At 36.3% G+C, this 115,343-nt stretch carries 91 protein-coding genes, 2 tRNA genes and 2 riboswitches (2 of these 95 running past the window's edge); of the genes, 58 read left to right on the forward strand and 35 right to left on the reverse strand.

The window, feature by feature from the left end; translation table 11 throughout:
* The 6 genes from D9V35_RS02365 to D9V35_RS02395 all read left to right on the forward strand — a co-directional run.
* A protein-coding gene (locus D9V35_RS02365; RefSeq protein WP_122122865.1) for a hypothetical protein crosses the window boundary here: on the forward strand, nt 1-1,111 show its 3' portion. Its footprint begins 335 nt before the window's first position; the window shows 1,111 of its 1,446 coding nt (coding positions 336-1,446); its start codon lies beyond the left edge, outside the window; it ends in the stop codon at nt 1,109-1,111.
* A gap of 48 nt (nt 1,112-1,159) precedes the next feature.
* Nucleotides 1,160-1,636, forward strand: a complete 477-nt coding sequence (locus tag D9V35_RS02370) for a phage fiber-tail adaptor protein (RefSeq protein ID WP_162988507.1) — start codon at nt 1,160-1,162, stop codon at nt 1,634-1,636.
* A 15-nt stretch (nt 1,637-1,651) separates the two neighbouring features.
* On the forward strand, nt 1,652-2,119 hold the full coding sequence (locus D9V35_RS02375; RefSeq protein WP_162988508.1) for a hypothetical protein: 468 nt from the start codon (nt 1,652-1,654) through the stop codon (nt 2,117-2,119).
* Between the two features lie 62 nt (nt 2,120-2,181).
* A complete protein-coding gene (locus tag D9V35_RS02380) occupies nt 2,182-6,639 on the forward strand; it encodes a phage fiber-tail adaptor protein (RefSeq protein WP_122123193.1) in 4,458 nt (1,485 codons plus the stop codon).
* 589 nt (nt 6,640-7,228) lie between these two features.
* Nucleotides 7,229-7,567 (forward strand): hypothetical protein, encoded by a 339-nt coding sequence (locus D9V35_RS02390; protein ID WP_122123198.1) that lies wholly within the window; start codon nt 7,229-7,231, stop codon nt 7,565-7,567.
* A 427-nt stretch (nt 7,568-7,994) separates the two neighbouring features.
* On the forward strand, nt 7,995-11,063 hold the full coding sequence (locus D9V35_RS02395; protein ID WP_122123200.1) for a hypothetical protein: 3,069 nt from the start codon (nt 7,995-7,997) through the stop codon (nt 11,061-11,063).
* Between the two features lie 1,308 nt (nt 11,064-12,371).
* On the opposite strand, the gene D9V35_RS02405 is transcribed toward D9V35_RS02395, so the two are convergent.
* Nucleotides 12,372-12,446: transfer RNA gene (locus D9V35_RS02405), tRNA-Thr, on the reverse strand.
* A gap of 203 nt (nt 12,447-12,649) precedes the next feature.
* Here D9V35_RS02405 and D9V35_RS02410 point away from each other — a divergent pair.
* From D9V35_RS02410 to D9V35_RS02435, 6 genes are all read left to right on the forward strand, one after another.
* On the forward strand, nt 12,650-14,308 hold the full coding sequence (locus D9V35_RS02410; protein WP_122123204.1) for a ribulokinase: 1,659 nt from the start codon (nt 12,650-12,652) through the stop codon (nt 14,306-14,308).
* Nucleotides 14,309-14,428: 120 nt separating this feature from the next.
* A riboswitch (FMN riboswitch) is annotated at nt 14,429-14,583 on the forward strand.
* Nucleotides 14,584-14,666: 83 nt separating this feature from the next.
* Complete coding sequence (gene ribD / locus D9V35_RS02415; protein WP_230882825.1) at nt 14,667-15,791, forward strand: bifunctional diaminohydroxyphosphoribosylaminopyrimidine deaminase/5-amino-6-(5-phosphoribosylamino)uracil reductase RibD; 1,125 nt, start codon at nt 14,667-14,669, stop codon at nt 15,789-15,791.
* Nucleotides 15,773-16,408, forward strand: a complete 636-nt coding sequence (locus tag D9V35_RS02420; RefSeq protein WP_122123206.1) for a riboflavin synthase — start codon at nt 15,773-15,775, stop codon at nt 16,406-16,408. Before ribD ends, D9V35_RS02420 begins: the two co-directional genes overlap by 19 nt.
* Nucleotides 16,390-17,667, forward strand: a complete 1,278-nt coding sequence (ribB, locus tag D9V35_RS02425) for a 3,4-dihydroxy-2-butanone-4-phosphate synthase (protein WP_122123208.1) — start codon at nt 16,390-16,392, stop codon at nt 17,665-17,667. The genes D9V35_RS02420 and ribB overlap by 19 nt, the downstream gene beginning before the upstream one ends.
* Before the next feature lie 41 nt (nt 17,668-17,708).
* Nucleotides 17,709-18,185: a 6,7-dimethyl-8-ribityllumazine synthase gene (gene ribH / locus D9V35_RS02430; protein WP_122123210.1), complete on the forward strand. Its 477-nt coding sequence runs from the start codon at nt 17,709-17,711 to the stop codon at nt 18,183-18,185.
* A gap of 458 nt (nt 18,186-18,643) precedes the next feature.
* Entirely contained in the window at nt 18,644-21,256 is a 2,613-nt protein-coding gene (locus tag D9V35_RS02435; protein ID WP_122123212.1) for an MMPL family transporter, read from the forward strand.
* Nucleotides 21,257-21,300: 44 nt separating this feature from the next.
* Here D9V35_RS02435 and rdgB read toward each other — a convergent pair whose 3' ends face one another.
* A complete protein-coding gene (rdgB, locus tag D9V35_RS02440) occupies nt 21,301-21,906 on the reverse strand; it encodes an RdgB/HAM1 family non-canonical purine NTP pyrophosphatase (RefSeq protein ID WP_122123214.1) in 606 nt (201 codons plus the stop codon).
* A gap of 322 nt (nt 21,907-22,228) precedes the next feature.
* Here rdgB and D9V35_RS02445 point away from each other — a divergent pair, with 322 nt between their 5' ends.
* From D9V35_RS02445 to D9V35_RS02555, 22 genes are all read left to right on the forward strand, one after another.
* Entirely contained in the window at nt 22,229-23,131 is a 903-nt protein-coding gene (locus D9V35_RS02445) for an aldo/keto reductase (protein WP_122123216.1), read from the forward strand.
* Between the two features lie 122 nt (nt 23,132-23,253).
* On the forward strand, nt 23,254-25,791 hold the full coding sequence (locus D9V35_RS02450) for a penicillin-binding protein 1A (protein WP_205910318.1): 2,538 nt from the start codon (nt 23,254-23,256) through the stop codon (nt 25,789-25,791).
* 79 nt (nt 25,792-25,870) lie between these two features.
* Nucleotides 25,871-27,002, forward strand: a protein-coding gene (gene prfB / locus D9V35_RS02455) for a peptide chain release factor 2 (RefSeq protein ID WP_122123218.1) whose coding sequence is annotated in 2 segments (ribosomal slippage) — nt 25,871-25,939 and nt 25,941-27,002 — 1,131 coding nt in all. Because the reading frame shifts where the segments join, the coding sequence is not laid out codon by codon here.
* A gap of 93 nt (nt 27,003-27,095) precedes the next feature.
* The gene (locus D9V35_RS02460; protein ID WP_122123220.1) at nt 27,096-27,809 is read left to right on the forward strand and encodes an energy transducer TonB; all 714 of its coding nucleotides are present in this window, start codon (nt 27,096-27,098) and stop codon (nt 27,807-27,809) included.
* A gap of 455 nt (nt 27,810-28,264) precedes the next feature.
* Nucleotides 28,265-29,200: a MotA/TolQ/ExbB proton channel family protein gene (locus D9V35_RS02470; RefSeq protein WP_240993391.1), complete on the forward strand. Its 936-nt coding sequence runs from the start codon at nt 28,265-28,267 to the stop codon at nt 29,198-29,200.
* 44 nt (nt 29,201-29,244) lie between these two features.
* The gene (locus tag D9V35_RS02475) at nt 29,245-29,667 is read left to right on the forward strand and encodes an ExbD/TolR family protein (RefSeq protein ID WP_370552732.1); all 423 of its coding nucleotides are present in this window, start codon (nt 29,245-29,247) and stop codon (nt 29,665-29,667) included.
* A 52-nt stretch (nt 29,668-29,719) separates the two neighbouring features.
* A complete protein-coding gene (locus D9V35_RS02480; protein WP_240993392.1) occupies nt 29,720-30,160 on the forward strand; it encodes an ExbD/TolR family protein in 441 nt (146 codons plus the stop codon).
* A gap of 29 nt (nt 30,161-30,189) precedes the next feature.
* Nucleotides 30,190-31,422 (forward strand): tetratricopeptide repeat protein, encoded by a 1,233-nt coding sequence (locus D9V35_RS02485; protein ID WP_122123224.1) that lies wholly within the window; start codon nt 30,190-30,192, stop codon nt 31,420-31,422.
* A gap of 199 nt (nt 31,423-31,621) precedes the next feature.
* Nucleotides 31,622-32,188, forward strand: coding sequence for a NifU family protein (locus tag D9V35_RS02490; protein WP_122123226.1), 567 nt, complete (start codon nt 31,622-31,624; stop codon nt 32,186-32,188).
* 52 nt (nt 32,189-32,240) lie between these two features.
* Nucleotides 32,241-32,858, forward strand: coding sequence for a malonic semialdehyde reductase (locus tag D9V35_RS02495; RefSeq protein WP_240993393.1), 618 nt, complete (start codon nt 32,241-32,243; stop codon nt 32,856-32,858).
* A 4-nt stretch (nt 32,859-32,862) separates the two neighbouring features.
* On the forward strand, nt 32,863-33,555 hold the full coding sequence (locus D9V35_RS02500) for a tRNA threonylcarbamoyladenosine biosynthesis protein TsaB (protein WP_122123228.1): 693 nt from the start codon (nt 32,863-32,865) through the stop codon (nt 33,553-33,555).
* Between the two features lie 21 nt (nt 33,556-33,576).
* Nucleotides 33,577-34,026, forward strand: a complete 450-nt coding sequence (gene rimI / locus D9V35_RS02505) for a ribosomal protein S18-alanine N-acetyltransferase (RefSeq protein WP_122123230.1) — start codon at nt 33,577-33,579, stop codon at nt 34,024-34,026.
* A gap of 175 nt (nt 34,027-34,201) precedes the next feature.
* Nucleotides 34,202-34,645, forward strand: coding sequence for a Fur family transcriptional regulator (locus D9V35_RS02510; RefSeq protein ID WP_110438649.1), 444 nt, complete (start codon nt 34,202-34,204; stop codon nt 34,643-34,645).
* 59 nt (nt 34,646-34,704) lie between these two features.
* Entirely contained in the window at nt 34,705-35,553 is an 849-nt protein-coding gene (locus D9V35_RS02515) for a GNAT family N-acetyltransferase (RefSeq protein ID WP_122123232.1), read from the forward strand.
* A gap of 74 nt (nt 35,554-35,627) precedes the next feature.
* Nucleotides 35,628-37,199, forward strand: a complete 1,572-nt coding sequence (lnt, locus tag D9V35_RS02520; protein WP_205910319.1) for an apolipoprotein N-acyltransferase — start codon at nt 35,628-35,630, stop codon at nt 37,197-37,199.
* A gap of 25 nt (nt 37,200-37,224) precedes the next feature.
* Complete coding sequence (locus D9V35_RS02525) at nt 37,225-39,378, forward strand: FUSC family protein (protein WP_122123236.1); 2,154 nt, start codon at nt 37,225-37,227, stop codon at nt 39,376-39,378.
* 71 nt (nt 39,379-39,449) lie between these two features.
* Entirely contained in the window at nt 39,450-41,360 is a 1,911-nt protein-coding gene (locus tag D9V35_RS02530) for a hypothetical protein (RefSeq protein ID WP_122123238.1), read from the forward strand.
* A gap of 158 nt (nt 41,361-41,518) precedes the next feature.
* Nucleotides 41,519-43,636: an FUSC family protein gene (locus D9V35_RS02535; RefSeq protein ID WP_122123240.1), complete on the forward strand. Its 2,118-nt coding sequence runs from the start codon at nt 41,519-41,521 to the stop codon at nt 43,634-43,636.
* Between the two features lie 115 nt (nt 43,637-43,751).
* Complete coding sequence (locus D9V35_RS02540) at nt 43,752-45,932, forward strand: FUSC family protein (RefSeq protein WP_122123242.1); 2,181 nt, start codon at nt 43,752-43,754, stop codon at nt 45,930-45,932.
* Between the two features lie 42 nt (nt 45,933-45,974).
* A riboswitch (TPP riboswitch) is annotated at nt 45,975-46,067 on the forward strand.
* A complete protein-coding gene (locus tag D9V35_RS02545) occupies nt 46,059-48,470 on the forward strand; it encodes a TonB-dependent receptor (protein ID WP_122123243.1) in 2,412 nt (803 codons plus the stop codon). It overlaps the preceding riboswitch by 9 nt.
* Before the next feature lie 14 nt (nt 48,471-48,484).
* Nucleotides 48,485-49,411, forward strand: a complete 927-nt coding sequence (locus D9V35_RS02550) for an ABC transporter substrate-binding protein (protein WP_240993394.1) — start codon at nt 48,485-48,487, stop codon at nt 49,409-49,411.
* A gap of 113 nt (nt 49,412-49,524) precedes the next feature.
* Entirely contained in the window at nt 49,525-50,190 is a 666-nt protein-coding gene (locus tag D9V35_RS02555) for a DUF805 domain-containing protein (protein WP_122123244.1), read from the forward strand.
* 714 nt (nt 50,191-50,904) lie between these two features.
* On the opposite strand, the gene D9V35_RS02560 is transcribed toward D9V35_RS02555, so the two are convergent.
* The gene (locus D9V35_RS02560) at nt 50,905-51,819 is read right to left on the reverse strand and encodes a bifunctional enoyl-CoA hydratase/phosphate acetyltransferase (protein WP_122123245.1); all 915 of its coding nucleotides are present in this window, start codon (nt 51,817-51,819) and stop codon (nt 50,905-50,907) included.
* 3 nt (nt 51,820-51,822) lie between these two features.
* Complete coding sequence (locus D9V35_RS02565) at nt 51,823-52,344, reverse strand: DUF721 domain-containing protein (RefSeq protein ID WP_122123246.1); 522 nt, start codon at nt 52,342-52,344, stop codon at nt 51,823-51,825.
* A gap of 3 nt (nt 52,345-52,347) precedes the next feature.
* Between D9V35_RS02565 and mutY the strand changes: the two genes are divergently transcribed.
* The 3 genes from mutY to D9V35_RS02580 all read left to right on the forward strand — a co-directional run bounded on the left by mutY (nt 52,348) and on the right by D9V35_RS02580 (nt 54,901).
* Nucleotides 52,348-53,409, forward strand: coding sequence for an A/G-specific adenine glycosylase (gene mutY / locus D9V35_RS02570; RefSeq protein WP_122123247.1), 1,062 nt, complete (start codon nt 52,348-52,350; stop codon nt 53,407-53,409).
* A gap of 25 nt (nt 53,410-53,434) precedes the next feature.
* On the forward strand, nt 53,435-54,436 hold the full coding sequence (gene hemH / locus D9V35_RS02575; protein ID WP_122123248.1) for a ferrochelatase: 1,002 nt from the start codon (nt 53,435-53,437) through the stop codon (nt 54,434-54,436).
* Between the two features lie 63 nt (nt 54,437-54,499).
* Nucleotides 54,500-54,901, forward strand: a complete 402-nt coding sequence (locus D9V35_RS02580) for a POTRA domain-containing protein (protein ID WP_122123249.1) — start codon at nt 54,500-54,502, stop codon at nt 54,899-54,901.
* A 2-nt stretch (nt 54,902-54,903) separates the two neighbouring features.
* Here the strand turns inward: D9V35_RS02580 and D9V35_RS09315 are convergent, their stop codons facing one another.
* Nucleotides 54,904-55,053: a hypothetical protein gene (locus D9V35_RS09315; protein WP_155580137.1), complete on the reverse strand. Its 150-nt coding sequence runs from the start codon at nt 55,051-55,053 to the stop codon at nt 54,904-54,906.
* A 56-nt stretch (nt 55,054-55,109) separates the two neighbouring features.
* Between D9V35_RS09315 and D9V35_RS02585 the strand changes: the two genes are divergently transcribed.
* Nucleotides 55,110-55,433 (forward strand): DMT family transporter, encoded by a 324-nt coding sequence (locus tag D9V35_RS02585; RefSeq protein ID WP_110438663.1) that lies wholly within the window; start codon nt 55,110-55,112, stop codon nt 55,431-55,433.
* A 59-nt stretch (nt 55,434-55,492) separates the two neighbouring features.
* Here D9V35_RS02585 and D9V35_RS02590 read toward each other — a convergent pair whose 3' ends face one another.
* The 5 genes from D9V35_RS02590 to D9V35_RS02610 all read right to left on the reverse strand — a co-directional run bounded on the left by D9V35_RS02590 (nt 55,493) and on the right by D9V35_RS02610 (nt 60,663).
* On the reverse strand, nt 55,493-56,488 hold the full coding sequence (locus D9V35_RS02590; protein ID WP_122123250.1) for an aldo/keto reductase: 996 nt from the start codon (nt 56,486-56,488) through the stop codon (nt 55,493-55,495).
* Nucleotides 56,489-56,686: 198 nt separating this feature from the next.
* Nucleotides 56,687-57,769 carry an AI-2E family transporter gene (locus tag D9V35_RS02595; RefSeq protein WP_122123251.1) on the reverse strand — a complete coding sequence of 361 codons (1,083 nt, stop codon included), beginning with the start codon at nt 57,767-57,769 and terminating at the stop codon, nt 56,687-56,689.
* Nucleotides 57,770-57,859: 90 nt separating this feature from the next.
* Nucleotides 57,860-58,669 (reverse strand): ABC transporter ATP-binding protein, encoded by an 810-nt coding sequence (locus D9V35_RS02600; RefSeq protein WP_122123252.1) that lies wholly within the window; start codon nt 58,667-58,669, stop codon nt 57,860-57,862.
* A gap of 10 nt (nt 58,670-58,679) precedes the next feature.
* Nucleotides 58,680-59,792 carry a glycosyltransferase 61 family protein gene (locus D9V35_RS02605; protein WP_122123253.1) on the reverse strand — a complete coding sequence of 371 codons (1,113 nt, stop codon included), beginning with the start codon at nt 59,790-59,792 and terminating at the stop codon, nt 58,680-58,682.
* A gap of 43 nt (nt 59,793-59,835) precedes the next feature.
* Nucleotides 59,836-60,663 carry an ABC transporter permease gene (locus tag D9V35_RS02610; protein WP_122123254.1) on the reverse strand — a complete coding sequence of 276 codons (828 nt, stop codon included), beginning with the start codon at nt 60,661-60,663 and terminating at the stop codon, nt 59,836-59,838.
* 313 nt (nt 60,664-60,976) lie between these two features.
* On the opposite strand from D9V35_RS02610, the gene D9V35_RS02615 reads away from it, so the two are divergent.
* The gene (locus D9V35_RS02615) at nt 60,977-62,509 is read left to right on the forward strand and encodes a lytic transglycosylase domain-containing protein (RefSeq protein WP_240993395.1); all 1,533 of its coding nucleotides are present in this window, start codon (nt 60,977-60,979) and stop codon (nt 62,507-62,509) included.
* A 906-nt stretch (nt 62,510-63,415) separates the two neighbouring features.
* Here D9V35_RS02615 and D9V35_RS09320 read toward each other — a convergent pair.
* The 7 genes from D9V35_RS09320 to D9V35_RS02645 all read right to left on the reverse strand — a co-directional run bounded on the left by D9V35_RS09320 (nt 63,416) and on the right by D9V35_RS02645 (nt 70,295).
* Entirely contained in the window at nt 63,416-63,583 is a 168-nt protein-coding gene (locus tag D9V35_RS09320; protein WP_162988546.1) for a hypothetical protein, read from the reverse strand.
* Between the two features lie 160 nt (nt 63,584-63,743).
* Complete coding sequence (gene nfsB, locus D9V35_RS02620; protein ID WP_122123255.1) at nt 63,744-64,400, reverse strand: oxygen-insensitive NAD(P)H nitroreductase; 657 nt, start codon at nt 64,398-64,400, stop codon at nt 63,744-63,746.
* A gap of 673 nt (nt 64,401-65,073) precedes the next feature.
* On the reverse strand, nt 65,074-65,325 hold the full coding sequence (locus D9V35_RS02625) for a hypothetical protein (RefSeq protein ID WP_122123256.1): 252 nt from the start codon (nt 65,323-65,325) through the stop codon (nt 65,074-65,076).
* Between the two features lie 140 nt (nt 65,326-65,465).
* Entirely contained in the window at nt 65,466-66,158 is a 693-nt protein-coding gene (locus D9V35_RS02630; RefSeq protein WP_122123257.1) for an SDR family NAD(P)-dependent oxidoreductase, read from the reverse strand.
* Nucleotides 66,158-67,636, reverse strand: coding sequence for an amidophosphoribosyltransferase (gene purF, locus D9V35_RS02635; RefSeq protein ID WP_110438673.1), 1,479 nt, complete (start codon nt 67,634-67,636; stop codon nt 66,158-66,160). The genes D9V35_RS02630 and purF overlap by 1 nt, the downstream gene beginning before the upstream one ends.
* Nucleotides 67,637-67,693: 57 nt before the next feature.
* Complete coding sequence (locus D9V35_RS02640; RefSeq protein ID WP_162988547.1) at nt 67,694-68,359, reverse strand: CvpA family protein; 666 nt, start codon at nt 68,357-68,359, stop codon at nt 67,694-67,696.
* A 202-nt stretch (nt 68,360-68,561) separates the two neighbouring features.
* Entirely contained in the window at nt 68,562-70,295 is a 1,734-nt protein-coding gene (locus tag D9V35_RS02645) for a Na/Pi cotransporter family protein (protein WP_110438675.1), read from the reverse strand.
* Nucleotides 70,296-70,635: 340 nt separating this feature from the next.
* Here D9V35_RS02645 and D9V35_RS02650 point away from each other — a divergent pair, with 340 nt between their 5' ends.
* Entirely contained in the window at nt 70,636-70,845 is a 210-nt protein-coding gene (locus D9V35_RS02650; protein ID WP_122123259.1) for a hypothetical protein, read from the forward strand.
* Between the two features lie 257 nt (nt 70,846-71,102).
* On the opposite strand, the gene D9V35_RS02655 is transcribed toward D9V35_RS02650, so the two are convergent.
* Nucleotides 71,103-72,260 carry a polysaccharide pyruvyl transferase family protein gene (locus D9V35_RS02655; RefSeq protein WP_122123260.1) on the reverse strand — a complete coding sequence of 386 codons (1,158 nt, stop codon included), beginning with the start codon at nt 72,258-72,260 and terminating at the stop codon, nt 71,103-71,105.
* A 90-nt stretch (nt 72,261-72,350) separates the two neighbouring features.
* Nucleotides 72,351-75,848: a methionine synthase gene (gene metH / locus D9V35_RS02660; RefSeq protein WP_122123261.1), complete on the reverse strand. Its 3,498-nt coding sequence runs from the start codon at nt 75,846-75,848 to the stop codon at nt 72,351-72,353.
* A gap of 436 nt (nt 75,849-76,284) precedes the next feature.
* Between metH and D9V35_RS02665 the strand changes: the two genes are divergently transcribed.
* The 10 genes from D9V35_RS02665 (at nt 76,285) to D9V35_RS02710 (ending at nt 91,281) form a co-directional block, all read left to right on the forward strand.
* Entirely contained in the window at nt 76,285-78,555 is a 2,271-nt protein-coding gene (locus tag D9V35_RS02665) for a peptidase domain-containing ABC transporter (RefSeq protein ID WP_408869335.1), read from the forward strand.
* A 1-nt stretch (nt 78,556) separates the two neighbouring features.
* A complete protein-coding gene (locus tag D9V35_RS02670; RefSeq protein ID WP_122123262.1) occupies nt 78,557-80,125 on the forward strand; it encodes an HlyD family type I secretion periplasmic adaptor subunit in 1,569 nt (522 codons plus the stop codon).
* Nucleotides 80,126-80,160: 35 nt separating this feature from the next.
* Nucleotides 80,161-82,017 carry an SEL1-like repeat protein gene (locus D9V35_RS02675; RefSeq protein ID WP_122123263.1) on the forward strand — a complete coding sequence of 619 codons (1,857 nt, stop codon included), beginning with the start codon at nt 80,161-80,163 and terminating at the stop codon, nt 82,015-82,017.
* A gap of 35 nt (nt 82,018-82,052) precedes the next feature.
* On the forward strand, nt 82,053-85,139 hold the full coding sequence (locus D9V35_RS02680; RefSeq protein WP_162988548.1) for a glycosyltransferase: 3,087 nt from the start codon (nt 82,053-82,055) through the stop codon (nt 85,137-85,139).
* A 116-nt stretch (nt 85,140-85,255) separates the two neighbouring features.
* A complete protein-coding gene (locus D9V35_RS02685; protein ID WP_122123265.1) occupies nt 85,256-86,284 on the forward strand; it encodes a hypothetical protein in 1,029 nt (342 codons plus the stop codon).
* Between the two features lie 70 nt (nt 86,285-86,354).
* Complete coding sequence (locus tag D9V35_RS02690) at nt 86,355-87,629, forward strand: glycosyltransferase (RefSeq protein WP_122123266.1); 1,275 nt, start codon at nt 86,355-86,357, stop codon at nt 87,627-87,629.
* A 151-nt stretch (nt 87,630-87,780) separates the two neighbouring features.
* Nucleotides 87,781-88,848: an ABC transporter substrate-binding protein gene (locus D9V35_RS02695; RefSeq protein WP_122123267.1), complete on the forward strand. Its 1,068-nt coding sequence runs from the start codon at nt 87,781-87,783 to the stop codon at nt 88,846-88,848.
* A complete protein-coding gene (locus D9V35_RS02700; RefSeq protein WP_122123268.1) occupies nt 88,845-89,780 on the forward strand; it encodes an ABC transporter permease in 936 nt (311 codons plus the stop codon). The genes D9V35_RS02695 and D9V35_RS02700 overlap by 4 nt, the downstream gene beginning before the upstream one ends.
* 6 nt (nt 89,781-89,786) lie before the next feature.
* Nucleotides 89,787-90,542: an ABC transporter ATP-binding protein gene (locus D9V35_RS02705; RefSeq protein ID WP_122123269.1), complete on the forward strand. Its 756-nt coding sequence runs from the start codon at nt 89,787-89,789 to the stop codon at nt 90,540-90,542.
* 352 nt (nt 90,543-90,894) lie between these two features.
* Nucleotides 90,895-91,281: a hypothetical protein gene (locus D9V35_RS02710; protein WP_110438687.1), complete on the forward strand. Its 387-nt coding sequence runs from the start codon at nt 90,895-90,897 to the stop codon at nt 91,279-91,281.
* A 77-nt stretch (nt 91,282-91,358) separates the two neighbouring features.
* Here D9V35_RS02710 and ppa read toward each other — a convergent pair whose 3' ends face one another.
* A complete protein-coding gene (ppa, locus tag D9V35_RS02715; RefSeq protein ID WP_122123270.1) occupies nt 91,359-91,883 on the reverse strand; it encodes an inorganic diphosphatase in 525 nt (174 codons plus the stop codon).
* A gap of 289 nt (nt 91,884-92,172) precedes the next feature.
* On the opposite strand from ppa, the gene D9V35_RS02720 reads away from it, so the two are divergent.
* The 3 genes from D9V35_RS02720 (at nt 92,173) to D9V35_RS02730 (ending at nt 94,626) form a co-directional block, all read left to right on the forward strand.
* Nucleotides 92,173-92,246 (forward strand) — tRNA-Ile (locus D9V35_RS02720).
* Between the two features lie 107 nt (nt 92,247-92,353).
* Nucleotides 92,354-94,033, forward strand: coding sequence for an energy-dependent translational throttle protein EttA (gene ettA / locus D9V35_RS02725; protein WP_122123271.1), 1,680 nt, complete (start codon nt 92,354-92,356; stop codon nt 94,031-94,033).
* 80 nt (nt 94,034-94,113) lie between these two features.
* On the forward strand, nt 94,114-94,626 hold the full coding sequence (locus D9V35_RS02730) for a GNAT family N-acetyltransferase (protein WP_122123272.1): 513 nt from the start codon (nt 94,114-94,116) through the stop codon (nt 94,624-94,626).
* Between the two features lie 170 nt (nt 94,627-94,796).
* Here D9V35_RS02730 and D9V35_RS02735 read toward each other — a convergent pair whose 3' ends face one another.
* From D9V35_RS02735 to queG, 7 genes are all read right to left on the reverse strand, one after another.
* Nucleotides 94,797-96,473, reverse strand: coding sequence for a sugar MFS transporter (locus D9V35_RS02735; protein ID WP_122123273.1), 1,677 nt, complete (start codon nt 96,471-96,473; stop codon nt 94,797-94,799).
* A 190-nt stretch (nt 96,474-96,663) separates the two neighbouring features.
* Nucleotides 96,664-97,302 (reverse strand): 5,6-dimethylbenzimidazole synthase, encoded by a 639-nt coding sequence (gene bluB, locus D9V35_RS02740; protein WP_110438692.1) that lies wholly within the window; start codon nt 97,300-97,302, stop codon nt 96,664-96,666.
* A 59-nt stretch (nt 97,303-97,361) separates the two neighbouring features.
* On the reverse strand, nt 97,362-98,024 hold the full coding sequence (locus D9V35_RS02745) for an MlaC/ttg2D family ABC transporter substrate-binding protein (protein WP_110438693.1): 663 nt from the start codon (nt 98,022-98,024) through the stop codon (nt 97,362-97,364).
* Between the two features lie 15 nt (nt 98,025-98,039).
* Nucleotides 98,040-98,861 (reverse strand): MlaA family lipoprotein, encoded by an 822-nt coding sequence (locus tag D9V35_RS02750; RefSeq protein WP_122123274.1) that lies wholly within the window; start codon nt 98,859-98,861, stop codon nt 98,040-98,042.
* 282 nt (nt 98,862-99,143) lie between these two features.
* Nucleotides 99,144-99,974, reverse strand: coding sequence for a TerB family tellurite resistance protein (locus D9V35_RS02755; RefSeq protein ID WP_122123275.1), 831 nt, complete (start codon nt 99,972-99,974; stop codon nt 99,144-99,146).
* 169 nt (nt 99,975-100,143) lie between these two features.
* Nucleotides 100,144-100,368: a ribbon-helix-helix domain-containing protein gene (locus D9V35_RS02760; RefSeq protein ID WP_122123276.1), complete on the reverse strand. Its 225-nt coding sequence runs from the start codon at nt 100,366-100,368 to the stop codon at nt 100,144-100,146.
* Nucleotides 100,369-100,388: 20 nt separating this feature from the next.
* The gene (queG, locus tag D9V35_RS02765) at nt 100,389-101,447 is read right to left on the reverse strand and encodes a tRNA epoxyqueuosine(34) reductase QueG (protein WP_122123277.1); all 1,059 of its coding nucleotides are present in this window, start codon (nt 101,445-101,447) and stop codon (nt 100,389-100,391) included.
* Between the two features lie 369 nt (nt 101,448-101,816).
* Here queG and D9V35_RS02770 point away from each other — a divergent pair, with 369 nt between their 5' ends.
* Nucleotides 101,817-103,061: an NAD(P)/FAD-dependent oxidoreductase gene (locus tag D9V35_RS02770; RefSeq protein ID WP_122123278.1), complete on the forward strand. Its 1,245-nt coding sequence runs from the start codon at nt 101,817-101,819 to the stop codon at nt 103,059-103,061.
* On the opposite strand, the gene D9V35_RS09540 is transcribed toward D9V35_RS02770, so the two are convergent.
* The 3 genes from D9V35_RS09540 to D9V35_RS02785 form a co-directional block, all read right to left on the reverse strand.
* Nucleotides 103,062-103,376 carry an NINE protein gene (locus tag D9V35_RS09540; RefSeq protein WP_122123279.1) on the reverse strand — a complete coding sequence of 105 codons (315 nt, stop codon included), beginning with the start codon at nt 103,374-103,376 and terminating at the stop codon, nt 103,062-103,064.
* A gap of 211 nt (nt 103,377-103,587) precedes the next feature.
* The gene (locus tag D9V35_RS02780) at nt 103,588-103,962 is read right to left on the reverse strand and encodes a VOC family protein (RefSeq protein WP_122123280.1); all 375 of its coding nucleotides are present in this window, start codon (nt 103,960-103,962) and stop codon (nt 103,588-103,590) included.
* A 60-nt stretch (nt 103,963-104,022) separates the two neighbouring features.
* Nucleotides 104,023-105,453, reverse strand: coding sequence for an aminotransferase-like domain-containing protein (locus D9V35_RS02785; protein WP_122123281.1), 1,431 nt, complete (start codon nt 105,451-105,453; stop codon nt 104,023-104,025).
* Between the two features lie 394 nt (nt 105,454-105,847).
* Here D9V35_RS02785 and pdxS point away from each other — a divergent pair, with 394 nt between their 5' ends.
* The 4 genes from pdxS (at nt 105,848) to D9V35_RS02805 (ending at nt 109,217) form a co-directional block, all read left to right on the forward strand.
* Entirely contained in the window at nt 105,848-106,735 is an 888-nt protein-coding gene (pdxS, locus tag D9V35_RS02790) for a pyridoxal 5'-phosphate synthase lyase subunit PdxS (protein WP_122123282.1), read from the forward strand.
* 79 nt (nt 106,736-106,814) lie between these two features.
* Complete coding sequence (gene pdxT, locus D9V35_RS02795; protein ID WP_122123283.1) at nt 106,815-107,390, forward strand: pyridoxal 5'-phosphate synthase glutaminase subunit PdxT; 576 nt, start codon at nt 106,815-106,817, stop codon at nt 107,388-107,390.
* Nucleotides 107,391-107,579: 189 nt separating this feature from the next.
* On the forward strand, nt 107,580-107,747 hold the full coding sequence (locus D9V35_RS02800; protein ID WP_122123284.1) for an AAA family ATPase: 168 nt from the start codon (nt 107,580-107,582) through the stop codon (nt 107,745-107,747).
* A 225-nt stretch (nt 107,748-107,972) separates the two neighbouring features.
* Complete coding sequence (locus D9V35_RS02805) at nt 107,973-109,217, forward strand: AAA family ATPase (protein WP_122123285.1); 1,245 nt, start codon at nt 107,973-107,975, stop codon at nt 109,215-109,217.
* Between the two features lie 69 nt (nt 109,218-109,286).
* Here D9V35_RS02805 and tgt read toward each other — a convergent pair whose 3' ends face one another.
* From tgt to D9V35_RS02830, 5 genes are all read right to left on the reverse strand, one after another.
* Nucleotides 109,287-110,429 carry a tRNA guanosine(34) transglycosylase Tgt gene (gene tgt / locus D9V35_RS02810; RefSeq protein WP_110438705.1) on the reverse strand — a complete coding sequence of 381 codons (1,143 nt, stop codon included), beginning with the start codon at nt 110,427-110,429 and terminating at the stop codon, nt 109,287-109,289.
* Nucleotides 110,430-110,869: 440 nt separating this feature from the next.
* Nucleotides 110,870-111,922 (reverse strand): tRNA preQ1(34) S-adenosylmethionine ribosyltransferase-isomerase QueA, encoded by a 1,053-nt coding sequence (queA, locus tag D9V35_RS02815; protein WP_122123286.1) that lies wholly within the window; start codon nt 111,920-111,922, stop codon nt 110,870-110,872.
* A gap of 87 nt (nt 111,923-112,009) precedes the next feature.
* Entirely contained in the window at nt 112,010-113,425 is a 1,416-nt protein-coding gene (locus D9V35_RS02820) for an ArnT family glycosyltransferase (RefSeq protein ID WP_122123287.1), read from the reverse strand.
* A 95-nt stretch (nt 113,426-113,520) separates the two neighbouring features.
* The gene (locus D9V35_RS02825) at nt 113,521-114,738 is read right to left on the reverse strand and encodes an ArnT family glycosyltransferase (RefSeq protein WP_205910320.1); all 1,218 of its coding nucleotides are present in this window, start codon (nt 114,736-114,738) and stop codon (nt 113,521-113,523) included.
* 600 nt (nt 114,739-115,338) lie between these two features.
* Nucleotides 115,339-115,343, reverse strand: the 3' portion of a protein-coding gene (locus D9V35_RS02830; RefSeq protein ID WP_122123289.1) for an SspB family protein. It continues 562 nt past the right edge of the window; 5 of the gene's 567 nt are visible here — the last part of the coding sequence; its start codon lies off the right edge, out of view; it ends in the stop codon at nt 115,339-115,341.

Raw genomic sequence — 115,343 nt, forward strand, 5'->3', positions numbered from 1 at the left:
TATGATGGATGGTAATTCAATTGATCCAGACACAGGAAAGATAACTAGTGATTACTGGGTTAACTATGATAAACCTGGAAATAATTGGGCTGTTTTATCCATACTTTCTGATAATTCCGATAATATTTCTTTCTTGGATAGCGATACTTTTAGAATTACTACTAAAGTTGCAGGGCCATTAGCTAATGTTTATGTAAGACCTTCGACAAATGAGGTTAAATTCTTAGGTACACCAGATTTTCCATTTAGAACGGTGCAAGATGCTATTAATGCTGTGCCTAATGGTGGGACAGCAACTATCTATTTGTGGTATCAAGATGAATATACCTTAATGCAGGATAATACCATGAATTTGCCTGGATTGTTGGCAAATGGATGGGATATTGGTCATCGAAATTTAAACTTTGTTCCATGGGGACAAGATGAAAGGGATAAATTTGGTAATTATAATGATGAAACAGGAGCCTTGATTGATCAATTAAAGCATGATCTAGTCTCTTCTCACAGTGAAGAGGGGATTTGGCATTTTTCCATAATGAAAAAACCTATTATTCATATTCCTGTTGGAGTTGATAATGTTAGTAATATGACTATTCATGGTTATATTAGAGGAGATCTTGGAGCTTCTGTAGTTTTTGAACATTTTGAATTTGTCGTTCAAAGAGGTACACAATTAGGTAATCATCAGGATGGATCTCCTTTTCATCCTTTTTTAAGTTACGTTTTTAATGGTTGTAGTTTTGTTAATTTAGATATTTTAAATCAATTATATGGGGGTTGGGAAGGTGCAAGTAATACGATTAAATTTACTAGATGTCATACAGCTGATGAAAATGGTAATCTTGTAACAGAAGGAAAATTTATTTGTTTAGGTCCAGCTACGACGACTTTAACCGTTGATTTTACTAGATTATCATCTGATACTGAAACATTAAATGGGCATTCATATGAACGCTATGAAGCAAATGCTGAAGCATTTTTTAAACGTATACGTAATTATCAATCTGCACAAATGCGTCCTGTAGCTTACCGGATGAAAGGTTCTCAACCTGTGGAAACTTTTTATTATCCCCAAGGTTTGAAAACAAGCTTAGATTTGGACTTTTCTTAAATATTTTATATATTTTCAAATAGACATGGATGGTTAGCGATGTATTTAATGCGAACGTTTTTTTTGAACAGCTATTGTGTATACCAGGCATTGAGACGCCCGAAGAGGGAACTGTCTGTATTTCCCCCGAAGAACGTCACATCTTATCAGGATTACAGCGTTGATTTTTTTCATCGTTTGTCTGATGGGGAAAGGGTTGTATCCGGGACGGTTTTAGTGCATGGCCTGGGATTGAGGGTGGAGAGTGTTTTTGCGCATGACAGGTTTTTAACGGCGTTTATTTCTGGTGGCCGGGCTAGTCATTCTTATTGTCTGACCTATACAGCGCAGACAGACCGGGGCAGGAGCGTAATCCAGGAGATGATTTTGTCCACTTTTGGACATGCCGCAACAGAGCGGAGGGAGGAGAGGTTCATAAGTATGTCTTCCCGGACAAGACCGCCTGACATACGACCGCCATTGAATGGAATAAAGCTTATTGACCGTTATCTTCTTGATGATAACGGTTTTTTTATATGTATCTAAGGGGAAGGAATAGGGATGAGTAACAGAAAGAGCGATTGTCAGTGTGAGGGTGTCTGCAACCTGGAGTTTTGCGAGCAGGAAACAATCGTGGCATCAGATCAGGTGACTATGTTAAATTCTACGAATGAAATAGGGTTGCAAGATGAGCTGTTGGTTATTCGCAAGGATGGGGAACAGACGCAATTTTATCGTGCCAGGGTTGAAGAGTTTAGTTCAGGGGCAGCTTTATATTTATTGGAGAAGGCTGTTCAGTCAATGTCCAGGACAGATCCGGCAGATGGCCGTTCCCTATGGCTGAATGAGGGGTTTGTCTGTCTGGCCAGCGGGGATGTATCACGATTTGGTACGGTTTCCCCGCAGGGATTAAGCAGTGCATTAAAAGAGGTGTTTGCGATGCTTCCCACCCAGGATCCAGGAGATGGAAGCCCTTGGATTAACGGAGGTTTTTTAATGAAGGGTTCCGTTAAACAGGTATGTGAATAATAAAGATGGAAATAATAAATTAATTTTACATATAAATTTCAGTAATCAATAAGGATTAAAAAATGAACTGTGATCAAGGCAGTCGAATTATTATCGTTCCAGCTGGATGTTTGGGACATCGTGAGATTGATTTGCAATGTAAATCACCATTGGAAAGTGTCTATTACCAGTTTTCAATGGTCAATCGCCTTTCTCCCTCTGATGCAATCAGCTGTGTAAGTGCCCAACCTTCAGATGAGACACTTAGTGTTGACCGGATTACGGTATCTGGGCAGACCTTTAGGGCACGTATCAGTGGAGGGACAATGAATACCAAAACCGGTATTCGTTTTTTGGTAACCACACGTGCAAATGAGGAACGTGAGTTTGTTGTGACATTGCCAATTATGCCGGAAGGAATCATGGGCAGTGGCGAGGCTGGCAATTATGTATTGGGGGATACGGGTCCCCAGGGTCCTCAAGGATGTGCCGCAACGGTTACGGTTGGCAAGGTTCTGCCTACAGAACCTGATGGGGATCCAAAGATTGTCAATTCGGGAACCGAGGTGGATGCCGTTCTGGATTTCACCTTGCCCCGTGGTCAGGTTGGGCCTCAGGGTGAGCGGGGCCAGGCCGCGACGGTAAAGATTGGAAATGTTGTGACAGGTGCGGCAGGGAGTGATGCTGCTGTTGAGAACAGGGGTGATGAGCATAACGCTGTTCTTGATTTTACCATTCCTGAAGGTAGGCAAGGCATACAGGGGATACAGGGGAAGGCAGGCACGCAAATTCTGTTGTCCAATCGTGATCCTGTTGCCCGTGATGCCAAGGAAAATATTGTCTGGCTCAATGATGTCACAGGAGATTTGTTTGAAACTGTTTCCCGGGGCGGGGATGCATATAGCTGGCACAAGTCTGGGAATTTGAAGGGGGAGGCTGGCAGTATCATATATACTGGTACTGTGGATCCCGTTTACAATGAGGTTTATAAAAAGAGTGATCTCTATTTCAATATTACCAACAGCAACCTGTTCACATTTAATGATAATCAATGGGTCAGGCTGGCCAATCTGAAAGGGGATCAGGGAGAGAGAGGTTCTCTATGGTTTTTTGCCCAGGAGGATCCTGTAACCTCTTCAAGCTATAGGGTCGGGGATAGTTTCCTGAATACAGCTTCCAATGATCTGTTTGTTTTCAATGGCACGAATTGGCAAAAGGTTGGAAACCTTCAAGGTAAACAAGGTGGTATTGGCCCGCAGGGATTGCAGGGTGATACTGGCCCGCAGGGACTGCAGGGCATTCAGGGAGAGAAAGGGGAAGCAGGCAAGGACGGCAGGGACGGTTTTGATGGAACCCGCATCATCACCAGCCAGCAGGATCCGGATCAGGGAAGCGCCCCCCTAAACCCGAATGTTGTATGGATCAACACGACGAGCTGGGAGGTCAAGCGCACCATTCCGCATGGAGATAGCTGGGATTGGGTCAGTCTTGGCAGCATCAGGGGTCCACGTGGTGGTATTGGCCCGCAGGGATTGCAGGGTGATACTGGCCCGCAGGGACTGCAGGGCATTCAGGGAGAGAAAGGGGAAGCAGGCAAGGACGGCAGGGACGGTTTTGATGGAACCCGCATCATCACCAGCCAGCAGGATCCGGATCAGGGAAGCGCCCCCCTAAACCCGAATGTTGTATGGATCAACACGACGAGCTGGGAGGTCAAGCGCACCATTCCGCATGGAGATAGCTGGGATTGGGTCAGTCTTGGCAGCATCAGGGGTCCACGTGGTGATACCGGCCCGCAGGGATTGCAGGGGTTGCAGGGTGAGAAAGGTGCAAAAGGGGATGATGGCTCACGCTGGTATAGTGGTCATAACTTGCCTGATGCGACAATTGGTCTTAATGATCCCCGTGGTATGCCAAGAGCGGGGGATCAATATCTTTATCTTGATGAAAAGACTGGTGAGGCCAGCGCCTATATATACACCAATGACAAGACCTGGGGCGGGCCTTTAGGAAAAGTTGCGGGACCCCAGGGAAAAGCGGCAACTGTCAGGGCTGTTGAGCAGGTGCGGCCTTTAAGACCCGATGAGGCGGCAACCATCAAAAATATTGGCGATGAACATGACGCGATCCTGCAGTTCAGCATTCCAAAAGGGGAGAAGGGGGATGTGGGCCCGATCGGAAAAGAGGGGGCCGCAGCTACCATACGTATAGGAACCGTGACCACCACAGATCCGGATGTCCAGGCATCCGTTCGCAATTCAGGATCAGAAAATACCGCCGTGCTCGAGTTCTCCATTCCCAAGGGAGAAAAGGGGGACAGCTATACGAATGACGGATCAACTGAACTCAACGTCAAGTCAATTCAGTCAGATGGCGGAAAGGTCGGAACAGATGGCGCGGGTAAATTATCCGCTGAAATGTTGGATTATACCATAAAGGTCCCAACTCCATCCCATCAGGATGCCTCTTTGGGTAAAGTCGTCGATAAAGTTTTAAATAATGTATCCTTTTCAACATTTACAAATATTTATCAAGAAAAAAAAGAAAATAATGATTTAGATGTTAAATGTGTTGCAATTGGATCTGATCGTGAGAAAGCAATTGATAATTGGACACCTCTTTTTGATAAAAATAGTAGAATTGATGGAAACGGGATTAAGTGTTTCGATAAAGAAACTGGTGAATGGGTCGTTCCTGAAGACGGGATTTTGGATATTAATTATGATATTGCTTTTGGTGACATATCAGGAAAAAAATATGTTCCTATAGTAGAAGCGGAAACTTTTTTTAACATTGATATGGTAATCAACAATGAGCTGAATAAAGTTAATGAAATTATAGAAGTGGTTGATCAGCAGGAAATCACTTCTTACATTAAACCTCTTAAAGAAAATTTAGACTTAGTTTCTGAAGAAACAAAAGATAATCAAATAAAGGTGGATAATAAAACAGATTTAAAATCCTTTTTTCTTAAACGTGAATATCCAATTATAGATTCAGGCAATTGGAAGACTGTTAAAATCAAGCAAGGTATCAATAAAGGTAAAATTGCCTGGTTTGATACAATTTCTAATAAGTATTTAAAAAAAGCTATTAATAATGATTACGTTTTTACAGAAGAAATTGTGGAAGCTTACGCAGGGCCAGTAATTTTGATTGATGTAGATGTGACAATATCATCCGGTACCGAAGTGTCAGGGATCAGTTTATTAACGAATGTAAATAATGAAAGACAAGAACCATATGTTTTGGTCATTGAGGAAAATGCAAAAATTTCATATTCGAATATATTTTATAGAAATGTGATATCAAGGGGTAAATCATATCATAACACGTATTCAAGTAGCATGGTTGAATTGTATAATAATGCAATATCTTTAAAAGATACCTTGATAGTTGTGGGAGAAGTGAAAGCTAAATTTTGTTCAACAAGCAAAACGTGTACAAGTACAAAGGATTATTCCTCGGGAGATAATTCTTTTTGGTTTGGAACTGATGGGTATCCTATAGGATTAAAAGGTTACAATAACGCTGAATTTATTTGTCCAATTGTTCCATTATTGTCAGAAGGTAGTCCAGTATCTCATCCATCTTACTGGTTATTTGAAGATAAAAGTAAATGTTTATATAATAATGCAATGGATACAGGTGAAATAATTTCATGGGTTAAGGAACATAGTAAACAAAGATTTATTTCCAATAAAACATTGATGTATTTAGGAGACTCAACCAACAACAATTTAGTAATAGATGTTGAGGAAGTGAAAGATAGCTCTGAAAATATTGTTCTTGATAAAGAAGGATATCCTGTCTTGGTTAATGTTTATCGTGTTGATAACGGTGACGAGATATACAGAGGAAATGAACCTTTAAATTTAGTCAATTGGAATGAGATAAGATTAAAAAATGGAGCGGTCTTAGATAATATAATTATTTTTAGAACTTATCAATATGGCACGGGATTGTATCTGGAAAAAAATTGCGTAATAAAAAATTCTGAAATTTATGGATACACTCTAATTGATTCTACAACAAGTCGATCAAGTAATAATTATTATATCTCTTCAGGAGAAGTTTCTTATGATATAAAATCAATTTCTGAAAATGATTGTTTTTATGATATAAACGAAACGAAATTTCCAATTTCGTTATTTGATCGTGATATAATCTATTATGACAGTAACGTGAAAAAAATAACTGAGGGTAAAAGTGATAATAGTAAGATTTTTTATATTACAATAGGTGGCAGTAGAAAATCAGTAGCGGAATTAGCCTTAAGAGGTGGAAAATTAATAAATCCTTCCATTTCATTTTTCTATCAAGGTTCGATAAATGTTATTGATGAAATGATAAATTTTAAGGAGATAGTTGTTGAACCAGAACCCGTTATTGTGACTAATAATATTAAAGGTCAATTGAAAAGAATTGTAAAAAAGGGGGACAGAATAAAATTGTTAGGTTATTGGTCTTCACAAATTCAGGAATTTTCATCGTTTCCTTTAGGATTAAATAAAGTTAGAACTACATTAAATTTAATATAAAATTATAAATCTTTTATATTATTATGTATTGGGTGATAAAAACAATTAATAACAATTTAAAAACAAAAAGGGTAGTGAAGCATTATATGTCAATCTGAATAACTTGCATATTATCCTCGATAGAATTCCGGGTTATTTGCCAGATAAGATATTTATAATATTAAATTGTTTTTTATCAATTCTAATTCGAAATTTCTGATTGCTGATAATCTTTTTTAAATTAATAGCTAGATCCTTCGTTATTTGTTGGACCTTTATGTCAGCAAGAAATGTTAGAAGCAAGTTGAAAGCTTAATTTTATTCAATAATCACCTGAAAAGGTGATTATCAAAATTTTCAAGGTTTGAGCAAATGGTTGCAACCGATTTTTTATCACAAGCATTGCAATATTTCATGAATATTTTACCGGGCAATGTAACTTTCAACTTGATAGTCTTACTTACGTTTAATGTAACGTTATGCACATTGATTACTAGATTTTGGAAAGAGCCAGATAACAAGAATAGATTACATAAATTATGGTCATTTATCAATTTTCTGGCATCTTTTAAATTTCCTAAAAAAAACACGCAAATATCAGGAAAAAATGATGAAAAGAAAATTATATAGATCTCTTTATCATCATGAACATTGGTTTGCAGAATGGTGGAGTGCGATCTTACTTTTAAGTGCTGGTATTTATGTGATTATAATACCGGAAAATGAAATTTTTCATCCATTTTTTATCCAGGGTTATTTAAAAATTATATCCAACCAAGTTTGGTATAGTTTATTTATTTTTATAGGATTTGTCCAATTTGCGGCTTTATCATATGAAAGCCTGTTGGGACGGGCCACTGCAGCTTTTTTTGCATCAACCATGTTTATTTGGGAAACATTAAACAATTTTGTTTATGGATCACAATCGCATTTTTGTTTATTTGCCTAGGGAATATTTGCTTTGATTAACCTATACGCTCTGGCACGTATATTGTCAGGAGTAGAGCAGGTTTATGAATACAATTTATGAATTAATTAAATGGTGGTGGCAAAATAATGTTGAATGGATTAGATTACATGATCCATGGGTTATTCCTGTAATAGCTATATCTATTCCATTAAGTATGATTATACGGATGATATGTGTTATTATAAAAATTTTGTGTAAAAAATATTAATTTATTAAAATTATTTCTTAAATAAAATTAATATTGAATGTATCATTCTTAAATAATAATATATTGAATGTGTAGAGATTTTACAGTAAATGTTTGAAATTATTTAATTTCTAGCATTTATTTTATGTAAAATTTTAAACATTACAAAATAATAACATCACAAAAAATTATTTATTAATATATTACAAAGTCAAAAAAATGAATTTAAAATTTCTTTTAATGCTGGGGGTTGTATCTTCCCCTATTATAAATTTTTCTCATATTACATATGCAGAAGATTATGTGGCTAAATCTCAAATAAATGTAGCCAATGGAGTGGCTGGTTTAAACAAGAATGGAGAAATAACGGCCAATATAAATAATGATAGAATAAATAATAATTCAATAAATAGTAATTTTATTCAGTTAAATAAAAAAAATGATCGTTTACGTTTTATTACCAACAGTCCTGATACTAATAATAATGAGATTGATATGTTTTATAATGCGGATGGTGATAATAAGGATGATTTTGGTAATCCATTAGAGGGGAATACATTTTATTTCACGAATAATAAATACGGCAATAATTACCGATTTAACGGGACAGTCAAGGCTTCATCGTTCAACAGTGAACATTTTGAACTCCCAAGACATGGTGATCGTTTGCGTTTTATTACCAACAGTCCTGATACCAACAATAACATGATTGATATGTTTTATAATCTGGATGGTGATAATAAGGATGATTTTGGTAATCCATTAGAGGGGAATACATTTTATTTCACGAATAATAAATATGGTAATAATTACCGATTCAATGGAACGGTTAAAGCTGGTGGTATTGAGATTAATGGACATGTATTAAATAAACCAATTCCAGGGGGGATTGAACCAGTTGATCCGTATAATGATGATAGAAATAATGCCAATTTAATATTTTTGAGTCAACCAGGGTATGATTGGGGAAATATTAAACCAAATACGTTAATGGTTGGAGGGCGTAGTCGCAATTCTGTAGTTGGAATAAAAGCTACCTGCCAAAATACCGGACAAGGAGATCAAGGTGGGTCTTGCTATCAATTTACAAATATGAGCGGTCCACAAGCATACCATCGTAGCGGTTCTGGAGTGACTGATGGTATTAATATGGATATGCGAACAATGGATAATTCTCCTATGGATTCAATAGGCGGGAATACATTGGTTAAAAATAGCGATGGTTCATATATTGTTAAAGGTAATGAATATTCGGTAATATCGAATGTTCCGGCTGGTGCAACAAAATTTGTTATCAAAGGAACCTTTGGATGTGGGTTGGGTGAAAGCAGATCACGTTGTGAATTGAGGGGTATCAATTTTGTAAACAATGCAGGGAAAATATCTAATTCTGTAAAAGTTACCCCCGGTTTTTATAACCCTTCAAACAATACGACAGAAGTAAATATTAATGATGGTTATGCTTTGAAGGATATTTTAACTCCAGATAAAAAATTAGAAATTATATATTATGCTTCTGATGGTACAGCATATGCTATTGATTTTTCTGAAGATGATAATGGTTCTCAATATGCGGCAATTTATCCATCTTTATCAGAAAAAGAAAGAAATCTTACGCACGCGCGTATGGCTGTATGGACCAATATCGCCAATGGGATGGCCAGTGTTGAAAATGGAACCAATGAAGACAGTGGTAATACAGACATGCCCGGTTATTATTATGGATATGCTGATGGGTTTGGCGATACTGTTTTAAATCAAGCCAATATTGACGCTATTCAAGCAGATAAAACAAAAACAGATGAAGAAAAAGATCTCGCCATAAGACAAAATAAAGTAACCAAGATATTTATGAGATCTTTTAGTTATCCAGGTTTAGCTGGTGACTTGGTAAAATGGAAGAATAACAAGCATCCGCTTAATGATGATCCCAATTTAAAATCTCCAGGCTTAAATGTTAATGATCAGCTGGATTATAAACTTTCCTATGCTTGTTTAACAAAAAACCAGTTAAATGATAATGAGGAACTACAAAAGAGATTGCATATTGGTAATCGACCAGATTGTTTTGATAAAGTTAATATTCCTGCAGTTGTAAGACCGGAACAAATAAATAATATAAATTATATTTATAATAGTAATTATCATCGCTATCAAAAACCCGCCCTGTTTTTAGGAATGGTTCAAAAGAATTTTAATCTTTACACTCAACAATCATTCAATAAAAGTCCTGATTCAATTACCCGTGAATTTGATAATGAATGGGATTTTCCTATGAATCAAGATCATGATGGACAAGCATCTGTGCGTGGACTTACCATGGTCTTTTCCGGAGGTGGACACCCATTGGCTCAAGGAAGCTATATGTTGCGTATGGCTGGATTCAATCATATGCCATTGGGGTTGAAAATTGATGGTATTTGGCCATATGGTGGTAAGTCTCTTGAAACTGATGCAGGTTTCTTTTTGTATAAATGGACTATGTTAGGAGCATCTCCCTATCTGCAAAATATTAATGATGTTATGAGCATATCTGGTTTGGGACAAATAAAAACCAATCAGGCTTCATACCAACTTATGACATTTATGTCTAATGATGGTAATGTAGATAACAAGCGAAATAATTCATTGCATTTGGGTTTAACGAAGCAAAATTCTACTGATCCCCTTCAGAACCTAGCCTGGAATCAATCACCAACTTGTAACGAGAATAAAGAGTGTGCTGTTTTAGGTCAGATATTTTTTGATCCGTTGGGTTATATAGGTGGTATAGGATTAGGTTCTGGTTATGGAGATAAAGCTAAATTAGGATTGGTTGTAGACAAGGATGCTAATGTTTTTATAAATAAAAATTTATCGGTAACTGGTCAATCTAATAACAATAGTATTAATACTAATTTTCTTCAGCTTAATCATAAAAACAATATTTTACGTTTCGTAACTAATAGCCCTGATACGAACAATAACATGATTGATATGTTTTATAATCGGGATGGTGATAATAGAGATGATTTTGGTAACTTATTGGAATCAAACACTTTCTATTTTACAAATAATAGATATGGTAATAATTATAGATTTAATGGCACGGTTAAGGCAAATAGTATGGAAAGTGATCAATTTACTGCTAGGGGTTCCATTTCATCACGAAGATTTATTGGTTTATTGTCAACACCATCTTCATCATCAGCGTCTTGTACAACAGGAGAGTTTACAGATGATGCAAATTATCATTATGTATGTGTTTCTACAAACAAATGGAAACGTGTCGCTTTGTCAGATTTTTAGACAATCAATTAATTATGATTATATTTTATAAAATCATACATTAAAATTTTATAATAATTTTATGCCCACCTTAATGATGGGCTTTTTTTATTTTTAAAGGTAAATTTTTATATTAAAAACAACGGGGGGTATTTGTTTAAATCACCTTAAATATTGTGTTGTTATGTCAATTTTAAATTATTTTGGTCTTTGGAAATAACGCACTGATAATCATTAGGTTATGAGTAATTGTTTGGTTGAAGGATATTCAGGTAATTTTACTTATTTAAAACAAATGGGTAATGGACCAGCATTAAGTATTTGTCAGATGGAAGCAGCAACTTATTATGACATTTGCAATATTTTTTTAAACAATGCTAAACGCCAATCTTTAATATATGTATTAATATACATTGCAGAAAATTTTAATTTAGATAGTTAGGGATTACCGAAACCTGATATATTAATAGGTAATCATTTTTTGTTGTGGCAATATGTCGTATTTTATATTTGAATTAAGGAATTACTGTAGCAATGGCTCAGTATCATAAAAAATACTATAGTATCAATTTAGTAAAGTAATTTGAAGAATTATGACCATTTTCAATAAGCCATAAACTGTTAAAATAGATCAAAAATAATCTATGAATATAAAACATAAAATATGTAATATTAATTAAATAATATAAAAGAAATTATTAGATTAATAATTTAAAAATAATTATTTTATGTATGATTTTTATAGATTTTTTTATATAAAATGTATATAATCAATAAGGTAAGGTAAAAAAAGAATTACCTCCTTTATTATTGACACAACATCTAACTAAAAATTTCAAAAGGTTTTAAATAATTTTTATTTAGAAATAAAGGCCTTTTTTACCTTACCTAAATCAATCTAGCAAAATTAATTGTGAATATCAATACTAATAGTCAATAATTTATATATCGTTATATTTATTACTTAATAATAATTAATTTTTATGACAATAATAAAGAATAAATATATATTTATTTGAATAAATAATAATTCTAATTCATGTTAAATGAAATTATAATTTTTTGATAGAATATTGTCTTGAACAATGGATAAAATGTTCACAAAACATGTAAATATAATTGTAAATTATGATTAATCAATTATACAATGCTTATTGATTATTATTAAATTTGGTAGCGAATAAAAGATATACAAAATTATTGGCTGTTTATATTGATCAATAATTTTTTACACGTTGAAATAATAACTTATTTCTATAATAAATTGTTAGGTGAATTATAATTGATCACACTATATTAAATTTTCACATATCGATTTTGTTATGTTTGTGGTGCCGGATGAGGGATTTGAACCCCCGACCTTCGGTTTACAAAACCGCTGCACTACCACTGTGCTAATCCGGCAATATACAATTAACACGTGCAGTTTTATGCCTGATTTTAGATTTAATTTCAAGAAAAAAATACAAAAAAGTTAATATTTTTAATTTTTATAATAAAAATCAATTTTTTTTGATTGCTTGAAATTAAATTGATAATCATGAAGTGAAGGGGGATTATATGAAAACAGTTTTGTTTTCCAATTATTTTCCATGGATATACAATATATGTCTCATAAAATTGCAATAGGTCTTGATTTTGGTAGCGATTCCGTTCGCGCTCTGGCTGTAGATTGTCAAAATGGTGAAGAGCTTGCAGCAAGTATCACATATTATCCACGCTGGAAAAAGGGGTTGTTCTGTAATCCTATTTTAAATCGATTTCGGCAACATCCTCTGGATTTTATGGAATCATTAACAGAGGTTGTTTGCTCAGTCGTAAAACAATTGGGTGGTGTCGCTAAAAATATTGTTGCTATTGGAGTTGATGCGACAGGATCCAGTCCTGCACCATTGGATAGGCATGGTCAAATTCTTGCGTTACGGCCTGATTTTTCAGAAAATCCAAATGCAATGTTTATTTTATGGAAAGATCATACCGCTATTGAAGAGGCGGAAGAAATTAATCGATTATGTCAAAAACCAGCATATTCTGTTTTTTTAAAAGGATGTGGAGGGGTTTATTCATCAGAATGGTTTTGGTCAAAAATTTTGCACAGTTTCAGAAATGACGAGGCTGTTAAAAAAGCCGCAGTATCTTGGGTTGAATGTTCAGATTGGATTCCCGCGTTGCTGACAGGCACAACCTTACCCCATATAATTAAAAGAAACAGATGTGCGGCTGGTCATAAATGCCTTTGGAATGAACAATGGGGCGGTTTACCTTCCTATGAGTTTTTTAAAGACCTAGATCCTGTACTGGTTGAAGAATTACCCTATCCGTTATTTAAAGAGACTTATACTGCTGATATGGCTGTTGGCAAGTTAACAAAGGAGTGGGCGGAAAAACTTGGTTTAAACGAAAATGTGACGGTTTCAGGCGGGGCAATTGATTCCCATGTCGGTGCAATAGGTGCGGGTGTTAAACCCTATAATCTGGTAAAGGTCATAGGAACTTCAACTTGTGATATGTTAACGGCTGAAAATGAGCAAGTAAAAGGTAGGTTTATCAAGGGGATATGCGGACAGGTTAATGGTAGTATTGTTCCGGGATATATCGGTTTCGAGGCGGGACAATCCGCTTTTGGTGATATTTTTGCGTGGTTTCAACGTTTTTTAGGCTGGCCCTTGCAATTCTATGCACGTAATAATTTTACACATTTGCAAGAATTTTATGAAATTGAGCATGATTTGCTAAATAATCTAGCTGAAGAATGGTATAAAAATAAGAATCTAGAATATTTACCGATTGCAGTTGACTGGCTTAATGGGCGTCGAACACCTTATGCCAATCAGCGTTTAAAAGGAACAATTACAGGATTAACATTGGCCACTGATGCAGTTGCGGTTTTTGGAAGCTTGATAGTTTCTACTGCTTGTGGTGCAAGGGCTATTATGGAATGTTTTGTAGAACAGGGTATACCTATTAACACAATTATTGCAATTGGCGGAATTGCTAAAAAATCATCAATCATAATGCAGACATGTGCCGATATTATGAAACGTGAAATAAAAGTGTCAGACTCTGAACAGTGTTGCGCTTTGGGGGGCGCCATTTTAGGGGCCGTAGCTGCAAAGGTGTATTCTTCAGTTTTGGAAGCTCAGCACCATATGTCCAGTCCTATATCTAAGATCTATAAACCTGATTTGCATTTATCTGAACAATACGAACGGATATACGGTCAGTATCAACAATGGGCTAGGGTTTCGGAAAGACAATATGTTTAAAATTAAGTATCAAAAAATATTTATCATTGAGGAAATGGGTGTTTATCCTTAAAAAACTTGATTACATGAATGAAAATGCTTATCTTAATGATGTCCAGTAAATGGATGATAATTAAATAACGACGTTCTTGGGGCGAGGTGTAATTCCTCACCGACGGTAAGAGAATATCTTGTTCTTAAGCCCGTGAGCGCCTGTATTGTAATAATGCAGGGTCAAGCAGATTTTGGTGCGATTCCAAAGCCGACGGTTACAGTCCGGATGAGAAAGAACGATATAATTTACCTTTTACGTTTCGTTAATAACGTGAAGAAGGTATGTTATGGAGTGCCCGCGTGCGTCTAGAGATAGGAACTAGAAATGCAAGCACGCTTAGGTTCGGTTTCACAGGCTGAACAATTAAAAATGAATGAGGGAATTGATTTACCCGAAGCAATCTCTAATGCTTTTTCATATGCTATACGCGAAGCTTTACTTTATGTTGGGCAGACAGCGCCTAATCCTCCTGTTGGATGTGTAATTTTAGATCAACAGGGTAAAATTCTTGCTACTGCAGCCCATCATGAGGCAGGTAAGCTACATGCCGAGGCGTTGGCATTGCGGCAATGTCGTGTTGCAGGTGTTTGGAATAAAATTCATGATGTTATAGTAACGTTAGAACCCTGCAATCATATAGGGCGTACGCCACCTTGTTCTGAATCATTATTGCGAACTCCGGCTCGTCGTATATGGGTGGGAGTTGCTGATCCCAATCCTAATGTTTGTGGTGCTGGTAATGAACGGTTAAGACAAGGCGGCAAAGAAGTTTTTTTGTTAAGAGATCTTTGCGGTAAAAAATCTCTTTACTGGCAAAAAAAATGTGAGGATCTTATTGCTCCGTTTATTCAATCTGTGACAAGAGGGAAAGCCTGGATAACGGTTAAACAAGCTCTTGATGTTGCAGGCTCCATGATCCCACCAATAGGGAAAAAGACATTCACCTCTTTTACATCCCTATGTCAGGCTCATCAATTGCGGCGTGGAACTGAGGCGATTATAACAGGTGTGAATACAATTAAAGAGGATAATCCCTCTTTCACCGTGCGCTATGTCCCTGATCACCCGGATCGAAAACGTTTGTTGATTATTTGCACTAAACAGCAAAAGCCTCTAGAGGAAATTGTCCCCGTAAATTATATCAAAAATGCTGAAAAAAATAATTTTTCTCTTGTTACATGTTCAAAAATTGATGATCTACCATATTTATTACATAATCATAATATATTGTGGGGAATGGTTGAAGGAGGGCCACAGTTATTGCAAGTCATTCGTCAAAAGAAACTTTGGGATGAATGGCTTATATTTCGAAAACAAAATAAAGGGGATGATCAGTTAAAGTTAATTTCTAACCACCTTGCTTCACCTACGCGATTACTTTTATCCCACTTCAATTTTGTTGACTTTTCGAAAAGAAAGGAGGGCACATTATGTTCTCTGGTATCATAGAGTTTCTTGGTGTTGTTTCAGCTGTTAAATATGAAAAGCAGGATTTAAAAATTCAAGCTATGGAAATTAAGATTAAAACTGGTATACCAGATTTGATTCTTGGTGAAAGTGTTGCCGTAAATGGTGTATGTTTGACGGTGACAAAACTAGGTACGAATGATGAAGCTTCCTTTTTTATCAGTTCAGAAACTTTAGATCGTACGAATCTATATGTTTTAATTGAAAATATGAAAGTAAATCTGGAACGGGCCGTAACACCTTCCACCCGGCTTTCTGGTCACATTGTTCAGGGGCATGTAGATGCAACTGGCCGTATTTTCAAAATTGAACAGAAAGGTGAGGCACATCAATTATTTGTCGCTTTACCTTCTTCATTACGTAAGTATGTTGTGGAAAAAGGTTCAATAGCCATAGATGGTGTCAGTTTAACTATTAACGGGATAAAAGAAATAGCCGAAGAAAATCACGGAATAAATGAGTTCCTGATTGATTTGATGATTATTCCGCATACTTGGAACCATACACGGCTCGGTTTGTTAAAGGTTGATGACATTGTCAATATTGAGGTTGATATCATTTCAAAATACGTGGAAAATCTATGTCAAGTTCAAAAGTGAATCAAACTTTAAGTGCGGAATTGAAACGTGCTGTTTCTGCCTTGCAAAATGGGCAGATGATTTTGTTGGTTGATGATGAGGGACGTGAAAACGAAGGTGACCTAGTTGCTGCCGGGCAATTTGTTACGCCTGAGATCGTTAATTTTATGATTACGAATGCCAAAGGTTTACTTTGTATGCCTTTACAACGTGAGCTGGCGCAGAAACTTCGTTTACCGTTAATGGTTCAACATAATACCTCACCACATGAGACAGCTTTTACAGTCTCTATAGAAGCAAAAGAGGGCATTACAACAGGTATTTCTGCTTCGGATCGTGCAAAAACCTTTGAAGTGGTTGCAAGGGATGACGTCACTGCGCAGGATATTATTTGTCCCGGTCATGTTTTCCCCTTAATTGCCGATCCTAATGGTGTTTTATCCAGAAATGGACATACGGAAGGCTCAATTGATCTATTAAAAATCGCTGGATTGAAGCCTATTGCCGCAATTTGTGAGATTGTAAAAGATGATGGATCAATGGCAAGAATGCCGGAGCTTCGTCAGTTTGCTGAAAAATATGGTATTCCAATCGTTACAATTGCTGAAATTATACGTTGGCGTGAACTGTATGACGCGAAAAAATTGGATTCCGTATCTTCATTGGTGAAAGCGGGAACAAGAGCCCATTTACCCAATTGTTATGGTGGAGAGGATTTTAAGGTTCAGGCATTCATAGACTTGAAGGGTAACGAACATCTGGCCGTTATGAAAGGAGACTTTCCATTTTATCAAACCAATGAACAAATTCCCTTGGTTCGTCTGCATTCAGAATGTTTGACAGGGGATGTGTTTGGTTCTTTGCGATGTGATTGCGGTCCCCAATTACATCAGGCCTTGAAAATGATTGGTGAATCCGAATGTGGTGTTCTGTTATATTTATGCGGTCATGAAGGCCGTGGAATAGGGCTTTTTAATAAGATTGAGGCTTACGCATTACAGGAAAAAGGGTTTGATACGGTCGAAGCGAATCATCAATTGGGTTTTTTGACTGATATGCGTGACTGGAAAGTTGCTGGTGCCATCTTAAGAAAACTTGGTATCAAATCTTTAAATTTAATGACGAATAACAAGAGCAAGGTTGAAATGATAAAAAAACAGGGTTTTGAAATTCGTCATCGTGTTTCATTGGAAATTGATGCTAATCCTTTTAACAGTCAGTATTTAAAAACAAAACGAGATCGTATGGGGCATCTTTTAACCCATTTATCTGAAATATAAATTTCAGTTAGAGTTTATAACTAGTGAATAAAGGTTTTTACATGATAAAACAAGCTCCTCAATCAATACAGAAATTTTCATTTTCCAAACCGCCACGGATTGCAATAGTGGTTAGTCGGTTTAATCAAATAGTAACGAATGGATTGTGTCAAGGGGCACAGGAATGGTTGTCTGAACATCAAATTCTTTTTTATCAAGAAGATTTATTTTATGTACCTGGAGCTTTTGAATTGCCTTTAATCGCACAAAAACTGGCCAAGTCAGGTAAATATGATGGTGTTGTATGTTTGGGATGTGTCATTAAGGGAGATACAGCGCATTTTGAATTTATCAGTCTGGGTGCAACTATCGGATTGATGCAGGCCAGTTTGCATACAGAAGTTCCTATCAGTTTTGGTGTTTTAACCACTTATACTTCGGAACAGGCACAAATCCGTTCTGAAGAAAATAAGGAGAATAAGGGTCGCGAGGCTGTAGCAGCCTGTATTGAAAGTTTGGCTTTATTACAAAAAATTTAATTTTTTCAATCATTTAATTTTTTCTCGGTAATTGGCTTGATACAATTATCGAGAAAGAAAAAAGCTGCACTTTTTATATATCAATTAAGAATAATTATTAATTGCATAACATTGATTATATTTTGAATGAATTTTTATTATTTTTGGGATTTAAATATATAAAAAAAAGGAGTAGTTATGTTTTTCAGTTTTAAAAAAAATAAACTGCCAGAAGAATTCGTCATATGGAAGAGTTAATAATTTAAAATTCAGAATATTGAAATCAAATCATAATGAAAATTTCTGAATTGTTATTCCTTTTTTATAAGTTGTTACAAAATTGATTTATATAATGGATGTTGAATGCTTTTAGATGAAAGCTATTTTCTTCTATTGTATCAATTAAAAGATATAACATATTTATAAATCTATAGAGTTTTGAATTCTTCTGTATTGTACGAAAAGGATGTGTTGCCGGAATGGTTTCTGCATTGATTAGACGGATTGTTGAATTTTGCTCACGTCATGCATGGCTTGTTTTTATAGTTTATCTGTTGCTGGCAATTGTATCTATTTTTGTAACAAGTAAGAAACTGGATATAACTACTGATACTACCAAGATGTTTTCCACGAAAATGCCTTGGAAGCAGCGATCGGACTGGATGGGAAAGAATTTCCCAAATCGAGAGGGAATTTTAGTTGCGATTATTGAGGCCAAAATTCCGGAAGAAAGGGAATTAAGTGCAGAAATTCTTGTTAATCAGTTAAATCAGGATAAAAAACATTTTTATTTTGCTAGTTCACCAGAAAATAATCCTTTTCTTGTTAAAAACGGATTGATGTTCCTTGATCCTCCAGTGTTGGATCAAACATTGAATACAATAATTCGTGCACAACCTTTTTTGAGTAGTCTTGCCGCGGATACTTCTGCACGAGGATTATTTGATACGTTGGGTATGGTTGTAGAAGGTATTAAGGAAAATCAGGTTGATCTGGAACAGTATAAAAATGAATTAAATGGATTTGCTAAAACATTAGAGAAAGCATCACAAAGAGATTTTGAACCTTTTTCATGGGAGAAAAGTCTTTCTGGAGAACTTTCAAGTTTGGCTGGTCGATATCAAATCGTAGTGGCAAAACCAAAAATGGATTTAACCTCCTTGCAACCTTCAGGGGAGGCTGTTGCGTCATTAAAAAAAGCAATTTCTTCCATATCATATGTTCAAAGAGGAGATGTGAAGATTCATATTACAGGAGATGCAAAAATCAATGATGAGGAATTTTCCACGGTCATGGATGGCATGGTTCTCGGTCTTTTTGCCTCTTTTGTATTGGTTGCGGGCTGGTTATTCCTTGCAGTAAAAACCTGGCGTATTATTTTACCCATACTATATGTGTTATTGATCGGTTTGATTCTTACAACAGGTTTTGCTTCAATTGCGGTGGGCACGTTAAACCTTATATCCGTTTCTTTCGCAATTTTGTTTGTCAGTATTGCTGTTGATTTCGCAATCCAGTTTTCTGTTCGTTTCAGGGGGCAAGATATTCAAGCGGATGACAATACCAATAAAAGGCAATCAACTTTATTGGCATTGTCTAAAACAGGATATGATACAGGTCATCAGATATTTACAGCTTCTGTTGCGGCAGCAGCAGGTTTTTTGGCGTTTACTCCGACAAATTTTGTTGGGGTTAAGCAGCTTGGCTTAATTGCTGGCACGGGTATGATTATTGCCTTGATCTGCACGTTAACACTTTTGCCAGCCATGTTAACAATTTTACAGCCAAAAATAGTTCAAGCTATGGCTGGTTTTCCCAGATTGAAAAGTTTGGATAATAAATTTCGACATTATCGTTGGTATATCCTTGCTGTTTATGCAATGATTGCTGTTATCGGCATTTTCTTTCTGGTTGATCAAAAGGTCAGCTTTGATGCAGACCCATTTCATACCAAGGATACCCATTCTGAAGGGATGAAGGCTTTACAGCTATTGATGAATGATCCGAATACTAATCCTTATACAGCAGATGTAATGGCTAAATCTCCTGAAGAGGCAAAAAAACTCGTAGATCAGATTGGTCAGCTTTCTTCAGTGCAAAATGTTATTTGGCTTGGATCTTTTGTTCCGGAGGATCAAAAAATTAAAATTCCAATGATCAGGGATGCAGCGTCGGTCTTGTTGAACACTTTGTCAAACACATCAATCAAATCCAGACCATCAGCATCGGAATTACGTCAGTCTATGCAGAAAATGTTGGATAAACTCAATTCGGTGCAAAATATACTGACGTCTGATAGTCCATTGGAAAGAATACGTCTTGCATTGCAAAAAATTGTCAGTATGTCTGATAATGACCTCATGAAAATCAATGATGATCTGGTTCGTTTTCTTGGTTTTCAATTGCACCATCTGGAAATTATGTTAACGCCATCAGCCGTTTCTCTAACTGATGTTCCCAAAGAGTTGGCAAATGAATATCGAACAAAAGATGGATTATACAGGATAGAGATTTATCCAAAAGGCACAAATCTTGATAATGAACAAATTGCAACGTTTGTTAAACAAATTCGTTCCGTTGCTCCTGAAGCGGCCGGAACTTCCGTTGATATCATAGAAAGTGCAAATACAGTGGTTCATGCTTTTATTATCGCGGCGGTTATGGCGATAATAACTTTGGCCATCATTATATTTATCGCATTACGTCGAATATTGGATATGTGTCTTGTATTAATGCCTTTGATATTGTCAGGACTTATGACAATTATTGTGATTGTCTTAATCGATCAGCCTTTGAATTTTGCCAATATCATTACATTACCGCTTTTACTTGGAGTTGGTGTATCCTTTAATATCTATTTTGTAATGAATTGGCGTGAAGGACTATCGAATCCCTTATCATCGCCAACTGCTAGAGCGGTTCTATTTTCAGCTTTAACAACTGGAACGGCTTTTGGATCTTTGGCAGCTTCAGCCCATCCTGGAACAGCGAGTATGGGGTTATTACTATTGATATCCCTAGGATGTACATTGGTGGCGACATTAATATTTGTTCCTGCGTTATTACCCAAACGGGATATCGATAGGGAATAAATCTATTGGATGTTTCATTCCAATAGATTATATAGAGGTAAGGGTTAGAAACAGGCCTGAATGAATTTTTGAAAAGCTAGAGCACGGTGACTAATTGAATTTTTTTTCGAATCAGTCATTTCTGCAAAAGTTAACGGGTTATTTAATGGTTGAAAAACGGGATCATATCCATGACCGTATTGTCCACGGGGAGGCCAAATAAAATTACCGTCAACTTTTCCTTCAAATTCATATGTTTTACCGTTTGGATATGCAAGGGATAGCACACAGATAAAATAAGCCGATTTATCAGGAATGGACTGTAATTTATCATGCATTTTTTGCATGGCCATAGAATAATTCTTATGAGGTCCCGCCCAACGAGCAGAATATAAACCAGGATCCCCATTCAATCCATTAAGGCAAAAACCGGAATCATCTGCCAATGCAATCATGTTTGAGGCATAACTGGCTTGTAAAGCTTTTAAACGGGCATTTTCATGAAAGGTTGTCCCTGTTTCTTCAGGTTCTGTCAGATTAAGTTCACCTGCCGAATGAATTCTTAATGAAAAATTGGAAAGTAATTGATGAATTTCCTTTACCTTGCCTGGATTATGGGTGGCGAGAACAAGTTTTGTATCAGGAATAATTTTAGGTGGAAGCGAAAACATTTAAATTCTTTCATCATTCAAAAATTAAATATGTTTAAATGAGAATTATCTCTGATTAAATTATAATGTCATAATAATTTGTTTAAAATTAGAATAAATATAAGGTTATGATTTAATGTACAATAAAATAATATCTCAAGATTTATTGCGACAATTATTTTTAATATGATCTAATAAAATTTCATACTGAATAGATAAAATTCATTATTAAAAATATTACTTTATATCATTCTGATAGATAATTTATTTTTCTAAAGTGGTATTTATTTTATAAATCATTTATTTTTAATAATTAATGAATGATCTATGATAGGAAAAAAGAATGCAGTCAATTGATGCGGCTTTAGCGGGTAATTTTCAATTTGATCACCAAATCAAGATCAATCGAATGGGATTTGGTGCGATGCGTATTGTTGGTAAAGGTGTATGGGGGGAACCTGAAAATCGTAAGGAAGTTATTGCAACTTTATATCGTACGTTAGAATTGGGGATTAATTTTATCGATACGGCAGATAGCTATGGTCCTTTTATCAGCGAAGAATTAATTTGCGAAGCACTTTATCCTTATCCGAAAAATTTATTGATTGGCACAAAAGGGGGGCACACTCGGCATGGGCCGGATATTTGGCGACCCATTGGCAGTCCAGATTATTTACGTCAATGTGTTTTAATGAGTATGCGTCGTCTAAAACTGGATCAAATCCGTTTATGGCAATTGCATCGTGTGGGGGAAGATACTTTTCCGGAATTACAGTTTGAAGCTATCGCCAAAATGCAGCAGGAGGGATTAATCGGTCATATTGGGTTATCTGCCGTATCTGTAGGGATGATTAAACGTGCGTCAAAATTTTTCAAGGTTGCTTCCGTTCAGAACAAATATAATCTGGTTAATCGGGAATCAGAAGCCGTTGTTGATTTTTGTGATAAAAATAATATCGCTTTCATACCTTATGCACCTTTGGAACAGGGGGTGAAATTCACTGGTCCTGTTCTTGAAGAAATTATGAACAAAAAACACGCCTCAGCCCGTCAGATAGCGTTGGCCTGGCTATTAAAACGTTCAAAAATCATTGTTCCCATTCCCGGAACGGGTTCCGTTCAACATTTAGAGGAAAATACAGCAGCGGTGAATGTTAATTTGACGGATGATGAATGGACAAAACTTGATTTGGAGGGAAAAAAGATTTGGGATAAACAAAAAAAATCTGCAAAATTATATTTGTAAACTGAATAAAAGATCGACATATTCTTGGAATAACAACATAGTTGTTTTTTACTCATATTAAAAATGTTATATAAGAATAACTCCTAATAATCGAGTTTTCACAATTGATGTAGAGTTTTTTTATGTCTTCGAAAAATTCTGATCCGTCTAATGCTGGTAATAAATATAGTAATTCAATTATAAAACGCCCCAGATACCGTATATGGCGGATGTTGGTTGGAATACTTGCAGGCTTGTTCCTTTTTATTCTTGCGGGAGGCGGATTATTTGCCTGGATAAAATATGAGGGAGCCGTACAGGATTTGCCTACTGTTGAGGGGTTGAAAAATTATGCCCCGCCTGTTATGAGCCGGATATATGCCAATAATGATCGTGTCATGGCAGAATTGGCATCAGAGCGGAGATTATTTGTTCCTATTACCCTTATTCCGGATCGGGTCAAGAATGCTTTTATCTCGACAGAGGACAAGAATTTCTATTCTCATGGCGGGATAGACCCCTTGGCAATTGTACGTGCGGTTGTACAAGATATGTTCCGTAAAACGTCAGGTAAGCGTCTGGTGGGGGCCTCAACGATTACGCAACAGGTTGCGCGTAATATGTTGCTTAACAATAAGCGGAATTTGAATCGCAAGATTAAGGAAGCTATCTTGGCAATTCGAATTGAACAATCCCTGACCAAAGATCAAATTCTGGAAATTTATTTAAATGAAATTTATCTTGGTGATGGTGCCTACGGGGTTGCTGCGGCCGCACAAACTTATTTTCATAAAAATCTTGATCAGCTGACCGTGGCAGAAGCGGCCTATCTCGGTGGATTGCCGAAATCTCCTTATAATTATGATCTTTATCATCATCCAAAAGCAGGGCTGGAACGTCGTAATTTCGTTTTGAGCCGTATGCTAGAAACTGGTGCAATCAGCAAAGAAGTCTTGAAACAGGCAATGGATGAGCCCCTGCAAGTGACACAATCTGTTATAAGACGTGGACCTTTGGCAGGAACACAATGGTTTTCCGAGGCTGTAAGGCGTGATCTGATAGATCGCTATGGAATGGATAAAACAATGCAGGGTGGTTTGGAAGTTCATACGAGTTTGGATCTGAAAAATCAAAATCTAGCAACAAGGTTAATGCAGCAGGCATTAATGAAATATGATCGGCAACATGGTTGGCGAGGTGCAATAAATCATTTAAATATCGAGGATGGAAAAGAATGGAGTGATTTGCTAGCCAGACAAAAAAATCCTGCCGGGATATTGGATGCATGGCGTGTTGCCATTGTTTTGAATAGTAGTACGGGAAAAGTTGGATGGTTGGAGAATAAGAATGAGAAATTGGCTTTATTGGAAAATAAGGATGTAAGTTGGACAAAGCGTTCTTCTCATCCATTAAAAATGGGCGATGTTGTTTTAATTGAGCCTTTGGCTGATAATGGTAAAGTCGCCTTGCGTCAGGTTCCTCTGATAGAAGGTGCGTTAATTTCTGTTGATGTTCAGACAGGCCGCGTTTTATCCATGTTTGGTGGATGGTCATTTGCTGAGTCACAGTTTAATCGAGCAACACAAGCTCAACGACAACCAGGCTCTTCTTTCAAACCCATAGCTTATCTGGCGGGGATGGAACAAAATATTCCGCCATCTCAGATTTTTATGGATTCCCCTTTTTCAGCAGGTAGTTGGCATCCAAACAACTATGAAAAAACATTCTGGGGACCAACAGCGTTACATAATGGCTTACGTTATTCAAGGAATTTGGTCACCATTCGTTTGGCCGCTCAGGTCGGGATGAATGCTATTTCAAATTTGGCAATTGCATTAGGTGAAGTAGATTCAATGCCTAAGGTTTTACCTGCCGTTTTGGGTGCTGTGGAGACAACGGTTTTCCGTCATGCTGGTGCCTATGCAAGTATTGCGGCAGAGGGGTTGTTAACAAAACCAACCTTAATTGACTATATTCAGGATCGGAATGGAAAGGTAATCTGGCATTCAGATGTCTTGCAGTTGGAACATTCGGAAGATCCAGATAGGCTTCCCCTTATTATTGATCATCGTAAACGTGTTGCATCAGCTCAAAGTTCCTATCAAATTATAACCATGATGGAAGACGTGATGAAACGTGGAACCGGTATGTCGGCAGCGCGTGGCATAGATCGTCCACTTGCCGGCAAGACAGGAACCAGTCAGGATTTTAATGATGCGTGGTTTGCAGGATTTTCACCGGATGTCGTGACAGTAGTATGGTTTGGGTTTGATCAGCCAAAAACATTGGGAAAAGGTATGTCTGGCGCTGTTGTTGCCGCGCCAGTTTGGAATGAATTCATGAAAAACATTCTGGCTAATCGTCCCAAACTTGATTTTGCAAAACCAGAAGGTGTTTTTCTAGCAAGTTATGATACGAGTAAAGGAAGTGTAACTGATGCTTTCAAGGAAGGACAAACCCCGGGAATTAGCATCAATTTGAATAAGGGGGCAGCAACGGGTGAGTTGACAGCCCAGGATACAGGAGCTGAAAATATACCTGATTCTGAAGAGTCCATGGATAGTAATGAGGGGATTGTATCTCCATCTAATGAAGGAAGTGAAAAAAAGATTGGTGAAAAAACAGGTCAATCTTCATCTTCAGGTGAAGGGGAAGATATAGGTATGGGTGGATTATATTAAGGTTGACCTTGTATTTTTATTAAAATCTTGTTAATTGGATTAATAATTAATTGCATTTAGGTAAATAAAGGAAACGAGTATGTCTGCGGAGAGTGATACACTCCAACAAACAATAGAGCAGTCTTTAGAACTGCTGAGGAGGCATCTTTGACTGGGATACAGCTAAAGATCGTCTAGCCGAGTTAAATAACCGCATTGAAGATCCCAATCTATGGGATGATGCGGAAAATGCGCAAAAGATTATGCAGGAAAGAACAGGGCTTGCCAATCAAATTGAGCGGGTTGAACGGTTGGAGCAGGATTGCAAGGAAAATCTTGACCTAATTGCGTTGGCTGAACAGGACAATGACATGGAAATTTTTCAGGATGCCTTGCAACAATTGCAATCAATGGAAAAAGAAGTTAAACGTCTTGAATTGGAAAGTTTACTTTCTGGTGAAGCCGATCGGAATGACTGTTATCTGGAAGTGAATTCCGGGGCAGGAGGCACGGAAGCGCAGGATTGGGCTGAGATGATGTTAAGAATGTATACACGTTGGGCTGAACAACATGGTTATAAGGTAACCATGTTGGAAAGTACTGAAGGGGAACAGGCGGGTATAAAATCGGCAACATTGCAAATAAGCGGGATAAATGCCTATGGGTGGCTGAAAACTGAAGCGGGAGTTCATCGCTTGGTTCGTATTTCGCCTTTTGATTCCGCTAAAAGGCGTCATACATCTTTTGCTTCTGTTTGGGTTTATCCAGTTATAGATGATTCAATTGATATTGAAGTAAATGAATCAGATTTGAAAATCGATACGTATCGTGCATCGGGTGCTGGCGGACAGCATATCAATAAAACGGAATCAGCCATAAGAATTACCCATGTTCCAACAGGAATTATTGTCGCTTGTCAAACGGATCGATCACAACATCGTAATCGGGCAACAGCAATGGAAATGTTGAAGGCCCGTCTATATGAATTGGAATTAAAAAAACGCGAGGAAGAGGCGGCACAGACAGAAGCCAATAAAACTGATATAGGTTGGGGTCATCAAATCCGTTCTTATGTTTTGGCACCCTATCAATTGGTGAAAGATTTGCGAACGGATGTGGAAAAAACCAATCCAGATGCTGTTCTGGACGGTGATCTGGATGATTTCATGGCAGCTGCACTGGCTTTAAGGGTGGGGGCAACACGTTCAGAAGCAAGTGCGAAAGCAACATGATAAAAAGGCTTTGTTAAAAACTTTGACTAATAATGATTTATCAGTGGATAAGTATTGAAGATGAGTAATTTCACAGGAAATGGAAAATGATTCATGGTTAATCTTAATCAACGTCATCCTATTGAATCTATTGGTATTTTAATTCTTGTTATTTTGTTTCATATTTTTGGAATTCTTGGATTATTGTTTCTGATGCATTCCAATAAAAAAGAAGATATGCCTGCTCCATTAGAAATAAGGGTTGTAGATGTATCTTCCGCCGCATCCTCAGCTTCCGCACAGGTTTCACAACCACCTGCACCGGAAATGATTGTTCCACCTCCACCAGAGATTGAGCCCCCCCCAATTAATACAGAAGCCCCTGTACAACCTAAACCGCCTAAAATTGTAAAAAAACAAGTCAAAAAAAGGGAACCGGCTGCCCAACCTGCAAAAAGCTCGGCATCCGATAGTCAAAATCAAGGGAATATGAATGGTACATCTGGTGAGGGGATGTCGAATACTCCAAATGATGGTCCTCCTGACAGAAGTGCTGGCAGCCGTGCACTTAATGGTGTTAAAATGAATTATCCTCCTGATATGGAAGCAGCGGGTAAGGAAGGTCGGGTTATACTATCCTGTGATATTGAAGCGGATGGCCATACCAATAATTGTAATGTAATTGAAGCCAAAGGAGGAAACTCGTTTAAAGAAGAGGCTCTACGCTATGTGGCTTCTGCCCGTTATCGTCCAGCCACACGCAACGGTATGCCAGTAAAAGAGAAAAATCATCGTCTTACAATCAGTTTTAAATTAGGTGCTGGATAAATGGTTCATTTATTTTGGATTGGATATGTCAATTAGTCATCTTAAATGCAAATAAAGTTAAAATTTCTTTAAATTTAGTTACGTTAATGTCGAAAAATATGAATAAATTTACCAAACAATATATTGGGCAGACCAACATTGATAATCTGTGCTTTCATGATATGAATTTTTATGACAAAAATTTTAGGGATGGTTTAGTTGATGCTTTAAATATTTGTAAAAATATATTTAAGGAACATGATCGTTACGTTATCGGGTTATCAAAAATCAATCCCAGAGCGTCACCAATTCGATAACAGATATGGTATATAGGTTTGAAATGAACCTAGAATCAATTATAAGTTGATGGTTATTCATATCAATATAAAAATAAATAACAATGAATATGTTTATGTTGTCTGAGGTTGTTTAAAGAAATTACTGCCCAGTAAAATTAACGAAGGAATGTGTTAAATATGGATAAAAATAAAAGTTTATTTCGATTGATTCGTTTTAAATTCACTGTGATTGCCGCATTTTCTGGAATGCTTTGCCTGTCAGGTATAAACAATGGTTTTGCACAGCAGCCTCAGCAAAATATACCAACATCAACTGCACATGATAACTCCGCTTCTCAACCAATGCAAAATTCAGCGGGTAGCAACGTAAATCCAGTCGTTTCTTCGACCATAGACAACCCAATAAAACCGGAAGCTGTTCCTCAATCATCAGAAAATCCATATGGTTTAAAAGCTTTGTGGAAAGCGGGTGATATTGTTTCAAGGATAACATTGCTTGTGTTGGCAATAATGTCAGTAGGGAGTTGGTATGTAATCGTTGCAAAAATTGTTGTCCAAAATCGTGTAACGCGTGCTGGAAAAGAAGTGCGTGAAAAACAGTTCTGGCAACAAAACACTTTAAAAAAGGGTACGGAGAGTTTAGGTAGTAACTCTTCCTATCGATATATTTCTGAAAATGGTATTGATGCACTGATGCATTATGAAGGCTCCTTGCAGGAAACGATTGATTTATACAGCTGGGTGTCCATGGCCTTACATAGAGCGCTTGACACGATACAGGGACAATTGCAAGGCGGTCTGGCTTTTTTGGGAACGGTTGGATCCACTGCCCCTTTTGTAGGATTGTTCGGAACAGTCTGGGGTATTCATCATGCCTTGACCGCCATTAGTATCGCTGGACAGGCTACCTTGGATAAAGTTGCCGGTCCTGTAGGCGAGGCTTTAATTATGACAGCAATTGGTTTGGCTACGGCTGTTCCAGCTGTTCTGGGATATAATTTCCTGGTTCGTCGCAATAAAGTGATTATGGATCAAACTCGCAATTTTGCTGCAGATGTTCAAACAGTCTTACTTGGGGGAAACCTGAATAATAAAAAAGTGATCTCTGAGTAAGGAAAGAAAGGCACATGAGCTTTAATTTGAATGGTAATCGTGGTGTGGGGGATTTTATCAGCGCGGAAGGGGATAATGATGAGGTGGTATCCGAAATCAATACAACCCCCTTGGTTGACATCATGCTTGTACTACTGATTATCTTTTTAATCACTATTCCTGTTGCGACACACGCTGTAAAGGTTGATATACCAGAACGTAATAGTCATTTAACTCAAACCAAGGTAGGAAATATAGCCCTTGTCATTAAGGCGGATGGTCAAATATTTTGGAATGAACAGCTATTACCTGACGATAATGCATTAAAGGCAAAATTGGCTTCGGTAGCATCTTTACATCCTCAGCCCCAAATTCAAGTTTGGGGAGACATACAGGCAAAATTTGAGAAAGTTGGTCAGGTTATCCAGGATTGTCAGCAAGCCGGGATCAGTCGGGTTGATTTTATTACGAAACCCATTAGGAAATAGTAATACGGTATAGGGTTAAGCCAGATTATATGATTGAAAAGGATATAGTATAATGCGTTCATTACGTTCTGGACATGCTCGCAGAATCATGATTCAGCAAGGTGAAAAGGAAGAAGAGGTAATGGTAAATATTAACACGACTCCCTTGATTGATGTAATGCTGGTTTTATTGGTAATGTTGATCATAACTATTCCCCTACAGACGCAATCCGTACAATTGGCCTTGGGAAGAGCAGTTCCAGTAAATGAAACAGAACTTCCAAAAACGGTGACAATCGGTATTGATTTTGATAATAGTTTGTCGATTGATGATACTGCTATATCCAATGAGGATGCGTTACTTGATCGTTTTCGTGAAATAGCTGCTAACTCTGACCAGCCAGTTGTTATCGTAAAGCCCAATCGATTGGCCAATTATAAAAATGTTGCCATTGTTTTGGCAGATGCCCAACGGTTAGGAATAAAAAAGATAACAATTGCCAATCAACAGTAATGAATGAGGATAGATCGGGATATTAAACTATGAAACCTGTTTCTTTATTGCGAAATTTATGGATGGTGGCTTTATTGGGAACTGCTGGAGGTTTATATTCAGTTTCTATTGAATCCAAAGAAGTGGTAAGCCAAAAAATGGCTGCTCCTTTAAAAAATATAGAACATCTTATGAAACAGGGAAAGATTGCCCAGGCCAATGCGGCGTTTAAGGAAGTTCAGACAATTCCAAATCCTTCCGCTTATGAAAAAAATATTATTGAACATTTGCGGATTGCTTTGGCAATCAAGCAGAATAATCTTGATGCAGCCTTTACCGGATATGATGAATTGATTAATTCCACACGTACGTCTGCATCTGAAAAAATTCAAATAAGAATGGCACAGGCCAGCCTTGCCTATCGAGCTCGACAATATGTGAAGGCAATAGAATATATTAAACAGTATTTTTTGGTTGGTGGTAACAATACACACATGAAAACATTGTTGATCCAGTCATATTTTCTTAACAATAACTATAAGGAAGCAATGACAGCTCAGCAAAAACAAATAGATGAAGAAATAAAAAATGGTCAGGTACCAGCTGAATCCCAGTGGCAAATTATGGCTAATTGCCAAGAAAAACTTGGAGATCAGGATGGTTTGCGACATAGTTACACGCAATTGGCTATGCATTATCCCAAAGCCGAATATTGGGGACATATTATGGCGGCACTATCATCCAGTCGTGATTTATCACCCTCTGTCAAACTTGAAATACTCAATTTGCGTTTTAATATGAATTTAATGAGGACCAGTGAAGAATATATGGAAATGGCGGAAGTGGCAATGCAAGCCAATATGCCGCATTTCGCATTGAAAATCCTTGCGGCTGGTTATGACAAGGGAGTATTGGGTACGGATCATAACTCTACACGTGTTATGAGACTTAGGAAATTTATTCGGGATAAAATTGACGAGAATAAATCAGCGTTGCCTGCAAAATTGGAAGCTTTCGAAAAGGCACCAAATGGTGATGATATGTTGATGCTTGGATATGATCAGGTTATGGACGGTAAAGGTCAGTCAGGTCTACTATTGATGAAGGAAGCACTGAAAAAAACGTTGAAAGATTCTAATGAGGCGTTGCTTCATTATGCTATGGCACAACTACAAGTTAACCAGAAAAATCAATCAATTCAAAATCTAAAATCTATCCAAGCACAGGGAGTTATAAAAGAAATTGCTGATTTATGGCTGATTAAATTACAGACAAAAACCTAAATCTTGAAATAGGATATATTGAAATACTAAGTAATTAATAATAATATGCTTTTTCGTGAAGAGGATAGTTTTCGATATTTTTAAAAATCGTTTATTTATTTGTCTATTTTGATAAATCCATTTAAAAGACATATTTCTTGATAGGTTTTTATTTGGGTAAAATCTGTTTATTTAAGGTGGAGGGATTAAGGAACTGGGAATGCTTATTCATACGGAAGAAACACCAAACAATCATGCATTGAAATTCATTTTGGGTAAACCGATCCTTGATTCGAACCAGACAATTGATTTTACGAATAAAGCGGCTGCAAATAAGTCGCCACTCGCATTGAGCCTGTTTGATGTTGAGGGAGTGAAACGTGTTTTTTTTGGTCACAATTTTATTGTTATAACCAAAGACGAGAAAGTTTCCTGGTATGGGCTGAAATCAGCGTTAAGTGCTATCATTATGGATTTTCTCTTGATGAAAAGACCCCTTCTCGATAAAACTTCAAAAGTCAATGTGATCGAGATGGAAGTTGCACCTGAGGATCAAGCGGTTGTTGAGCAAATAAAATGGATATTAGATACGGAAATTCGTCCCTCTGTAGCCAAAGATGGTGGCGATATCATATTTTACGGTTATAAGGATGGATGTGTTTATTTAAGAATGCAGGGATCCTGTCAGGGATGTCCCTCTTCAGCAATTACTTTGAAACATGGGGTGGAAGTGATTCTGCAGCGACATCTTTCTGAGGTTATTACTGTAGAGCAAGTAAGAATTTAATTTTATTTGCTAAAGAAAATATTAAAGAGATCTAAGTCTCGAATCAATTCGGATGAATGAATTGGAAAAAGAAATGGATGAAAAATCTTCCTTGCCTATGGAATGTCTGGATCGTCTTTTTAATTTGGCACGGACTCCCAGGTCTTGGTTAAATAGGGATGTGGAATCTTCCGTCTTGTATCAGCTTTATGATTTGGTAAAAATGGGTCCAACTTCTGCAAATTGCCAGCCGGCTCGGTTTACTTTTCTTAGTCATCCAGTAAGTAAGGAAAAATTGAGACCCGCCCTTACAGACGGGAATATTGATCTGGCACTATCCGCTCCTGTTATTGTTATTGTAGCATATGATCCAATATTTTATGAAAAATTACCGATTTTATATCCAGCGGTTGAATTGAGATCATGGTATGCGGGAGACATGACATTTGCTGAAGAGACGGCTTTGCGCAATTCTACTTTGCAGGGAGGATATATGATTGTTGCAGCTCGCTCATTGGGGCTTGATGTTGCTCCCTTATCTGGTTTTGACAATACAATGGTGGATCGACTGTTTTTTGAAGAACAGGGTTGGCATTCCAATTTTTTGATATGTTTGGGATACGGGAATAAAGAAAATATTGGGGAACGAAATGAAAGGCTTGCGTTTGAGGAAGCCTGCTTAATGTTGTAAATCTATGAAAAACGATAAAACAATTTTAGTCATTAATGGTGCCTCTGCATCTGAGCAGGCACCTAATTTTATTTCTGTTGTTGTTAAGGATCAAATATATAGGTTGGAATGTGAAAAAAAATCCTTTGAACGAGGTGCCCCAGAACGATTTCCAATCTATTTCAATGAATTTGTACGGAACGGTTATTTAGTCGCTAATAAGATTGATCTTATTTCTATTATTATTGGACCTGGATCTTTTACGGGATTGAGGGCTTCCATTGCATTCTCATTGGGATTGCAAACAGGGTTACATTGTCCGGTTGTCCCTTTACGCCGTGGTGAGGCAATTTTTCCATATATCGAAAAAGACTATTCTGGTAAATTAGTTTGGCATATGACCCTGGCCCGAAGAAATAGGGTATTTATTGAAACCAATCAAAAATCTGAAGTAAAAGCTTTCGATTTTGTTGATATACCATGGCCGGAAGAAGAAGTTATTTTGTCAGGTGAAGCGTTTCCAATTATAGAACCTCTTATTCCAACAAAAGTCAATTGGCGCAAATCCTCTATAAATGAGGCGGATGCCGTTATGATGGCCAAGATTGCGGATCATTATGATCAGGGTGATAAAGTTACGAATAAACTCTATCCTTTATATATAGATCCTCCCAAAGCGAGTTTACCTGCTGGTGGACTGCGAAAAGCACCAAAATAAAAATGCCGAGAGAATGAAGTGATGCCGATACAATTTATTACAGAGGAAAATGGTTTAGAATATCCATTGGCATTATTACATCAATCCGCTTTTCCAGAACATGAATATTGGAAACCTGAAGATTTCAAAACACTGATGGCTTTACCTACACATTCTGCATGTGTCTATATGGATAAAGAAAATGTAATGCTGGGTTTTCTATTTTACTCCAAAATTATTGATGAAGCGGAAATAGTTACTTTTGCTGTTTCCCCTTCCTTTCAGGGAAGAGGGATAGGCAAGGCCATTCTTGAGCAATTTATAAAAAAAATGAAAATGGAAAACATCAAATCAGTTTTTTTAGAAGTTGCTGAAGATAATAAAAAGGCATATCAGCTTTATTGTAATTATAATTTTGAAGTTCAAACAAAAAGGGTTGATTATTATGGTAAAAATAAGAATGCTTATCTTATGCTGAAGTCTTTGTCCTAGAACGACTCTTGGTAAATAGAGAAATATATCTTTTTTAATGATTTGAATTAAGTTATAAATAGTTTGAAGAAAGCTATCTTTTGAAGTTATAATTTTTGTTGAAAATTGACTTGGCAATTGTCCGTATTCCAGTTAGGGCGCATATAGGCTTCTTTGTAATAATTGAATGAATTGTATGACACGTGAAAAAATGAATAATTTATCTCATATAGAACGGTTATGTATTAAGAAAGGTCTGAAAATGACCGGGCAGCGACGTGTTATTGCCCATGTTCTTTCGCATGCCCATGATCATCCCGATGTTGAAGAGTTATATCGACGGGCCTCAAAATTGGATAATAATATCTCTGTAGCCACGGTCTATCGTACTGTTCGTTTGTTGGAAGAAAAGGGTATTCTGGAAAAACATGATTTTGGTGGGGGACGTGCCCGTTATGAAGTGACTGAACAGGGAACGCATTATCATTTAATCGATGTTGATACTGGGAAAGTGATTGAATTTGAAGATCCTGAGCATATCAAGATGATCGAGATCATGGCGAAAAAATTAGGGTTCGAACTGGTTCAGCATCGGTTGGAACTGTTTGGGCGCCGTATTAAGACAGAACAAGATTCGTAATTTTTACAAGATATATATATATAAATTATTTTGGTTTATGATTTATATAGAAAGAAAATATGCATAGGGAAAAGAGAAGCGGTTCTTTATCAACTTTAGAATTGAGAAGAGATAAATTTGTTGAATTACGTTCAGGTAGCCTAGGAGTCAGGTTGGCCGAGACAGAATCGGAAAAGGATGCAGCCCAAGCTTTACGTTATCGAGTGTTTTATGAAGAGATGGGAGCAATTCCTAACGAGAATATTCGTAATCTTAAAAGAGATTTTGATGAATATGATGAATTTTCAGATTATTTACTGGTAATTGACTATAATAAAATATCTGATCATGAGCGGGTCGTGGGAACCTATCGATTAATTCGAAAGGAAAATGCCGACAAGGCGGGTGGTTTTTACAGTCGTGCAGAATATGATCTTTCCGTATTACAGGAATATCCTGGCAATCTTTTGGAGGTTGGTCGCTCTTGTGTCCATCCGCAATATCGTAATCGATCCGCAATGCAGTTATTGTGGGAGGGAATTGCTGCCTATATTTTTTATTATCGAATAGATATCTTATTTGGTTGTGCCAGTTTCCCGGGAACAGACCCCGATCAATATGCTGAAATCTTAACCTTTCTTTATCAAACTCAATTGGCACCCCCAGCTTTGTTAGTCAAGGCTTTGCCAGAGCGTCGTGTGGAAATGTTGCGTGTCGATCCGCACCATTTGGATCATTTTCGTTGCCGATTGGAACTTCCTCCTTTAATTAAGGGTTATTTAAGACTGGGAGGATATGTTGGGGATGGTGCTGTTATCGATCAGCAATTTAATACCACGGATGTTGCAATAATTCTTAAAACTGAACTCATTGCAGATAAATACTATCGTCATTATGAACGTCGTTTGAGAGACGCATTGGAATTTTGAATTATTCATGAAGTTTGAAAATTTATAAACTATTTTATAAAGTTATTTCATATATTAAGAAAATGGATTTTCATTTGGATAAATGGCATGACTTAAAAGGATGGCAAGGAGCATTGTATCTCACAGGTTTGGGAGGAATATCTGCCTTGGCTTTTCCACCCACCTATTTTATATTTATTTTATTTTTTTCATTTCCGTTACTTCTGCATTCAATTGATCGTTCCAAAAATTGGAAATGTGCCCTGATGAAGGGTTACTGGTTTGGTTTTGGTTTGCATACAATCGGATTATCGTGGCTTGTAAATGCTATACTGATACGGGCACAGGACTTTTGGTGGCTTGTTCCAATTGTATCTCCATTATGTGCGATATTACTTGCATTATGGACCGGTTTGCCTACGCTTTTCTATTATTGGATAAAGCCTTCAAAAAAATTGAAAATTTTTGTTTTCGCTGGTTTATGGTCCGTTTGTGATATGTCCAGAGCGGTGATGTTGCCGCCTAATTGGTGGAATCCTGTTTTGACAGGTTTTCCATGGAATCCTTTGGCCAGTACCTGGGAGATCCCTGGCAGGATAGGGGATATTTTTATCCAGACCGTTTCCCTTATTGGGGTGGATGGATTGACATTGATAACGGTTATTCTCGTCTTGCTTCCATTATATGGAAAAAAAGGATGGGTGATTATCGCTGGAACTATTTGTGGTTTGGCTTTGTTTGGTTTTTACCGTTTGGCAGAAAAACCGCCTATTACAGATAATAATACACCCATTGTTGCCTTAATTCAGGGAAATATAGCTGAAGATGACAAAATAGCGAATACAGATCCTCGCCGAATTTTCCAGAAATACATGCAACTTACTTCGGATGCGGTTATTCAGGCGGTAACCTTGCGTCAAGAATTGGGGCAGTTTGAAAGACCTATCATTTATGCCTGGCCTGAAAGTTCTTTTCCGGGAGGTATTCAATATGATGACGCAGCCAGAAAAGTTATGATGCAAAATAATCCAGATGCCTCTTTCGGTATTATAGGAGCCATCACCCACCAAGAACCAAATGTTCTTTACAATAGTTTGGTAGTTTTAAGACAACCGGATGGAGCAATTGATCATGTATATAATAAAGTGAAATTAGTACCTTTTGGTGAATCCCAACCTTGGTATATTCCATTTCATGTTGTACCTGGACAGGTTTTAACACCAGGTGAGGGAAATGTCACATTGAATTTATCAAGAGTAAGTTCTTTTGCGCCATTAATATGTTATGAAGTTATTTTTTCGGGACAGATTCTTGATTATAAAAATAGACCAAAATGGATATTGAATTTAACAAATGATGCATGGTATGGAAATTCTGCCGGTCCTAGGCAACATCTTGCTGCGGCGAGATTGCGTGCCGTGGAGGAAGGAATTCCAGTTGTACGTGTAGCAAATACGGGAATATCAGCAGTTTATGATTCTTTTGGAAGAAAAATAAGCCAGATTGACTGGGGCGTCAAAGGAGTAGGGGCGGTTGCGTTACCAGGAGCTTTGTCCTTTACGTTGTTTTCGTTGGGACATCGTTTTATTCCTTTTTGTTTGTCACTTATTTGTATTTTTACAGGAGTAGCAGGCAAATTCCTCTCGAGGGGGGAAATAATTAACTAAAGGGCTAAAGAACAAGGTTGTATGGATGGAGAATGTTCGTTTAAAGTTGAATTGGTTTAAATTCAACGTTTTTTTACCAAATATACAATCTTTTAAATGGTTATACGCTCCTAAAAAAGAAGCCATTTTTTTCTCATTGCGAACAATCATTGCTTCTTTTCTTGCTTTGGCAATTTCCTTATGGATGGAAATGGACAGCCCCAAATGGGCTGTTATGACGGTATGGATTATTTCTCAAACCTCTCGGGGAGAGACGATAACCAAATCGAAATGGCGTATTGTGGGAACCATAGTCGGAGTTGTTGTTTCGGTTTTGATTGTTGCCGCATTCCCTCAACAACCATTTTTATTTGAAATATGTCTGGCTTGCTGGATAGGGGGCTGCTGTTTTTTTGCAAGCCTAATCCGTAGCTCCAGTTCCTATAGCGTTGTATTGGCAGGATATACCTGTACAATTATCGCTTTTACAGCAAGTTCTGATCCTGAAAATGTGTTTATGCTGGCAATGTCCAGGGGTACTTATATCATTTTAGCTGTATTGTGTCAGGATTTAGTTGAACGTATTTTTGCTTATAACCAGGAGAAACAGGCTCGATCTAATATTGAGAAGAATATGTTAATGGCCATAACAGGAGCCCTTAATGTTATCAAGGATGTTTTTAATGGTGATTATCAGGCTGTCTATCGGGTAAGGGAAACCTTTTCTGCTATTGCTGCAACAAGAAATACCCTAGAATTCAGAAAAGCTGAAATGACTGGTAATGATCATATGATTGACCATGTTCATGCCACTTTGTTTTCTGTAGTCATTGTTTTGACTAGATTGATGAATCTAGTGCTTTACATGCGGGAATTCAAAGAGGCAGGAAATGACTTCCATAGTATTTTTTCGCAAGTTCATACTTATGTTCAATCTCTGATTCAATTTATAAATAAGAATATGGATTTTAGAGCGCATATGCAAAAGCTTGCCGATCTTCGTTGGGAATGTCGACAGATTATTGCCAATCATATTTTTCATGATACGGCTTTAAACTGTTCAGATCGTGAATCTATTGAAAAAAAGTCTTTTCTACATCAAAGAATTTTATATCGGGCTTTAAGTGAATTATTGGGCGAGTTGGAAGTGGTTTTAAGGGAATACAGAATGGTTCACAATCCTCCCCTGCATGACCGTTTTACATTTAGAATGCCTCCACTTCTTAATTTCAGATTGGCCTGGTCGAATGGATTGCGTGTTTTTTTGGTGGTGATTTTGTGTTGTCTGATTTGGGAAGTTACTGCCTGGCCTAATTTTACAAATGCTCTCGGATTTTCCTGTATGATTTGTGGCCGCCTATGCCTTTTTGAAAATAGTTATAAATTTTCATTGGATTTTCTAAAAGGCACAGTTTTGGCCATGATTGTCAGTGGTATTATGAATGTTACTTTAATTGCGTCAGCAAATACGATTGAGTTGCTCTGTATCGCTTTTTTCATTCCAGCTTTTATCGGGGGATTGGCGATTTATAATTTGCCAACCCGTGGTATAGGGATGAGTTTCACAATCTTTTTATCATTGATGCTGGTTGTTGATAATCAGGATAAAATGAACGAACTGACTTTTTTCAATACGGCTTTTGCCACTGTGGCAGTGGCAGCGATTGCTATTTTTTCATTCCGATATATCGCACCATATTCACCAATTCAGGTGCGAAAATCAATTCGTCAAAGAATGATAAAAGATATTCATACCCTGCCAGTATTATTGACCATTCCTCCGGCAAGAAAATGGCTTGCGGTAACGACGGACTGGTTTGTTTCATTGATGAGGCAGTTTGACCCCGCTAAGGAGCTAACATTGATTAGACGGTATAATCAAGGTGCATTGGCGGTAATGGTTATCGGGATTAATATTATTGAAATGAGAAAAATGATCATTCATGACATTTTACCTGAGGATGTCAAAAATCAATTGCGTGTTGTTATTAGAAGAATAAGTCATTTTAAAGGAGGACATCATGTAAGGACTGTCTTGATCATTAAAAGTGCTATTCGACGTTTACAGTACAGGGAAAGTCATGAAAAGAACCTTGCACAAAGACTTGAAATCGGTACGGCAATTGCATGTTTAATACCAATACATTATGCATTGGAAAAAAATCTTACATTTTTCAATTTATCATACAGTGATAATTAATGTGCCCCTGTTATGATTAATAATTTTAATTATTGAATAGAATAAATAAAATTATTTGAATGGTATAATTTATGTTTATTGTTTCCAATCTTTTATTTTTAATGATTATTACCGTAATTTTACTGTTTTACAGTTATGTTGTCGGATATCCATTTGCCAGAAAAGTAAATAAATATGGATCTTTTGAATTATCTTTCCCTTTGGGTATCGCTATTTTGGGAATAACTGCATTATGGATCAATAATTTATTTAATATTGGAACATTTCAGGCCGCTATAATATTTTTATTTCCTCTGGGTCTGACGTTTTGGATCAATAAACCGAGTATTGAGTGTTATAAAAAAGGTTTTTCTGACAAACCGATTATTATTTTACCTCTGATTTTGTCATTTATAGCAGTATCAGGTGTTTTTATCAAAATAAATGGATCTGATGTTGGGATTTCTACACCCTTATTTGACCATATTAAAATAGCCTTGGTTAATTCAATTGTTAGGGATGGCTTTCCTATAATAAATCCTTTCTGTATTGATCCATCTGCAGGGGAATTGTTTCATTATTATTATCTTTTTTATTTATTGTCAGCAAATATTGTTGTATTTTTCCATTGTTCAGGTTTAAATGCCGATATTATTCTTGCTTTTATTTCTGCATTTATTTCTATATTTACTTGTTTCTATTTATTAAGTAAATTATTTTCGAAATCTATTAATAAAAAAAAAGGCCAATACTTATTCTGTTTTTTTTTATTTTCTGGTTCGATTGTTTCTTTTGTCGATTTATTGACTGGTTATAAACTTTTTAAAATTCTATCAAATGTTCATCCCCTAGAATCATGGATTGTTCAAGCCGCTTGGGTGCCACAACATCTTTTGGCTGCATCATGTTCAGTTTTGGCCTTATTTTTAATTGGCGTAAAAAATTTAAATAATAAAATAATTTTATTTTCAATTATTATTTTGGTTGGTGCCGGATTCAGCTTTTCGGTATGGGTTGGGGGGCTTACGTTTGCGGTAGTATCATTAATGATTTTTGTTGAACAAATAGTTGGGAAAAAAAATAAAAAAAATGTGTTAATTAACTGGTTATGGCTGGTTCTTGGATCTTTTATAATCATTTTACCGATTATGTATAATGTCATTACCGTCCCTGTAAGGGAATCCGGTTTTCCAATACGTATATTTATATATAATTCATCAGTTTATAAACAGTTTATAGATTTTATTTTCTTTTTTACTGGGGCAATGATTTTATGGTTTCCGGTAATAATAATTGGATTATATTGTTTGATATTTGAGATTTTATTAAAAAGAATAAAGATTGATCCATCTTTTAGGGTAATATTATTTATCTGTTTAGCGTCAATTTTTGTTTCTTTATTCATTCACAGTAGTATATATAATGACGATTTGGGTTGGCGTGCAATTTTATTATTTGTTTTGACAGGAACAACGATTGTCACTTTTTATGTCAATGAATATTGTTCCAGTTTCAAAAAAGCAATTTTTATATTCATTGCTCTAATTGGTATTATTGAACCATTAAATTTCAGTAAAATGTTGATATTCGGTGCGGATTATTATAGACCCAGACCAAGTTTAAAAGAATTAAACAAAATAACTCACCAAACCCATAAACAGGACAGATTACTAATTAATATTCATCAAAACGAGACTTTTGAACCATGGGGGGGCAATCTATTGCCACCTGTAATGGTTAACAGAAAATTTTGTTTTCAAAATATTAGCTATGTCAAAACTTTTGGGCCTAACTGGGGTGACAAGGTTGAATTGATGGATCATGCGATCAGACAGTTTTATAACGGTAAGGCCAATGATAAGGATCTGGCCTTGATTAAACAGTTTCAGTGTAATGCAATAATTGTTACACGTTATGATCCGGTTTGGAGCTATATGCCTTATACAGATTTAACCAGTGTTTATTCTGATAAAAATTTGAGAATTTATAATTTTAATCGGTGAGGGAATATTTTTAAAGTTAAATCATGATGTTTTTTTACTATTATAACAAAGTCAAGTAAATGTTATCATGGCGTTTATGAATATTTAATTGATGCTATTTGTTCTGATCTCTGATATATCCCTTTTCTAAAGCTGTATATTGAAGATCAGGCATTCAGATGCGTCTTAGCGATTTTACATTACCGTCATTTAGCTGGTTATTTGCCCCACAAAAAACAGCCTTGATATTTGCGCTTAGAACCATCATTGCCTCTTATATTGTATTGGTCATTGCTTTATGGATGGAATTGGATAGTCCGCGTTGGGCAATTATGGCCGTATGGATTGTAGCCCAGAATTCATCCCGTGGGGAAATCCTTTCCAAAGCTTATTGGATCATTACCGGAAATGTCATTGGTATTATCATGGCATTGGTTATTGCGGGCTGTTTTCCACAACAGCCTTTTATTTTTGAAATTTCAGTTGCCATTTGGGTGTCATTTTGTTGCTGGATTGGCAGTTGCACAAGAAATTTCAGGGCTCTGGGTATGGTGATGGCAGGATATAGTTGTGCCATTGTTTTATATGGTGCCGTTGATAATTTAAATAATGTTTTCATGCTCGCAATGGCACGGGGAAGTTATTTTATTTTGGGTATACTCGCAGAAAATTTTACCGCTCGCCTATTTGATCTCAATTTGCATCATCAGGCCCATAGAAAATTGACAGAGGATTTACAATTGTCAATTGAAGAGGCTGTTAAATCCATTATTAATATGATGAATGGAGATGATTGGGCGGTTCAACGATCAGATCAATTTTTGGCATCCGTTATTTCATTAAATAATAATATTGAGTTTCGTGAAAAGGAGATGCAGGGTACAGGTCATACAGGGGATCATGCCAGGGCTGTATTATCTTCAGTTTTGAGTTTGATTATCAAAGCTTCGGGTTTATCCATTTTAATGAAACAGACAGAAGGGAAAAATTTACAATTTTCAAGTATTTTACCCCTTACACAAATCTATTTGCAGGAACTGCTAAATCATCTTAAGTCGGGTGTTTCCATTGATGCATCTTTAAAAGCTTTGAATTCACTAAGATGGGAATGCCGACAACGTATTGCTGATAGTTTTTACCGTGTATTAAAAGAAAAAAAAATTTCGGATGATGAATATGCAGAAAAAACTTTAAATGATCGTATATTATATCAAGGTTTACGTGAAATTTTGGCAGAATTAGAAGTTACTCTGAAAGAATTTGCTAAAAGTCGAGATATGACCTTGAAAGACCACTTTCGTTTTATTGTCAAAAATAGTTATGATTTCAAAAGGGCTTGGAGAAATGCGATCAGGGCTTTTGTGGCAATAACATTTGGTTGTATTGCCTGGGAAATTACTGGTTGGAGCTACGGTCCGCTTTTTCTTGCATTTTTATGTATGGGATGTGCACGGTTCTGTATATTTGAGAATGCTTCGCTTGCCTGTAAGGGTTGGTTCAAGGGGGCGTGTTGGGCTATATTTGGTGGATTTATTTATAATTTTCTTTTCTTGCCTATTATTACGAATATAGAGGTTCTCTATTTTGTGCTTTTGATTCCGTTCATGATCGGGGGATTAGCAATGGCGGTGCCAAAATATGCTGCGATCGCTTCGGCATGCATGTTTTTTTTCTGTTATATGATTGGATTTACTAATGTTGGTAGAATGGATGAAGTAACCTTTTTTAATGATTCAATGGCTATTTTCATGAGTGGATTATTCGCCTTTACCGCATATCGGTTGGTTTTTCCTTACCAACCTCGTAAATTGAGGTTTCAGTTAAGACAGAAATTGCTACATGGTATGCATCATTTGGCGAATGCTATTGTTGTTCCATTACCTAGAGAGTGGATTAGTTATGTAATTGAAGCTTTTGTCGTGTTAATGCGTCAGCTTGATGAGGACCGAAATACGACACTGGTGCAAACCTATCGTCATGGAACGATGGCCGTGACATTGATTGGTGTCAATATCATTCGGTTGAGAGCGATGGCTGCCCATGACATCATGACGGAAGATATTAAAAATATTCTAAAAGTTGTTTTAAGACGTATTGCGAAATTTGATGGCCGTCATGCCAAATATGGTCCACATGCAAGAACTGTTGTGATTGCCCATCGTGCCATTTCTCGGTTTCGGGAAAGGGAAAGTCATGAAAAAAATCTGGCAATCCGTATAGAAATCAGTGCCGCTATTTCTTCCCTAATAATTATTTCATATGCCTTGGATAAAAACGGATCTTTCTTACGGTTGTAGCTATTGAACATTATCAAATTGCCAGTAATCCCTTTTCATTTTTCAAAAAAAAGAATAGTTTGGAAACTGTCATCATATTTATGTGATTAAAAAATAAAAAGGTTTTTGTGAGTAGGTGATCGGATCCGCCAATGTGCCGTGGTATAAAAAATATTCATGGTCCAGAAAAAATTTCTTAGAAAATTACCGTTGGATTTATGCCCCAGGCTGGTCAGCATTTATTTTTGCCCTTAGAACTACCATTGCTTCTTTTTTGGCATTGGCAATCGCTTTGTGGCTGGAATTGGATAGTCCAAAATGGGCTCCCATGACAGTTTGGGTTTGTGCAAGGAACACATCACGTGGGGAAACGATATCAAAGGCATATTGGCGTGGTGTTGGAACCGTTTTTGGAGCTATTGCCGCTGTTGTTTTTGTTGCGGTTTTTCCTCAACAGCCATGGTTATTTAACATTACAGTTTCTTCGTTTGTTGCCCTTTGTGTTTGGTGTGGAACATGCATGCAGAGTTTCAAGGCGTATGCCATGGTTTTATCAGGTTATACCTGTGCGATAATTGCCTTTAGTTCCATAAACGATCCACATGGAACATTTATGATGGCAATGGCCAGAACCACTTATATTCTTCTCGGGGTTTGGTGTGATAGTTTCGTGGGTCGTTTTTTTGATGTTAATATCGATAAAAATGCTCGAACCCAATTAAACAATAATCTTAAATTTGCAATCTGTGAAACGATTCAGTCTGTTGTCAATATGCTGTCAAAAGATGAAAAGATGGTTTTGCATTCACAGGAATTGCTGACTTCGGTTATAAGTTTTGATAATTCAATTGAATTCAGGCAGATTGAAATGAATGGTAATGATCATACAGGGGATCATGCACATGCGGCTTTATTTTCAGTGACAGCTGTTTTGGCGCGAAGTATGGGTCTATCCATACGAATGCAGCATTTCAAGAATGTAACAGCTGATTTTGCTAGTATCATTCCCAATGTTCAGGAATGTTTAAAAAGAATTTTAGATTCCATTGAAAATGATCATGATTTTAATTTGGACCAATCTTATTTGAATAAACTGAGATGGGAATGTCGACAGCATATTACAGATAGTTTTTACAAGAAAATTGATACTGAAACTCCCGATAAGGGGGCAAAACAGAGGGAAATTGTTTTTAACGACCGTATTCTTTTTCGTAAGTTAAGTGAATTACTGGGTGAGATAGAAGTTACTTTAGAGGAATATCATAAAAGCAGTCATCCTATTAAAAATGATCATTTTAAGTTTCATGTTTCTGCACCTTTAAATTTTGATCTGGCTTGGAAAAATGGTTTGCGAACTTTTGTCGCAATGATATCTGCCAGTTTGATGTGGTATATGACAGGCTGGAATATGGGGGGAACCATGGTCTCCCTGACTGGAATGGGATGTGCACGTTTCTGTTTGTTTGAAAATCCTGCACAAGTTACTTTTGGATGGTTTAAAGGTACATTTTGGGCATTATTGGCAGGAAGTATTTTGACGCTTTATCTCATTCCACCGTTGGGAAATTTCGAATCTCTTTGTATGGCACTTTTTATTCCTACAATGTTGGGTGGATTGGGAATTGCCAATTTGAAAACGCTTCCTGTATCCGCTTCCTATGCCGCATATTTACCCTATATGTTGCAGCTGGATAACCAGGTCAGGTTGAATGAATCAACATTTTTCAATAATTCCCTAGCTTTGCTAATGGGGATATTTTTCGCGATTGCTTCTTTCCGGATAATATATCCTTATAGTCCTCTTAAAACCCGTTTGCATTTACGGCAAATGCTATTGAAAAAAATGCATGCACTCGCTTCTGTATCTTTTTATAAAAGAAGTCCCCGGATATGGCTTTTTCAAACAGCCGCTTTGTTGGTTAATATGGTTCGACAGTTGAGTGGTGAGTCCAATACAAAATTGATTCATGCATATAGCCAGGGTACTGTGGCAGTGATGATGATCGGATTGAATATACTTCGTTTGCACTCCATGATCGATCATGATGTTGTGACTGAAGATATAAAGATTTTATTGAGAATTGTTTTAAGACGTATCTCCAAATATAGCGGTAAATATGGTCGGACAGTCGCGGTTTGTCATGCGGTTGTAAAAAGATTGAGAGAGCGTGAAAAAAGTGAAAAAAATCTCGCCCTTCGTATGGAGATTATTGCCGCCGTATCTTGTTTGACTGTCATTGCTGATTCCTTAGATAAAAACAAGGCTTTTCTGGATGTAACTCATCCTTTCCTGCTAAAAGAGGATAGTGTCATATAAAAAACTTGTAATTAATTAAAAAATTGATAAAAATCATTTTGTTATAAATCACCGGGGTGTCCGTTAGGGGCTGAGAATAAACCCGTAGAACCTGATCTGGGTCATGCCAGCGAAGGGAGGAACTTAATGCGATCAATTTTATTTGCTTTTGTACGTTATCTTTTACTGTTAATCCCTATTTTGGGGAGACTTCCCTCTATTCAGGCAAAAGATATTCATATCACTCAATCTCAACCAGAAACTCATTCGATAACGCGACAGGAAATGCAGTCTGATCCTGGTGAGCAGATTATAGTCAAGGGAACTTTTCGTGGTTATCCTTCTGCCAATGGATATATTGGTAAACAAGCTGGAGGGGGATTGATTAGACCAGAAGATTCCGTTCGATCCCTTAGTACCGTTTCTTCGGATTTTATTCATAAACAGGCACCCACGTCCAATGTTTATAATCTTATAAGTCTATTGCCAGGTGCAAATGTGTCGGGATCGGACCCTTTCGGACTTGCCACGCAAACGGACATGACGGTAAGGGGAATGACTTCTGATTCTATAGGATATGTTCTAGAGGGAATGCCCTTAAATGATGTGTCCGATGGCGGTGGCTATTTGAATCAGTTTGTTGATATGGAAAATCTTGAGTCGGTAGGTTTAAGTCAGGGAAGCCCCGATCTTGACAGTCCTGTTTTTAATGCAGCCGGTGGCATTGTCAACATCAAGTTTCGTGAACCATCTGATCATATGGGTGGAATGACCCAGTTTTCATATGGTTCTTATCATACGGGTAAGATTTTTGCCCGTATGGATATTGGAAAAATTGGCAAAACGGGTATTAAGGGTTTTATTTCCTATTCTTATACGGATGGGGACAATTGGCGTGGAGCCGGATATGACCATCGTCAACATGTTGATTTTAAATTTACCAAAGAATGGGGGAGTGACAATCGGGTTTCATTGCTTGGTAACTGGAACCGTTCTTTGATGAGCAGCTATTATACGCCCACTAAGCATGAATGGAAAATGAACGGGATAAAAAACGGTAATAATTATTCAGGCACATGGTATCATAATGGAATAGACAATAGTAATTACTGGAAATTATATCAGCAAACCTTTCAGCAAATTTATCTTGCAACTCCTGGACAATTCACGCTGACAGATAAATTGCAATTTACAGTAACTCCTTATTTTCAATATGGTTATGGAAATACGCCATATGGAGCTATGCTTTCCGATCATGGATTATGGCAGGGTACGCTTCCTGTGGAAGGGAGCATTTCCATTCCAGGGGCTGTTGACGGTCAGGGAATGGTTATGGGAGATTGGTTCCAGCGAACTTATCGTTCAGGTTTTACTCCAGAATTACATTTAAGATTAAAACATCATCATTTATACTTGGGATATTGGTATGATTATTCAGATAACTTGATAAATGAACCTTTTACGCCAGTTTCAGAAAATGGCAAACCATGGGACTTGTGGGGGGGGAAAGGCAAGACGATCCGTTTACCAGACGGTCAACCACTTTATGCAAGAGATACAAGTATAATTACGCAAGTAAATGCGGTATTTATCGGGGATCGCATGAATTTTCTTCATAACAAACTGCATATTGATGTGGGATTTAAGCAAGTTATGCTATCACAGGCTGGATATAATCGTATTCCAGGACCTCAATATCGTACCGGTAACAATGTTGCCAAACCATTGCCCAGAATTGGCATGGTTTATCAATTTACAAAAGAACACCAGCTTTTTGTCAGCGCAAGTACAAATTTTTCTGTTCCCCATCAATCAACGTTGTTTGATACCTATGATCCAAATTCTGGAACATTGACAAAGAAGGGGACAAATCATTTGAAAACAGAATATTCTATCGAGGAAGAGATTGGCTATCGCTATAATGGTCCACGATTGGTTGGTTCCGTTACATTTTTTAACTATAATTATACCAATCGCATGATCAAAACAGTTTTACGACAAAACAATGCCTGGATAGGATCTTCAATTAATGCGGGTGGACAGACCTCACGTGGAATAGATGCTGAATTAGGATTGAAACCCTGGCATCATTTTAGTCCCTATATATCAGGGGAGTATTTAAATGCAACCATGGATAATGATTTTAAAACACGTGAAGATTATTTGCCTACCAGGGGAAAAAAAGCGGTAAGAAGTCCATCCTGGCAGTTTGCAGTAGGGCTAACCTATGATGATGGACATTTTTTTGCCAATGGAAATATGAAAATGGTAGGCAAGCAATATGCCACCTTCATGAATGATGAAGCAATGGGTTCTTATGCAACTGGCAATCTTGCACTTGGATACCGTTTTGATTCTATTTCTTTTGCAAAATATCCAGAAATCAGGCTTAATTTTATAAATATAACTGATCAAAAACATCTGTCAGGAATAGGTACTCCAACATCGAATGCTCATAATGCGGTTGGAAAAAATGGGACTGTAATCAAGGGTTCATCACCTTATTATAACATTGGTGGAGGATTTGCCACAATGTTAACGCTAACGTCCGCTTTATGAAAGTCAGGATGATGATGAGAATTTCAAGAATATTTATCTTTTTTGCGATTTTGTGTTCCATTTCCCAGGTAAAGGCAGAGGATAAAGTCACCGTAATTTTGGACTGGTTTCTCAATGCAAGTCATGAATCTTTGCTGGCTGCTCAATATAGTGGAGCTTTCAAACGTTACAATCTCCAGGTTGAGATGATCTCACCCGCTGATCCTGGTACACCACCAAGATTGGTTGCTGCGGGACAGGCAGATATTGCGATTTCCTATCCTATTCAATTGGGTATGATGATTGACCATCATATTCCGTTAATACGAATTGGATCTCTTTTAAATCAGCCCTTAAATACATTGATTACCTCGCGGAATATCAAGAACTTACAGGATTTAAAAGGAAAAAAAATCGGTGTTTCCGTTGCCGGGGATGATCATACGATTTTGAAAACAATGTTGGAAAAGACAAACGTTCAGTTATCCGATGTACAGATCATCAACGTTAATTTTCAGCTAGAACAGGCATTAATGACTGGGGCAGTTGACGCAGTTATCGGTGCATCACGGAACTATGAAGTGATTGATCTTGAACAGAAGCATTATCAATTCAATATTTATAATCCAGAAGATTATGGTGTTCCAATTTATGATGAAATGATTTTTGTAACTCGTCCTGAACTTGTAAAAGATTCACGAATTATCCGTTTCATGCAGGCCTTAAAAGAGGGGAATGTATATTTGAAAAGCCATTCTCTAGAAGTGTTTAACAAGACAATTAAAGATCATCCTGAATTGAATACGCCCTTAAATAAAACCGCTTGGAATGTGACCCTAAATTTATTACCGACAGATCCAGTTATCTATGATAAAGCAAAATATCAACAATTTCTTGATTTTTTGTGGAATAAAAAGGTTATCAAGCATCCTGTACAAATTTCATCATTTACAGCTTATTGATAAATGGTAATAACCTTAATAATTTTTTAAATATATTGAAAGTAACATGGAAGTCAAATAATATCAAAATTATAATAAAATTTATTTAAGTTCGAAATTTTAGAAAGATTATTATGCAGGGTCAATTACTAAATTATATAGTGCAAGATAATAAAGGCTATATTGTTGGAGATAATGGTCAACGTTACCAATTTTCTGGAAATGAATGGAAGGAAAATCGTATTCCAACCAAAGGGGAGCGTCTAGATTTTGAGGTTGATGCCTTAGGACAAGCTAAATCAGTTTTCTTTGCTCTTGATAGTCAGAATGGTTCAAGTCATGAACAAAATAGTGATCAATTCGATCCAAACATGCATGAATTATATCAAACAGAGTCAACTTATAATATGTTTCAATGGTTCTGGAAATGCTTAAGAAATCTTTTTAATTTTTCTGGAAGGGCAAGAAGAAAAGAATATTGGTTTTATATGTTGATTTTGTTTTTATTAACTATTTTTATTAATGTTTTTGTACTTCTGGTTGTTGGTTTTATGGTTGGAAATCTTGATGACTATACAATGAGCATATTGACAAATATTACAAGTTCATTACTAGTCATTGTTTTTATAATTCCCTCATTCGCAGTAACCGTTCGACGTATGCATGATATAAATCATTCGGGTTGGTGGCTTCTAATAAGTTTTGTTCCCATTATTGGTTCAATATTATTTCTAATATGGATGTTGAAAAATACCAAATTTGAAAGAAACAAATGGGGATCACCTGCTAAATCCAGATAGATGATAATTTTATGAAATTCGTATAATCATTAAATTTGGTATAGAGTTTAAAATTCATATACTATTACGGTTAAAATCCGTAATAGTATAATTTAAAAAATCATATAGTGTTTAAAATAATTTTGCATAAAAATGATTTTAAACCAGAGGCAGACAACTTCACATTATTGCACTTCAGAAAATAAAGGCTCTTTGTGTAGAAGACAATGATCAATGTTACAAATTTCTGGGAAAAAAATGGTAAGAAAATTATTATCCAGCCAAAAGGGAAATGTCTTGATATTGGTATTGGCACTTTGGAACAAGCATATTTGTTTTCTTGTTCCTATTGAAAAATCCTAATAAATTTATGAATTATTAAGGTAGAAATAACCAAAAAAATTCGGTATTACATTTTATTTCAGGGTTTATTGTTAATCTTTATTTTGTAAGTATATTTTTTTAAGATTTTCATAAAAATTTTTAGGCGGTTTTGTGTTGAGAAATCTTGCTGTAAGTTTTTATCGCTTGTACTATATTAATTGTTCCGGAAAATGATTGTTGATTTGTCCGACTGATAAATGTTTTATTATCATTATTATTTGACATGCAAATGAATACATAATACCGGATTGATCAGTAAGGATCTTCTGCCTAAATTTTCTATACTTAAGATATATCTTGAATTAGGGATCATATTAGAAGGCAGTGATAAAACTGCCTTAGGAATTTTGATTAATGAGTTAAACTATGATGATAGGATAATTTTGCCATAGCACAGGAAACAAGACGACTATCCAAACTGCTGGCACGACTGGTTAAAATGATTGGGGCCTTCGCACCTAGTACTATTCCAGCACTGTCTGCCTGTCCAATGAATGATAGAGATTTGAAAAAAATGTTTCCTGCCTCTAGATTGGGAACAACCAGAATTTGGGCCTTTCCAGTTACGGGTGTATCAAGACCTTTCATTGCCGCTGCCTCAGGGCTGATGGCATTATCTAATGCAAGAGGTCCATCAAGAATACCATTAACAATTTGTTTTCGATCTGCCATTTTGCACAAGGCTGCGGCTTCAAGAGTAGAACTAATATCTGGATTTACCATTTCTACGGCTGAAAGAATTGCAACCTTGGGAACGCCATATCCTAAAGCATGATGCAGATCTATGGCATTTTGAATAATATGCATTTTAGTGACAAGATCCGGGGCAATATTAATGGCGGCATCTGTAATCATGTAAGGGGTATGCCAATTGGGACCATCCATTAGGAAAACATGGGTAATGCGTTTACCTGTTCTTAAACCGGTTTCTTTATTGATTACAGCTTTCAAGAGAATGTCCGTATGCAGACTGCCTTTCATCAATAAATGCGCTTTTTGCTCGCGAATTAATTTTACACTATGTGTGGCGGCCTCAAATTCTGAAGATGCCTCAATAATTTGATGGTTTTTCAGATCCAATCTATATTGTTCGGCGATAAGCTTAATTTGTTTTTTGGGACCAACAAAAATTGGGGTGAGTAAACCAAGTTTAAAGGCTTCAAGTCCTGATTCGATAGCGGTTGCTTCGCATGGATAACATACAGCACAATAAGGTGGGGATTTAACCTTTGCTTTTTCAATAATTTTTTGATGATGGTTATACATGGATCAATTTTTTCCTTTCTTTTTTATTTGTATGTGCCCCCCCAATCGTGACAGTGCGTTTTGCAGGGGACCAGGCGGTAGTATCGGAATTTCTACAGGTTCCACCAAAGATGAATGATTTATAGATTTTGTCAAAGGGTAAGTGTTGTGTCGTTGGTAAACAAATTTTAAACGAGCCACAATTTTCTGGCCAAAATAAAGATTGATTTTTTCAATAAGACGTTCAGAAAAATATTGAAGTTCGGTTGCTGTTGTATTAGAACATGCAATTGTTAACGTCCCGTTGGCTAGATGACGTGGAGATGTTCTATTGCCGTATATAGGGCCGATAATATCGACCCAATTAATGCTGATCTGGCTGTGGGCAAGGGATTTTTGGCGAAAAGCCTGTTTCGTAAGGCTATGAACAGTACCGCCAATTTGACTCATTGTAAAGGTGCGCCTGTCAGGATGTCGAGAATTCTGTTCTTTTGAAGTTTGTGATAAATTGCGTTTTTTTTGGTTTTGTTTGGGAATATTTGTCATTTTATGTCAAAACAGGGTTTTTGTGCGCAGTCATTATTAGAATGGTATGATCATAATCGGCGAGATCTTCCTTGGCGAGCAAAAAAAGATGAAAAACCAAATCCTTATTATGTGCTGTTAAGTGAAATTATGCTTCAGCAAACACAAGTTGCAACGGTTATTCCATATTTTTACCGTTTTATAGAACATTTTCCAACTATTAATATTCTGGCAGATGCAGATCGTGATACGGTCATGTCACTATGGACTGGACTGGGATATTATAGTCGAGCCAGGAATTTGCACCGTTGTGCTCAAGAAATTATGCGTAAAAATGGCGAGGTTCCTGATACGGTCAAGGAACTAAAGGCTTTATCAGGTGTTGGAAATTACACAGCGGCAGCGATAGCGTCAATTGCCTATAATGTTCCTGTAGTGCCAATTGATGGTAATGTCGAACGTCTGACAGCACGTTTATTTACTATCGACGCAGAGTTGCCAAAAGCAAAAAAATATCTTGATGAAAAAGCTGGTCATTTAAATGATGATCTTATAGCTAAACAAAGAGCCGGTGATTTTTCCCAAGCGTTATTTGATGTGGGAGCAACAGTTTGCAAACCAAAAAAACCTTCCTGTTTATCATGCCCTTTGTCTAGACAATGTTTGGGATATAAAAAGGGAATAGCTGAAACATTGCCAAGAAAGGTTGTAAAATCTTCAAGACCTGTAAGATATGGAATTGCTTTTTTTATTCAGGATCGGGAAGGCAGGATTTTATTTAGGAAACGTCCAGTAAAGGGGTTGCTGGGTGGAACCTTGGAATTGCCAGGCACTCAATGGGGTTTGAAGCCAATATCACTGGATAATGCAAAAGAAAGCGTTGGGGTGAAAGGATTATTTGAGGACAAAGGTTGCATTAAACATGTTTTTACACATTTTGTGCTTAAATTAAGGCTTTATAAAAGAATAGAAAAAATTGATTTATCGTTTAGAGATCGAGATGAGTTATGGTATAGTTTCGATGACATACAATTTCTTCCATTTTCTTCATTGATGAAAAAACTTGTTCAACTGGGCTTTGATTGATAGATAAATACAGGTGGTTTTAAATATGCAAACTGTCGTAAGCCCGAAAAAAATTGGGATTTTATTGGTTAATCTGGGAACACCGGAAGCAGCGTCTTATGGCGCAATACGACGTTATTTATCAGAGTTTCTCTCAGATCGACGTGTTATAGAAATGAATCCTTTGATTTGGCAACCTATTTTACAGGGGATCATTCTAACAGTTCGGCCATTCCGGATTGTAAAACCTTATCGAATGATTTGGGATAACCAAGAAAATAAAAGTCCATTAAGTGTGATTACAGAACGTCAAATTCAAAAATTGCAATCAAGGTTCAAGAACAAACCTGTATTAATTGATTGGGCAATGTCATATGGAAAACCATCCATTGAGCAAAAAATCAGTCATTTCTTAAAAAAACAATTTTATCATTTATTTCTCTTGCCCTTATACCCGCAATATAGTGCGACAACCACGGCAAGTGTCAATGATAAGCTATTTAGAATTTTGCAGAAATATCGTAAACAACCTGCAATACGCACGATGTTTTCGTTTGCGGATCATCCGGTTTATATTCAAGCTTTATATAAACAAATTGAAACGACCTTAAACTCATTATCCGAACAACCCGAACGTATAATTTTATCTTTTCATGGTCTGCCGCAAACCTATGTCGATAGAGGGGACCCCTATGAACAGGAATGTCAAAAGACCGCCACGGCATTGCGAAAAATGATGAATAAAGATGAGCGGTATATGCCGTTGGTTTATCAGTCTCGTTTTGGGCCCGGCAAGTGGCTAGAACCTAATATCACTGATGTTATTAAAAAACTTGTCACGGAAGGTGTAAGAAATATAGCGGTTATGGCGCCTGGTTTTATAACAGATTGTCTTGAGACAATTGAAGAAATCGGTCATCAATATAAAGCTTTATTTTTAAAAGAAGGAGGTAAAAAATTCATTTATATCCCCTGTCTAAACGATGGGGAAATAGGAATTGATATGCTTGAGGGCTTGATTAATGAAGAATTGCGGGGGTGGATTTAAATATCTGATTATTTTGATGAAATATTGAAATAAATGATTTTAGCTTAAGGAATGAGAAAGATTATGCAAAATATATATAGAATACGCAATAAATTTTATTATTTGTTTATTATAGGTTTCAGTTTTATTTTACCATCAACAAGTGTTTCGGCTTTGGTTGAGCATCAGAAAACATCTATAAAAACTATTTCTTCAATTGTATCTCACCCTGACAAATCAGATAACGACAATCCTGTTATAGATTCAATTTTATTAACCGGAAATAAAAAAATAAGTTCTGAAAAATTATTACATGTTATTCCACTTCATCAAAGAAGTAATGTAAATGAAACAAAAATAATGCAATCAATGTTTAAAATTGCGAAAGAATATAAAAAAGCAAATATAAAAGTAACAATAACCCCAATTATTGGTAAGGTTATTAATAATCATACATCTATTCAATTTGATATTCACGAAAAATAATATTAAAATTGATTGAATTCATTTGTATCTTGGGAAATTCGTTCTTCAATTGTTTTTTTGGTTTTTAATGTGGAGCCGATAATTTTCAAAATAAATAAAATCAACAGGCCAATGATAATGTCAATAATAATCATAGTGCCAAAAATACCCATAATCTTCCTCCTTTAAAAATTCTAATTTATTATATGTTGAAATGGTTTGATTGTTAATGCCTTATTTATATTTAACAATGGCTATCTGTATTGAAATTATTGCGACAAGCAGTTTAAAAGCATCAAATGGTTTTACAAATTTGGGATTTACGATTGTTTCCCTGATAGGATATGCCATATCATTTTATTCATTATCGATCGCATTAAGGATCATTCCTGTTGGAATAGCCTATGCAATTTGGTCTGGGGTGGGAACAGTAGGAATTTGCATGATTGGATGGGTGATTTACCAACAAAAATTAACTATGACTTCAATTATGGGAATATTATTTATAATTATAGGAGTTTTGATTATTAATTTAGGACAAAATTCTCATTAGGAATTAATTGGAAGCGTTGATTCCATTTAATGATTATAGAATAAACGCCTCAATTTATTTTATCGGCTTGGTGGAGCCATAAAAGAAGGTTCTATATTTTTCTTAATATGTTTGGCAAGAATTTCATCAAGTTTTTTATAGTCCTCTTTTGTCAATTGCCAGCCTAAAGCATCTTGAACACCATTTATCTGTTGGGGTTTTCTGGCTCCCCAAAGTGCAATATTACCTTTATAACGATCAATGACCCAGCGAACAGCCAAGGCTAGCAAACTTTTATTGTAGTTTTTTTGTGCATATTCTTCCAAATCTCTAGTCGCTGCCAAATAATGTTCGAAAAGGGGTGGTTGAAATTTAGGATCAGATTTTCTCAAATCATCCCCCGTGAATTTAGTGTCTTTGTTCATTTTTCCACTTAACAAGCCACGGCAAATTGAACCGTAACAAAGGGTGGCTAATTTATGTTTTTCTGCGCAAGGAAGAATATCATTCTCGATACTTCTTTCGAACATGTTATATGGAGGTTGAATAGCGGCCAAATCGGCATATTGGCTGAATTCTTCAATTTGTTTGGTTGAAAAATTGCTGACACCGATTGCTTTGATCTTGCCCTCTTTTCTCAATTTTTCCATAGCCTGTGCCGTTTCCTTAATTGGGGTTTTATCATCTGGCCAATGAATTTGATAAAGGTCAATATAATCTGTATTAAGTCTGCGTAAAGAATCCTCAATTTCTTTTTGAATACGTTTTGGGCTGGAATCTCTAAACATTTTACCAGAATTATCCCAATTTAATCCGACTTTAGTGGCCAATACAATATTATCTCTTTTCCCTTTTAAGGCTTTACCTACGACTTCTTCTGCATGGCCAAAACCGTAAACTGGCGCTGTATCAATCATATTGATACCATTGTCTAGTGCTGCATGAATGGTCTTGATAGCATTGTCGTCATCGGGTCCTCCCCATGATGATCCGCCGATTGCCCATGTTCCTAGAGCAATTCGAACGATTGTTTTATCAATATTGTGGATTTTGATTGTGTCGTGTTGATTAGTCATGATCCCTCCTTATAAGACTTAAATATTTATATCAATAGTAAGTTTATCATGATTTATATTTTTCGCGTAATTATTATTTAAATATTAGTAGTAAAGATATTAATATTTAATTCTTCATTAATCCATATAAATGAATATTTAGTAATAATAGTAGTAAATAAAATTTTTTATTTATGTTTCTACAGTTTTATTGCTGAATCATTCAATGGGGGGCAGTTCTTCATCTGATTTCAATTTCGGAGTACTGGCATCCATAATGGCTAGTATTGCAGCTGTCAGAGGTGAAGCAAGGATCAGTCCTGGCATGCCTAAAATTGTACCAAAAACAGTTTGAGATAAGATAGTGATAGCAGGAGGCATTTTTACAGTATGTTTTTGGATAAGAGGTGATAAGACATTTCCTTCTAAAAACTGGATGATACAATATAAGATTATGACTAATATACCTTCTTTATTCCCTTGAGAAAAACCAATCAAAACAGCAGGAACAGCCCCTATGATTGCTCCAATATAAGGGATAAAATTCGCCATGCCGGCAACAAAACCCAATGCAAGGGCCAGGGGTACCCCAATAATGCTTAAACCAATGAAAGAGCAAATCCCGACGACTAGCATGTCCAGAGATTGTCCAGCTGTCCAGGACCATAAGGCATGTCCGCCAACCATTAATAACTTACGGATTTTTGGACGTTGACGACCTGGGAAAAGACGGAGTAGGCCATTACCGTATAAATTTGGTGAGGCAGCAAAATATAAACCCGCTATGAATACAACAAATATGGTGCCAAGAACCCCAAATACAGATGTAATGAAACCGGTCATTGAACCTGCAATTCTAGAGCCAAGGGTAAAATGAGCATTACTATTATTAGAACCCCCGCCAATAGAATTGGGAAGATAATTCATAATCATGTCTCCCAAGGGATTATTATGCAAACGATCCCTGAAAGTCCCGACTTGAGTTCCAAGAGCATGTTTTAATTTGATAATTTGTTCATTAATCTGCGGTCCGCTGGTTAGGATGACTGCACTAATAATGCCAACAATTAAAATTAAAACTATGGTCAGAGCTAGCCAGTGGGGAAGATGTGTATGTTTGCGAACGATCGTTGCAAGTCCCTTCAGAATTATGGCGGTTAGTGTTGCCGCAAAAATAATCATCATCAAATCGCCAATAAGCCAGATTGCTATAACCCCTACGGTCAGCAAGATGACAATTTGAAGAAGGGAATAGAGCTGTTCCTGTTGGGTTGGTTGTTCTGAATTAGAATTAGGAGACATTTTATTATATATTTATAATATTATGAATATGATCCATCATGCGATGATTGTTGTGATAATTCAATAGTTAAATAATATCATATTGAGTTTTTAGAAAGAATTTTCACGCATGTTTTGTTCATAATGGCTGACTGTCTCTTCCACTGATCCGTCAGCGTATATTTCTCCAGCCTTTAGCCATATTACACGGGTACACCATTGCCTGATGATTGGCATGGAATGTGTTGTTAAAACAACAATTTCTGCCTTATTGATTATATTTTCCAATCGTTGTCTTGCCTTACCCTGAAAATTGTTATCTCCAGCCATGAACCATTCATCCATTAGCAAAATATCTGGGGTTACAGATGTTGCCAGACCAAAGCTTAATCGCATCATCATACCTGCAGAATATGTCTTGATTGGCAAATCAAGAAATTCATGCAATTGTGCGAATTCCTCAACATCTTTTTCCAGGGCTTTGATCTGCTCATTATTGTATTTAAGACGTTTACCCCTTAAATAAATATTTTCTCTACCAGAGAGAATACGGTTCATGCCTGCATTAGTATCCAATAAAGATTCTATTATACCGTTAGTGATGATTTTTCCAGAATTGGGTTCGTATATTCCAGTGATTGCACGAAGCAGGGTTGATTTTCCTGCCCCGTTGTGGCCGATCAATCCAACACGCTCTCCCGCTTTTATTGATAGATTGATATTTCGCAATGCTTGAACTGTTATACGGTTAGCATTGTCAACCAGAATATCAGCACCTGTTTTCTGGTTTAAGGATTGTTGTTTAGAGATGAACTTTCCTGCTTTAGCAAATAATGTTTTTTTTAAGGAACGATGATTGCTATGATAAAGAGGGAATTGTAATGAAAGTTCCTCTAATTTTATAAAACTTGATTGAGTCATTGATTGGATTTTATAACGCTCTTACATTACGAACAGTTTTTTTTAAAAATTCTATATTGATATTATCTTTTAGCATGTCAATAAAGCAGTAGTTGATATTGTTTGTGGAGGCTATTAAAAAAGGCCAGCATGATATGCTGGATTTATTTTTGTTAAAAGAGGTCAATTCCAATAAGGTTGTGTCTTGTTGACAGAAATATAGATTAATCAGTTCAGGACAATGTGGGGCTATGATAAATTCAGCCTGTGAAAAAAGTGCGATTTGTGATTCCCAGTCCATATTCTCTAAATGGATAATGGGTAAATTCAATTCATTACAAGTCTGGGTCAAGATTGATTGAAAATGATCAGAAAAACAGGATTGATTTTTCTGGTTCGTTGCAATCAAGAAATTTGTGGGAAGGTCATTTTTATATCGGGAATTTTTGTTAATGAAATTGAAGATTCTTCTAGTGTCATGAAAATTAAAATAATCGTAAGGATAATGACTGTTTGGATGGAATAATGCTAGTTTTTTCGCTTTATATATACCGTCCTTCAAAAATATTGTACGAGAGTTTAGCTTGGCTTTTTCTAATGTGTTATCATATAATTCACGAGATATTGAATTACCAATGAATATATTATTGTTTCTATATTCAGGAATGGCAATTTTCATTGTTGTAGGTGTATATAAATTTGCTAGATAAGATTTTGACAGACAATATCCCATCCAATGGTCGTATTGCATCCATTTGGGATCAAAAGCGAGAAAAATTTCTTCTAATAATTGTGCATCATTCAAATCAATCTTTATTTGATCTAAAGACTGATTTTTACAAAAATGACGAGTTTCATCAATTAATTGTAAATCATTTGTTATAACTACACCATCGAATCCCTCTTGAATAATAAAATAAGCATTTTCAAGAATTGATAAAAAAAGATTTCCTTCAGGGATATAGGTTAGAATATCATTTAAATTGTTATTATGCGGATCAATCTCAAATCCTAAATCATTTAAATTTTGCCTTTCGTAAGCCGGGATCAAGGGATGACGCAAACGTTTTGAATGATTAACTGAGCTTTTCAATACGCCAGGCGGGCGAAAAGTAAAAATAGAACAATTTTCCTTAATATTCATAGTTCAATCGCTTTGTATATCTTATAAATAAATAGTTTAAATTTTATATCCAAAAAGCTAGCCTTGTTCTCGACCGTATAAACATTATCCAAGCAAGTCCCCATAATACCAAACTATAAGCTAAAGCGCTTAGATAAACAGAAATGGTAGGGATTTCTCCCAGAATAGGTCCCTTGATAATCTGCATCGTGCTGTATATTGGATTAAGCAAAAGTAATGATTGAAAATTATGAATCTGAGATGGCATCCACATGATCGGGGTAATATAATATACGATTTGTATCAGACTGTTGATTATTTGTGGAATGTCCCGAAAACGTGCACAAATACTTCCCAGCAAAATATTGATGGCGAGACTATTGATAATCCAAATAATAAATCCTGGTATGGATAATAAAATAATCGTTCCAGGCCATTTATGATAATAAATAAATACAAGAAAAGGAGTAATGCAGTTTAAAAAGGTAATCAGGAAATTCCTGATAACAGTACGGATTGCTTGCAAGAAGAAGGGAAGCTTTAATGAGTGGATGAAAGTATCTGTTTGTAGAAAACATTGACATGCATCAACAATCATACTGGCAATACCATTTTGCCAAAAAATTAGGGAAAAAGAAAGATAAGGTAGGTAGGTTTCCGTATGGATTTTAAACAGGGAACCGTAAATGAGACCAATTGCCAACATCATCGTCGCTGATGAGAATGTCATCCATATAGGCCCTAAAAGGGAACCCTTATAACGTAATTTGATATCTAGCCATGCCATTGAATAGGCCAGTTTCCACAATTTTAAACTTTCTTTGATATCGATCCAACATTGTAGATGTCGATAATAAAAATTCTGATTACTGGTTCGTATTTGCGTGGACATTTTAAAGATTAGACATCAATTCTTGTTGAAACAAAATATTTAGTCATGGTTTATCACAAAGAATAAAATATACACAAATCATTCTTCAAAAAATGACGGGGATTTTTTTTATTCTTATACTTTTAATAATAAGTTTTCTTACTCTATTGTAAAGAAATGCTTTATAATGTACACCTTAGATAGAATTCTTAAAGTGTTTATCTGGTTCGTACAAGTCTTTGCAATCCGAACAGCTTCGTAAGATAACACTGAAAAAAAATGGATTTATTTGGAAATAAATTCTTTATGGAATGTAGATAAGGGTAAAGGTATAATGAAGCGATCAGAAGATTTTACAGGATCTGGCGAAAAACTCAAATCTGGTTCAATGAAGTTGATTATTTCCAGACAAAACGAAAAACAACTTCATGATAAATCTCTTTATTTATCCATGGTTCGTTTTGGTGTGCTCGGATGTATTATTGGAATGTTGGCTGCATGTGCAAACAATGCACCCCGTCAGCAACAAATACCTATTGCTCAGGAAGTTGCGCATTATAAAGCGAATGCCCGTTCTTACTATACTCCACCAGGGCCTCCAGAGGATCCATGGGGGCCATATATTCAGGAGGCATCTGCTCGGTTTGATGTGCCTGAAATATGGATTCGGGCAGTTATGCAGCAGGAGTCTGGTGGAAGTTTATACCATAATGGGCAATTGGTAACTTCTGGTCCCGGTGCGATGGGGTTGATGCAGTTAATGCCCCCAACATATGATGAAATGAAAATTGCTTATAATCTAGGGGATGATGCTTATGATCCTCATGATAATATCATGGCTGGAACGGCATATATTCGTCAAATGTATGATATTTATGGCTCTCCAGGTTTTTTGGCTGCATATAATGGGGGGCCTGGCAGATTGGATGATTTCTTAACACATAATCGTACATTACCTTTGGAAACCCGACGGTATGTTGCCTCAATTGGCCCTCAAATTCAGGGTATAAAACCAAACCGACAATCGCAAGCTGATTTGATGGTAGAGGGTCATGAAAATGGTATGGGTGTCAATGCAGTTCAATATGCTGCGGCAACGCAAGCCGGATTTCAAAGAATGGCATTATCGCCTCAAGCTCAGGCAGTGCAGAATGCATGGCAAAATCGCCAGACAACAGAAACGCTTAATCAGGCCAGTCTTAATGGGACAAGCTCTGCAACAACTGATAGTTTGAACAGGCAAAGTTTACAAGGAGCGGGCTCAGCAGCGACACAAGTTGCTATGGCATCACCATTGCCTTCACAGCCTGCTGTATCAACCTATCCAGTTAAATGGAAGAATTTTGACACTCATCCAGTTGCTTCTTCAACTGCACCATCAGTCGTTACGCGTCAAGATGTTAAATCAGCATGGTTGGCTAGGGGATATCAATCAACCCAGGCACCAGCAATGCAATCGCGTCCAATGCCTGTTCAGGTTGCATCAGCTCCGGCAGCTTTGCCATCAAGATCAGAACGGAAACAATATTATAGACCCATTTCCTACCAATTTCCAGCTGCAGAGGCTTCTGTAAATTATAATCGTAAAAGAGGTATGAATTTAACTAAAAAAGAAAATGTGTCGTCATTATCAGGAAACTGGGGAATTCAGGTCGGAGCTTTTGCTTCATCAAGTCAGGCGAAAAATGCTATTGGTATTGCAAAAAATCGAGCTTCTCTTTTTTCAGGTAAGCAACAGGTACAAGTCGTTCAAAAAGGTAAAAGCAAGATATATCGCGCTAGGGTGACAGGATTAAGTTTAAATGCCGCCCAGATGGCCTGTAAAAAACTAACTGCTTGCATCATGGTAAAACCATCCAATAGTTAATGATTCTAAAATTTAATTCATTAGCTAATATTAAAAGCGTGCCAAATAATTATATGTCTAGTTCGCTTTTATTAAAAATTAAATTGTGAATATCTGCAATTTGGGTTCAGTTATTACCCGAAAAAAATTGAAGGTCTGTTATAATCTTACGGTTCAACTGTTCTACTGCAATTCATGATCAGTATGGATTATGCATAATTGTTCTTCCAATTGCAATGGTATTAGCTTGTATGACTTGCCAAAATAGTTTTGGCTTTCAATGGAAAGGATATTACAACAACAATAATAGTTGTAATGTCTGTTTGTTGTTTTAGTTTTCTCTGCAAAAAAAAAGCCAAAAACCTGGTTGGCAGGAATCAGCAGATCAAGGTCAAGATTGCAGATGAAATGTGAATAACAGCAAAACCTGGTTTTTCCAATCTTTTACTAAATAAGATGGATTTTTCCCGATTTTATTCGCTTTTGATTTAATCAGTATCGGAAATTTGCCCAAAAAGGAATGTTGGTAAAAATCTCTTTCTTACGACTTAATAAACCTCTAAAGGGAAACTCATGTGGTTAAATGAGTTTTTTTATATTAATCTGATCTGAGATTAGATAGTGGAGAAAGAAAATTATGTAGTAATATTCATTAACCGTATGAATTTCAATGTCATCCAAACCGATTATTTTTCCGTTTCTATTAATTAATAAAATCCAGATTTGTTTTTTTGATTACCCCTTGATGGTCGTTCCCGTTGGCACAGGAGAAACCAGAAAAAATGGCTGAAGGAACAGTGGTTTGCCAGCCATATAGGTCAAGATGGAAGAATAGGATGCATATCTTTGATTATGGGTTTTCCATGGAATATGAGTTGAAACTTTTCAATCAGCATAGACCAGTTGAATGGCGACTGACATTGATGATTAACGACGTATATAGAAATCAAGTTCATTTTTAGCTTGTTTTGCTTCTTCAGGCAATAATTCGACACAGTGAGGAGAAGTTTGTCTTTTAAGTGAAACAGCTGTTGCCTTAATAATTAAAAAATCAATTCCAGATTTAATATACTGCCAATATGAACAAGATGCCAATCTGTTTTTTTCAACATTGGCACTATATTGGCATAATGACGGTATGATAATACGGTTTTCCAGAGATAGGAATCCGATCGTTTATGGTACAAAAAAGTGAATCAATAATCTATTACTATTATTACACAATATTGTAATCGTTAAAAATCAGTTATCCTGATTAACAGAATGTAAAGAGTTCCTCTTTGGGGAAACGTGATTTAGGTTGTTTGGCGTTATAATCAGTTTTATCATGATAACCCAAAGTAATTACAAGAATACTTGTAAATCCTTTTTCTTTTAGGTGGAATTCTTTATCTAAAATATCTGCATCAAATCCTTCAATGGGACTGGCATCTATATTTGCTAACGAGGCACCTAGTAATAAGTTTCCAAGAGCAATATAACCTTGTTTTGCTGTCCAATTGGGAAGATCCTTTAGAATTTTTTTATGCAGATTCATATATCCGATATAAAGATTGATAAATTCTTCCTTGTTTAAATTTGGGTTATGACGGCCATCCTTAATTTCTTGTTCAATAATTTTGCGAATATAGGCTTCATCCATATCTGTTTTTGAACAAATAACAATTGTATGTGAAGCACGGTCAACCTTGTGTTTATTATAAAGGAATTCTTCCCTTACCATTGATGAGGCAACGCGCTTAATACCATTTTCCGTGGAAGCGACAATGAAGTGATAAGGTTGTGAATTAATTGAAGTAGGTGTGTAGCGTAAAAGGTCAACTAACTGATTTATAATATGATCAGGAATTTTTTTTGTTGGATCATATCTTTTAGCGGTAAAGCGACGGAGTGCAAATTTTTTGATATCCATGATTATCCTTACGTTAATAATTCATAATAAAATTATATACATGTAAAAAATGTATAATAAATTAATATATGCCTATAATCGTAAAATGAATGGAAAAAGAGATCAACCTTAAAATGGTCGGTTTATATTACGATTATTTAAAAGTGATAAAGAATTATGTAGTTACAGCCCGTATAATGATAGATAAGATATACATGCAATTCAATTCTTTAATTATTAATTAATTTACAACTCTAAGCTTGTATTGAGTGTTTCATGAAATGTTTTATTAATATAGAAATTTGCACTATAAAAATTAACTTGCCAATTTAAACATGTTATTTTTTAAAAGTGTATTTTTTCAAATTTTTTGTGTCCATTTATGAGAGTCAACAACATTTTAATTTTTCATAGTAAATAGATGAATAATTTGAAGATTAGGCAGTGTATTTAGATAAGATTTATAGCCATTGATGCTATTACTTAAATAGCAGATATGCGGGTTTAAGGTTTTACTAAATTTTAGATTTTATTTGGATGAATGCTATTGAAGCATCAATGCATAATTTTATTATAAGGATGAAATATTATAGATATCCAGGGGAAAATTTTGTAACAAAAAAAAGATAGGGTTTTACGGTTATTTTGTACAGTGGTATTATCTCAAAATATTTTATTAAATTTTAATAAGATATCAGTCAAAAAGGTTTTGACATTTTATTCTACTAAACAGAATTGATAGCGTAATAATCAGCAAGGTAAATAAATTTATCGAGGTTAGAGAGGAAAGATGCGATAATTTTATAGGAATGGGGCCTGTAGTAACAGATTGAGGTCCATAGGTTAAAAGGGTAAGGGCATAAAAATCAATAGTGAGAATATAAATTGTCCATGCGATAATACTGCTAAATAAGATACCATAAATGATACGGTTAAATTTTAACATGCTTCCTTCCTCCTTTCACAGGATATGATTTTTACATTTGTAATATCCCATTATTTCAAGTAGGTTTATTATTATATTGAAAATTATAAAAAAATCAATTTAATAAAGTGGTTATATCAATTAATTTTGACTTATTAACGTTATGGATTTTGTTTTTTTAGTAAAAAAGCAAGAATTATTTTTGCCGTTTTTTCTGGCGAATTAAGTTTATCTTTATCTTCCGCAGGAAAAAAGGATTGCCTTAATAAGGTTTTGGTTGGTGGAGGGGTAATGGTTTGAACATGAACTGTAGAGATATCCTTTATTTCTTCTTTCCAACAATTTATAAGATTTTGAATAGCTGCCTGAACAGAGGTGACTGATCCCCAAAATGCACTGGGTTTTGTTATCCCCTGAAGAAAAAGAGCTTGAGAATTTGGTGTGGCGCATAACAAGGGGGACAAAGTTCGAATAAGTTTCATACAGCTTGTAAGGTTGATGGAAATATTTTTTGACCAGTCTTGATCTGTTATTTGGTCAACAGGTGTAAGTGGCGTGTAATAAAAGGCTGCATGAATGAAAATATCAAGTCGATGGAATTGCTGGGCAATGGAAGGGCCAATATTATCAATTGTTGTATCGAATGGATTTTTGGGTTGCAAATCAAATGGAAATAAGGTGGCCTTACCACCTTTTTGGCGGATCATATTATCTGTCTGTATTAATCCTCCCTGCGTTCTTGCGCTGAGAACGCAGTGTGCACCAGCCTCGGCCAATGCTATGGCACAAGCCTGACCTATGCCACGACTTGCACCAGTAATGAAAGCCACTTTGTTTTTAAAAGACAGTTTCATTATTTATTTTGTGTTAGGTTCATGTCATGATCTGTAAGTTGAATAGGATAGTCTCCTGTAAAACATGCATCACAATATTGCGGCTTTTCGTTATTTCTTTCCTTTTCTTCCAGAGCTTTGTATAATCCATTGCATGAAATGAATCCCAGTGAATCTGCCCCAATCAATTTGCACATTTCATCAATATCATGTGTGTGTGCCAATAGTTTTTCTTTTGATGGAGTATCAATTCCGTAATAACAGGAAAACCGTGTGGGGGGAGAGGCAATACGCAGATGAACCTCGGCTGCTCCTGCAGCTCTGACCATTTCAACGATTTTTTTGGATGTTGTTCCACGGACGATGGAATCATCAATTAAAATGACGCGTTTGTCTTTTAAAATTGAACCGTTTGTGGAGTGTTTGAGTTTTACTCCAAGATTACGGATTTGATCAGTCGGTTCAATAAAAGTCCTTCCTATATAATGACTACGGATTATGCCTAACTCAAATGGAATATTGCTGGCTTTTGCATAGCCGAGCGCAGCAGGCACACCGGAATCGGGAACAGGAACAACAATATCTGCCTCAACGGGATTTTCAAGCGCGAGTTCGGCTCCAATTTTTTGACGTGCTATATATACGGATTTATTTTCAATAATGGAATCGGGACGGGCAAAATAAACATATTCGAAAATGCAAAAGCGATGAGAAATATTATGAAAAGGTTTAATGGAACGGATACCCTCATCATTAATGATGATGACTTCACCAGGCTCGATATCACGGACAAATTCCGCGCCCATGCTGGAAAGTGCACAGGTTTCACTGGCAACAACCCAGCATTCTTTTTCCTTATTCTGGTTGAGTTTGCCGAGTATCAGGGGACGAACACCTAACGGATCACGAGCGGCAATTAACATATCCTTGGAAAGGGCCACCAGAGAATATGCACCCTGAACCTGTTTTAAGGCATCAATAAAGCGGTCAATAACATTGCTGTAAAGGGAAATGGCAATCAAATGGATAAAGACTTCGCTGTCTGTACTGGATTGAAATAGGCATCCTCTGCGTACCAGGGATTGTCTAAGGAGTTGTGCATTGGTAAGATTTCCATTATGGGCAACAGCAAATCCACCAAATTCAAAATCACCATATAAAGGTTGTACATTACGAAGCTGCGTGGCACCTGTTGTAGCATAGCGATTGTGACCAATCGCAATTCCACCTGGTAATTTGGCGATAACCTGGGGATCGGCAAATACTTCACCGACCAGCCCCAAACCACGATGAATATGAAAATTTCCATCGTAAGTAACAATACCTGTCGCTTCCTGACCTCTATGTTGTAAGGCATGTAATCCCAATGCAGTCAATGATGCGGCATCCTGTGTTGTCCAGACGCCTACCACGCCACATTCCTCATGAAATTTATCATCTTCATGATCTGGGGATGTATGTATTGTTGAATAGGATATTGATTCGCTAGATTTATTCATCGCAATTCCGAAAATAAATGAATAGATAAGGGTTTTATGAGTTAAAAATGGCCATGATTATTGTGAGGGAGCAATTGAGGAATATCCCCCTTCTGGTTGAACAGCAGAAGGCTCATCATTATGCGATTGATCTGTCGAAGAGGATTGATGAGATATTCCATTATGTAATCCAGTTCCGTCAGGTATTGATACTCTTGGTGTCTTTGTTTGGGGGACAACAACATTCCGTTGCATTGAGCTTGGGAGAAGATTATTAATCAGGACAGCTCCCTGATATATATAGGGAACCATTTGACTTTCTTGAAGAGGTTCAGGCCATTGTGCGGCAGGAAAAATTATTCCGCCAATCAGATAGAGAATGGCCAACCCTGCATATCCCTTAACCCCACCACATATTGCACCAAGTAATCTGTCCAGACGACCCAAAAGGGAGATTCGTGCAGAATTTTGACCGACAACGGCATTTGCCAGCGCATTAATGACAATACAGGTCAAGGCAAATATAACAATAAAGGAGGCAATATTTGCCAAATTTTCAGAGTTTACGTAAGGCGATAGCTTGGGGGCAAAATCGGGATACCAGCGATTGGCCAAGCTGGCTGCAATAATCCATCCAAATAGACCTATACATTCACGAGTAAACCCTCGCGTAAGACCGGATAAGGCACCAAGGATAATTACACCAAGACAAACAAGATCAATCCAGTTCATAGAATTAAGCACTTGATTAACTTATTCCCTTTAATAAGATTGTAAAGCGGTATTAGTAAATAAACAATTCATTTACCGCAATGGGTAAATAAAAAATATTTTTATAATTTTTAATTACAAAAAACAAATAACTGTAAATTGTTTGATAATCATAGATCTCAATTATGAAGGTGGTTGAACTATATCATAAATAGAAATTATTTTTCAGAGTTTTTCAATCACGGGTTAATATATTATCTTCACGTTGTAAAATCTTGATTGGATCATTGTCGTAATTTTCTGTATCCTCTTCAGGTTGCAGACGGCTGGGTAATAGCATTCCATTCTGATCCAGAACAGGGTAGGCGGCTGAAGCTACAACATGAGTGTTTGTACGTTTTAAATCACGGGCTAATTCAATCATGAATGAACCATACTGAATCTGGTTTTTTTTATCGTCTGTGCTTTGTCGAAGATTTTCATAATAGATAGCGATAACTTTGCTTTCAATTTCACGGAATATATCCTTCTCTTCGGCAAGTTTACGGGCAATATTCTCGTCTTCATTAATCAGCAAGGTTGCTGTTGTATGCAGATTTTTATGGATGCGTCGCATCATTTTTTGCAATGGATCCATCATGGGTTTTGGTAAAATGATTCTTTGTTTAACCATTTTCTGTACGGTTGAAAGAACATTCCTGTCCAGGACATCACCCGCATTGGCAATTTGTGTACAGAAGGTTAGGATTTTTTCCACCTGATTCAATTCATTTTGATTCAAAGCTTCGGGATCCAAACCGGTGACGTAACTTTGTATTGAGTTTGTTAATTTATCTAGCGTATTATCAAAACGTCGTGCGGCGCTGGCAATTTGAGGCGTTTGATTTTTAAAACTATCGTCAACACCATTCAGCATTTTTTCCAAAATATCACATAAACGCAATGATTCTCGGGTTGCATTGCCAAGGGCAAGAATAGGTGATTGTATGACGGATTTATCAAGATAGACCGGTTTTGAGGGATCCTGAACGGTTTCCTCTTTTGTGCGTGGAAATATTTTTTTTAGTAAATTGGCGTAGGGGGTTAGGAAAGGCAAGAATAGAAGTGCCGTTGCAATATTAAATAATGTGTGAAAATTGGCGATAGATCGGTTGATATCAGGATAGTAATATGTGAACCAATGGGTGAGTGGATGAATAAAGATAAAGACAATGGCCGCACCGATAACACGGTTTATTAAATTTCCCATAGGTAAACGTTTGGCAATCACGTTTTTTCCTGTTCCCTCTATCACGGGATTGAGAGCGGTACCGATATTGGCGCCCAAAACCATGATAAAGGCTGTTTCAGCAGGTATGACATTGTGAGAGGCGAAGGACGCTATTAGCAATACAACCGCCACGGAAGAATGCATAATCCAGGTCAGGATCATTGATAATAAAATTGTAATAAAAGGCATATCTGTAATGTTGCCCAATACTGTACGAAGCGCTGGTTGGTTGGTATAGGGATGAAGGATTACCAGAAATTGATGTAGGGAGATCAGAATCAGGCCTAATCCGATGAAGACGCGTCCAAAATCACGGATATGATTAAGACCCCGGCGAAACATGATGACGCCTACCAAAACAAAAAGGGGTGCGATACGGGACACGTCAAATGATAATAGCTGGACAATTAGGGTGGTTCCAACATTTGCCCCCAGCATAACCGCCAATGCAGAAGGTAGTCCGATTACCCCATTGGCGGCAAATCCAGTGATCATAAGTCCCGTTGCAGTTGAGGATTGCAAGATTGCAGTGATACCTGCACCTGCGATAAAAGATTGGAATCTGTTTCGTAACATGGTTGACAGGAAATGGTTTAACCGTGCGCCAAACGCTCGTTGCACACCGGTTTGAACCATATGAACACCCCATAAAAGCAGGGCGACACTACCAGCAAGATCAATTACAGTAACAAAATTCAAGGAATATCCTCTTTTAAAGTTTTAAGTTATTGAAGTTAGAAGAAAAATTTTTTTAAATAAAAAAAAGTTATAAATTAAAATTATATAAATAATTGAAAAATTCCTTGTCAAAAGGTGAATATAGCATAATTTTATGCGCTTGAAATTAAACTTTCCAATTTAATTATCGAAACTGTCGGATTTAAATTTTGAAAATATTAGTAGTATCGGTTTTCGTTAATTGGGATATTTTGATAATATATTGATTTTTTTTGATATTTTTCAGGAAGAAAATTGCTTTTTCATCATTTATATCATAAATTGAAACAATTACTATTTCTATATAAAGGAGAGTATGAATATGTCAGTATCGGATCATGATTATATCAATTTTTCACAAGATGATGAATTGAATTATATTTTAAAAAAATATCATAAATCTCAAACGCATGAAAATCGGGTTGAACTGAAAAAACTTGGTCAAGCCTATAAGGATGAAACAAGGTCAAAAATGCTAAAACATGTTGAGTTTTATCCTTATCTAGAAAAACACTTAGATAAATTAAGATAAACTGGGGTTGAGGATGATAAGGGATTATATGTTTTAAAAAAATTGTGGTAAGGGATTAATTTTTTAAATAGTAAAAGGTGATAAAGCCATCACTATGTTATTGTTATGCAAATTATAAATTATTCTAACCTTATCACAATGTTATTGAATATAAATATAAGATTTAAATTAATTATTTATTGTTGTGAATCGAATAATTGATTATTTTTTTTAATAAATACCATTTTGCTAATTTTAAATTCTATTTATGGAATGATTTATAATGGAAAACTATCAATAATTTGGTTCTTGGTGTTTTCGAGTTTATCAAAATAGCTTAAATCAAGTTGTCTTAATGGAATATGATTTAAATTTTTGAATAAAACGGGGTTATAAAAATTTATTTCTGTACGATGTATGCCTGCGAAATAATCAAAGAATTTCCATTTTCCTCCATCATGCAATTTATTATCCCATAACCAAATATTTGGGATATGATAGCTGTCTGCAATAACAAGTCCATGTAAACTGCTGGATGCAATATATTTGCAGGATTTTAGCTGGTCAATAAAAACGTTAATATCAGGATCGGTGATATCAATAAAAAGAGTATTGGGTGTATTTTGTAATATTTGCTCTACCCAGCTCTTTTTATATTGACTGTGATGAACAATAAGACCCCAGTCATATTTTTTTTCTTTGTTGGGGTTATATATACGGTCACATATTAATCCAGGATCCCCATAAGGTAATCTACATTTATGTGAAGTGAAGGATTCATGGGTCAATGGTCCACGTAATAAAGAAATCTTGAATAATTCAGTAGGTAATGAGGAAGGTGAAAGAGTTCCGCTCCCCCATACAGGATAAATTCTGTTTCTTGGTGTTGCCCAGTTTAAAATGCTGCCTATTCCGATTAAGTCTGTGTTTTTTAAATTGGTTCTACATATTATTTTTTTACTTAAATATCCAATAATATATAAATTTAGTTCATCACCTATATTTGTGAACTGTTTGTTGCGCCACCAATACAGATTAACAGAATTGTTCATTTTTTTGTTAACCAGAGTGTTGAATTGGTTTATATCAAATTTTATTTTATGTGCTTTTTGAAGCTTGAATTTCTTCCATTGTTTATTTTTTAGCTGTACAGTTTGAAATAATGTTTGATGATGATGTGTTGTAATGGGAATATTATAATAACAACAGTTTAATCGTCGGGAAATAAAAGAGTAATTTCCGGGAAATTGATGTTTTATAATAACATGATCAAACAGGTTTTTTTTATCATGGATGAATCCTGTTTTCATATCAGTTGTGGACAAATAAACAGGGTGGTGATTGTTTTTTTTCTGAACCATATAGAGGTGATGGTTTAGATAGCATAAAGAAGATTCTTCTTCAGTTCTGCAGATTATAAAATTTTTAAGTGACATAGTTAAAAAAGTTTTTAACCTAATTTAAATTTTGTCACCTAAATTAAATGTGAATGTTTATTGCGTCAATGAAAATTCATATTTTTATTGTTATACAATAAAATATTTTGCTTTAGGATGAAAAATTACCAAAGCTGACGTTGACTGCTCTGGATGCAATTGCCATTCTTCAGATAGGGAGATTCCAATCTGCTTTGCGTCAAGAAGATTCAATATATATTTTTGATCCTCAAGATTAGGGCAAGCGGGATAGCCAAAGGAATATCTGGATCCACGGTAATTTTGCATCAACAGCTTGTTCATATCAGGATCATCTTCACTACTGAAACCTAGCTCTACCCTCATTCGTTGATGCGTATACTCAGCCATTGCCTCGGTTATTTCAACAGATAAACCATGCAAATATAAATAATCCTGGTAACGGTTTTCTTCAAACCAGATTCTGGCTGTGTCTGAAGCTTTTTGACCTACAGTGACAATTTGCAAGCCAATTACGTCACGAATGGGATCATTATAATCCCGGATATAGTCAGTGATGCAAATGCGTTGATTGCCATGCTGTCTTGGAAGGGTAAATCGGCACAATTCGGTTTTCCCATCCCTATCGAAGAGGATTAGGTCCTCAGCGCTCGCAGCGGCTTTCCAGTAACCATAAACGGCTTGTGGTTGAAGGATTTTTTTCTGTTCACATTGTTGGATCAATTTATATAGGATTGGTCGTAAATTTGTTTTCGCATCTTGCAGGAATTCTTCCAGCGTTTTTCCCTGCTTTTTCATTCCCCACTGCAATTGATATAAAGAACGTTCGTTTAGGAAGGGTAAAACAGCTTTTAAACTGGTTTCCAACTTTCGCGCACCCCAAAATGGTGGATTGAGGGGAGGTTCGTGAGAAGTCATTTTATTTCTTCGCAAGGATGATTCTTCAATGGAAAGAGGAACTACAATGGTTTTTTCCTTTTTTTCGGGACGTTTGGGTCTTTTATTTTTGATTTTTTGGGCAGCAAGATAATTATCTAAATCACCATGGGTTAATTGTTCCATAAGTGTCAAACCATCAAAGGCATCCCTGGCATAGGCAACCATCCCGTTATTTTTTTTATAGATTTCCGCACAATCTTCTTCAACGTAGGCACGTGTTAAAGCTGCTCCTCCGAGTAGGACAGGTATGCTGAGGCCTTGTTGCGCCATTTCTTCAAGGTTTTCTTTCATGATAACAGTTGATTTGACCAATAATCCAGACATGCCGATCGCGTCAGCATTATGTTCCTTTGCTGCCTTAATCATGTCTGCTACAGGTACTTTAATGCCTAGATTGACAACCTTGAAACCGTTGTTGCTTAAAATGATATCGACAAGATTTTTGCCAATATCATGTACATCCCCTTTAACTGTCGCCAAGATCATCGTACCTTTGGTTTCATTATTTTTCTTTTCCATAAAAGGTTCAAGAAAGGATACGGCTGCCTTCATCGTTTCGGCAGATTGCAAGACAAAAGGAAGCTGCATTTTCCCAGATCCAAATAATTCCCCTACCGTTTTCATGCCATTAAGTAAAAGGGAATTGATTATTTCAAGGGGGGCATAGGTTTCCATCGCCTTTTTTAAATCATCCTCCAAACCTTTGCGATTTCCATCTACAATTCGGTTATGCAATTGTTCTTCAATGGTGGTAGCGATAGCGCGAGTTGCCACTTGTGTGGCTTTACGATCAGCAAAAATTTCTAAAACTTTTTTGAGCGGGTCATAATCATCAGTTCTTCGATCAAAAATCAAATCTTCAATGACTTTAACTTCATCTTTGTCCAAAAGGTGCATGGGCCGTATTTTAGAAACATGAACAATGGCAGCTGTCATTCCCATTTTCTGGGCATGATAAAGAAAAACAGAATTCAAAACTGCTCTGGCGGCTGGATTAAGTCCGAATGATATATTGGATAATCCGAGCACAATTTGAATGTCAGGGAATTCATCGTGGATGGCTTTGATCCCTTGTAAGGTCCATAAACCCAGTTTACGGTCATCTTCTACTCCGGTGGCAATAGTAAAGGTAAGAGGGTCAATCATCAAATCGGAGTGAGGCAGGCCATATTTGTTACAGGCAAAATTAACTAATCGACGGGTGATTCGTAATTTGTCTTCAGGTGTTCGTGCCATTCCTTGTTCATCAATGGTTAATGCAACAACAGCGGCACCAAATTTACGGGCCAGTTTTAAACGATGGGCCGCTATTTCTTCACCATCCTCAAAATTGATTGAATTAATGATGGGTTTTCCACCATGAAGTTTAAGACAAGTTTCAATCACTTCCGTACTAGTAGAATCTATAACGAGAGGAACATTGATAGATGACGTGAGGCGAGGAATAATTTCCTTCATATCCTTTTTCTCATCATGACCTACAAAAGCCATACAAACATCCAGGGCGTTTGATCCTTCTTTCAGTTGTTCACGACCGATTGTAACGCATCCATCCCAATCTTGTTGATCCTGTAAATCACGCCATTTCTTAGAGCCATTGGCATTACAGCGTTCCCCAATCGAAAACAGACTATTTTCCTGTCTTAAAGGTGTGGGGGTAAAAAGACTTGAAACCGAGGGAATCCATATTGAACTTCTGGGTATACAGGCTGGTCGGTCTGTGAAGCATCCCCCCAAAGCCGCTTCGTTTTTGAGCATCTGATCAAATGCAGCAATATGATTAGGATTAGTTCCACAGCAACCACCGATCATATTTATTTTCTGTTCTTTTATATAACGGGACATCCAAACGGCCATTTCTTCTGGAGAAAGTGGATAGTGCGTTTTACCGTTGACGAGTTCTGGCAATCCTGCGTTAGGTTGCATTGAAATTAAATGCGGCCAATATTGAGATAGCCATTTGATACCCTCGGCCATTTCCCGAGGACCTGTTCCGCAATTCATTCCCATCATTTGAACATCCAACGCTTCAATGACGGTCGCTGCGGCAGCGATATCACTTCCAACAAGAAGGGTGCCTGTTGTCTCAATGGTTACTTGTACAAAGATTGGTAAAAAAATATCAGCTTCTTTTAATGCTATCTTGGTTGCGTTTACAGCAGCCTTGATTTGAAGTGGATCTTGGCATGTTTCAATTAAAAAAGCGTGAACACCTCCTTCAATCAAACCTCTACATTGCTCTGTAATAGCGTCTTCAAGTGAATCATAATCAATATTTCCCAAGGAGGGTAGTCTAGTCCCGGGTCCGATTGATCCAAGAATATATCTATTTTTTTTATCAGCAAATGAATTTGCGGCTTCATTGGCAATTTCAGCGGCACGTTTGTTGATTTCTCTTGTTTGGTCCTGAAGGTCAAATTCCGATAGGGTGATGGAAGATCCTCCGAAAGAATTTGTTTCCACCATATCTGCACCTGCTGCAAAATAGCGTTTATGAATATCCCTAATCAAATCGGGTCTAGATAAATTAAGGATTTCTGTACAGTTTTCCTTTCCCCAAAAATCTTTGTTAATATCGAGGTCAAGTGCTTGAATGATGGATCCCATTCCTCCATCACATAAAAGAATCTGTTCATGAAGTTGATTCAAAAGCTGACTTTGTTTGGACATAGAAAACCTAGATGTTAGAATTTTTTATTTATTAAAATCAGGATACTCAATTGAAATATCTACCATAATTTTAATAAAATGAAATTTATTAAATAAATAAACAAAGAATGAGATGTTATCTCGCATTTTAATTATTTGAATTAATTTTTGATACTCCAAGTCCGGTTTGAAGATATGTGAAAAGAATGATAAGGTATAACCCATTATAGTATTTATTGCATATTCAGCATGAAAAGAATTGAATTATTAAAATGATAATGATATTTTGGCAGAAAAATTGCAAAGCATTAATAGATATAGTTGATTAAGGATAATGATTTTATTGTTTATTTTAATGGTCAAATAAATTTATGATAATGAAAACTGCATATTTAAAAGCTGTTCTTATTAAAAATTTGTAAAATATTTTGTTAATTTAATTGATAAAGGATGATCGGTGGATCAACCAGATAAGGGCTCCATACAGTCAGGAGCAGGGCAAAGCAATAATCAAGGGAAAACGCAGAAGCTTTCCCCAATGATGATTCGTTTACGGGCAACAATGGCAGCTGCAAAATATCATGGGGTTGATCTAGATATACGTGATTTTGCAGCTGAGCCTGGTGAAAACTCACCGTCCCCGGCAACCTTGGCACGCTGGCTGAATAGTCAGGGGTTGATTGCTAAAGGGATGCGTTTGAAATGGCGATATTTGATACGCTTGTATAATTCACCTCCCATTGTACTAATGTTTAAGGATGGTTCTGCAGGGTTGATGGTGGGTGTCAATCCTGAAAAAAGAATTGTTTTTTTAAGAGATCCATTGAAGGGGGAAGGTGAACCTCCTATCCCTGTTGAAGAAATTCGCTTAAGGCAGGCCTGGACGGGTGATATTCTTCTTGTAAAGCGAAATAAAAATCTTTCTGAAAGTGAAGATAAGATTGATTTTAAATGGCTTTTCAAAATGGTATTGCGTGAACGTGCCTCTTTGCGTGATATTTCAATAAGTTCAATGATAATAAGTATTTTGCAAATTTTTCCTGCTTTTATAGTGATGCAGGTAGTAAATCGTGTGGTTGCTTTTCAATCAATGGCGACACTGATATCGATTAGTGGGTTGTTGATTGTCTTAAGTTTTTATGAGATCTTAATTAGTTATGCCAGACGAGAGATTACCAACGTTATGGCAACACGTTTGGATGCTCGTATATCTATTCATACCTATAATCGTTTACTTTCTTTGCCATTGGAATTTTTTGAACGGCAACAGGCAGGTCGTTTAATCGGGAAGGTTTCTCAGATATATCAGGTGCGAGATTTTATCACGGGCCGATTAATGACAACTTTTCTGGATATGTTTACGTTAATTGTTATTTTACCTTTCTTATTTTATATTAGCGTTATTTTAGCATGGCTGACGGTTGTTGCAGCAGGTTTGATCGGTTTAATTGTGGTTATTTTTATTAAACCATTAACATATTATTATAGTAATCGTATTGAAGCGGAAATGACGCGTGGATCTGCAATGTATGAAACCGTTGCAGGTATACGAACTGTTAAAACTTTAGCTTTGGAACCTTCCCGTCGTCGTGATTGGGATAATATTGTTGCTGAAGTTTGTAAATGGCGGTTATCAACAACGCGTATGCAAAATTGGCCTGAAACATTGGTTATGCCGTTGGATTTCTTTATTAATCGAGGGATTATTTTAATTGGTGCCTTTATTTGTATAACCAATCCAACAGCGGGAGTTGATGCTGGTGCAATTGTCGCTTTTATGATGCTGGGAGGGCGTGTTGCGGCTCCTCTCGTTGGATTGGCTAAATTAATGACTGTAATAACAGAAGTAGAAACCTCATTAGTTCAAGCGGGAGAAATTTTAAATAATCCAACGGAAACAAAAGCGTTGACTACAGGATTGAGACCAAAGATTATTGGTGCACTATCCTTTGAAAATATTAATTTTACATATCCTGGAGGAAGTAGTCGGGCGTTAAAAGATTTAAGTTTTTCAATCCCAGCAGGTACTATGTTGGGTTTGGTGGGACGTAGTGGATCCGGTAAATCCACTATAACACGTCTTTTGCAGGGCGTAAGCCGAAATTATGAAGGTTTTTTAAGGCTGGATGGTGTAGATTTGCGTGAAATTAATCTTACCCATTTAAGGCGCTCTTTTGGTGTTGTTTTACAGGATAATTTTTTGTTTCGTGGAACAATTAGGGATAATATTACCGCTGGACGTCCAGGATTGACAATGGAAAAGGTTATCTGGGCAGCACGAATGGCTGGCGCTGAAGAATTTATAGAGCGTATGCCCGCTGGATATGACACTTTTATCGAAGAGGGCTCAACGAACATTTCAGGAGGACAAAGGCAACGTCTTGCAATTGCAAGAGCTGTTATTCTAGACCCAAAACTAATGATTTTAGATGAGGCAACATCCGCTCTTGATCCTGAAAGTGAAGCATTGGTTAATGCCAATTTGGAGCGAATTGCCAAGGGAAGAACGATGGTTATTGTTTCACATCGATTATCATCATTAGTGAATTGTGATCAAATACTGGTTATGGATCAGGGTGAAATGCAGGCAATTGGAACACATGAACAATTATTAGAAACCTGTGAAATTTATCGTACTTTATGGTTGCAGCAAAATCGACATGTTGATGAAAGAAGGCATTCAAAAAAGAATGAAGCCCAGAAACCTGTAATTACGGAAGGAACATAAAATGGTGGATGATAATCATAAAAATCAATTGCCAGGAAATGTGAATTCTGAAAATAACAATGAAAAATCTAATATTTCTAATGAATTGATAGATACTACTGAAAAAAAAATAAAAAAAACTTCAGAAAAAAAAGATGTTTCATTGAATGATGAACAGTCAAGTATACCAGAAGGATATTTGCCTGCAGCAGATAACACGGCAGAATCTCAAGCTGATATGCCGATAGCTTTACTAGAGTTTACTTCACCTACTGCAGCTATTATCAATATGCCGCCAACGGCTTCTGCCCAGTATATTACTTGGGTTATTGGAGCTTTGGCGCTTTTTTCCATTATCGCGTTATGTGTGTTTCCACTTGACAAAGTGGTTTCAGCTCAAGGTCGACTGGTTTCAGTGGATCCACCTTTGTTAATTCAACCAATGGAAGAGAGCATTATTAAATCAATTGATGTTAAAGAGGGGGATTTTGTAACGAAAGGACAGGTTTTGGCTCATTTGGATCCGACAATTCAACAGGCCGATATTGATAATCTACGTTTACAAGTTGAAAGTGGACAGGCTGAGTTTGACCGTTTGCAGGCCGAAGCTTCTAATAAAAACTATACAGTGGACCCATCTAATCCTTATTCGGTAGAACAGGGGAATAGTTTTATAAAAAGAAAACTTGAGTATGATGCGAAAGTTGATGGTTTCAACCAGAAAATCAACGAACAATCGTTTCAACTTAAAAACTTTCTTGCAACTACTGCTGTATTGAAAGGGAGATTGCAAGTTGCATCTGATATTCATTTGATGCGGAAAAAATTGCAGGAACAACAAGTGGGAAGTCGCTTATCAACTTTGGGTTCGCAAGATACTTTAATGGATGTTGAGGATAAATTAATAACGGCACAACAATCAGCGAATGCTACGCAAAAGAAAATAGCATCTTTATTGGCTGATAAACAGGCTTACATTGAAAGTTGGAAGGGTGAAGTTTATAAAAATCTAACTTTAATTCAAAGGCAATTGGCAAAAGATAAGGGAGAGTATGAAAAGGCGAAACTTCGTCGTAAAAAAGTCTTGATGAGGGCCGAACAGGATGCAATTGTACTATCAATTTCAAAAGGTTCTGTTGGTTCTATACTAAATTCTGGAATGCCGTTTATGACTCTAGTACCTGTTGGGACAGGTTTGGAGGTTGAAGCTGCTGTACAAGATGCGGATGTTGGATATATGAAGTTGGGTGATAAAGCGATTATAAAATTTGATACTTTTCCTTATACACAATATGGTGGAGCGGAAGCAGTTGTAACAAATGTTAGTGCCGATGTCTTTCAGCCTGGTGATACAGGTCAGGATATGAGTAATCGTCGGGGTGCAGCACCTTTACAATTTCGAGAAAAACCTTTTTATCGTGTAAGATTGAAAATCAATAAATACACTTTGCACAGTATACCGAATTTTTTTCATCCAACCCCTGGACTTACTGTTACAGCTGATGTTCATGTTGGTAAAAGAACAGCGGCTCAGTATTTAATGAATGGTATTGTACCTAAGTTAACAGAAGGAATGCGTGATCCACAGTAATGTAAAACATAAGGTGAAATTGAATTGGGAAATTTATGATGCGTGTTTTTTTTAATCCCTTGAATAAAGTCAGAAAAAAGAAAATTCAAAAACTTTTGAATAAAGGGAAAAAACATTATGAAAGAAAAGAATATGTTTCAGCATATAATTGTTTTTCACAGGGCGCATCTTTAAAATCCCCTGAAGCTCAATATTACCTGGCTTTATGTTATTTAAATGGACATGGAGTTGCTTTTAGCCTGCAAGAAGCGTCTTTATGGTTTGAAAGTGCAGCATCAGCTGGCTATAATGACGCTGAATATATGCTTGCATTATTATATATGCGTGGACTTCCCGAACTTAATGCAGTAACGGGACATGATATATTTACCCTAAAACAGGCTAAAGTTTCCGATGACTTAAAAACCGATTATGAAAAAGCTCGTTATTGGGCTCAAAAAGTAGCTGAAAATGGGTCTGCTGATGGTCAGGCCCTCTATGCTTACCTCTTATCAGAAATCACATCTGAACAAAATCAATTTGATGAAATAATAAAATGGTATGATAAGTCAATTTCCCAAGGTTCACCGCAAGGTTATATGGGGAAAGGATTGTTTTTATTAAAAATTAGCAAAACCCAGGATGATTTTTCCAAAGCGGCTGCATTATTGCAAGTTGCAGCTGAAAATGGACTTGGTACGGCGATTTATACCTTGGCTATTATGTATGAAACTGGAAAGGGGGTTGAAATTAATCATGAATATGCTGTTCAGTTGTATAAACAGGCTGCGGAATTGGGTATCCGACAGGCGCAAGCATTATATGGCATTGCCTTACGAAAAGGAAATGGGGTTGAGCGGAATTTCCTTGAAGCTGAAACTTGGTTAAGACGTGCTGCCGTAGGTGGGGATGTAGAGGCTGCTTCGGTATTGGCTGATATGCTGGCATCAGGTACTAAGGATATACCACCTAATTATACTGAGGCTATAAAATGGTATCAGTTTGCGTTTTTAGAAAAACAGCATGTTGGTGCCGCTTTTGCCTTGGGTTATTTATATTTTAATGGTTTAGGAGTTGTTAAGGCTGTAGATAAGGCAATTGATCTTTATAAATTTGCTGCTGATAAAGGATATTTGCCAGCGTTAGATATTCTTGCCGAAATCGCTCTTACAAATTCTCAATATATTTCTGTAGAAGAAGTCGTCGATAATTATTTGCGTCCCCAAGCGGAAAAAGGCAACAAGAAAATTATGTTAAAATTAGCGATGGCATTGACAAACAATAAAAATTCTGAAGTTGATTTAAACAAAGAAAAAGAAGCAAAAAAGTGGTTGCAAATCTGTTGTGATGAAGATGCAGAAGCTCAATATTGGTATGGGCGCATGTTGTTGCAGGGAATTGCTGGGGAAAAAAATCTTAAAGAAGCTTGTAAATGGATCAAGTCTTCAGCGGAGCATGGGATAGTCAAAGCGCAATTATTATGGGCTTCCCTTTTGTCGGAAGGGAAAACGGAAGGTGGAAAAATTCATATTCAGGAAGCTTTAGAATTTTTTAAAAAGGCTGCTGAAAAAGGTGATGCATCGGGAATGTTTTCATTGGGTGCAATTTATGGGGGTGGAAATCATTTAAGAGAAAATAGGCAGGAAGCTCAAAAATGGTTTGAAAAAGCTGCTGAATTGGGTCATTCAAAAGCTCAGCTGATGTTGGGACGTTATTTATATGACGGTTTAGCGGGAAATAAAGATATAGCTAAAGCGCGTTATTGGTTTGAAAAAGCAAAAGATAATGGGGAAAAAGAAGCAGGGTTAGTATTGAATGCACTAGATGAGGAAATAAATCAGCAAGATTTGAAACCTGTTAAAAATAAACAAGTGGAAGTGGCTCCTGGTTTGTTTATATTTCAAGACACATAGCTAATTTATATTTAATTGCTTAATTGTGAGGCGTTGTGTCAGGAAAAAATAAAGCACAATTAGTGGTTTACGCTAGAAAAAAAGCAGAAGGGCTCGAAAAACTAAGAAAGAATGCACAGATTGCATATTCAAAAGCCCAAGAAGCTAAGCAAAATGGACAAATTGAGATTGCACTTCAATGGATGTGTAGAGCGCATCATTTAACACGAGGCAATCCGAACATTATCTTTGATTTGGCAGTTTTAAATCTAAAAACTGGTAATTTAGAGGGTGCCCATGATTTATTGCAGCCTTTATTGAAGCAATATGATTTCTATGAAGGCTGGATAGCACAAGCAGTTATTTATTCTTCTCGCAAATCCTCAAAACAATTAATTGAAATTTTGAATTATTTTCTTTCTCATTACAGTCCATCCCCGGAAACATGGTTATTGACTATTAATCTCTTGAAACAGGTTTCAAATATTGTCGGCTGTTGTTGTATCAAGGGCTCATTAAATGAAATATGGATAGATTCATTTAATGATTATCCAGTCAGTATTTATTTGGATAATCAATTATTTATTAAAACAAATCAGCCAAAAATTATCCTGCCTTCAGGCTGGCAGAAAAAATATAAAAAATTACGTATTGAACAAGATGGTGTTCCTTTTGTAGGCAGTCCTGTTGATTTGGAGTCAATTAATCTAACAATTGGGTTTGTAGAGGTTAAGAATGAAACATTAATCGGGTGGGTTTGGTGTCCAGCCGAGCCCAGTCGAATACCTTTGATCACTATAAAAGATTATAAGGGAAAGGTTTATCATCAATTTCAACCCAAGGATGATATTGAGGTTGTTACTCTTGAAACACCTTTGTTACAGGCAAAATCTTTTAGAATTCCCATCCATGATTTTTCTGCCGGAATGTATTCTGTTCAAGATGAGTTTTTGCGTCATTTAATTGGTAGTCCTTTGGATCCTAGCTTGGAATTCAGGGCAAAAACTTTTTTAATCCATATGCAAACCCCTGCATACCATAAGAAAAATATTAAAATTTCAAATGTAGCTCATTTTTTTCCTGTTCAAGCAGTTTATAAAGGATATGACCCAGTAATAGATAAAAAATCATCAGAGGGCATAGTTATTGTCATACCTGTTTATAAGGGAAAACAGATAACATTGGATGCACTTCAGAGCGTATTGAATAGTGTACCGGAAAATGTAAAGATTCAATTGGTTAATGATGCCTCTCCTGATAAGGAACTGGTTGTTTCATTAAAGGAATTCATAGATGACCAGCAAGTTTTTTGCATTAATCATAAGGTAAATAAGGGTTTTCCCACTGCTGTTAACAGTGGTATGAAGGCTTGGCCTGGATACGATATTATCTTGTTAAATAGTGATACCTTTGTAGGAGGGAAATGGACCGAAACGCTTTGTCGGGCCGCTTATCAGGAAGAAAATATTGGAACGGTAACTCCTTTTTCAAATGATGCGGGTATTTATTCTTATCCTTATCACGATAAGAAAAATTTGATGCCTGATAATCAAACAATTTTTCATTTTTCAAAAATATTTAATAAAATAAACGAGTATCAATTAATAGAGATACCTACAGCACATGGTTTTTGCATGTTTATCCGACATGACTGTCTGGCGCAAACAGGATTGTTTCGTGAGGATTTATTTGCCCAGGGATATGGTGAGGAAAATGATTTTTGCATGCGTGCACGGCATTTGGGTTGGAAACATGTTTTGGCAGCTGATTGTTTTATAGGACATAAAGGGGGTGTTTCATTTGCGTATGCAAAAAAACTATTAGGGAAAAGAAATACGGAAATTCTCAATCGGCTTTATCCAGGATATGATGAAATGGTACAGGATTTCATACGTGATGATCCGTTATTGCCATTCCGTCGAAATATTGATCTATATAGAATTCAAATCCTGCTTGATGCTCAAAAGAAACGTCATGAGAAGTATCAATTTGTTTTACTGGTCACGCATCAATTTGGTGGAGGGGTGGAAAGGGCGGTTCAAGAAAGAACAGATATTTTACGTTCCCAAGGTTTTATTCCAGTATTGATCAGACCGACAATTTTGGGGGATGGCTGTCAGATTGAAATTCAATTCAAATCAAAAAGAAATTTGGAAAAAGAAATAAACCTGATTTTTCCCAATCTAATTTTTTATTTTCCTCATGAATTAGAAAAATGCCTAAATTTTCTGCAATTTCTTTCTGTAGATTCGTGTGAAATACATCATTTGAAAAAACATCATAAATTGATGACAGATTTATTACTTAAAATAAATAAACCTTATGATGTATATATTCATGACTATCTGATTTTTTGTCCGAGAACCGTTTTGTTAAATGAAACCATGCATTATTGTGGCGATCCGAATGATTTGCAGATTTGTCAAAATTGTGTAAATAGTTTGTGGAAGGAAGAAAAAAACCCTAATTTCATTGATATGGAAAAATGGTGGCATGATTCATGGAAAAAATTAAAACAGGCAAGGGCTGTTTATGTGCCTTCCAATGATGCATTTAAACGTGTTTCAAAACATTTTCCAGAATTGGGACAGTTGGCGTTAAAATTTCTCGAAGACGATCGTCCTGATCTTACTATGAAACAATTAACATTCTTTTCTCAAAAACCCTGCCAGTTGAATGGAAAGATCAAAGCTAGAGATAATAGTTCAAACCGTTTCCGTATTTGCTTAATAGGTGCGATTGGAGTGGAAAAAGGGTTTGATGTCATTCTTGCCTTACTTCAAGATGCTGATAAGCGTGATTTGCCGATTGAGTTTGTATTAGTTGGTCGTTCCGTGGATGATGATTTGCTAATGCGTTCCGGTCGCATATTTGTAACAGGAGAATATAAGGAGGAAGAGGCAATTTCCATGGTGCGGGAACAAAAGGCTGATCTTGCATTTTTCCCGTCAATTTGTCCGGAAACCTGGTGTTATTCACTAAGCATTGCTTGGCGGGCTGGATTGAGGACAATAAGTTACGATATTGGTGCTATTGCTGAAAGAATTAAGCGAACTGGACGAGGAAATGTCATTTCGTTAAATTTATCTATTGCCAAACAGAATGATTTTTTATTAAAAGAATGTAAATATGTTGGTCATTAAATAAAAATTAAAATTTGTTTTGAGAAATTATTAATTTTTTATTAGTTTTAATAAAATATTATTTAGTTATTTTAACTTTGCTATACTTAGCCATCTTTTAAAAAGGAAATATATTAATGTCAAAGTCTGATGATCAATCAAATAATAATCAGTATCAACAACGAATTATTGATTTAAATGTAAATGGTCATTTAATGAGTTTGGACACTGGATTATATTGTATTTATCATGTTGCCAATCAAATTCCAGCTGATGAATTTGGTTTGCCCGGCCTGCGTATTTCTGTTCCTCCCTTCAAACAGAACGCTACAGTTGAGATCAAGACTTTTGAAAATGATGGGTGGCTAGGCGCTGAAAAAAATGCTGTTCTAGTACGTATTTCGGGAGATGCTGGTTTGGTTCTTGTAACAGTTTATCGGAATCCATCAAATAATTATCCCGCACCTCAATTACAGGTTATTCGACTTAATGATGCTTCTGAAAATGATAATTCAAATAATTTGACAAATAGATTGGGCAATCAAAATTCGGGTATCAATGAAAAAATAGCCAGACAGTCAAAGCGTGCGGTCGCTCAACAACAGAATGAAATTGAAAAAGAAGGTAAAATGCGTGTTGTCGCCCATGTTCAACGTCTTGGTGACGTTAGTGTCGAACTTGGAGATTGGATTGGTATTCCAGACAGTAAAACATGGATTGAAGGATTCGGTTTGTCATTAGATGATCGTATACAGCCAGAAGATATTGAATATCAGGCTGTATTGGGAAAAGGGTGGTTTTCTCCCTGGTATAAGGGTAATGAATTTTGTGGAAGTAGAGGAATGTCACTTCCCTTGTGCGGTTTGCGTGTTAGATTGAATGGTGATGCCGCGAAAAAATATACCTTATCCGTGGAAGCAACCTTTATAGATGGAACTAAATTAGGTCCTGTCGATGATGATACCATTCTTTCATCGGAAACCATTGCGCCTCTAGAGGCATTTAGCCTGGATTTGATTGATCATGACAAGGGAAAAAATAGCAAGGAAGCCCCTGAAACTCGTGTTAGTGCCAGCAATGTGAAGAGTATAAAACCAAGAACTAATATCAAGGTTAAAAATGCTAAACATAAATCTTTATCTAATCAGAAAAAAACTGAAAGCTGATTTTAACCAATATTGATTACCAAAATTAATTATGTTTAATTAATAATTATTGAATTAGCTCGTTAAAATTGTGAAATATTTATTCATACATCAAAATTTCCCCGGTCAGTATTTACATATAATAAAATATCTTGCGGGAAAGCCTGATAATGAAATTGTTTTTGTCAGTCAAGTGACGAGGCGAACAATTGGGGGAATTCGGAATGTCTTTTACGGTAAAATTGATCCCGTAAATGAATTGCACTCTTCCTTGAACGAATTACATCAGGCCGTTAAAAGAGGAGAGGAAGTTTACCAAACTCTTAAAAAATTAAAACAGCTAGGTTTTGTCCCTGATATCATTATTGGTCATCAGGGATGGGGGGAGATGTTGAATGTTCAGGATATTTATCCTGATGTTCCAATATTGAAATATTGTGAGTTCTATTATCATTCAGATGGATTGGATGTTAAATTTGATCCGGAATTTTTATCTGATGAATTGCTTCCGTCACGGGTCAGAATCAAGAATACCATTAATTTAATCTCTGCGAATAATCCAGGTTGGGGACAGACCCCCACGCTGTTTCAGTGGAAAACCTATCCTGAATGGACGCGTGGACAAATTACAGTGTTGAGAGAAGGGGTTGATTTAAAGATTTGCAGTCCTGATGCAGATATATATAATCATACAATGAAATTTGAGGATTTCATCATCCACCCCAAAGATAAATTGGTCACCTATGTTGCCCGTGGATTGGAACCCTATCGAGGGTTTCATATTCTTATGCGCTCCTTACCCAAAATTTTGAAAGAACGTCCAGACGCAAAAATCGTTATAGTTGGTGGGGATCAAGTCAGTTATGGTGCTGCGCTTCCCGGTAAATTGACCTGGAAACACTATTTTCTTCAACAGTTGGGTAATCAACTGGATCCCACTAGAATTTATTTTGCCGGGCTTTTGTCTTATCCCGTTTTTTGCAAACTTTTAAAACGGTCAGATGCGCATGTGTATATGACCTATCCTTTTGTTTTATCGTGGTCTTTACGAGAAGCGATGGCGATGGGTTGTCCGATTATTGCCAGTGATACTGACCCAGTCAAAGAATTTATTGTTCATCAGAAAACTGGAATTCTGACACCTTTTTTTGATAAAGAAAAACTTGCTGATAATGTTTTGGAGGTTCTTGAAAATAATGATCTTTCAAGTAAAATCAGACATTTTTCTCGGGAAGAGGCTGAACGATCTCTTTCAATGGATATTTATTTAAATAATTATAATACATTAATCGATGATCTTATAAATCATCGAACGCCAGATCTAAGTCTGGGTAAATCCCCTGCCATGATTGGAGAGGAGCTGTAGATCATATCCGTAAAAGGGAATTTAAATACGTTAAATTATTGTATATTACAATTTTTTTTAAATTAAGTTATATTAAAATTGTATTTTATTGAAAAATACTGATATATACGTTTTTTGCCAAATTCTCTGATTTATAATAAGGAAAAACCTTATGGATTTTGATCGCATCAGCCGTCGTAAATTTACGCGTTCTTTTCTAATGGCTTCTGGTGCCGCTTTTATCGCCGGTCGTTGTGGAAATCAGGCATTCGCTGAAGAGCAATCTCAAACTGGGGATAGTCATTTTCCTGATTTGGGAACAATGCAAAAACTTCAGGGGGCTGCAAGAAAAATAACACTTGCTTGGAGTGCGGATTCAATATGTACGGTTGCCTTTCCAGTTGCACAAGCCAAGGGTTTTTTTAGTAAATATAATCTGGATGTAAATTTTATTGATTTTGCAGGATCTGTCGACCAAATGCTGGAAACAATGTCGACAGGTAAGGCTGATGGTGCGTCAGGTATGGCCCTGCGTTGGTTGAAACCTTTACAGCAGGGATTTGATGTTAAACTTGTTGCGGGGCTACATTCTGGCTGTTTGCATTTATTGGCTTCTGGTACAAGTTCCATAAAGAATCTGGCAGATCTGAAAGGTAAGACAATCGGTGTTGGAGATATTGGTGGACCAGCAAAAAATTTTTTCAGCATGCGTTTCAGGGAAATCGGGATAGATCCTGAAAAAGACGTAAATTGGCGTCAGTTTCCATCTGACATTCTACCTTTGGCTATAAAACGTCAGGCGGTTCAGGCTGCAGGACTGGATGATCCCTTGGCTTATTTACTTAAGCAGGAACATCATCTTGTCACTATAGATTCCAATATGTCAGGTGAATGGGCAAAAATCGCCTGCTGTGTTGTCGGTTTAAGAGGGTCATTGATAAGAAAAGATCCATTGGTAGGTAAGGCACTCACTCAGGCAATTCTGGAAGCAGGTCAATGGGTGCATCATAATAAGGAAGAGGCGGCTGAAATTTTTAAACCCTATGCGCCCAAGGCAACTGTTGGGCAGTTAACTGAAATTCTTGAATCAGAAGGAACTCATCAACAGGTTATTGGCAGCAATCTTCGGCAAAATGTATCTTTTTATGCACAGCAATTAAAACAAATAGGTGTTTTTCCTCTTTCTCTCGATATAAATGTGTATGCCGATAAAGTTACCGAGGATATTTTTGCTTTATGATTCAAAAAGTAAAAATGGCATATTGGCCGCAATTGGCAGCTTTTATAATGTGGTTTGGGACTGCTTTTCTTACCTATTTTATCAAAAATGCTGATGATTTTCCCAGAACAACTGAATTTGCCTGTCTATGTATCATTATAGCAGTTTTTTGTGTAGTAACGCTTCCATTTAATAAAGTTAGATATTATGGACCATGGTTGCTGGCTCTGGCTCTTATTACAGGAGGATGGGAAATTGTACAGGCAAAGTGGTTGTTATTGCCGCGTCCTTTTTTTGGTGCACCACAGGAATTGTTGGATGTATTCATAACAGATTGGTATCGCTTACTGGATTCCCTATTACATTCCCTAACGTTGCTGTTGGGAGGATATATTTTTGGTTGTCTTATTGGCTTTTTAATCGGAATAGGAATGGGATGGTCTTTACGTTTTGGCTATTGGGCCCATCCTGTATTGAGGTTTTTTGGACCTTTGCCACCTGTAGCTTTTTTACCTTTACTTTTTGCTGTTATACCATCCAGTTGGTTGGCGGGTGAACTGTTAATGGCATTTGCCGCCGCTTTTCCTGTTGCAGTATTGACATGGTCAGGAATTGCAGGGGTCAATCCGGGATATTATGATGTTGCCCGAACGATGGGAGCAAGCTCATCCTTCTTGATTCGTCATGTTGCCATTCCTGCAGCTTTACCTTTTGTTTTTGTAGGGATGTTCATGGCTTTGGGTTCCTGTTTCTATATGCTTGTCGTAGCGGAAATGCTGGGGGTAAAAGCAGGTCTCGGGTTCTATATGCAATGGGCGCAGGGATGGGCTGCCTATCCAAATATGTATGCGGCTTTAATCATCATGGCGGTAATGTGCACAAGCTTCATGACCCTACTTTTTAAAATTAGGAATCGTTTACTGCGTTGGCAAAAAGAAAGTATTAAATGGTAGGAATGTATGGCAGAAAAACAAAGGATTGACATCACACATTTAAGCCATGGTTATAGTCTGGATAATGATGATTTGCCGGTATTGGATGATATTAATCTGACAATTGAACCACAGGAATTTGTTGTCATACTGGGCCCATCAGGATGTGGTAAATCAACATTGTTACGAATGATAGCGGGGCTTGAGCAACCTTTGAATGGATTGATTCAGGCAAATGGACAGGAAATTTCTGAGGCAGATCCATCAAGAGTGGTTGTTTTTCAGGATCCGACCCTATATCCATGGTTGACAGTTTGGGATAATGTAAATTTGGGTTTCAAAATCCGTAAGGAAAAGAACGATCATGCCGTTCAACTGATGCTTGAATTGATCGGGTTGAATAGTTTTAAAAATGCCTACCCTCGACAATTATCGGGTGGCATGGCACAAAGGGTGGCGTTGGCCAGAGCCCTGGTTAATGATCCAGGCATTCTTATTTTGGATGAACCATTGGGAAAATTGGACAGCCTGACTCGCATTACAATGCAAAATGAGTTGGTTCATTTATGGCAACAAAGAAAATTCACGGCAATTATGGTAACCCATGATATTGAGGAGGCATTGTTACTGGCAACGCGCATCATTGTCATGCGACAACGTCCAGCACATATCATAGGTGAATTTCGGCTCAATATGGATTATCCAAGACATAGAGACTCGGAAGAACTGATTAGAATTCGTAAAGATATATTTTATCTTTTGGGTCATCAATCTGATTGGTAATGGATTAAAAATATAATTTATATTACATAATTTCATATTAATCACTTGATATAGTATGATATTGAAAAAAAACATACTAAATATAGACATTACTATAGAAAAACAATTGACATACTTGGTGGAATTAATATAAAAAAGAGTGATAAATGTTAAAAATTAATACGTGACGGGCAGTCTTAATATTAATCTAACATTTGTTAATTATTTATCACTCTTTATAAGAAGGTTATATGTCATTATCATAATGTTAAAGTTATACAACCATTGTTCCTATTTTGCATTATTTAGACCCATTGTAAAGAGTGATTTGAAAATAATTATTTTTTTTAATTTTTTGCAAATGGAGTAAATAATGCAAAAAAATGATAAAAATCAATTGAGATTTAGTCTTTCAATTCCATCTCATGCTGGAAAAGTTAATAAAATCACAGAAAAATATCGATCTCATACAAGTTTGTCTCATGATCAATATATTCATGCTCGACGTTTGAGATTACCACCGTTTTGCTTGGAGTTTGAAAAAATATCTCAAAAACTTAATGTTCCTCTGGATCAAATTAAAATTGCCTTAAGAGGTATAAGAACAAGAAATAAAGATCCTAAACGTGGCATGTTAAATTGTGATAGACGTTCAAGAGAAATAATTTTGGCGATGGCTAAAAAATTTAATGAACCAGTTTACAAGGTTATACAACGTTTATTGATAGAATCTGCATGGGATAAAAAAATTACTAATTAATTTTTACTAGATAACTTATCAAATCTACGTTTTACTATTAAAGAGCGGCAATAATATTATTGCCCTCTTTATAGCATTTATTTTTTATACTTTTTAATTGCGGTTTCAATTAATTCACAAGCTTTTGCCTTATTGTCCCAGCCTTGGATTTTAACCCATTTACCCTTTTCCAAATCTTTATAATGGGTAAAGAAATGTTCGATTTCTTGGCGGGTAATTTCTGGAAGCTCTGAAACTTCATGAATTTTCGAGTATAGAGGATGGATTTTATCGTGTGGAACACAGATCACTTTTTCATCCATGCCTGATTCATCCTCCATTTTTAAAACACCGATTGGACGGGCACGAATAACACTACCTGGAACCACCGCTTCCGGAATCAAAACCAGCATGTCAATAGGGTCACCATCAGCTGCAAGGGTGTTGGGAATAAATCCATAGGCAGCAGGATAAGCCATGGGGGTAAAGACAATACGGTCAACAAAAACAGCACCGCTTTCTTTGTCAACTTCATACTTTACTTTTGAACCCTTGGGAATTTCAATAACAACATTAATATCATTAGGCACGTCTTTGCCCGGTGCAATCTTAGAAAGATCCATAATCATGTTCCATTATTATTTAAAACAGAAATACTAACGAATTGCCGTTGATTTATCAATATATTGAAACGGTTAAATTTCTAGACATGAATGATCAGATAGTTATATCTGGACTTGATCCTAACATTTTGGAAAAATTATAAAAATATATCTTAAAACTTTTGATGATATCAGGATTATGGATAAATGAAATTGAATGGAATGGGTAATAATCAAAGTTTTTTCGGATAAACGTAAAGAAAACGCTTGCAAAAATGATTGTTTTACGGCAAATATGAGCTGCGTCAACGCGCCTGTAGCTCAATTGGTTAGAGCCGACCGCTCATAACGGCCTGGTTGCAGGTTCGAGTCCTGCCAGGCGCAGACGCTTTTTATCCAGCCTGAGGGCAATAAAAGATAACGGTGATTGTCTCAGGTTCTTCCCCCTAAATATTTAATACTAGATAGATGATATAAGGAGCTTCTTAACGATGGCTGGGCCTCAATATGTATACGTGATGAAAGATTTGACAAAGGCTTATCCCGGTGGTCGTGAAGTGTTTAAAGGCATAACTTTGTCTTTTCTGCCTGGGGTAAAGATTGGTGTTCTTGGGGTCAATGGTGCGGGTAAATCAACTCTATTACGCATTATGGCAGGCAAGGATAAGGAATTTGGCGGGGAAGCCTGGGCAGCTGATGGAATCAGGGTTGGATATTTAGAACAAGAACCGCAGCTGGATGAAACTAAAACGGTTGGTGAAAATGTTGCCGAAGGTTTTGGCCCTTTAAAAAAGGCTGTTGATCGGTTTAACGAAATTTCAATGAAATTTGCCGAGCCGATGGATGATGACACCATGAATGCCTTGTTGGCAGAACAGGCTGATCTGCAAGAAAAAATTGATGCCGGTAATGGTTGGGAACTTGATCGTCAAATTGAAATTGCCCTTGATGCGTTACGTTGTCCACCAGCTGATGCAAGAGTCGATAAATTATCAGGAGGTGAGCGACGTCGTGTCGCCCTGTGTCGTCTGTTGCTGGAAAAACCAGATATTCTTTTATTGGATGAGCCGACAAATCATCTTGATGCGGAAAGTGTTGCATGGTTAGAACAGACATTACGGGAATATGCTGGTACCGTTATTCTGATTACCCATGATCGATACTTCCTGGATAACGTTACGAACTGGATTTTGGAAATTGAGCGTGGCCGTGGTTATCCATTCGAGGGTAATTATTCTTCATGGCTTGAACAAAAGCGCAAACGTCTGGCTCAGGAAGAAAAAGAGGAAAGTGCACGTCAACGGGCCCTGGCTGCAGAACAGCAATGGATCAATTCCTCACCAAAGGCACGTCAGGCGAAAAGCCAGGCCCGTATTGCAAAATATGAGGAAATGCTTTCTCAAAGCCAGGAAAAGGCAACAGGTGTTGCGGATATATATATTGCCCCTGGCCCCCGTTTAGGTAATGTTGTTATTGAAGCGGATAATCTCAGCAAAGGATTTGGTGACCGTTTACTAATTGATAAATTGAACTTCAAATTGCCTCCTGGAGGGATTGTAGGAGTAATCGGTCCAAATGGTGCGGGTAAATCAACCTTGTTCAAAATGATTATAGGTGCTGATAAACCTGATGAAGGTGAGATACGTATTGGTGATACGGTAAAGTTGGGATATGTTGACCAGTCCCGTCATGAATTGGATCCTAATAAAACCGTATGGGAAGAAATTTCCGGTGGGACGGATGTCCTTTATCTGGGTAAGCGGGCAATTCCTTCGAGAGCCTATGTTGGAACATTTAATTTCAAGGGATCGGATCAGCAGAAAAAGGTTGGTGTTCTATCCGGTGGTGAACGAAACCGCGTTCATCTTGCCAAAATGTTAAAACAGGAAAGCAATGTAATCCTGCTGGATGAACCAACCAATGATCTTGATCTCGACACTTTGCGTGTTCTTGAAGAGGCTTTGGAGGAATTCCCCGGTTGCGCTGTAGTCATCAGCCATGACCGATGGTTTCTGGATCGTCTTGCAACTCATATCCTTGCATTTGAAGGGGATAGCCATGTCGAATGGTTTGAAGGCAATTTTGAAGCGTATGAAGAGGATAAGCGACGGCGTCTGGGTCCTGATGCAACAGAACCTAGTCGTATCAAATATCGTCCAATTTCACGATAATTTCGGTTATTATTGATTTAAATTGAAAAAGCCCATATGATTTTTATCATGATGGGCTTTTTATGTAAGTTTTGATATCTGTGAACTGGTTGGATTTAAGAACTTCACGTTTGATTTTATCGCCGGTAAATTGGCAGGATATGCCGGATATTTTGGCTTTAAAAACGGATGTATTGACCTTTAGTAGTATGTTGGGTGGTGTTCGATCTTCATGGCAAGTGCAAAAGGAAATGGCTGAGGATATTCTTTATTGGGGATCACATAGGATTGGCATATATACTGTCCGCAAGCATATTCAAAATAGAACAGGTCAATTTTTGGGAATAACAGGGATACACTTGCGCAATGATAACCGTGGGCATGCATTGAGATTTGCACTATGGGAATGGGCGCAAGGGAAAGGATATGCTCGTGAGGCAGCATTTGCTGTACTATCGGCCGCCCATGAGCGTGGGTATCAACGGATAGTGGCGGTTACCAAAGAAAGAAATATAGCCTCTCGTCGTATTCTTGGAAGTATTGGCATGAATGTTGAGGAGCAATTCATGCGTCATGGATACAAGATGCTAACCTATGTCAGTGTATTATCGTAGAGAGAATGACTGTATAGTCCGACCAAAATTTCAAAAGATATAATGTATATTGTAATTTTTATGCAGACATGAAAAATCCAGAATACGGACAAAAAAAATTATTTTCTCAGTTAAAGGCACACCCGTATTCCAGATTCCAGATTTTTTAAAGAATTATACTTATGAATAAATTATGCTGTTACCTTTTTTGGTTTGGAGCCTTTGGCACCGTAATATAGAATAAATGCGTAACAAATCAGGGTTAGAAAGAAAGCATGCTGAATTCCAATGGAATCGCTTAGCATTCCCTGAATGAACGGTACGACTGCACCACCAACAATAGCCATAACTAACAAACTCGATGCCTGTTCTGTTAGAGGGCCCATTTCTGCAATACCAAGTGAGAATATGGTTGGGAACATTATAGAGTTGAACAACCCAATTGCCACGATGGAATAAACCGCAACGTACCCTGTGCTAAACATGGTTGTCAATAAAAGACAGAGATTGATAATTGCACACCAACTTAGCATTTTACTTGGCGAACTTTTGACCATCACGGCTGATCCAACAATCCTGCCAACCATGGTGCCTCCCCAGAATAAAGTAACATATTGTGCAGCTTGCTGTTCAGACATTCTGCCTATTTCTGGCAGGGTCAGATAATTTATCATAAAACTGCCCAATGCGACTTCGGCACCAACATAACAGAAGATTCCTATAGCGCCCAAAACTGCATGAGGATGTTTGAACACGTCAGAAAGTTTATAGTTTTGTTTCTGTTGGTTTTGATTGTCGTCTTTGTTGGTAGGTAATTTAAAGATTGCTACAAAGCCAGCCAGTAAAACAAGGATAATTCCAAGCACTGCATAAGGAGTTTGAACAGATTTAGCTTGTTCTTTACGATACTGTTCAATTTTAGTATTGGTTGAATCAGAAATATGTTGTTTGAGCTGTGTGAGATTTTCCTGATCAATTGGTTGCAATTTAAGGGTTGAAAAGCTTTCAAGAGCTTCAACCAAAGACCCGGTTGGAATTTGATCAATTTGTTCAGCGGTGAAATGACTTAATAAGCTTAATTTTTTTTCAGTTGGTATATTGTTTAGTGTTGTTCCAATTAATTCGGGTGAAAATTTTTGTAATTCTTGTTGGATTAGGGAATCCGGAAGCTTTTCGTATACATAAGGAGGTATGTTTTTCAAAGCATAAGCAACATTTTCATTGGAGGCCTTTGCAAAAATTGCCTCTATATCATTTGTTGGATTATTTTCAAGAGTTGAAATTAACTGGATGGTTTGTGGATCGGATGCAATCCTGTTGGGTATTGTATAAGCGGCACCGGTTAAGATTAGAATACTGCCAAGATAAGGAGCAACAGTCGTCCCAAGGGCATTCAAGGCCTGGGCCATGTTAAGGCGGCTAGAACTTGTTTTTTGTGGCCCTAAAAGTGTGACATAAGGATTGGCTGAAACTTGCAGGATGGTAATGCCGGTTGCCAAAATAAATAGGGCAAGAAGGAAAAAGTAGTAATTCGCAATTGTTGCTGCCGGCCAGAATAAAAATGTTCCAATGGCGGCAATAATCAATCCGGTAATGATTCCTTTTTTATAGCCAAGCCTAGATACAATTTTGCCTCCTGGAACAGACATTAAAAAATATGCTCCAAAAAACGTGAATTGCACCAGCATCGCTTGTGTGTAATTAAGGTTAAAGACGGTTTTGAGATGTGGAATTAAAATGTTGTTTAGACAGGTTAAGAAACCCCACATGAAAAACACGATTGAAATAACACTTAAGGCAATAGGGTAATTGGTAAATTTATTGTCTTGAGTTGTTATGGTTGACGCTTCATTTGAAGAATGACTCATAAACTTAATTCCCTTGTTATTTAGGGTTATATTTTATATCAAGATGGTTTCTTTTTTAAGGTAAATATAGAAAGGCAATATTTATTTAACAAGAACTCATGAATTATAGCAAAGCATAAAAAGTGTCTGTTAAAAAGGTTTTTTTTAATTAAACCGTAAAAAATGCCACGAAATTCTTAATCTTGAATTGCTATTTGATAATCCATTTATTTTTTTGCGAATTACGCTTTTCCCAACCTTTTTCTTCAAGCTCTGGTTTATCCCGGATCGTTTGTGGATATCCAACACAGAGGTAAGCGATAAATTCAAGGGTTTCCGGTATTTCAAGAATCTGATGTATATCCTTTGGTGTTATGATGGAAACCCATCCAACGCCTATACCATAGGCTCTGGCAGCTAACCAGAAGCTATATATGGCCATAACAGTTGAGTAAGCGGTGGTTTGCGGCATTGTCTTGCGCCCTAGGCCTTTGCCCTGATCGGGATTGCGTTCGGAAAAAACAGCAATATGATGTGGAGCGTCATCCATTCCGGATAGTTTTAGAGAATTGTAAAGCTTTTGTTTATCGGAACTGTAATCACGGCTTGCCTGTAAATTATTTTTTTTAAAAACATTATGGATTTTCTGTCGCAATTCGGGCCTGTTAATTTTGATAAAGTACCAGGGTTCACTCAATCCAACAGAAGGTGCCTTACATGCAAAAGACAATAATTGATCCATTATTTCGTCAGGTATAGGATCTGGTTTAAAATGCCTGACATCCCTTCGCCAAGTGAACAGTTGTTCAAGTTCATTTATAAAATGATCTGAAAAACGCTCTTTAGTCATGATTACTGGCAGGATAATTATTATGCCATCATAAAATATTTTATGATGGTCAATTTAATTTAGGAATGATTTTGAAGTTGGCGTTTTAAGGCTGCAATCAAAGCGGATACATCATTTTGATGACGTGCAATAAAAGATGTGTAATCTCCTCTTTGAGTTACGGCAAGTGACGCATTTTCACCAATAATATCAACAACCATTGGGGAGCCATTTTTAATTTCAATAATCCACTGAATGACGACATCTGGCTGTTTTGGACGTTTCAAGGTAGTCTGAATGGATTTTTTGTTTCCCTCTGTTGACGTAATTTCGCCAATGGTAAATGAAACCCCTTTATATTCTCCAAGCCGATTGGTAATTGAATTAACGAGTACCTGATGAAAAAGCTGGGTATATTCTTGTTGCTGGTCTGAAGTGGCGACCCTCCAAAAACGCCCCAGACAGAATTTCGCGATACCATCGACATCAACATATTTATTCAAAATAGGCAGAAATTTTTCTTTTTGTTCAGTCTTCGAATAATCTGCATTTACAATGGCAACCATTTCATTCCCGGTGGATCGCAGCCACTCTTTCAACTGATTGTCGGAATAGGTGGCTTCTGAAGCATGAACTTGGGTTATAAGAGGGAAAATCGCTTGTTTTGAAACAACGTTCCCGGCAAGGAGAATACCGCTAATCGCAAGTGCAGGAAAAAAGATTTTACAGGGATGAATTTTCAAAATATAGCTCCTAAATTATTTAACATACCATGCAGGGACAGTTGCTCTATGATCCTCGATAAGTGCTTTGATTTCAGCATCTTGCTGTTGTTGATAGGCACTTCGGATGGTTGCGTAAGGATCCAAAGAATCCTGTTGCAATTGATTCATTGCATCAAGATAATCAGCCCTCGAACTTATTACACCTAAAATATTATATGCCCAGTTAAAAGTTATCAAGCCATATCCTCTGGGGACATAATTCCATGGTGACAGACCAACCGCAATGATGGATCCCCCACCTTCACGTAGAGAGGTTGGTCCCATGAAGGGAACGAATAGATAGGGACCTGATTTTACGCCCCAACTGGCCAGAGTCATACCGGGGGTGGTGTCATGATGTTTATATCCAGCCATTTCGGCTACATCTATTAATCCTCCAATTCCGGCCACCATGTTTATACACCAACGGGCAAAAGCATCTCCAGCGCGTCTTGATTTACCTGCCCCGACATCTGAGAAAAAGACAACGGGTTCATCCATGGTGCGTATCATATTGCTGAGTGATTTCCGGATCACTTTTGGCACCGCCCATACATACGCTTTGGCTACAGGTTTCAGCGTATATTTATCCATTTTCATTGTAAAATTGTACATTTTACGATTGGTTGGCTCATATTTGTCATTATTATGTTTATATTCAGCCAAGGCTTCAGGATCTTTTGGTGGCGGATTACTGCATCCATTCAGAAAAATGCCAAGACAGCCCAGAAAAGTTAAGCAAGGTAATAAAAAATTCTTTTTTTTCAGTTCGGATGATTTTGGAAAATTAAAGAAAGAAAATAGGGTGAAATTCATGGCAACCTTTGTTAACTTTTAATTCGTTATAACAATTTTAAATTTTGATCATACAATTTAAATGAATTAAATAAATAATCATAACAATTTAGGCAATAACAATTCAGAACATAGCAGATTCATCATTAAACAACAGAAAAAAGAATTTGTATTAATTAAAATTGAGACATGAAAGATCTGATTGTGGTAATAAAACAACAAATAACGAAAGATCTTTTATGTTATGCTCATGTCTCAAAATTAAAAATCTGATCCAAAAGATTATATAGAAAATTGTTGAAATTAAATTCCACGATTATGTTTAATATAATCCCATGCAGCATTAATTTTTACGATTTTTTGGTTTGCCTTTTCAATTTCCTGTGGATTTCCCCCTTTTGCTGCAATAAGGTCAGGATGATAGATGCGAACAAGTTCACGCCAACGGTTGCGGATAGTTTCGGTATCCGTTTTAGGATCAACCCCAAGTATTACGTATGCATCAGGTTCGTCAGAAACAGAACGGGGACTGCCTCCTTGGGCTGCATAATCCCATACTCGTTCTGAGAGACCGAATATATGCTGGATATGTCGCAAATATTTTTCTTCAAGCGGATGAAGAGGTTTCGATTTTTTTAAATCAGAACGGGCCAGCATATATAGAAGGATAAAAACATTTTCAAGTTTGCCTTTTTCCTCTTGAAAATTGTGTTTAAGAATTTTTGCAAATTTTGGATAATCATCAACTCTTGAACGGGCCCGATCAAAAAGCATACCTATTTGCTTTTCTTGCTGTGGTGGAATATGAAGATGATGTTTAAAATAATCAACCTCACTTCGGTTGACCGGACCATCACATTTGGCAAGCTTGGCAGATAAAATGATGAGACATAATGCCATAACTTGCTCTTTTTTACCGGCATTTGAGGCCATTTGCACAGCAATATAGGTGCTGGCACCCACAAGATCGGGAGAGATCTTATGTTTCCATTGTTCAACCCATCCTCCCAAAGGTGGATTCAACAGCTTGTTTTTATCCGCAGCATGACCAATGGCAGCACCTAGTAATGCTCCAAGAGGACCACTTGTTGCGAAGCCGGCGATTGTTCCAAAAATTTTTCCAAAAACAGGCATTGAATTAATATAATAGAATTAAACTCGCTTCATTCTATTATTCTTTTGTTAAAAGGCAAATTTATTTTAAAAGTTTTCGTGGCATATATTATCTGTAATATGAGGGATAATTTATTTATTTAATTACAGTCAATGATTTTTATTGAAAAAAGTTGGAAAAATCAAATAATTATATATTTTTTAATATATAATGTAACGCTGTTAATCTTAGCATAGAGGATAGCGGATGATTTGCACACCGTTTTGCATCAATTTCAGTAATCAAATGAAGCAGGGTAAGATTTTTTGATACCGCCATTTGATCTAAAATATTCCAAAAGTCTTGTTCCAGAGCGATGCTTGTGCGATGGCCAGAAATTTGAAAACTGCGTTTTTTTAAATAATGTCGTGACATGATTTTTAATTGGCTTGCAATTATACGGATATCATAAATTGATCAAATGCCCATTGGGCTGTTTCCTTAATAATAGCATTATCATGATTTTTCCAATTTATTATTAGTGGTAAAAGATTTTCTATATTTGAATTACCTGCTGCAATCAGGATATTCCTGATAAATCGTAAATGACCAATACGCTTTACAGGAGATCCAGTGAAAAAACTTCTGAAATCTTCCTCATTGAATTGAAGAAATTTTGCAAGTGGGGGTGAAACAAGTTCGGTTCGAGCCTGTAACTTGATGTGACGACTTTGACTGGCGAAACTATTCCATGGACAAACAGCCAGACAATCATCACAACCGTAAATTCGATTATGCATTGCCTTACGAAATTCGATGGGGATACTGCCGGCATATTCTATAGTGAGATACGAAATACAGCGTTTTGCATCCAGTTTAAAAGGCTCGGGAAAAGCTTGAGTTGGACAGGAAACCAAGCATTTTTTACAGGAACCACAATGTGATTTGCTTGCAGGTAGAGGGGGAATATGAAGGGTGGTCAATATCTCACTTAAAAAAAGCCAACTGCCAAATTGACGGGAAACCAGATTTGTATGTTTTCCCTGCCAACCTAAACCTGCCTTTTGCGCGAGAGGTTTTTCCATGATGGGTGCCGTATCGACAAAAACCTTAACCTGTTCATTATTTGAATAATATTTTGTCTCTTTTAATATAAATTGGGCTAAATGTTTCAGCCATCCCTTGATTATATCATGATAGTCCCGATTACGGGCGTAAACAGATATATTTGCATATTCAGGATGTTTAAGATTTTCCAGGGGATTTTCCCGGGGACCATAATTTACTCCCAAGACAATTGCCGTTTTCACTTCTGGCCATAAATGGTGGGGACTGGAACGATAATATAGACGATCTTCCAACCACTGCATGGTTCCATGTCGTTTGAGAGAAACAAACTCCTTAAGCAAAGCCGCTTTTTCTGGTGGAAGAGATGCTTCACAAATGCCACATTGATCAAATCCCAATTCAATCGCTTTTTTTTGAATAAGTTTGGAAAAATTTTTAGGTAGCATGAAGATATGAATATATAACTACATCAATTGTAATTCAGATTATCTATTTTATAGAATAGGTTTGTATATTCAAACAAGTTTTCTTTAAGTGTAAAAAACATTCTTAAAATGAAAATTATCCAGAGACATGATTTTTATTGTCACGTAAATAAATATAGAAATAGGTCATGATTATAGTTTTATTTGCAATTGACCTAATTATTTAAAAATTGTAACGTCATAATTAAAGAACAAATAATAAGTTGTTGTTTTAAGAAAAGTAATAATTCAAATAAAAATTCAGTTTATCAATTAAACAATTGTACGGTTTTTTTTAAATCACAAACTTTATAAGTATTCAATTAAGATCACGTAAAGGGGTAAGTAAAAATGCAGAAAAAACGTATTGTTGTATTAGGAGGTGGAATTTCAGGAATGGAATTCGTGACCCGATTATCCTCTTTATTGAAATCTGAACAATATGAATTAATGTTAATTGATAAAAGCGAATATCATATTTGGAAACCGATGCTGCATACATTTGCTGCAGGAAGTGCGAAACCCAATGAACAGGGGATTAACTTTCTTACACAGGCCAAACGTGATGGTTATATCTTTAATCCGGGAAATGTTTCAAAAATTGACTTGAAACAGAGAAAAATCACTTTAGACGCATTATATGACAAAACCAATAAAGAAATACTTCCGGAACGGAATATTGAATTTGATTACTTGGTTATTTCGATGGGCAGTAAAACCAATGATTTTAACACTAAAGGTGTAAAAGAATATGCCTATCCAATTGATGATCTGGATCATGCCCTTGATTTTTACAATGATTTAAGGAATTTTATAATACAAGCTGCAATTTTGAAGGAAAAGCATCATGTTGTCATTGTTGGGGCCGGAGCGACTGGAGTTGAGTTAAGCGGTGAAATTATCTATCAGCTTAAACAGTCTTCACAGTATGTTGGGTATGATTTTACCGATTATTTGCATTTGACAGTTGTGCAATCGGGGGATCAGATCTTACCCACTTTTGAGAAAGAAATTGGTAATGCTGTCAAAGTGACCATGAATAAAATTGGCATAAATACTTTGTTATCAGCGCGCGTAAAGGAAGTAACCAAGGATCACGTATATCTTGAAAATGGTGCTGTAATTCCTGCAGATCAGGTTGCTTGGACAACCGGAATAAAAGGTGATAATTTATTGCAGGAAATTGATGGTGTCGAATATTCCAAACGATCCCAGATTGTTGTGACCCCACGATTACAAGTCATTGGGTTTCCCTATGTATTTGCAATGGGAGATTGCTCTTCTGTTCAAGATAACTCTTTACCACCAACCTCACAGGTGGCTACGCAACAGGCCTACTATTTAAGTCGTAATTTTTTTAAACTGATTCAAGATCCTGCTTCGGTCAACCCTTTTGATTATAAAGATTATGGTTCACTTGTCAGCGTTGGACGTTATCAATCTTTTGGTGTTTTTGGTCATCATATTGCAATAAGAGGGTGGGTTGCAAAAATTGCACATTTATATTTGTATCGCTCACATCAAATCAGAATATTGGGTTTGAGACGTGCAATCAGCGCAATTTTGGCAGATAAATTCAGAAAGCTGTCAATATAGTTAGGCTCGATAAAAGGTTTTGGGTTTGCTTGTTTGTATTAAGAGCATAAATAAATCATATATCCACCACAGCCAGACAATTCCGCAAAAAACATAACCTATCAGGAATATTTTTGTAACTAATCCTAAAACCATAAGGAAAGCCATCAGGATACCGGTAAAAAATTTGTTGATATAGATACGATGCACCCCGAAGAAACCCAAAAAAAACCAAAGGATCATAGCGATTACAAATGATCGGTTTCTAACATTTAAATTGGTTACCAGACTTATTAATCTTTTACATTCCTTTAAAGTTAAATTGTTATTGAACATTGATGATTAGCTTCCATTAAAAATTAATGATCAATGTATTATATAGTTTAAATATTTTGATTTTAAATGTATTGGGATATGGGAATGTAATATTAACTGTTTGTTAAAAAATATTAATAAATTATTGATTTATGTTTGATCAATGTTCATTATTATTGAACATTGATTGTAAATAATATGTAACAAACTTTGAATCATTCAAGAAACTATTCTATTCTTCATAAAAAGCGCAAAGTTTGTTTCCATCAGGATCACGAAGATAAGCCAGATATTTATTTGTTCCTTTGCGTAAACCTGGAGGGTCCTCAATTGACACACCACCATTGGCTATTCCTGCGGCATGGAATTGATTGACCTGTTCGGGAGAGTTCATTTGAAATCCGATAGTTCCACCATTGGAATAAGTTGCAGCCTGTCCGTTGATTGGCTTGCAAATAATCAGTTTTTGACCATCCTTCGCATAAAAAGGGCGCCCCTTTTTATCAAATCCTGAATCGGAAAGATTCATAACCTTGAAAATAGCATCATAGAATTTCTTTGCTTTTTCTATATTGTTGGTGCCGACGCAGATATGACTGAATAACATGTTTATTTCCTTATAAAATTACTTGATTTGTATAAATAGGTTAGAATTGATATTGCCTTTTCACAATGAATTTTTTAATCTTTTGATTGTTTTTGAAGAAAAATGAGAGAAATTAAATCGTATCTCTTCTTGAGACCCTCCAAATTCTTCACCCTTTGCAATAATTATTTTTTGTTTTAACCATTCCTGTAAAAGGGTGGACAATTCCTTGTTTTTGTCTGGAGGACATTTTGAATAGAGATAAAGTCCACCTTTTGGAGGTTGAAATTGGAACAGAGATTGGTAATTTTGATCCAACCAATGACATAGATTCTTTGCTTTTTTCGAAAGTTTTTTCTGTAAAAAATTGAAATGATTATCCATTTGATGGGTTAAATAATATTGGGCAAGTAATTGTGGTAAAACACTTATTCCACCCTCGATTTGACGTCTAACATTGGCAAGCTGATGGATAATGGGACGAGGGGCTATAATCCAACCAACACGGATTGCCTTACCAATATATTTAGATAAAGAACCAAGATATATAACCTGTTTGTATTTGTCATACATTTTGATAGATCTACAATCAGTATTCTCATCAAACGAAAGCAGGCTATATGCATCATCTTCAATAAGAGGAATTTGATTATCATGACAAAGCCGTAGGATTTCTTTTTTACGAAAAGATGAAAGGATTGAACCGGTTGGATTTTGAAAAACTGGATTTAAAAAAATCATTTTTACGGGATGTTTACGAATCAATTTCTGGAGTATTTCTGGGTTCACCCCATTTTGATCCAGTGCAGCAGGATGAACACGTAAACCGGAAGCTTGAAAAATGGGAAGTCGGAAAAAAGAGGAAGGGGTTTCTACCGCAATATGATCGCCTGGTCCTAACAAGGTTTGAGTCAATAAAAAAAGGGCTTGCTGAGTTCCAGTTGTGATTAGAATTTCGGATAGGTCAACTGATATACCTATACGTTTTTTCATATGATATTGAACGGCCTGGCGAAAGGAATAAAGACCTAGAAGAGTAGTTTCATCATCTTGTTCTAACGATAGAACATGTTGCCAGGGTAAATCGGTAGGATCAATTTTTGGTAAAAGGGAAGGTGCAAGATCACCAGTTGCCATATCAATAAGGTTGATATGCTTTTCCTGAGCCTTTTTACGTAATTCTTGTATATGAATCTGATAGGGATCTCGCTGATATTGGGTATATACCGATTTGACAGGATACCAATTCATTGATGGATAAAGATTTATTTCATGTTTGAGCGGATTTACATATGATCCACTGCCTATTTTTCGAATTAATAATTTTCGATCTGTCAATTCGTTCAATGCACGGATAACAGTTGAACGATTGATGTTCAGGAGATGGCTCAACTGCCTTTCAGAAGGCAATCGTTCACCAGGACCTAGGGTACCATTGATAATGGCTTGCTGAATAAGATGAGTAAGTTGTTGATATAACGGTTTATTGGAAGAGGAAGACAAAGTCCACATGATGATCAAACCCTGAATACAGAGTCATGATATAATATTAATATTTTTTTTACTATATTATTTTTTTATAAGAAATGTGGAATTATTTCCATTGCTGGATATTATCAAGCTAGGTTTTTGGTTATAAAGCATATCCCTTTCAAAATTGCCGATTGTATTTATTGTAAAGGCATCGAACGATCTTTCTATTATCCCTTCTACAAACGGGAAACTTTTTGTCAAATTTATAATTCCAGTTGATCCGGCATTGCTTATTAGTCATGTACTTCTCAAGTGAGTTTATAAATTTAAAGATTACATATAAATTGGATGGGTTTGAATCATACCAATTGGATGTTTTAATTCCCTGAATGTTTATGTATGATAATCTTAATTTAAACCGGAGAATATATTAATGAATAAAAAAGTAGGATCTGAAAGAGTAAAACGTGGTATGGCCCAAATGCAAAAGGGTGGGGTCATTATGGATGTTGTGAATGCAGAACAGGCAAAGGTAGCAGAAGCAGCGGGTGCAGTTGCCGTGATGGCTCTGGAACGGGTTCCTTCTGATATCCGTGCTGCTGGAGGGGTGGCTCGTATGGCTGATCCAACTATTGTTGAGGCTGTTATGAAAGCGGTGACTATTCCTGTAATGGCAAAAGCCCGGATTGGTCACATTGCCGAAGCTCGCGTACTTGAAGCGATGGGTGTTGATTATATTGATGAAAGCGAGGTTCTTACACCTGCAGATGATGAATATCATTTGCTGAAAAGTGAATATACAGTGCCTTTTGTTTGTGGATGCCGTGATTTAGGTGAAGCGTTGCGCCGTATCGGTGAAGGTGCCTCTATGTTAAGAACCAAGGGGGAACCGGGCACAGGTAATATTGTTGAAGCTGTACGTCATATGCGCAAGGTTCAGTCACAAATTCATCATGTAATGGGATTGAAAGACGATGAATTGATGGTATATGCACGTGATCTTGGTGCACCTTATGAATTGGTTAAACAGGTTAAACAGCTTGGCAAATTACCTGTTGTAAATTTTGCTGCGGGCGGTGTGGCAACACCTGCGGATGCGGCCTTGATGATGTCATTGGGTGCTGATGGCGTTTTTGTTGGATCCGGTATCTTCAAATCAGAAAATCCCGAAAAATTTGCCCGTGCAATTGTTCAGGCAACAACTCATTATGAAGATTACAGATTGATCGCCGAATTATCCAAGGGGTTGGGTGTGCCAATGAAGGGTATTGAAATGAGTAAATTATCAATGGATGAACGAATGCAAGAACGGTCCCACTAGATTTTGGGAAGGGGGAAATTTAAATTTCCCCTTTATGGAATTTTTATAATGTTGATCAAAAAGGTATATATGAACCATTATGCATAAAAAAATTGGGGTTCTTGCGTTACAAGGAGCAGTGAGTGAGCATATTGCCCAGTTGCAGGGATTGGGTGCTTTGGGAATTGAGATTAAAACAGCAGAAGATCTTAAGCGGGTGAAGGGATTGATTATACCTGGTGGTGAATCAACAGCAATCAGCCGTTTGATACAAGAAGTTGGACTTTATGAACCAATACGTGATTTTGCAAGAAAAAATCCGGTTTTTGGTACTTGTGCAGGCTTAATTTTGTGTGGTTCCTCTATTACAGATGGTGGAGAGAAATTAAAACCTTTAAATTTGATCGACATTGCCGTAACACGTAATGGTTTCGGTCGTCAGATTGACAGTTTTGAAGTTGATTTAGATATAGGGAATATAGGAAAAAATATTCCTTCCGTTTTTATTCGCGCCCCCTATATTGCTTCAGTTGGTGAAAATGTAAATGTCCTGGCGGTATATGATAAAAAAATCGTTATGGCGGAACAGTGCAATATTCTAGTTTGTTCTTTTCATCCCGAATTGACAGAAAACAATCAGGTTATGGATTATTTTATATCCAAGATTGACAGTTGATGAAATTTATAAGCTAACCGTTCCTTTGTTTTCTTTCCAATGAACAAAAAAGCCAGCATGATGTAGTGATTGCTGGTTTTTTTATTTGCAAAAAGATAATTTTTAAATAAAACGTTTCACTTATTTATCATTTTAAATTTTAATAAAATAGTTTATTTATTTGAAATATTTATATTAAGGTATTTGATAATGAAAATTAAAAACGTTCAAATCAGGAATTTCAAGCGTTTTACTGACTTGAAAATTGAGGGGATTCCAGAAACTGCTAAAATGGTTGTTTTGGTAGGGCCGAATGGTTGTGGAAAATCATCAGTGTTTGAGGCATTTAATTATTGGCAGTCATCGAATTTTTCATAAAAAATTCATCAAATGAATAGTTCAGCTCAAAAAGAGTATTTTCTTAAACAGAGGGCAATGATAGAACAGATAGATAATCATTCTGAATATTATCTTGATATATGTAAAATTGAAATATATTTACACTAAAATGGTAATAAATCGAAATTTTATTTTAGGACAGCATACCGTAACGACCCTGGTTTTTCCGTTAATACTCTTGAAGCTAGTGGTGGCAATAATACTTTGGCATTTATTGAAAATGACCAACGTGTTAAGTTGAATTACCAAAAAATCATAAAAAGAACAATTGATAGGTTATATGAAGAAGACAATGACAGTAAAACAATCAAAAAATTAAGAGAAGAACTAATTGGTAAACTTCAACAATCAGTGCAAAATGTATTTAGTGATTTGATATTAAACAACATTAAATCACCATTAGAAGAGGGTACCTTTTACTTCAAAAAAGGAATTGTAGATCATTATAATTATAAAAACCTGTCCAGTGGGGAAAAAGCCGCCTTTGATTTATTATTAGACCTAATTATTAATCTTGATGAATATCAAGGTGCTTTATTTCTTATTGACGAGCCTGAAGTGCATATTCATACCAATTTACAGGGTAAAGTGATTGAAGAGATGTATAATCTTATTAAAGGTGAAGGGCAATTATGGATTACGACACATTCACTTGGTGTCATGATGAAGGCTAAAGAACTTTCCCTTAAAGATCCAGGCAGTGTCGCTTTTCTTGATTTTGACCAGCATGACTTTGATCAAGCGGTTACGTTAAGGCCTTCGCCGATTGATCGGGTGGTATGGCAGAAATTCATGTCGGTTGCTTTGGATGGTTTGGAAACAAAATTGGCTCCCGAAATTATTGTCATGTGTGAAGAGAGTTTAGAGGGTAAAAAACGTTTTAATTTTGATGCGGAAATTTATACTAGGATTTTCCAAAACCAGTATCCTCATATAACTTTTATCTCGGGAGGGTCATGCAATGATCTGAAAAAAAAGAGCCGGGAATTTAGAATGTTTTCTTCGGTTTTGGAGCAACAAAGTAAAGTGCTACGTTTAATTGACCGTGATGATTACAGTGATGAAGAAGTTAAAGAATTTCAGAAAGAAGAAATTTTCATAATTGGTCGTCGTGCTATTGAAAATTATCTCTGGGATGATGAATTGATTGAAAAATTGGTTAAGCATCATGATAAAATTGAATTATTGTCTGATGCTATTGCCATCAAAAAAACAGCCATAGAAAGCAGTGTATCACGTAAACATGCAGAGGATGATTTAAAAAGTGCTTCGGGTCTAATTTATATCGGGTTGAAGAAATTATTAAATTTGAGCAGATGTGGAAATGATCACATTACCTTTATGAGAGATACGATGTGTCCCCTTATTACTCCTGATACTAAACTTTATAAAGAAATGAAGCGGGATATTATTGAACCTATTTTGGAATGTGCTTCATCTAAACAATAATTTTGTCTTCAAGGGGTATCAAGACAAAGCTTTAAGCAATATTTTTAGTTTATATTATTGAAGTTATAATCAATTCCATTCATCCAGTTTCCAATCGCCTTTATTCCAGTCATTATGCAATTCTGTCGCTTTTTCTTCTAAATTTTGATCCAAGATAGCCTGATGTATAGTTCGCATTAGTCTTTGGTAATAGGCAAGATTATGCCAGGTTAGCAACATTGCTCCAAGGATTTCCTTGCTGCGGAAAAGATGATGGATATAGGCACGACTGTGTTTTGAACAGGCGAGGCAATCACATTCTGGATCAATAGGTCGCCGATCATGAATGTGACAGGCGTTTTTCATATTAAGTGTTCCACGGCTTGTATAGGCACGACCGGTTCTTCCCGCTCTTGTTGGCATGACACAATCGAACATGTCAATCCCCCGCATAACTGATCCCAACATATCCTGTGGCGTTCCCACACCCATTAGATAACGAGGTTTGTCTGATGGAAGATAGGGAACAGTCACATCAAGGGTTTCAAACATTTGTTCTTGGGGTTCACCAACAGCAAGTCCGCCAATTGCATAACCTTCAAATCCTATTTTGTTTAATGCCTCCGCGCTTTCAATCCTTAAATCGGGTTCAATACCTCCCTGAACAATGCCGAATTGAGCATAACCAGGTCTTGTCTTGAAGCGTTTTCTTGACCGTTCCGCCCAACGCATCGACATACGCATTGAGCTGGCAATGGTATCATGACTGGCTGGAAGTGCAGGACATTCATCAAAACACATGGTTATGGTGGCATCAAGCAGATATTGAATATCCGTCGAGGATTCTGGTGTCAATTTATATGTGGATCCGTCAATATGAGAACGAAAGGTAACACCTTCCTCGTTCAGTTTACGTAAGGCCCCCAGAGACATCACCTGAAACCCGCCAGAATCTGTTAAAATAGGTCCAGACCAATCCATAAATTTGTGTAATCCACCCAGTTCATGAATCAGTTCCGCCCCTGGACGAAGCATCAGATGATAGGTGTTTCCCAATACTATTCCCGCTCCGGTTGAACGGACAGCATCCATGGTCATGGCTTTGACTGTTCCCACTGTTCCTACAGGCATGAAGGTTGGTGTGATTACGTCGCCATGAGCGGTATGTAATATTCCCGCACGGGCTTTATGATCTTGAGCTTGTTGTGTCCAATGGAATTTTAACGATGTCATGATTGGTGTGTCAAATTAAAAAAGGTCAATTTATTGATGTTATATAAATTTATTCTATGAAAAGGAAGATTAAAAAATTATCTAATTATCATGGATATTGAAAATTTATCATAATCTGGGGGATAGTGATCATTAATAAAATGATTATATTCTTTGAAATTCTTACAAGTTTTTAAAAACCTGAATATATTTTAACATTATAATTGATAAATATTATATTTAGAGATAGGTATTTAATATAGTTAATATTCATTCAGTAATAAATCAAAGTATTGCAGAAGATATGGCTGTTGTTGGTTCTATTCAGAAAAAACAGAATCAGTTTCTTAATTTCTCCCAGAAAATCCCTATGATAATTTATCTTGCATGAACCTGAAAATGTTTCATTTATTTAAAATGACAGGGTTTTTATAACTCAAGAAATTAAAATACTTTGTTTATTATAAAAATTCTTTTTCAATAATACATGCATCCCCGTAAGAATAAAAACGATAATTGTTTCGAATAGCATGTTCATAGGCTTGACGCATTTTTTCTGTTCCACCAAAAGCGCAAACCAGCATAAATAATGTGGATCTGGGTAAATGAAAATTAGTCATCAAGATATCGATGGATCTGAATTGATGACCTGGACGTATAAAAATGGATGTTTCCTGTTGAAAAGGGTGAAATATTCCTTGTCGATCAATTGCACTTTCCAATAATCGCAAGGTTGTTGTTCCCACCGCGATAATACGTCTTTTTTCAACTTTAGCTTGATTCAATCGTTCAGCGTTTTCTGGACTGAGCACGCCATATTCTGCATGCATATGGTGATCATTGATGTTTTCACTTCGCACTGGTAAAAATGTTCCAGCACCCACATGTAGAGTAAGGGCCAGCCGTTCAACACCTTTATGATCAAGCTGGGTTAATAATTCTTCTGTAAAATGCAATCCGGCTGTAGGAGCGGCAACTGCACCAGGATTTTGTGAAAATATTGTGTAATAATCCAGCTCATCCCTTTCAGTTGGTCCATAGGGACGACGAATATAGGGAGGTAGCGCCAATTGACCAGATGTATTAAGCCATTTATCAAATTCATTACCCTCAAGATTAAAACGGATAAACGCACCACCACCTGTTTCAAGTTTTACTACTGTGGCAAAACATTTTTTATCTGGAAAATCAAGGCGGTCTTGTTCCTTTAAACGTTTACTGTTTTTGATCAATACATGCCAAGTACCATCTCCCATCGGTCGATCAAGTGTAATGCCAATGTGAGCCATACCCCTTTGTGCGAATAATTTGGCGGGAATGACCTTTGTATCATTGGCAATCAAGATATCACCTTTTTGAAAATAACAGGGTAAATCCCGTATTGTTTTATCCTGAAATTTTCCCGATTTTGATGGAATGTAAAGAAGTTTGGCAGCCTCTCTGGGACGGGCCGGATGCTGGGCAATGCAATGTTCAGGAAGCTTGAAATCAAAATCTGCAGTAAGATCAGTCATGGATTATTATGGTTGGGCCATTAAAAAATGTTGAGAATATACATTTATTAAATGTATATATCAGTTAGAAAGATCAAGAGATAAGAACTATTGGTTCTCTTGGCAAGTGTATAAACGAACTGTATCGTCTTCATAACGTATATCATTTAATGTTTTTTCTTCAGTTAAAATACGGCATCCTGTCACATCGGGATTATCTTTTGCTCCAACGCGATAATAAGCCAATGAATTCTTTACTGGTTTCCCTTGTTTAATCGTATCATTATTAAAATTACCCATAACCATAAAGGATAATCTTTCCGCCTGTGTTATCTCATGTGGCGTGAAAATGGCGCTGGTTAGAGGGAAGGCGTTTTTTTGTAATTTGCCATAATAGGCAGGTAACTTATTTTTCGAAAATTGATGCAAGGTACTCATATTATAGATTAATGCAATGATTGCTAATAATAAGGTTAGTAATTTTGTATAATAATTAACATCACGCCCAATTAAAATGGCGCTGATGATACAGATCAAAATTATATGGGTATAACTGTAATGGGCCAGTCTTGTTTTGGCGAGACTGAAGATCAGAAAACTTGACAGGATTGCAGAAAGAATAATTAAAATATCATATGAAAACATTTTCCATTTTCTAAATGAAAAAGAATAAATCAAGGCGAAAATGAAAATTATGGTGATCAGACTAAAATGATCCACAAGCTGATTAAAAAAATACCAGATGGAATGGTAATGACCTGTAATACGGTCAGAGGCTCTGGCTATGAGGTCATAGCGGTACATTTCTTTGATAAAATCGAACTTGTCATAGGGGTAACGTAATGCTAGCCAGATTAAAATAGGTGAAAAAAAAATGATTATGGGAAAGGTAAATGATTTTATTGTAAGCTGTTTGTTTTTGAATAAATAACCGTAAGCAATAAAATAGGGAATAGCCATAAAAAGAGCATGCCAGCTTTTTGTTAAAAAAGCCAAGGCAGAAAAAAAAGCCGCAAGTGCAATATGTCGGGTATCATTTTTACTTGCTAGGGCGATTACAACCATAACTTGGCAAAATATATAAAAAGCATCCGCGTCTCCAGAACGGAAACCGTGGGTTTTGATTATCAGGGATGCGGTAAATAATAGGGATAAAAAAAGAATGGAGCTGATTATATTATATTTTTTATATGTGTAATAACAGACAATACTGCAAAGCAGTATTGTTGAGACTATTGAAAATAATCGTACCGTTAAAATGGATTTTCCAAATAAAGAAATGATAATACAAGTTGGTAAAAAGCTGAGTATGGGCTTTAAATTCCACATATCAGTTTTATTCATCCATGTGTTGATAATCCAGTTTTTATTGATATTCATTTCAATTGAACTGACTGCATGACGGCTTTCGTCCCAGCTATCGAAATGTGTAAGATTTATGTGATAGAAAAGGGTGCAATAGAAAACTGCAAGAAGTATAAACAATAGAATAATAAAAAAATTTTTTCTTGTTAATAAAAACATAATTATTCAGTCATCATTATAAAAAGCGGGGTTTTATTCATAATCAATTATTTCGTTAGAAAATATAGGGTTTGAATAAGTGTTAAAATGTTAATTTATAAATTTTTACAAGAAAATAAAGATATTTCGTTCTGATCATGTTTATTTTTTAATTCCGTTACTTTTTCAGTTACGGGATGACATCGATTGATATCGGAATTGTCATTGCCTTGATCACGATAAAAAACCAGTGCTTTTGATATGGGTTTTCCATATTTGATTTTATCATAATTGAAATTGCCAAATACCATGATGGCTAAACGTTCATTCTGTTCTATATGTTGTGGTACATATAAGGTATTATATTTTGGATAGGCATTTTTTTGTAGTTGATAATAATAGTCTGGCAAATGTATTGAAGAGATTTTATGTAGATTGGTAAATGCGAAAATAAATGCTATAAAACTTAGAATAATAATAAAATATCGGGTATATTTATTAATGTCTCGACCAATCAAAATACTTGTGACCAGACAGATTAATATAATATGCGTATAGCCATAATGGTAAAGTTTTGTTTTAGCCATACTGTAAATCAGCAGACTACTTAAAATGGCTGATAAATAAATGATGATATCATAAGTTAAAAAATGTTTTTTCCTATATTTGTAACTATAAAATATGGAAAATATAAATGTTAAAAAAATGAGGCCAAAATTATTGAATAAAATTTTTATAAAATAATTCCAGCCATGAATATGATTTTCAATCATATGGGAGGAGCGTTTTATTAAATCATAACGCACCATTTCTTTGATAAAAGCAAAACCATCATATTGATAACGTATGCCAAGCCATATTAATATGGGCAAACTAAAACAAATGACAGGATATAAAATAGCTTTTATATTGAACCGATGGCTTTTAATTAGATAACCATAGGAAATTAAAAAGGGTAAGCCCAGGAAAAGAGCATGCCAACTTTTTGCTAGAAAAGCTAACGATGAAAAAAAAGCGGCCAGAGTAATATGAAAATGATCATACTTTGTTGCTAATGATAATGTTGCAGTAATTTGACAAAGGATAAAAAATGAATCAATGTCGCCGCTTCTAAAAGCATGGTTACGAATTAAAAGTGAGGTTGTAAATAGAAGTGAAATAAAAAGAATGGCTGTGTAAATATTATATTTTTTAATTGTATAATAACAGACAAGATTACATAAAAATATTGCACATAAAAGAGAAAAAAGACGGATTGTTAGAATTGATTTGCCAAAAAGTAAAATCATTAGACAAGTTGGCAGAAAACTTAAAATAGGTTTTAAATTCCACATGTCGGGTTGGCCAGCCCAACTGTTTATAATATAATTATGATTGTAGATCATTTCCAAAGCACTGACGCCGTGTCGGCTCTCATCAGAACTGGCAAAAGGGATTTGGTTGATATGAAAGAATAGAATAAAAATAAATAAACCCATTAAGGCTATTAATAAAATATTCCAAAAATTCTTTATGATTATTAACATGTTTAAAATATTTATAAATTAAAAATAATTTTTTTATATTAAAATGATTGGGAGTCAATGAATATTATACAATAAAATTTTATATAATAATAAATTTATAATGAATATAAAGACTTGCAGTTTATTTGTTATTGTGAAGGAATATAGTTTAAATATTTAAATTATATTAGAAACTACGAAGCATGATAGTAGGATTAATAGTCTAATCAACTATGATATTTTTTATAATCTGGATAATCTATTAGTCTCATAAATCGCTTTATGTTGTAATTAATCTATCTTTAACAAAAGTTATATTTTAACTATTAAAAAAATGATTAATATTTTTTTATGGCACAATACGGTTTATTGCCAATTAAACTTTTGGTTTTGTTAAACTATTTATCATTTGATATTATATTATAAAATTTAAT

This window comes from Commensalibacter melissae, from assembly GCF_003691365.1.
Lineage (GTDB): Bacteria > Pseudomonadota > Alphaproteobacteria > Acetobacterales > Acetobacteraceae > Commensalibacter > Commensalibacter melissae.

Coding starts and splice junctions, on each gene's coding strand:
- D9V35_RS02370 (WP_162988507.1), top strand. CDS start 1,160: ATGCGAACGTTTTTTTTGAACAGCTATTGTGTATACCAGGCATTGAGA.
- D9V35_RS02375 (WP_162988508.1), top strand. CDS start 1,652: ATGAGTAACAGAAAGAGCGATTGTCAGTGTGAGGGTGTCTGCAACCTG.
- D9V35_RS02380 (WP_122123193.1), top strand. CDS start 2,182: ATGAACTGTGATCAAGGCAGTCGAATTATTATCGTTCCAGCTGGATGT.
- D9V35_RS02390 (WP_122123198.1), top strand. CDS start 7,229: ATGAAAAGAAAATTATATAGATCTCTTTATCATCATGAACATTGGTTT.
- D9V35_RS02395 (WP_122123200.1), top strand. CDS start 7,995: ATGAATTTAAAATTTCTTTTAATGCTGGGGGTTGTATCTTCCCCTATT.
- D9V35_RS02410 (WP_122123204.1), top strand. CDS start 12,650: ATGTCTCATAAAATTGCAATAGGTCTTGATTTTGGTAGCGATTCCGTT.
- ribD (WP_230882825.1), top strand. CDS start 14,667: ATGCAAGCACGCTTAGGTTCGGTTTCACAGGCTGAACAATTAAAAATG.
- D9V35_RS02420 (WP_122123206.1), top strand. CDS start 15,773: ATGTTCTCTGGTATCATAGAGTTTCTTGGTGTTGTTTCAGCTGTTAAA.
- ribB (WP_122123208.1), top strand. CDS start 16,390: ATGTCAAGTTCAAAAGTGAATCAAACTTTAAGTGCGGAATTGAAACGT.
- ribH (WP_122123210.1), top strand. CDS start 17,709: ATGATAAAACAAGCTCCTCAATCAATACAGAAATTTTCATTTTCCAAA.
- D9V35_RS02435 (WP_122123212.1), top strand. CDS start 18,644: ATGGTTTCTGCATTGATTAGACGGATTGTTGAATTTTGCTCACGTCAT.
- rdgB (WP_122123214.1), bottom strand. CDS start 21,906: ATGTTTTCGCTTCCACCTAAAATTATTCCTGATACAAAACTTGTTCTC.
- D9V35_RS02445 (WP_122123216.1), top strand. CDS start 22,229: ATGCAGTCAATTGATGCGGCTTTAGCGGGTAATTTTCAATTTGATCAC.
- D9V35_RS02450 (WP_205910318.1), top strand. CDS start 23,254: ATGTCTTCGAAAAATTCTGATCCGTCTAATGCTGGTAATAAATATAGT.
- D9V35_RS02460 (WP_122123220.1), top strand. CDS start 27,096: ATGGTTAATCTTAATCAACGTCATCCTATTGAATCTATTGGTATTTTA.
- D9V35_RS02470 (WP_240993391.1), top strand. CDS start 28,265: ATGGATAAAAATAAAAGTTTATTTCGATTGATTCGTTTTAAATTCACT.
- D9V35_RS02480 (WP_240993392.1), top strand. CDS start 29,720: ATGCGTTCATTACGTTCTGGACATGCTCGCAGAATCATGATTCAGCAA.
- D9V35_RS02485 (WP_122123224.1), top strand. CDS start 30,190: ATGAAACCTGTTTCTTTATTGCGAAATTTATGGATGGTGGCTTTATTG.
- D9V35_RS02490 (WP_122123226.1), top strand. CDS start 31,622: ATGCTTATTCATACGGAAGAAACACCAAACAATCATGCATTGAAATTC.
- D9V35_RS02495 (WP_240993393.1), top strand. CDS start 32,241: ATGAATGAATTGGAAAAAGAAATGGATGAAAAATCTTCCTTGCCTATG.
- D9V35_RS02500 (WP_122123228.1), top strand. CDS start 32,863: ATGAAAAACGATAAAACAATTTTAGTCATTAATGGTGCCTCTGCATCT.
- rimI (WP_122123230.1), top strand. CDS start 33,577: ATGCCGATACAATTTATTACAGAGGAAAATGGTTTAGAATATCCATTG.
- D9V35_RS02510 (WP_110438649.1), top strand. CDS start 34,202: ATGACACGTGAAAAAATGAATAATTTATCTCATATAGAACGGTTATGT.
- D9V35_RS02515 (WP_122123232.1), top strand. CDS start 34,705: ATGCATAGGGAAAAGAGAAGCGGTTCTTTATCAACTTTAGAATTGAGA.
- D9V35_RS02525 (WP_122123236.1), top strand. CDS start 37,225: ATGGAGAATGTTCGTTTAAAGTTGAATTGGTTTAAATTCAACGTTTTT.
- D9V35_RS02530 (WP_122123238.1), top strand. CDS start 39,450: ATGTTTATTGTTTCCAATCTTTTATTTTTAATGATTATTACCGTAATT.
- D9V35_RS02535 (WP_122123240.1), top strand. CDS start 41,519: ATGCGTCTTAGCGATTTTACATTACCGTCATTTAGCTGGTTATTTGCC.
- D9V35_RS02545 (WP_122123243.1), top strand. CDS start 46,059: ATGCGATCAATTTTATTTGCTTTTGTACGTTATCTTTTACTGTTAATC.
- D9V35_RS02550 (WP_240993394.1), top strand. CDS start 48,485: ATGAGAATTTCAAGAATATTTATCTTTTTTGCGATTTTGTGTTCCATT.
- D9V35_RS02555 (WP_122123244.1), top strand. CDS start 49,525: ATGCAGGGTCAATTACTAAATTATATAGTGCAAGATAATAAAGGCTAT.
- D9V35_RS02560 (WP_122123245.1), bottom strand. CDS start 51,819: ATGTATAACCATCATCAAAAAATTATTGAAAAAGCAAAGGTTAAATCC.
- D9V35_RS02565 (WP_122123246.1), bottom strand. CDS start 52,344: ATGACAAATATTCCCAAACAAAACCAAAAAAAACGCAATTTATCACAA.
- mutY (WP_122123247.1), top strand. CDS start 52,348: ATGTCAAAACAGGGTTTTTGTGCGCAGTCATTATTAGAATGGTATGAT.
- hemH (WP_122123248.1), top strand. CDS start 53,435: ATGCAAACTGTCGTAAGCCCGAAAAAAATTGGGATTTTATTGGTTAAT.
- D9V35_RS02580 (WP_122123249.1), top strand. CDS start 54,500: ATGCAAAATATATATAGAATACGCAATAAATTTTATTATTTGTTTATT.
- D9V35_RS09315 (WP_155580137.1), bottom strand. CDS start 55,053: ATGGGTATTTTTGGCACTATGATTATTATTGACATTATCATTGGCCTG.
- D9V35_RS02585 (WP_110438663.1), top strand. CDS start 55,110: ATGCCTTATTTATATTTAACAATGGCTATCTGTATTGAAATTATTGCG.
- D9V35_RS02590 (WP_122123250.1), bottom strand. CDS start 56,488: ATGACTAATCAACACGACACAATCAAAATCCACAATATTGATAAAACA.
- D9V35_RS02595 (WP_122123251.1), bottom strand. CDS start 57,769: ATGTCTCCTAATTCTAATTCAGAACAACCAACCCAACAGGAACAGCTC.
- D9V35_RS02600 (WP_122123252.1), bottom strand. CDS start 58,669: ATGACTCAATCAAGTTTTATAAAATTAGAGGAACTTTCATTACAATTC.
- D9V35_RS02605 (WP_122123253.1), bottom strand. CDS start 59,792: ATGAATATTAAGGAAAATTGTTCTATTTTTACTTTTCGCCCGCCTGGC.
- D9V35_RS02610 (WP_122123254.1), bottom strand. CDS start 60,663: ATGTCCACGCAAATACGAACCAGTAATCAGAATTTTTATTATCGACAT.
- D9V35_RS02615 (WP_240993395.1), top strand. CDS start 60,977: ATGAAGCGATCAGAAGATTTTACAGGATCTGGCGAAAAACTCAAATCT.
- nfsB (WP_122123255.1), bottom strand. CDS start 64,400: ATGGATATCAAAAAATTTGCACTCCGTCGCTTTACCGCTAAAAGATAT.
- D9V35_RS02625 (WP_122123256.1), bottom strand. CDS start 65,325: ATGTTAAAATTTAACCGTATCATTTATGGTATCTTATTTAGCAGTATT.
- D9V35_RS02630 (WP_122123257.1), bottom strand. CDS start 66,158: ATGAAACTGTCTTTTAAAAACAAAGTGGCTTTCATTACTGGTGCAAGT.
- purF (WP_110438673.1), bottom strand. CDS start 67,636: ATGAATAAATCTAGCGAATCAATATCCTATTCAACAATACATACATCC.
- D9V35_RS02650 (WP_122123259.1), top strand. CDS start 70,636: ATGTCAGTATCGGATCATGATTATATCAATTTTTCACAAGATGATGAA.
- D9V35_RS02655 (WP_122123260.1), bottom strand. CDS start 72,260: ATGTCACTTAAAAATTTTATAATCTGCAGAACTGAAGAAGAATCTTCT.
- metH (WP_122123261.1), bottom strand. CDS start 75,848: ATGTCCAAACAAAGTCAGCTTTTGAATCAACTTCATGAACAGATTCTT.
- D9V35_RS02670 (WP_122123262.1), top strand. CDS start 78,557: ATGGTGGATGATAATCATAAAAATCAATTGCCAGGAAATGTGAATTCT.
- D9V35_RS02675 (WP_122123263.1), top strand. CDS start 80,161: ATGATGCGTGTTTTTTTTAATCCCTTGAATAAAGTCAGAAAAAAGAAA.
- D9V35_RS02685 (WP_122123265.1), top strand. CDS start 85,256: ATGTCAAAGTCTGATGATCAATCAAATAATAATCAGTATCAACAACGA.
- D9V35_RS02695 (WP_122123267.1), top strand. CDS start 87,781: ATGGATTTTGATCGCATCAGCCGTCGTAAATTTACGCGTTCTTTTCTA.
- D9V35_RS02700 (WP_122123268.1), top strand. CDS start 88,845: ATGATTCAAAAAGTAAAAATGGCATATTGGCCGCAATTGGCAGCTTTT.
- D9V35_RS02705 (WP_122123269.1), top strand. CDS start 89,787: ATGGCAGAAAAACAAAGGATTGACATCACACATTTAAGCCATGGTTAT.
- D9V35_RS02710 (WP_110438687.1), top strand. CDS start 90,895: ATGCAAAAAAATGATAAAAATCAATTGAGATTTAGTCTTTCAATTCCA.
- ppa (WP_122123270.1), bottom strand. CDS start 91,883: ATGGATCTTTCTAAGATTGCACCGGGCAAAGACGTGCCTAATGATATT.
- ettA (WP_122123271.1), top strand. CDS start 92,354: ATGGCTGGGCCTCAATATGTATACGTGATGAAAGATTTGACAAAGGCT.
- D9V35_RS02735 (WP_122123273.1), bottom strand. CDS start 96,473: ATGAGTCATTCTTCAAATGAAGCGTCAACCATAACAACTCAAGACAAT.
- bluB (WP_110438692.1), bottom strand. CDS start 97,302: ATGACTAAAGAGCGTTTTTCAGATCATTTTATAAATGAACTTGAACAA.
- D9V35_RS02750 (WP_122123274.1), bottom strand. CDS start 98,861: ATGAATTTCACCCTATTTTCTTTCTTTAATTTTCCAAAATCATCCGAA.
- D9V35_RS02755 (WP_122123275.1), bottom strand. CDS start 99,974: ATGCCTGTTTTTGGAAAAATTTTTGGAACAATCGCCGGCTTCGCAACA.
- D9V35_RS02760 (WP_122123276.1), bottom strand. CDS start 100,368: ATGTCACGACATTATTTAAAAAAACGCAGTTTTCAAATTTCTGGCCAT.
- queG (WP_122123277.1), bottom strand. CDS start 101,447: ATGCTACCTAAAAATTTTTCCAAACTTATTCAAAAAAAAGCGATTGAA.
- D9V35_RS02770 (WP_122123278.1), top strand. CDS start 101,817: ATGCAGAAAAAACGTATTGTTGTATTAGGAGGTGGAATTTCAGGAATG.
- D9V35_RS09540 (WP_122123279.1), bottom strand. CDS start 103,376: ATGTTCAATAACAATTTAACTTTAAAGGAATGTAAAAGATTAATAAGT.
- D9V35_RS02780 (WP_122123280.1), bottom strand. CDS start 103,962: ATGTTATTCAGTCATATCTGCGTCGGCACCAACAATATAGAAAAAGCA.
- D9V35_RS02785 (WP_122123281.1), bottom strand. CDS start 105,453: ATGTGGACTTTGTCTTCCTCTTCCAATAAACCGTTATATCAACAACTT.
- pdxS (WP_122123282.1), top strand. CDS start 105,848: ATGAATAAAAAAGTAGGATCTGAAAGAGTAAAACGTGGTATGGCCCAA.
- pdxT (WP_122123283.1), top strand. CDS start 106,815: ATGCATAAAAAAATTGGGGTTCTTGCGTTACAAGGAGCAGTGAGTGAG.
- D9V35_RS02800 (WP_122123284.1), top strand. CDS start 107,580: ATGAAAATTAAAAACGTTCAAATCAGGAATTTCAAGCGTTTTACTGAC.
- tgt (WP_110438705.1), bottom strand. CDS start 110,429: ATGACATCGTTAAAATTCCATTGGACACAACAAGCTCAAGATCATAAA.
- queA (WP_122123286.1), bottom strand. CDS start 111,922: ATGACTGATCTTACTGCAGATTTTGATTTCAAGCTTCCTGAACATTGC.
- D9V35_RS02820 (WP_122123287.1), bottom strand. CDS start 113,425: ATGTTTTTATTAACAAGAAAAAATTTTTTTATTATTCTATTGTTTATA.
- D9V35_RS02825 (WP_205910320.1), bottom strand. CDS start 114,738: ATGTGGAATTTAAAACCTATTTTAAGTTTTCTGCCAACTTGTCTAATG.